Annotated in this window: 77 protein-coding genes and 2 pseudogenes; 56 read left to right on the plus strand and 23 right to left on the minus strand. The window is 67.1% G+C overall.

Annotated features, from left to right (window positions below):
- The 12 genes from GV790_RS18165 to GV790_RS18220 all read left to right on the plus strand — a co-directional run.
- Positions 1–1,418 (plus strand): hypothetical protein (locus tag GV790_RS18165; RefSeq protein ID WP_218586433.1); only part of this gene is annotated, 1,418 nt, incomplete at its 5' end.
- 113 nt (positions 1,419–1,531) lie between these two features.
- A complete protein-coding gene (locus GV790_RS18170; RefSeq protein WP_163814530.1) occupies positions 1,532–3,388 on the plus strand; it encodes a hypothetical protein in 1,857 nt (618 codons plus the stop codon).
- Positions 3,385–4,170, plus strand: a complete 786-nt coding sequence (locus GV790_RS18175) for an ESX secretion-associated protein EspG (RefSeq protein WP_163814531.1) — start codon at positions 3,385–3,387, stop codon at positions 4,168–4,170. Before GV790_RS18170 ends, GV790_RS18175 begins: the two co-directional genes overlap by 4 nt.
- A gap of 13 nt (positions 4,171–4,183) precedes the next feature.
- Entirely contained in the window at positions 4,184–4,525 is a 342-nt protein-coding gene (locus tag GV790_RS18180; protein ID WP_163814532.1) for a hypothetical protein, read from the plus strand.
- A 105-nt stretch (positions 4,526–4,630) separates the two neighbouring features.
- Positions 4,631–4,876: a YbaB/EbfC family nucleoid-associated protein gene (locus tag GV790_RS18185; protein WP_228806520.1), complete on the plus strand. Its 246-nt coding sequence runs from the start codon at positions 4,631–4,633 to the stop codon at positions 4,874–4,876.
- A gap of 115 nt (positions 4,877–4,991) precedes the next feature.
- Positions 4,992–5,312, plus strand: coding sequence for a hypothetical protein (locus GV790_RS18190; RefSeq protein WP_171047994.1), 321 nt, complete (start codon positions 4,992–4,994; stop codon positions 5,310–5,312).
- A complete protein-coding gene (locus tag GV790_RS18195; RefSeq protein ID WP_163814534.1) occupies positions 5,309–6,616 on the plus strand; it encodes a hypothetical protein in 1,308 nt (435 codons plus the stop codon). The genes GV790_RS18190 and GV790_RS18195 overlap by 4 nt, the downstream gene beginning before the upstream one ends.
- 33 nt (positions 6,617–6,649) lie before the next feature.
- Positions 6,650–6,988, plus strand: coding sequence for a PE family protein (locus tag GV790_RS18200; RefSeq protein ID WP_163814535.1), 339 nt, complete (start codon positions 6,650–6,652; stop codon positions 6,986–6,988).
- Between the two features lie 30 nt (positions 6,989–7,018).
- Positions 7,019–7,996 (plus strand): PPE domain-containing protein, encoded by a 978-nt coding sequence (locus GV790_RS18205; protein WP_163814536.1) that lies wholly within the window; start codon positions 7,019–7,021, stop codon positions 7,994–7,996.
- Entirely contained in the window at positions 7,993–8,784 is a 792-nt protein-coding gene (locus GV790_RS18210) for an ESX secretion-associated protein EspG (protein WP_163814537.1), read from the plus strand. Before GV790_RS18205 ends, GV790_RS18210 begins: the two co-directional genes overlap by 4 nt.
- Before the next feature lie 92 nt (positions 8,785–8,876).
- On the plus strand, positions 8,877–9,167 hold the full coding sequence (locus tag GV790_RS18215) for a WXG100 family type VII secretion target (protein WP_163814538.1): 291 nt from the start codon (positions 8,877–8,879) through the stop codon (positions 9,165–9,167).
- A gap of 62 nt (positions 9,168–9,229) precedes the next feature.
- Positions 9,230–9,517 carry a WXG100 family type VII secretion target gene (locus GV790_RS18220; RefSeq protein ID WP_163814539.1) on the plus strand — a complete coding sequence of 96 codons (288 nt, stop codon included), beginning with the start codon at positions 9,230–9,232 and terminating at the stop codon, positions 9,515–9,517.
- Positions 9,518–9,582: 65 nt separating this feature from the next.
- On the opposite strand, the gene eccE (GV790_RS18225) is transcribed toward GV790_RS18220, so the two are convergent.
- Positions 9,583–11,388: a type VII secretion protein EccE gene (gene eccE, locus GV790_RS18225; protein WP_309139010.1), complete on the minus strand. Its 1,806-nt coding sequence runs from the start codon at positions 11,386–11,388 to the stop codon at positions 9,583–9,585.
- Between the two features lie 208 nt (positions 11,389–11,596).
- Here eccE (GV790_RS18225) and eccB (GV790_RS18230) point away from each other — a divergent pair, with 208 nt between their 5' ends.
- A complete protein-coding gene (eccB, locus tag GV790_RS18230; protein WP_163814540.1) occupies positions 11,597–13,093 on the plus strand; it encodes a type VII secretion protein EccB in 1,497 nt (498 codons plus the stop codon).
- Positions 13,094–13,156: 63 nt separating this feature from the next.
- On the opposite strand, the gene eccA is transcribed toward eccB (GV790_RS18230), so the two are convergent.
- The gene (gene eccA, locus GV790_RS18235) at positions 13,157–14,980 is read right to left on the minus strand and encodes a type VII secretion AAA-ATPase EccA (protein ID WP_163814541.1); all 1,824 of its coding nucleotides are present in this window, start codon (positions 14,978–14,980) and stop codon (positions 13,157–13,159) included.
- A 240-nt stretch (positions 14,981–15,220) separates the two neighbouring features.
- Between eccA and eccD (GV790_RS18240) the strand changes: the two genes are divergently transcribed.
- The 3 genes from eccD (GV790_RS18240) to eccCa (GV790_RS18250) are packed head-to-tail and all read left to right on the plus strand — an operon-like array spanning position 15,221 to position 22,176.
- On the plus strand, positions 15,221–16,693 hold the full coding sequence (gene eccD / locus GV790_RS18240) for a type VII secretion integral membrane protein EccD (protein WP_178128090.1): 1,473 nt from the start codon (positions 15,221–15,223) through the stop codon (positions 16,691–16,693).
- The gene (mycP, locus tag GV790_RS18245) at positions 16,693–18,105 is read left to right on the plus strand and encodes a type VII secretion-associated serine protease mycosin (RefSeq protein WP_163814542.1); all 1,413 of its coding nucleotides are present in this window, start codon (positions 16,693–16,695) and stop codon (positions 18,103–18,105) included. The genes eccD (GV790_RS18240) and mycP (GV790_RS18245) overlap by 1 nt, the downstream gene beginning before the upstream one ends.
- Positions 18,106–18,114: 9 nt before the next feature.
- The gene (eccCa, locus tag GV790_RS18250; protein ID WP_163814543.1) at positions 18,115–22,176 is read left to right on the plus strand and encodes a type VII secretion protein EccCa; all 4,062 of its coding nucleotides are present in this window, start codon (positions 18,115–18,117) and stop codon (positions 22,174–22,176) included.
- 93 nt (positions 22,177–22,269) lie between these two features.
- Here eccCa (GV790_RS18250) and GV790_RS18255 read toward each other — a convergent pair whose 3' ends face one another.
- The 3 genes and pseudogenes from GV790_RS18255 to GV790_RS31205 all read right to left on the minus strand — a co-directional run.
- Positions 22,270–22,842 (minus strand): GNAT family N-acetyltransferase, encoded by a 573-nt coding sequence (locus GV790_RS18255; RefSeq protein WP_163814544.1) that lies wholly within the window; start codon positions 22,840–22,842, stop codon positions 22,270–22,272.
- 2 nt (positions 22,843–22,844) lie between these two features.
- The gene (locus tag GV790_RS31200; protein ID WP_228806982.1) at positions 22,845–23,309 is read right to left on the minus strand and encodes a UTRA domain-containing protein; all 465 of its coding nucleotides are present in this window, start codon (positions 23,307–23,309) and stop codon (positions 22,845–22,847) included.
- Positions 23,310–23,453: 144 nt separating this feature from the next.
- Positions 23,454–23,648, minus strand: a pseudogene (locus tag GV790_RS31205) (winged helix-turn-helix domain-containing protein); the annotation flags it as partial.
- A gap of 171 nt (positions 23,649–23,819) precedes the next feature.
- Between GV790_RS31205 and GV790_RS18265 the strand changes: the two are divergent.
- The gene (locus GV790_RS18265) at positions 23,820–24,320 is read left to right on the plus strand and encodes a DUF4254 domain-containing protein (RefSeq protein WP_163814546.1); all 501 of its coding nucleotides are present in this window, start codon (positions 23,820–23,822) and stop codon (positions 24,318–24,320) included.
- A 64-nt stretch (positions 24,321–24,384) separates the two neighbouring features.
- Here the strand turns inward: GV790_RS18265 and GV790_RS31210 are convergent, their stop codons facing one another.
- A complete protein-coding gene (locus tag GV790_RS31210) occupies positions 24,385–27,888 on the minus strand; it encodes a MinD/ParA family ATP-binding protein (protein ID WP_309139011.1) in 3,504 nt (1,167 codons plus the stop codon).
- 395 nt (positions 27,889–28,283) lie between these two features.
- Here GV790_RS31210 and infA point away from each other — a divergent pair, with 395 nt between their 5' ends.
- The 9 genes from infA to GV790_RS18315 all read left to right on the plus strand — a co-directional run bounded on the left by infA (position 28,284) and on the right by GV790_RS18315 (position 34,000).
- On the plus strand, positions 28,284–28,505 hold the full coding sequence (gene infA / locus GV790_RS18275) for a translation initiation factor IF-1 (protein ID WP_003418601.1): 222 nt from the start codon (positions 28,284–28,286) through the stop codon (positions 28,503–28,505).
- A 144-nt stretch (positions 28,506–28,649) separates the two neighbouring features.
- Positions 28,650–28,763 (plus strand): 50S ribosomal protein L36, encoded by a 114-nt coding sequence (gene rpmJ, locus GV790_RS18280; RefSeq protein ID WP_003938068.1) that lies wholly within the window; start codon positions 28,650–28,652, stop codon positions 28,761–28,763.
- 215 nt (positions 28,764–28,978) lie between these two features.
- Positions 28,979–29,350, plus strand: a complete 372-nt coding sequence (gene rpsM / locus GV790_RS18285; RefSeq protein ID WP_014349146.1) for a 30S ribosomal protein S13 — start codon at positions 28,979–28,981, stop codon at positions 29,348–29,350.
- A 9-nt stretch (positions 29,351–29,359) separates the two neighbouring features.
- Positions 29,360–29,773 carry a 30S ribosomal protein S11 gene (rpsK, locus tag GV790_RS18290; protein ID WP_014349147.1) on the plus strand — a complete coding sequence of 138 codons (414 nt, stop codon included), beginning with the start codon at positions 29,360–29,362 and terminating at the stop codon, positions 29,771–29,773.
- Between the two features lie 22 nt (positions 29,774–29,795).
- The gene (rpsD, locus tag GV790_RS18295; protein ID WP_036533322.1) at positions 29,796–30,401 is read left to right on the plus strand and encodes a 30S ribosomal protein S4; all 606 of its coding nucleotides are present in this window, start codon (positions 29,796–29,798) and stop codon (positions 30,399–30,401) included.
- A 103-nt stretch (positions 30,402–30,504) separates the two neighbouring features.
- Positions 30,505–31,563, plus strand: coding sequence for a DNA-directed RNA polymerase subunit alpha (locus GV790_RS18300; protein WP_014349149.1), 1,059 nt, complete (start codon positions 30,505–30,507; stop codon positions 31,561–31,563).
- Between the two features lie 46 nt (positions 31,564–31,609).
- On the plus strand, positions 31,610–32,134 hold the full coding sequence (rplQ, locus tag GV790_RS18305) for a 50S ribosomal protein L17 (protein WP_163814547.1): 525 nt from the start codon (positions 31,610–31,612) through the stop codon (positions 32,132–32,134).
- 107 nt (positions 32,135–32,241) lie between these two features.
- On the plus strand, positions 32,242–33,099 hold the full coding sequence (truA, locus tag GV790_RS18310) for a tRNA pseudouridine(38-40) synthase TruA (RefSeq protein ID WP_163814548.1): 858 nt from the start codon (positions 32,242–32,244) through the stop codon (positions 33,097–33,099).
- A gap of 70 nt (positions 33,100–33,169) precedes the next feature.
- Entirely contained in the window at positions 33,170–34,000 is an 831-nt protein-coding gene (locus GV790_RS18315) for an LLM class F420-dependent oxidoreductase (protein WP_163814549.1), read from the plus strand.
- 33 nt (positions 34,001–34,033) lie between these two features.
- Here the strand turns inward: GV790_RS18315 and GV790_RS18320 are convergent, their stop codons facing one another.
- The gene (locus GV790_RS18320; protein ID WP_163814550.1) at positions 34,034–34,477 is read right to left on the minus strand and encodes an Hsp20/alpha crystallin family protein; all 444 of its coding nucleotides are present in this window, start codon (positions 34,475–34,477) and stop codon (positions 34,034–34,036) included.
- A gap of 222 nt (positions 34,478–34,699) precedes the next feature.
- Here GV790_RS18320 and GV790_RS18325 point away from each other — a divergent pair, with 222 nt between their 5' ends.
- The 4 genes from GV790_RS18325 to GV790_RS18340 all read left to right on the plus strand — a co-directional run bounded on the left by GV790_RS18325 (position 34,700) and on the right by GV790_RS18340 (position 39,706).
- Complete coding sequence (locus GV790_RS18325) at positions 34,700–36,070, plus strand: MFS transporter (RefSeq protein WP_163814551.1); 1,371 nt, start codon at positions 34,700–34,702, stop codon at positions 36,068–36,070.
- Between the two features lie 46 nt (positions 36,071–36,116).
- Positions 36,117–36,776, plus strand: a complete 660-nt coding sequence (locus GV790_RS18330) for a response regulator transcription factor (protein WP_163814552.1) — start codon at positions 36,117–36,119, stop codon at positions 36,774–36,776.
- Positions 36,777–36,957: 181 nt separating this feature from the next.
- Positions 36,958–38,676 (plus strand): sensor histidine kinase, encoded by a 1,719-nt coding sequence (locus GV790_RS18335; protein ID WP_163814553.1) that lies wholly within the window; start codon positions 36,958–36,960, stop codon positions 38,674–38,676.
- A 109-nt stretch (positions 38,677–38,785) separates the two neighbouring features.
- A complete protein-coding gene (locus GV790_RS18340) occupies positions 38,786–39,706 on the plus strand; it encodes a TAXI family TRAP transporter solute-binding subunit (RefSeq protein WP_163814554.1) in 921 nt (306 codons plus the stop codon).
- Positions 39,707–39,710: 4 nt separating this feature from the next.
- Here GV790_RS18340 and GV790_RS18345 read toward each other — a convergent pair whose 3' ends face one another.
- Positions 39,711–40,043 (minus strand): metal-sensitive transcriptional regulator, encoded by a 333-nt coding sequence (locus GV790_RS18345; RefSeq protein ID WP_138446034.1) that lies wholly within the window; start codon positions 40,041–40,043, stop codon positions 39,711–39,713.
- 145 nt (positions 40,044–40,188) lie between these two features.
- Here GV790_RS18345 and GV790_RS18350 point away from each other — a divergent pair, with 145 nt between their 5' ends.
- A complete protein-coding gene (locus GV790_RS18350; protein ID WP_163814555.1) occupies positions 40,189–40,998 on the plus strand; it encodes an S-methyl-5'-thioadenosine phosphorylase in 810 nt (269 codons plus the stop codon).
- A 23-nt stretch (positions 40,999–41,021) separates the two neighbouring features.
- Entirely contained in the window at positions 41,022–41,582 is a 561-nt protein-coding gene (locus tag GV790_RS18355) for an NADPH-dependent FMN reductase (protein WP_163814556.1), read from the plus strand.
- Between the two features lie 34 nt (positions 41,583–41,616).
- Here GV790_RS18355 and eccE (GV790_RS18360) read toward each other — a convergent pair whose 3' ends face one another.
- Entirely contained in the window at positions 41,617–43,260 is a 1,644-nt protein-coding gene (gene eccE, locus GV790_RS18360) for a type VII secretion protein EccE (RefSeq protein ID WP_163814557.1), read from the minus strand.
- A gap of 112 nt (positions 43,261–43,372) precedes the next feature.
- Between eccE (GV790_RS18360) and eccB (GV790_RS18365) the strand changes: the two genes are divergently transcribed.
- Complete coding sequence (eccB, locus tag GV790_RS18365; protein WP_163814558.1) at positions 43,373–44,845, plus strand: type VII secretion protein EccB; 1,473 nt, start codon at positions 43,373–43,375, stop codon at positions 44,843–44,845.
- A 305-nt stretch (positions 44,846–45,150) separates the two neighbouring features.
- Here the strand turns inward: eccB (GV790_RS18365) and mycP (GV790_RS18370) are convergent, their stop codons facing one another.
- Together mycP (GV790_RS18370) and eccD (GV790_RS18375) are read right to left on the minus strand one after the other, a co-directional pair.
- Positions 45,151–46,563: a type VII secretion-associated serine protease mycosin gene (gene mycP / locus GV790_RS18370; protein ID WP_309139012.1), complete on the minus strand. Its 1,413-nt coding sequence runs from the start codon at positions 46,561–46,563 to the stop codon at positions 45,151–45,153.
- Positions 46,560–48,026: a type VII secretion integral membrane protein EccD gene (eccD, locus tag GV790_RS18375; protein ID WP_163814559.1), complete on the minus strand. Its 1,467-nt coding sequence runs from the start codon at positions 48,024–48,026 to the stop codon at positions 46,560–46,562. Before eccD (GV790_RS18375) ends, mycP (GV790_RS18370) begins: the two co-directional genes overlap by 4 nt.
- A gap of 173 nt (positions 48,027–48,199) precedes the next feature.
- Here eccD (GV790_RS18375) and eccCa (GV790_RS18380) point away from each other — a divergent pair, with 173 nt between their 5' ends.
- From eccCa (GV790_RS18380) to GV790_RS18395, 4 genes are all read left to right on the plus strand, one after another.
- Entirely contained in the window at positions 48,200–52,237 is a 4,038-nt protein-coding gene (gene eccCa, locus GV790_RS18380) for a type VII secretion protein EccCa (RefSeq protein WP_163814560.1), read from the plus strand.
- Positions 52,234–53,700 carry a type VII secretion-associated protein gene (locus tag GV790_RS18385; RefSeq protein WP_163814561.1) on the plus strand — a complete coding sequence of 489 codons (1,467 nt, stop codon included), beginning with the start codon at positions 52,234–52,236 and terminating at the stop codon, positions 53,698–53,700. Before eccCa (GV790_RS18380) ends, GV790_RS18385 begins: the two co-directional genes overlap by 4 nt.
- Before the next feature lie 130 nt (positions 53,701–53,830).
- Positions 53,831–54,154: a WXG100 family type VII secretion target gene (locus GV790_RS18390; RefSeq protein ID WP_036533402.1), complete on the plus strand. Its 324-nt coding sequence runs from the start codon at positions 53,831–53,833 to the stop codon at positions 54,152–54,154.
- Positions 54,155–54,183: 29 nt separating this feature from the next.
- Positions 54,184–54,465 carry a WXG100 family type VII secretion target gene (locus tag GV790_RS18395; protein WP_163814562.1) on the plus strand — a complete coding sequence of 94 codons (282 nt, stop codon included), beginning with the start codon at positions 54,184–54,186 and terminating at the stop codon, positions 54,463–54,465.
- A 139-nt stretch (positions 54,466–54,604) separates the two neighbouring features.
- On the opposite strand, the gene GV790_RS18400 is transcribed toward GV790_RS18395, so the two are convergent.
- The 7 genes from GV790_RS18400 to GV790_RS18430 form a co-directional block, all read right to left on the minus strand.
- Complete coding sequence (locus tag GV790_RS18400; RefSeq protein WP_163814563.1) at positions 54,605–56,161, minus strand: serine/threonine-protein kinase; 1,557 nt, start codon at positions 56,159–56,161, stop codon at positions 54,605–54,607.
- 37 nt (positions 56,162–56,198) lie between these two features.
- Positions 56,199–57,422 carry a DUF7373 family lipoprotein gene (locus tag GV790_RS18405; protein ID WP_163814564.1) on the minus strand — a complete coding sequence of 408 codons (1,224 nt, stop codon included), beginning with the start codon at positions 57,420–57,422 and terminating at the stop codon, positions 56,199–56,201.
- 7 nt (positions 57,423–57,429) lie between these two features.
- Positions 57,430–58,665: a DUF7373 family lipoprotein gene (locus tag GV790_RS18410; RefSeq protein ID WP_163814565.1), complete on the minus strand. Its 1,236-nt coding sequence runs from the start codon at positions 58,663–58,665 to the stop codon at positions 57,430–57,432.
- An 8-nt stretch (positions 58,666–58,673) separates the two neighbouring features.
- On the minus strand, positions 58,674–59,897 hold the full coding sequence (locus GV790_RS18415) for a DUF7373 family lipoprotein (RefSeq protein ID WP_163814566.1): 1,224 nt from the start codon (positions 59,895–59,897) through the stop codon (positions 58,674–58,676).
- Positions 59,898–59,932: 35 nt separating this feature from the next.
- Positions 59,933–61,576, minus strand: coding sequence for a serine/threonine-protein kinase (locus GV790_RS18420; RefSeq protein WP_163814567.1), 1,644 nt, complete (start codon positions 61,574–61,576; stop codon positions 59,933–59,935).
- Between the two features lie 108 nt (positions 61,577–61,684).
- On the minus strand, positions 61,685–62,851 hold the full coding sequence (locus tag GV790_RS18425; protein ID WP_163814568.1) for a DUF7373 family lipoprotein: 1,167 nt from the start codon (positions 62,849–62,851) through the stop codon (positions 61,685–61,687).
- Between the two features lie 59 nt (positions 62,852–62,910).
- Positions 62,911–64,131: a DUF7373 family lipoprotein gene (locus tag GV790_RS18430; RefSeq protein ID WP_163814569.1), complete on the minus strand. Its 1,221-nt coding sequence runs from the start codon at positions 64,129–64,131 to the stop codon at positions 62,911–62,913.
- Positions 64,132–64,328: 197 nt separating this feature from the next.
- Here GV790_RS18430 and GV790_RS18435 point away from each other — a divergent pair, with 197 nt between their 5' ends.
- Positions 64,329–65,645 carry an FHA domain-containing protein gene (locus GV790_RS18435; RefSeq protein WP_163814570.1) on the plus strand — a complete coding sequence of 439 codons (1,317 nt, stop codon included), beginning with the start codon at positions 64,329–64,331 and terminating at the stop codon, positions 65,643–65,645.
- Positions 65,646–65,648: 3 nt separating this feature from the next.
- On the opposite strand, the gene GV790_RS18440 is transcribed toward GV790_RS18435, so the two are convergent.
- Complete coding sequence (locus tag GV790_RS18440) at positions 65,649–67,094, minus strand: metallopeptidase (RefSeq protein WP_163814571.1); 1,446 nt, start codon at positions 67,092–67,094, stop codon at positions 65,649–65,651.
- A gap of 108 nt (positions 67,095–67,202) precedes the next feature.
- Between GV790_RS18440 and GV790_RS18445 the strand changes: the two genes are divergently transcribed.
- The 5 genes from GV790_RS18445 to glmM all read left to right on the plus strand — a co-directional run bounded on the left by GV790_RS18445 (position 67,203) and on the right by glmM (position 74,007).
- On the plus strand, positions 67,203–69,740 hold the full coding sequence (locus GV790_RS18445) for an FHA domain-containing protein (RefSeq protein WP_175585939.1): 2,538 nt from the start codon (positions 67,203–67,205) through the stop codon (positions 69,738–69,740).
- A gap of 73 nt (positions 69,741–69,813) precedes the next feature.
- Positions 69,814–71,325: a hypothetical protein gene (locus GV790_RS18450; protein WP_178128092.1), complete on the plus strand. Its 1,512-nt coding sequence runs from the start codon at positions 69,814–69,816 to the stop codon at positions 71,323–71,325.
- A 168-nt stretch (positions 71,326–71,493) separates the two neighbouring features.
- A complete protein-coding gene (rplM, locus tag GV790_RS18455; RefSeq protein WP_036533407.1) occupies positions 71,494–71,937 on the plus strand; it encodes a 50S ribosomal protein L13 in 444 nt (147 codons plus the stop codon).
- Positions 71,934–72,449 carry a 30S ribosomal protein S9 gene (gene rpsI, locus GV790_RS31215; RefSeq protein ID WP_163814572.1) on the plus strand — a complete coding sequence of 172 codons (516 nt, stop codon included), beginning with the start codon at positions 71,934–71,936 and terminating at the stop codon, positions 72,447–72,449. Before rplM ends, rpsI begins: the two co-directional genes overlap by 4 nt.
- Positions 72,450–72,633: 184 nt before the next feature.
- Positions 72,634–74,007 (plus strand): phosphoglucosamine mutase, encoded by a 1,374-nt coding sequence (gene glmM / locus GV790_RS18465; protein ID WP_163814573.1) that lies wholly within the window; start codon positions 72,634–72,636, stop codon positions 74,005–74,007.
- Between the two features lie 6 nt (positions 74,008–74,013).
- On the opposite strand, the gene GV790_RS18470 is transcribed toward glmM, so the two are convergent.
- The gene (locus tag GV790_RS18470; RefSeq protein ID WP_163814593.1) at positions 74,014–74,475 is read right to left on the minus strand and encodes a hypothetical protein; all 462 of its coding nucleotides are present in this window, start codon (positions 74,473–74,475) and stop codon (positions 74,014–74,016) included.
- Between the two features lie 55 nt (positions 74,476–74,530).
- On the opposite strand from GV790_RS18470, the gene GV790_RS18475 reads away from it, so the two are divergent.
- From GV790_RS18475 to GV790_RS18510, 8 genes are all read left to right on the plus strand, one after another.
- Positions 74,531–75,001 carry a hypothetical protein gene (locus GV790_RS18475; RefSeq protein WP_163814574.1) on the plus strand — a complete coding sequence of 157 codons (471 nt, stop codon included), beginning with the start codon at positions 74,531–74,533 and terminating at the stop codon, positions 74,999–75,001.
- A complete protein-coding gene (locus GV790_RS18480; RefSeq protein WP_163814575.1) occupies positions 74,998–75,198 on the plus strand; it encodes a DUF6186 family protein in 201 nt (66 codons plus the stop codon). The genes GV790_RS18475 and GV790_RS18480 overlap by 4 nt, the downstream gene beginning before the upstream one ends.
- Positions 75,199–75,674: 476 nt before the next feature.
- A complete protein-coding gene (locus GV790_RS18485; RefSeq protein ID WP_256673378.1) occupies positions 75,675–76,253 on the plus strand; it encodes a DUF3558 domain-containing protein in 579 nt (192 codons plus the stop codon).
- A 40-nt stretch (positions 76,254–76,293) separates the two neighbouring features.
- Complete coding sequence (locus tag GV790_RS18490) at positions 76,294–76,743, plus strand: hypothetical protein (protein WP_280499691.1); 450 nt, start codon at positions 76,294–76,296, stop codon at positions 76,741–76,743.
- A 92-nt stretch (positions 76,744–76,835) separates the two neighbouring features.
- Positions 76,836–77,963, plus strand: coding sequence for a hypothetical protein (locus GV790_RS18495; protein WP_218586434.1), 1,128 nt, complete (start codon positions 76,836–76,838; stop codon positions 77,961–77,963).
- A 235-nt stretch (positions 77,964–78,198) separates the two neighbouring features.
- On the plus strand, positions 78,199–78,978 hold the full coding sequence (locus GV790_RS18500) for an ESX secretion-associated protein EspG (RefSeq protein ID WP_163814578.1): 780 nt from the start codon (positions 78,199–78,201) through the stop codon (positions 78,976–78,978).
- A 313-nt stretch (positions 78,979–79,291) separates the two neighbouring features.
- Complete coding sequence (locus GV790_RS18505; RefSeq protein WP_163814579.1) at positions 79,292–80,176, plus strand: helix-turn-helix domain-containing protein; 885 nt, start codon at positions 79,292–79,294, stop codon at positions 80,174–80,176.
- Entirely contained in the window at positions 80,173–80,379 is a 207-nt protein-coding gene (locus GV790_RS18510; RefSeq protein ID WP_163814580.1) for a DUF397 domain-containing protein, read from the plus strand. Before GV790_RS18505 ends, GV790_RS18510 begins: the two co-directional genes overlap by 4 nt.
- A gap of 126 nt (positions 80,380–80,505) precedes the next feature.
- On the opposite strand, the gene GV790_RS18515 is transcribed toward GV790_RS18510, so the two are convergent.
- Both GV790_RS18515 and GV790_RS18520 read right to left on the minus strand, forming a co-directional pair.
- Complete coding sequence (locus tag GV790_RS18515; RefSeq protein WP_163814581.1) at positions 80,506–82,149, minus strand: serine/threonine-protein kinase; 1,644 nt, start codon at positions 82,147–82,149, stop codon at positions 80,506–80,508.
- 82 nt (positions 82,150–82,231) lie between these two features.
- Positions 82,232–83,872 carry an ABC-F family ATP-binding cassette domain-containing protein gene (locus tag GV790_RS18520; protein ID WP_163814582.1) on the minus strand — a complete coding sequence of 547 codons (1,641 nt, stop codon included), beginning with the start codon at positions 83,870–83,872 and terminating at the stop codon, positions 82,232–82,234.
- Positions 83,873–84,017: 145 nt separating this feature from the next.
- Here GV790_RS18520 and GV790_RS18525 point away from each other — a divergent pair, with 145 nt between their 5' ends.
- The 5 genes from GV790_RS18525 (at position 84,018) to GV790_RS18545 (ending at position 87,215) form a co-directional block, all read left to right on the plus strand.
- Positions 84,018–84,209, plus strand: coding sequence for a PspC domain-containing protein (locus GV790_RS18525; RefSeq protein ID WP_163814583.1), 192 nt, complete (start codon positions 84,018–84,020; stop codon positions 84,207–84,209).
- A 196-nt stretch (positions 84,210–84,405) separates the two neighbouring features.
- Complete coding sequence (locus GV790_RS18530) at positions 84,406–84,717, plus strand: DUF6802 family protein (RefSeq protein WP_163814584.1); 312 nt, start codon at positions 84,406–84,408, stop codon at positions 84,715–84,717.
- 178 nt (positions 84,718–84,895) lie between these two features.
- On the plus strand, positions 84,896–85,261 hold the full coding sequence (locus tag GV790_RS18535; RefSeq protein ID WP_163814585.1) for a hypothetical protein: 366 nt from the start codon (positions 84,896–84,898) through the stop codon (positions 85,259–85,261).
- 31 nt (positions 85,262–85,292) lie between these two features.
- On the plus strand, positions 85,293–86,849 hold the full coding sequence (locus tag GV790_RS18540; RefSeq protein WP_163814529.1) for a hypothetical protein: 1,557 nt from the start codon (positions 85,293–85,295) through the stop codon (positions 86,847–86,849).
- Positions 86,850–86,876: 27 nt separating this feature from the next.
- Positions 86,877–87,215 (plus strand): hypothetical protein, encoded by a 339-nt coding sequence (locus tag GV790_RS18545; RefSeq protein WP_163814586.1) that lies wholly within the window; start codon positions 86,877–86,879, stop codon positions 87,213–87,215.
- Positions 87,216–87,475: 260 nt separating this feature from the next.
- Here GV790_RS18545 and GV790_RS18550 read toward each other — a convergent pair.
- A pseudogene (locus tag GV790_RS18550) lies at positions 87,476–87,880 on the minus strand (hypothetical protein); the annotation flags it as partial.

Below are 87,880 nucleotides of genomic sequence, written 5' to 3' on the forward strand. Positions count from 1 at the left end.
CACCAGTTGCCGGCGTGATCGGCGTCCGGCCGCTGCCAACCCGCCGCGGTCAGGATCCGCGCGCCGTCGGCGCCCGCCCCGGCTTCGGGGCTCAACCAGCGATCACCGCCCTGTTCGCACTGACCGCGGCCGCCGAACTCGGCCAGATCTTCTACGTCGACGAGGAGGGCCATTCGATCGGCGCGCAGCCGTCGACGGAGTTGCTGGAGCTGGTTCGCCGGCAGCGTCACGAATCCGCGCAGCTCGGTGACGGTCCCTGGTGGCGTCTGCTGTTGACGCTGGGGGCGGGCGGCGAGCTCGAGGTCGATTACGACTACGCCGACGAGCCGTTCCCGCAGGATCAGCTGTTCGCACCGGAGGCCTACGCCGAGGATCTGCGGCTGTATCCGCGTGATTCGCTGCCGGTCTGGCTGGCCGCTCATATCGTCCATGCCGACCGGCAGTCCCGCTCACCCGGCGATGCCGCCGCGCAGGCACGCGCCGACCGGGCCCGCGATCTTCGCGGTGCACAGGCCGACCACGAGTTGCCGGAGTTTCCGCTGATGTGGGCGCGGTGGGCGGTACTGTCGGCCGCGTTCGTGGCGGCGGGTTCGCAGTGGGGTCCGCGAATCCTGCCGTCCCTCGGCATGTTCGAGGGTTCCCGGCGCAGCGGCGCCACGCTGTACGCCTTGCCCGGTGGCCGGGCCGTGCTCTCGGGCGGTGTCTGGAACGCACCAGAACTCGACGCCGCTTACAACCGCGACGCGGCCTTGCCCGAGTTGTATGCCGGTGCGCCGGAGTGGGTCGCCAACCCCGTGCTCAACGCGCGCGCGTCCACCGGGCTGCTCTCGTTCTGCTACTGGTGGGACAGCGGCCACTGGTATCGGGGCGAATCGCCGGGTGCGCACGGGATCGCCGAAGCGGTGCCGGGGTTCTGGACCTTCGACACGGTGGTGGATGTGGTGTTGCGGTTGATCACGGCCGAGCCGGGCGATCGTGAACGTCGTGCGGTGGCCGCGCTGCTTTCGGCCGCCGAGGTCGGTGTCGCGACGAGAGACACCCTGGTCGAAGTGTTCGGCGATGACGGCTTTTTCGATATCGACAGCGCCTTCTACCAGCTCACCGTGGCCGGTGTCGCGCTCTCGCTGCCCGAACCGATGCCGCAGGACCAGGCGCTGGCGCGGGTGCGGGCGCATCTGGCCGACACCGGGGCGGCCACCGCCGGCTATCCGCCGCAGGAGCTGATCGCCGAGCGGTTCAGCGTCGGCTGGATGGTGTACGTGCCGGTGGCACCGGATGAACTCGCCGTCGGCCGCACCATCTTCTACCTGGCCGACGACGGCGTGCTCGAACAGTCCAGCTCCTCCATCGCCCCCTCGGATTACATCGCCGAGTTCGAGCAGCGCTACCAGCAACGGCACCGCGCGGCCGACTTCTGAACTGGCGGAAACCCTCGGCCCGAGCATGATTCATCGCGCGGCTACCTGCCGTTCAGTTTCTCCACGGGATGATCCCGCACCGTGTGGACAGCGAGTGGGAAGGAGCTGTGCCGATGGCAGGAGAGAACAACCCATGGGGCGATCTCCGCACGCAAGCAGGCAACGGCGGTCTGGTGTTCACCAAGGACGTCGCCACCGATGCCGCGTCCTACTGCGCCGATCTGGTCGATGTGCTGAACATGGTGACCGGCAGCCTCGATGACGTGCTGAAGATCGAGGGCCTCGGTCACTTTCCCGGCGCGGTGCGGCTGGCGAACAAGTTCGCCGAGATCGCCGCGGAGTTCCGCGACGAGGTGATGAAGGAACACAAGCGCATCGCCACCGATCTGGGCGAGTCCTTCGTCATCGCGGGAAAGCTGTACGAGGGCACCGATCTGGACGGCAAGGGCCATTTCGACTCGATGGTGCGTACCAGCAATGCGGGCGATCTGATCAAGCACGTCGAGCAGGAGCAGATGTATCACGGCGGCTGGGTCGACATCTCGCCCGATATTCCGAACCTCGGCAACTACGAGAACAAGGACTCCAAGTACGGCGGACTCCCGGACAGCCTGCTCGACCTCGCCGGTAGCGAAGGTTCCCAAGGCTTCTCGGTGACGGTGCCGCCCGCGCAGACCTTGAACTTCAACCAGCTGTGGTGGCTCGGCGATCAGATCCGCGGCAAACCGGCCTTCATCGCGGTGGCCGGCGGTGACTGGTTCCGGATGAAGTTGCAGTTGCAGTCCGGGTTCTCCAACTTCGACCAGAGCATCCAGGGCTTGATGGATTCCGATCGCTGGAAGGGCACCGGCGCGGACGGCGCCGCTCGCGCCGTCCGGCTCTACACCAACAACAGCGGCAAGCTGCTCACCGCGATGCAGCAGCTCAGCGACAATCTCGTCAATGCCTCCGGCTGGACGGCCAACACGGTTTACGGCATGCCCGACCAGAGCGTCGCCTACACCCCCGACGACCAGGAACACGCCCAGCTCGAACTGGCCAGGCAGGTCTACGCGAACTGGTACGAGCCCGGCATCGCCGCCTGCGCGAGCGCGATTCCGATCCTGCCGAAGCCGGCCGATGCGGTGCAGATGCCGAACGACGACCCCCGGAATCCGGGCAACAACGGCGGAAACAATGGCGGCAACAACGGTGGTGGCAACAACGGCGGCGGCAACAATGGGGGCGGCAGTTCCGCCGCCCAGCAACAGCAGCAGGCCTCCCTCGCCCAGTTCGCCAAGGATCAGCAGGCGCTGAGCCAGCAGCAGCGGGATATGCAGGCCGCGCGGGACAAGGCCGAGGCCGATGCGCGACGCCAGGCCGAGCAGCTGCGCCAGCAGCAGGAACAGGCCCAGCAGCAGGCCCAGCAACGCGCGCAGCAACAAGCCGCCCAGCAGGCGGCCCAGCAGGCCGCGCAACAAGCCCAGCAGGCGCTACAGCAGGGCTTGCAGCAGGCTCAGCAGGCCGCCCAGCAGGGGTTGCAGCAAGCTCAGCAGGCCGCCCAGCAGGCGATGCAGCAGGCCGGTCTGGCCGGGCTGCCGCAGGCGCTGTCCGGTCTTGGTAAGGACCTGCCGAACCTCAAGGGCGGGCTCGGCGGAGGCAAGGGCGTCGGCGGCGGTGGCGCGGGTGGCGGAGCCGGCGCGGGTGGGCTCGGCGGGCTCCCGAAGGAACCAGCGCAGACCCAGGCCTCCAAGCTGTTCCCGCGCGCCTCGGCCGCCGGTGTCGCGGCCGGTGCGATGCGTGGCGCCGGTCTGGCGCCCATCGCTGGTGCTCCCGGCGCGCCCGGCGGCATGGGTCCGGCGGGCGCGGGCGCTGGTGGTGGTCAGCAGGCCAAGGAGCACAAGCGCGCCGATTACCTCGACTCCGTCGAGCACATCGAAGAAGCACTGGGCGATGCGCCGGTGGTGGCCAAACCTGTTGTGGAGAAATGAACCGGACCTGGGAATTCAGCGATATCGAGTTCGTCGTGCTGTGGGAGTCGCTGCGCCGCGGCGGGCTGCCGTTCCCGTTGTTCTACACCGGGCGCACCGAGGATCCAGAACAGTTCAAGGCCGAGAAGCTGGCCGCGCGCGACGACGTGCGGCGCAGGCTCGGCTCCTCGTTCGATGCGGTGCTGGAAGCGATCGCCGACCCGGATCTGCGGATCGTGATCAACGGTGGCGACGGCCGCGCACCGCGCGAACCGAAGGGTCTGGTGCGGCTGCACGGTGCCCGGCGGCAGAACACCGGCTATATCATCGAACAGCTGCCAGGTGAGACCTACTGGCACAGCGGGGGTTTCACCGTCTCCGAGTGCGAGGCGGTGAGTCTGGCCGAGGCGATGGTCGCCAAGATGCCGGAGGCCGAGCCCGGTAGGCAGCGCGATGTGGTGCTGCCAGCCGAAAATCCGAGCGAGGAACTCGACCACTCCTACGGCGGTTCCGCCGTACACGACTCGTTCGACGATTCCGTCGGTCAGCGTGGCGCCACCTTCCTGGCCACGCCCGCGCCGAGTTACGGAACCATCGATGTGGTGCAGGGCTTTTCGATCTTCGGACCGCGCGGCATCACCAAACACCGGCTGCGCTGGCGCGATCTCGAAGAAGACGGCCGCTACGTCATCGGTGACGAGACACCGCCGGTGGCCAGACCGGCCGACCGCAAACATCTGGTCAACGCGATCAATACCCGGGTCGCCGCGGTGATCCGGGCGATCAAGGATGAACGCGCGTGAAAGGAATGCCGCGATGAGTGAGCAGGAGCAGGGCCCGGCCGAATGGACCGCCACGTCCCGCACCGGTGCGATCGCGGTGCGCACCACCGAACAGGGTTTGCCGGTGGGCATTTCGATCGAACGAGCCGAGCTACGTGGCGATCCGGCGGCGCTGGCGGCCGAGGTGCTGCGGCTGTGCAAGCAGGCCGCGAGCCGGGCCGGGCTCGCGCGGCGGGCACAGCTGGAACAAGCGGGCGTGGCCGAGGACATGCTGGCCTTGATGGGCCTGCCGACCGTGGCCGAGGTGGCCGCGCAGGAGATGGCCGACGAACAGGACTACGACACCGAGCCGCGTAGCTGGCTGCGCTCGGTCTGAGCTGCTGATTTCCATCAGTGGGAACAACTGTGCGGGAGAGGAATTCATCTCGTGTTTGAATCTATGGACGAGCTGGAAGCCAGCGTCCGCCGGCGGTTGTACCGCATGCGCGACCTCGCCGACGATATGGCCGCGGTCCGCGCGAGCGAAACCGCGCCGGACGGGTCGATGACCGCCGAGGTCGATGGCAACGGCTCGCTGGTGAATCTCCAGTTCACCACGGCGATCTCGGAGCTCACGCCCTCCGAGTTCGAGCAGCGGCTGGTGGCTACCGCCGCAGCGGCGGCCAGGGCGGCCTTTGCCCGGCGCGCCGAAATCGTCGTGTCTTTCAACGAAGAAGTCAGCGGGTAGACACGTCACGTTCACCCTGACCGGTCATAGTTTTTTTGCGACAGCTCACACCGTAGCGTCCGCTCGGTGGGGGGATTCGCGCCAAACATCCAGCATCACCGGATCGGGGAGTACGATGAGCGACCTCGTAGCAACACCTGACGCGATCCGTCGCTACGGCGACGCGGCAGCGGCGATGGCGACGAGCGTGGCCACCGCGGGCAGCGTCGACCAGGCCGCGACCATGGCCGTCGCAGCCCCCGTATTCGGCTTGATCGGGCAGGAATTCCTGGTGTCGTACGCCATCGCACAGGGCAACCACCTGTCGTCGGTGATGGAACTGGCCGGTGTGCACGCCGCCACGGCGGTCACCGCGCATCAGAGCGCCGCGGCCTACGAGGCCTCCGACGCCGCCGCCATCGCCGAACTGGGTGCGGCAACCGCGCCGCTGCAATGAATCCGGAGCTGGACCCCACCGTCGTCGATCTCTTACGCGGCAGCGCCCTCGCGCCCTATATCGACCGGCCGGTGAACGACATCCTGGCGGATATGGGTCTGCCGCCGCTGCCGGATCTGTCCGCGATCCCGCCGCTGCCCGAATTCCCGCCGATGCCGGTGATCGATATCGCCGCGCTGGCCCGCCCGCTGACGGATCTGGCCAGCAGTTTCGGCACCGGTGTACTCGCACCGCCACCGGGTGGCGGTCCCGATCCGATGCAGGTATTCCAGGCGGTCAACACCGCGCTCACCACCGCGATGCAGCTCGGTACCTCCGCGCTGCAGGCGGTGATGACGATCTGGCAGGGGATGGGCGCAAGCAGCGCCGCGGGCAAGGCCGCCGACGCACAGGCCGACAGCGCCGAACTGGCCGCGCAGAGCACCAACGAGAAGACGGTGCTCGCGGGCGCGGCGACCTCGGTGGCGGTCGGCGGCGCCGAATTGACCGCGATCATCGCCAAATACCTGACCACGATGGTGGCCTCGGCACCGCTGCTCGCCACTCCCGGCGGGCAGATGTTCATGGTCGCCGCGACCACCGAGGCCTTGGCCTCGGCGACTGCCGTGGTGGCCAAGACCCGCGGCGAGCTGCTCGGCCACTCGGGAAATATGACCCAGGCGGGCAAGAAGGTCGCCGTCACCGGGGCGCCCAAGGGGGTGGACTCGATGCAGCAGGTCATGCAGTTGCTGCAGATGGTCACCCCGCTGATGACGATGGCCAGTACCGGGGCGCAGTCGATCGGACAGCTGGCCGCGGCCAACACCTCGCTGCTGGCGCCGAAACCCACTGACGGTGCGCAGGATCCGGCCGAGAAGAAGGACGGCGAGCCAGGTAAAGGCCATCCGGGCGCCGGCGGTGGAGCAGGTGTCGGTGGCGGCGGCGTCGGTGGCGGCGGTGTCGGCCCGGTCGCCGCACCGCTGAGCCCATGGCCGGGCACGCGGACCGCGGGACTCGGGGCCGTGCCCGGTGCCGTCGGTGGACTGGGTGCCGCGGCGTCCGGCGAGGCGGGGATGGCCGGCGGACGCTCGGCAGCCACCACCGCGGGCACCGGCCCGGCCATGATGCCGATAGGAGCGGCCGGTGCGGCCGGCGCCGCCGCGGGTGTGCGCGGTGCGGGCGACGCCGGCGATATGCCGAACTACCTGGTGTCCGGTCAGCACGGCGACGAGGTCGTCGGCGATATCGAGGGTGTCTCGCTGCCGGTGGTCGGCGCGGCCGAACAGCAATCCGAAGCACCGCCCGACAAAGAACTCACCCTCTGACGCAGTCAGCACGGTCCGATCCAGGAGGTTGTCATGGTCCGCAGTGGTGTGGATTTCGATGGGGTCCAATTCGATGCCGCGGGTGCAGGCGCGGCCGCGCGTGAACTCGACAGTCTGGCCGACCGGCTGGAGCAGGCACTGACCAGCAGGGAAGCCGCGTTGAAGGTCGAACCGGCCGGTGCCGACGAGGTGTCGCGCACGGCAGCGCAGACGATGAACGAGGTCGCGATGTCCTTCGGGGACAGCACCGCCGCGGGCATCCATGAACTACGCAAGCTGGCCGCTGTACTACGCAGCCAGATCACCGAGTTCGGCCGGTCCGAAAGCGACAGTGCCGCTGGCTTCGATGTGCCCGCGCGCGGAGCGGCCTAGCTCGTCTCGGGCGGCACACGGAGCTCTGTGATGATCGAACCACCGCAGCCCGGCTTCACCGGCGTGGTCTGGGAGGCGCGTCAGCCCGACCGGCTGGCCCGCGAACTCGGGACCGGGCCGGGTTCGCTGCCGATGGCCGAGGCGGCCGCCGCCTGGGTGCAGTTGGCGGCCGAGCTCGGCACCGCGGTGGTCGATTTCGAGCGGGTGGTGCTCGGTCTGCGCGGGGTCTGGCAGTCGGGCACCAGCCGTGAAGTGCTGGACAAGGTGTCGCGGTTGCGCGACTGGTTGACCGAGGCGGCGAGCGCGGCAGCCAACAACGCGGTCCGGGCCGAAACGCAGGTCGCGGCCTATGAGGTGGCGCGACTCGCCATGCCGAACAGCGCGGAGATCCAGGCCATTCAGGAGATCCAGCGCTTGCTCGAGCAGGTCGGATCCGCCCTCGGCGCCCCGATTCAGGCCGTCGCAGCCACCACCGATGCCGATGCCGATGCCGCCAAGGCCGCCGCATCGCGGGTGATGCGCGGCTACGAATCGGCCAGTGCGCCGCTGGCCCAACCCTGGACCCAGCAACCGCCGCCGGTCATCGTGCCCGCCGCCGCCTTGCAGGCCGAGCAAGTGCCCGCGACCGCGCCGCAAGCCGGCTCACCCGCCCTGCCCCCGGTCACACCCGGCATGTTCGCCCCCGGTGGCGGCGGCCTCGGCCCCATCCCCCGCGCGAAGACCTCATACCAAGCCGCTGCCTTCACCGAATCGGCCACCGCTGAAACAGTGGAAGTTCTGGCACCACAGCAGGTTCCGGCTTCGCACGGCACCGTCCCGCTGGTTCCCGGTTCGCCCTTCGCCGCCGCGGCGGGCGCCCAGGAGGAGGAGTACCAGTCCAGGGCGGGCGATGCGGGCACCGACGCGCTCGGCGCCGATCTCGGCATCGTCTCGGCCCCCGCGGTCCTCGGCGCGCCGGAACCGGCCGCGCCGCCCACCGGCCGTACCGCCCCGGGAGGCGCGTCATGACGCTGGTGACCAACGACGGCCTACTCGCCGTCGCCGAGCGCCTCGGGGTGCAAACCTTGCCGCAGGTGCTGTCGGTGGCGCCGCAGCACGACTCCTACGACGCATGGGCGCAGGCCCAGCACCGCGCCGTCACCGAGCTGACCGGTTCCGGCGTCATCGATGCCTACGGCGAGGTGGAACCGACCCTGGCCGACGCCCTGTTCACCCTGGCCCAGCCCGACCGCGAGCTGGTCGCCCGCGTGTTCACCGGCGCCGCGCCGATCCGAATCTGCCTGGCCCGCCGCGGCGAGCAGCACGCCCTCGCCGTGCGCACCGGCGACGACTACGACATCGGCACCGTCTGGTCCGACGGGTCCGGCGCCACCCTCGCCCGTCCTGTGCTGGCCGCGCTCGGCCCGGCCGATCCCGCCGATGTCGCAGTGTTCAGCGCGCCTGCCGCCGAACTGAGCGAACGCCTCGAAGCCGCGCAGAGCTCGGCCGAATACGCCGACGCCCTCTACGCGCTCGGCGTCGCCGACCGGGACGCGCCCCGCTACGGGCTGGCCTTCGCGTCCTGCCATGCCTACGCCGAAATCGTGGCCTATGCCCACATCGACGGCGTGACGACCCGGCCGCCCGCGGCGGTCGCGGTATACGACACCGGGCACGGTCGCCTCGTCGCCGCGCCTGGGTTCGCAGCGGATCAGCAGGTCTGGTCCACGGTGACACCGGGCACTGATCACCGGATCGCGCAAGCGATCTCGGCCCTGGTCGAAGCACTGCCCGGGGGAAGGTGGCTGCCGCAGTAGACCCGCAGGGCGTGCAGTAGCCCGCCACTCTCCCGGCGGTGCCCCGACCGGCACCTTCCGGGTACAGAAATCACAACACGAAAGGTTCGATCATGGTTTACGCCGATCATTCATCCGCCGACAAGGCCCAGGGCGATATGGCCAACGCCGTCGAGGGCATGAAGTTCACCCTCAAGGCCATCACCGATGAGGTCAACGCGGCCCGTGGCTGGGAGGGCGACGCCCGCAACGCCTTCAACGCCGCCGCCGACCGGTGGAACACCGAGGCCACCGAACTGAACGGCGTGCTGGACCGGATGACCCAGCTGGTCGGTGAGGGCAGCGCCACCTTCAAGCGGATCGACGCCGAAGGCGAAGACGAGTTCAACTACATCAAGATCTGACGGCCGCCCGATCGAGGCATCGGCCGTAACCACCAGCTACACAACTGATCCGGAGGGTTCTGATGGAATACGACAAGTCTGCGATGACCACCCTGTTCCACGATCTGCAGGGTTTCCGCAAGGCACTGACCGACAATGCCCGTGACATGGCCGATGCGGGCAGCGCGCTCGCCGTCGCCTGGGAGGGCAACGAGGCCTACAACGGCTTCCAGGCCGTGCACAAGGACTGGGACACCAAGTTCGAGGACACCCTGGTGATCCTGGACAACGTCGCCGCCGCGGTGGAGAGCGCGCTGCACCGCGCCCTCGGCACCGACGGCAAGATCGGCGACGGCTTCGCGGGCGTGTAGGACACGTCAGCGCCGAACAGCCGGCCCGGTGCATACCGGGCCGGCTATCTGCGTTAACGGCGGATTCAGCGGGCGGCGGCGAGTGACTCGCCGATGTAGCGCATCTCGTCCGGGGTGGTGACCATGTTGACCGTGGCCTGCGCGGTGGAGGTGCGCACGGTGATGCGGTTCGGTGCGGTGGGGTCCTGGTACAGCGTGACGTCGGCGTCGAAATCGCCGCCGGGTTCATGTGGTCCGCGCACCCGCACGATGGTCGCGCCGCCCGTCAACGCGGTGGGCGCGATTCCGTCGAACACCACGACGGTCGCGGTGCTGAACCCCGCGCCCGGCTGAGGGGAGGCCGGCCCGTGCTGCTGGTTGTTTCCGCCGAAGCGCGTCGCCAGCGAGAGTGAATGCGGTGCACCGACATTGGCGACCATGGTCTGCCAGGCCTCCGGCCTGCCGGTGTGCACCACCACATGCGCGCCGAGCGCGATGGCCCGCAGGATCACCTGCTGGGCCAGGTCGAGTTTGCCGATCACCTCGAGATGGCGGGTGCCGTCACCGATCAGCGGGACCGCGATGCCCTGGCCGCGATGATCGGCGCCGATGAGCTGCCCGCAACCACCGGTGGGCACCGCGATGCCGGTGAGTGCGCTGAGCGGGCCGTGATAGTCCGCGGCACTGTCGTGCACCACCGTCTGCGCGGGCAGGGTGTCGAGTAAGGCGCGATACTGCCTGCCGCGCAACGGCCGCAGTCCCGTGACGGGCGGCGCGTCGAACTCGGTGAGGGTGTCGAAGCGCACCAGCGCACCGAGGGTGATCGGCGGGGAGTCTGCCCGCGTGCCGACGCCGGGACGCTGCACGCCCGGACGCAGCCGCACCGTCACCATCGTGTTGAGGCTCGGCGTGGCCCAGATATCGGCGAAGCCGCGCGAACCGACCAGCTCGGGGCCGATCTCGTAGCTGGTGAGCCGCAGCTCGCCATGTACGAGCGAGTTCTGCGTCTCGGTGAACTGGTCCAGCGGCACGCCCCAGCACATCCGGCGCACCGCCGCGTTCATCTCGCCCGCGGTGAGCACCGACACCGAGATGTCGTGCGCAGCCAGTCGATTGGCCACGCGGCGGGTCGCGATGATGGCGGTGCGCAGGCTGCCGGTGCGCCCGCCGCCACGATTGTCGACCGCCTCCGCGTTGGCCAGCGGATCCAGCCGCAGCACCAGCCAGACCGTGCGGTGGGCGATGGCGGGCAGCGGGCCGAGGATGCGGTCGTAGAGCTGGGCCACCACACCGTTGCCCGCGGTGCGCGCGCCGGTGCTGATCACGTCGATCGAGGTGAGCGTGATGTCGAACTGGCTCAAGCATTTTCCGATTTCGGTGAGCGGCAACACCTGATCGGTGCTGAGCGAGCCGCGCCGCAGCAGCGTCATCGCATCCGGCGGCGGATCGATGCGCAGCATGGTGACCAGCAGGTCGTTGTCCCAGCGCACGCCGTAGCTACCGCCTTCGGGCAGGGTGACGTCGAACGGCTCGGCACCCCCGTCGGCCGGACCGGGCCGGGCGCGACGCCACCGCCACGCCACGGCCGTCGCCACCATCCCGGCGAGATTACGCGGATCGGCCCGCCGCACCGGCACCGCGCCCAGCAGCAGCACCGCGGCCCCGATCCCGGCGACGGCGGCGATCGGTGCGTCGAAGGCCAGCGCCACCCAGGCCGCCACGGCGGCGAGCAACGCCAGCGGAACCATCCGCCGTAAAGGAATATGGCGGAACAACCAGAATTCGGGATCACGTAACGTCGCGTTCACCGCGATGTCCGACCTGATTTCCCCGGATGGGTTTTCCGCCGAATTGTCGGCTGCGGTTTCCCGTTCGTTTACGACAACGTTCACTTTTAGTAGCCCTGGGTTCGAATTCCGCTTGCCTGAGTTTGTTTATTCCGGGGGGTCTGGAGAACTTTTACAATACCGCGCCGCAGGTGAATACGCGGGACGGGGGAAATCGGCTCGACGGGCCGCGTACCACGTCGATTGACACCGCCGTTTCGGCCGATACTGTAATTGCTCGAGTGAGGGGAGAACCCAGTTCTATGGAGGCCATGTGCCGGCACAGCTGACCACCCGGCAGCAGGTCAATGGATATCGATTCCTGTTGCGCAGGCTCGACCACGCGCTGGTGCGCCGGGATGTGCGGATGCTGCACGATCCGATGCGCTCACAGCTGCGTTCGCTGCTGGTCGGGGCGGTGCTCGGGCTGCTGGTCGTCGCCGGCGCGGCGATCCTGGCCTTCATCCGCCCGCAGGGCGCCATCGGCGACGCGAAGATCGTGATGGGCAAGGACAGCGGCGCGCTCTACGTCGTCGTCGCCGACAGCGACGGCGGTTCCACCCTGCACCCGGTGCTCAATCTCGCCTCGGCCCGGCTGATCAGCGGCAGCAGCGAGTCGCCGACCTCGGTCAAGGACGCCAAGCTCGCCGAGATGCCGCGTGGACCGCTGCTCGGCATTCCGGGCGCGCCGTCGGCGCTGCCCGGCTCGGCGCAGGGCGATCGCTCCGATTGGACGCTGTGCGACACCGTCGAGCTGTCCATCACCGGCAGCGCCGCCTCGGCGTCCGGGGTGGACACCGCGGTGCTCGCGGCGCGCCCGGAACTGAGCGAACGAATCCGCGCCGCGCGGTCCGAGGAAGCCGTGCTTGTGCGCAGATCAGACCGCACTTACCTCATCTACGAGGGCAAACGCGCCGAAATCGACCCGGACAACAGCGTGCTCGCGCGGGCGCTCGACCTCTCCGGTGAACGTCCGCGCCCGGCAGGTACCGGCCTGCTCGGGGCGGCCACCCCGGTACCGCCCATCGCGGTTCCACAGATTCCGAACGCGGGCAAGCCGGGCCCCGGCGCGCTGTCCGACATCCCGGTGGGCGGCGTCATCTCGGTCGCGGCCACCGGCAAGCAGCAGGGGGCCGAGCTGTATGTGGTGCTCAGCGAGGGTGTGCAGCACATCTCCGAGTTCACCGCCGAACTCATCCGCACCGCGAACTCGCAGGGCATGAGCCAGATCGAGACCGTCCCGCCGGACGTGCTCACCGGCATTCCGGTGCTCTCGCAGCTGCCGGTCGATCACTTCCCGGCCGCCGTGCCTGCCATCCTGTCCGCCGAGGACGCGCCGGTCACCTGTGTGTCCTGGTCGAAGACCGATCAGGGCGAGGCCGATGCCGTCGATGGACCCACCGACCGCGCCTCGGCCGCCCTGCTCGTGGGCGCCAGGCTGCCGCTGCCCGAGGGTGCGCAACCGGTCTCGCTGGCCACCGCCGACGGCTCCGGCGACCGCATCGATCAGGCTTATCTGCGCCCGTCGTCGGGGGAGTTCGTGCACGTCACCGGCATGGAACCTGGGAGTCCGCGGCGCGGCAGCCTGTTCTACGTCGCCGATAACGGCATCCGCTACGGCATCCCGGATATCGATACCGCCATGGTGCTCGGCCTCGGCGATTCACCCGAGCCGGCGCCGTGGGCCATCGTCGGGCAGCTGGTGCCCGGCCCGGCGCTGGCTCCCAGCGACGCGCTGACCAGGCACGACGTTTTGCCGCAGCGCAACTGAGCTAGCCGCCGCTCCGAGCTCGGGCCGTATCCGGTACGCCGGATACGGCACCCGGACCGATCGCTAGGACACCCCGAGCGAGGCCAGCACACCGGCCAGCGCGGCTTCCATGTCCGGCGCCTCGATCCGCATCAGCACCGATTCGTCGACCGCGGTCAGATCCAGCGACTCGTCGTTGGCCAGCCGGAACTCGCGTTCCTCCTCGGCGGCTTCGATCACATTGCGAACGAAACGGCCGTTACCGGCCAGGTCGATGCCGCGGCGCGGCTGGCCGCTCTGGTCGGTGCGTTCGGAGTTGTAGAGCCGCTCACAGGCCTGTTCCAGCAGCCGCACCGCGTCCTCGGACAGCTCCGAATCGCGCGAGGAGGCGATGAGTTTGCCGATCTGCCCCAGCTCGGGCGGGGTGTAGGAGGGGAACTGCAAGCGTTTGGCGAAACGCGAGGCCAGACCGTCGTTGGCGGCGAGCAGCCGGTCGATCTCACCGTCGTAGCCCGCGATGATCACCACCAGCCGGTCGCGGTCGTTCTCCATCCGGGCCAGCAGCGTGTCCACCGCCTCGCGGCCGAAGGCGTCACCGCCGGACAAACCGGTCTGGATCAGCGTGTAGGCCTCGTCGATGAACAGCACCCCGTCCATCGCGGTGTCGATCAGCTTGTCGGTCTTGATCGCGGTACTGCCCAGATGCTGGCCGACGAAATCCATCCGCTTGGCCTCGACCACCTTGTCGGTTTTGAGCAGGCCGACGCCGCAGTAGATCTTGGCCACCACCCGAGCAATGGTGGTCTTACCCGTTCCCGGCGGCCCGGTGAAGGCAAGATGGTTGCCGCGCGGCACGCTCGCCATGCCCTTCTCGGCCCGGATCTTGGCCAGCTGCGCCGTCGCTTGCAGCTTCGCGACCTGCGTCTTCACCGCCGTCAGGCCGATCTGACGATCCAGTTCGGCGCGGGCCTCGGTGAGGATCTTCTTGGCGCGGTCCTCGGCGTCGGCGGTTTGCAGCTGCTCCACCGACGGCGCCGAGGCCGGATCCCAGCGGTCGGTGCGGGCGTCGATGGACTCCTTGGTGGTGACCGTGATGCGGTAGCTCTTGTCCCGCATCGCCTCGGTGTTCGCGGTGAAGTCCGGCGCCTGCGAATACACCTGCTCGAACAGCGCCTGCGCTTCGTCCTCGCTGCCGGTTTCGCGCAGGCACAGGCCGCGGCAGAACATGGCCGTGGTGCGCGCGGCCGGAATCGGCCCGTTCTCGGCCTGCTCCATCCGCCGGATCGCCTCGCCGAACAACCCGAGCTGGGCGCAGGCCGAACCGACCATCACGTGCGCGCCGGTGGCCAGGTACGGGTCCTCCCATTCGGCCGACCCGGCCAGCACCGACATCACATCCGGCCAGCGCTGGGTGTTGAAATGCAGCACACCGCGGATATAGGCGCTGATCCGGTCGTCGATCTCGCGATCGGGATCCGACAGCATGCCCGCCCGGTACTCGGCCAGCTCGTCGAGCACCCGCTCGGCCTCGTCGTACTGCTTGCTCCCGATCAGGTTCGCGGCGTAGGCGAGCCAGATCTCGGTGTAGCTAGCCAGCGGATAGTCGATGTAGAGCCCGGAGACGAACCGCCCGGCCAGCGCTCGCGGCGCCAGGCCGAGCCTGCGCTGCTCGCGGTAGAGGGTGCTGGTGCTGGTGCGGTGCAGGTTCCGGATGACCTCATCGGTGACCTCGCCCGCCGCCGCCCGGCCCAGCCAGGCATCGCACATGGACGGATCCCATTCGGTAGCGCGCTGAAAAGCCAATTTCGCGTACTCGAGATCACGCGTCGATTCCTGTCCATCAATGCTCAGCCCGAGGGACAGGATTCCGGCATCGAAGGCGCGCTGTGCTTGACGGTTGCCGGTCATTGCATGGAACCCCGAAATCTTCATAACTGCGGCGGACACGGACGAGTTCGGCCCGGCCGCGACATAAATCGCGTCGGCATGGCCTGTCCGATACATTATTGTTCGCTGCCGGTAGGTTGCAACGTGGTCCGGTCGCAATATCGAGCCGGTGCCGCGGAGTGGCTCGCCGGTGGTTCGACGGGTAGGAATCCGGTCGCGAGTGTCTGAAACGTGCAGGAAAGAACTGGGGTCGTTCGACAATTGACCGAGACGTTGAGCAGCGGCGCCGGTACCGCTGAGCCAGAACTGTGCCGGGTTTCCGTCATCGGGGGAAATACCCAGCTCGATGTCGGGTTGCCGGCCAACGTGCCGATCGCGACCTTCATGGGCGATCTGGTGGCTCTCATCGAGTCCCGCAACCCCGCACCCGTCGACTCCGAAGACGGCGCCGCTCCGCTGCAGACTCGGCACTGGACGCTGGCCCGGCTGGGCCGTGACGCCATCGCGCCGAGCCGCACGCTCACCGAGGCGGAGGTCTTCGACGGCGAACTGCTCGTGCTGCGTTCGGTGAGCGCCAAGGAATCGCCGGCTCTGTTCGACGACGTCATCGATGCGGTATCCCGCTTGACCGCCAACGACTTTCGCGGCTGGTCGCCGAGCGCCGCGCGCTGGACCGGTTTGGTCGCCTCCGTGGTGGCCGCCGTGCTCGCGCTCGCCCTGTTCGCCGCCGGCCGCGACGCCGGGCTCGGAATCGCGGCCCCGTTCCTGGCCACCGGTGTCGGCATCGGCGCGGCGGTGGCCGCCGCCATCGCCGCGCGCAAGTACGACGACGAACTCACCGCGGTCTGGTTGTCTTTCGGTGCGCTGCTGCTGTTGTTCGGCGGCGCTGCCCTGTTCGTGCCGGGTGATCTCGGCAGTCCGCATCTGCTGCTGGGCTTTTCGGTGACGCTGGTCGCCGCGGTCGGCGTCTATCGCGCGACCGGCACCGGCGCCACCCTGTTCACCGCCGCGATCACGGTCGCGGTCTGCGGGGGAGTGGCCGCGCTGGTGCGCATGGTGTGGGATCCGGCGCTGCCGAAGATCGGTGCCGGCCTGCTGGTGGCGGCGATCGTGCTGATCTCGGCGGTGCCGCGGCTGTCGGCGGTGCTGGCGCGGCTCCCGGTGCCGCCGGTGCCCACCGCGGGCGGTGCGATCGACCCGGCCGATCATGAGCAGCGTCCCACCATCGAAGGCATCGGCGCGATCGGCGCCACCGCGTTGCCGTCGGCGGCCGGGCTCGGCCGGCGAGCACGCGTGGCCAATCAGTATCAGACCGGCCTGCTCATCGGTTGTGCGATCGCGGGCGTGACCGGTGCGCTCGGCGCCGCCGACCCGCTGGGCGATTCCCGCTGGCAGGGGGTCGCGCTCGCGGTGGTCACCGCCATCATCCTGTGCCTGCGTGGCCGGGCCTTCGCCGATCTCGCGCAGGCCGCCACCTTGATCATCGCCGGTGCGACCATCGTCGCCGCGCTGCTCACCGGGCTGGCTCTCGGCGGCGCCGATCCGCTGCTCTGCGGTGGGCTGCTGCTGGCACTGGCGGTGGCGGTCGTGGTGTTCGGCGTGATCGGCCCGCACATCGAGATCACCCCGGTGACACGGCGTTCCGGCGAGATCTTCGAATATCTGCTGATCTGCACGGTGATTCCGCTGGTGCTGTGGATCATGGGCGTGTACGCGATGGCACGGAATATCTGATGGGCAGGCGTGCCCATGCGGTGGCCGCCGCTATCACGCTGAGTCTTGCTGGCTTCGGCCTGCCGGCGGCACATGCCGTCCCGCCACCGGAGATCGATCCCGGTGCGCTGGCCGCGGCACAGGCTCTCAGTGGTCGCCCGGCGCCCCTCGAACCCACCGAACAGCGATCGGTCTGTGCCGAACCGGTGCTCAACGGTGGCCCACCCGTCGAGGTCCCGGTGTCCCAGGCCGTGCTCGATCTGCCCTCGGCCTGGCAGTTCAGCCGAGGGGCCGGGCAGAAAGTGGCGGTGATCGATACCGGCGTCAACCGCCATCCCCGGCTGCCCGCGTTGCAGGCAGGCGGTGATTACGTCTCCGGTACCGACGGAACCGTCGACTGCGATGGACATGGCACCCTGGTCGCGGGCATCATCGCGGCCCGGCCGAGCCCCGATGACGCCTTCGCCGGTGTGGCGCCGGAGGCGGAGATCCTCACCATCCGGCAGCTGAGCCTGGCGTTCGAGGCCAAGGATCGCCGCGGTTCGCAGGAGAAGCCGGGCGCCATCGCCAGTGCGGGCTACGGCAATGTTCTCACCCTCGCCGCGGCCGTCGTGCGGGCCGTCGACATGGGTGCGACGGTGATCAATATCTCCGAAGTGGCCTGTGCCGCAGCGGGAGTCGACACCGTCGACGAGCCGCTCGGCGCGGCGGTGAAGTACGCCTACGACCGCAATGTGGTGGTGGTCGCGGCGGCGGGCAATCTCCAGACCGACGGCGCCTGTAAAGCGCAGAACACCGGATCCGGGTGGGCGGGGGTGCAGACGGTGGCGAGCCCCGCCTGGTTCGACCCGTATGTGCTCTCGGTCGCCTCGGTCGATCCGAACGGCGTCGTGTCCGAACTTTCGCTGAACGGCCCGTGGATCGGTGTCGCCGCCATCGGCCGCCAGATCGTCTCCCTCGACAGCAAACCCGGCGGCGTCGGCCTGGTGGACGGCGTGCAGACTGCCGAAGGCATCAGCCCCATCGAGGGCACCAGTTTCGCCGCACCCTACGTCGCCGGCCTGGCCGCCCTCGTCCGTTCCCGTTTCCCGGAACTGACCGCCGCCCAGGTGATCGACCGGATCGAACGCACCGCGCACGCACCGGGGCCCGGCCGCGACGACCGTATCGGCCACGGCCTGATCGACCCCGTGGCCGCGCTGACCGCGGAACTGCCCGATCAGCCGATCAGCGAAGGCGCCGACGTCCCGAGCCCGATGGCGCAGCCGTGGCGCCCGCCCGGCCCGGACCCGCTGCCACGCCGCATCGCCGCCATCGGTGCGATCACCTGCCTGGCCGTGCTGGGGATCGGCACCGCGCTGTGGATCCCGTTCCGTCGCCGCGGCGAGGACGCCGACATCTCCGACCTCGACCCGGAAGCAACAGAGGGGTAGCGGACCGCCATGGTTACCGAAGGTTTCGTGCGACGCCCGAGGATCGCGCCGCCGCGCGCACCCGGCGGGGAAGTCGCGTTGAACTCCCCGCCGGAGATCCCGCGCCCGCTGCCCGCTCCGCTGCTGGTCAAGCTGATGCCGGTGGTGATGCTCGTCGCCGTCGTCGGCATGATCGCGATGATGGCGATGATGGGCCGCAACCTGTTCGCCAATCCGATGATGATGATGTTCCCGATGATGATGATCATGTCGATGGTCGGCATGATGATGGGAATGCGCAGCGGCGGCGGACCGAAGTCGGCGGCCGAGCTCAACGAGGAACGCAAGGACTACTTCCGTTACCTCGACCAGATGCGAAAAGACGTGCGCCGCACCGGAAGTAAACAGCTCGAGGCACTTACCTGGAGCCATCCCGAGCCGATGGACCTGCGCTCGGTGATCGGAACCCGCCGCATGTGGGAACGCCGCCCGGCCGACCCGGATTTCGGGCATGTCCGCGTCGGCATCGGCAGCCACCGCCTCGCCACCAAACTGGCCCGCCCGGAGACCGGCCCGCTCGAGGACCTCGAACCGGTGTCGACGGTGGCGCTGCGCCGGTTCGTGCGCACCCATTCGGTGGTGCACCGCCTCCCGACGGCGGTCTCGTTGCGCGCGTTCCCCGCCATCAATATCGGCGGGGTCGCCGAGGAGGCGCGCACCCTGGTGCGGGCCATGCTGATGGAGCTGGCCGCCTTCCACGGCCCCGACCACGTCGCGATCGCGATCGTCTGCGCCGACCCGGACGGGCCGAACTGGGCATGGGCGAAATGGCTTCCGCACCTGCAACATCCGACGATGCGCGACGGTATGGGCTCGGCCCGGATGATGTACGGCTCACTGGGTGAACTGGAAACCGCGCTGTCCGCGGAGCTGATCGAACGCGGCCGGTTCATGCGCAATCCGCAGCCGACGCAGGGCAGGCTGCATCTGGTGGTCGTCATCGACGATGGCTACGTCAACGGCACCGAACGCCTGGTCAGCGAATCCGGCTTGGACTCGGTGACCGTGCTCGACCTAACCGCACCCGAGGACGGGCTCGCGGTGCGCCGTGGCCTGCAGCTCGTGGTCGCCGACGGCGACGTCAGCGCGCGCAGCGCGGCGGGCACCGAGAAGTTCGCCACCGCCGACGAGGTCAGCATCGCCGAAGCCACCGCGTTCGGTCGCGGCCTGGCCCGCTACCGCATCGCCACCGCGGCGCAGATCGTCAGCCTCGGCGACGAGACCAGGGCAGATCCCGGTCTGATGGCGCTGCTCAAGATTCCCGACGCCGCCCAGATCGAAGCCTCGAAGGTGTGGCGTCCGCGCACCGCCCGCGAACGGCTGCGGGTGCCGATCGGCGTCACACCCGACGGCACGCCGGTCGAGATCGACATCAAGGAGTCGGCCGAGAACGGCATGGGCCCGCACGGATTGTGCATCGGCGCCACCGGCTCCGGTAAATCGGAGTTCCTGCGGACGCTGGTGTTGTCGCTGGTCACCACGCATTCACCGGACTACCTCAACCTGGTGCTCGTCGACTTCAAGGGCGGTGCGACCTTCCTCGGACTCGATCCGCTGCCGCATGTGGCGGCGGTGATCACCAACCTCGAGGAAGAGCTCTCGATGGTCGACCGGATGAAGGACGCGCTGGCCGGAGAGATGAACCGGCGCCAGGAGTTGCTGCGCGCAGCGGGCAATTTCGCCAATGTCACCGAGTACGAGAAGGCCCGTGCGGCGGGCGCTCAGCTCGATCCGCTGCCCGCGCTGTTCGTCATCGTCGACGAGTTCTCCGAATTGCTGTCACAGAAACCGGATTTCGCCGACCTGTTCGTGATGATCGGCCGCCTGGGCCGCTCACTACACGTGCATCTGCTGCTGGCCTCGCAGCGCCTCGAGGAGAACAAGCTGCGCGGCCTGGACTCGCATCTGTCCTACCGGATCGGCCTGCGGACCTTCTCGGCCAACGAATCTCGTGCGGTGCTCGGTATCACCGACGCGTACCACCTGCCGGGCATCCCCGGCTCGGGCTATCTCAAGAGCGACGCCGACGATCCGTTGCGCTTCAACGCCACCTACGTCTCCGGGCCCTACGTCTCACCGACCGGCACCCGCGAGGCAGGCGGCAGCGTCAGCAGCGGGCAGGCACCTGCGGTGTTCACCGCCGCGCCGGTGGAGATGCCGGAAAGGATCGAGCCCGCGCCCGAACCGGCGGGTCCACTCGGCCTGCCCGAGCTGCCCCCGCCGCCCGGCACCGAGACCGCGGATACCGAAGAGGGCCTGCCCGATTCGCTGCTCGAGGTCGTGGTCAAACGGCTGACCGGGCACGGACGGCCGGCGCACGAGGTGTGGCTGCCGCCATTGGACGAATCACCGACCGTCGACATGCTGCTGCCCGACCCGGACTGGCGTTCTCCGGCCAACCGGCACGGGCAGCTGTGGATGCCCATCGGCATCATCGACAAGCCCTACGAACAGCGCCGCGATGTGCTCACCATCAACCTGGCCGGCGGCCAGGGCAATGTCGCCGTGGTCGGCGGTCCGCAGTCGGGTAAGTCGACGACCATGCGCACCATCATCATGGCCGCGGCCGCCACCCACTCCCCGGAGCAGGTGCAGTTCTACTGCCTCGACTTCGGCGGTGGCAGCATGACCGGCTTGTCCGGGATCCCGCACGTCGGCTCCGTGGCCGGCCGCCTCGACCGCGATCGGGTGCGACGCACCATCGCTGAGCTCACCTCGCTGCTCACTCAGCGCGAGGAACGATTCACCGAACTCGGCATCGAGTCCATGGTGGAGTTCCGTCGCCGCAAATACGCCCAGCTCGAAGCCGCCGCCAACGGCAACCCACCGGCACCCGACGACCCGCTGGCCGCCGACCAGTTCGGCGACGTCTTCCTGGTCATCGACGGCTGGGCGGCCATGCGCGAGGAATTCGACACCCTGGAGCCTGCCGTCAACGCCATCGCCCAGCAGGGCCTGTCCTACGGCATCCACCTCATCCTCGGTGCCTCGCGCTGGGGCGAGATCCGGCCGGTGATCAAGGACCAGATCGGCACCCGGCTGGAGCTGCGCCTGGGCGATCCCTCGGATTCGGAAATGGGCAGGCGCACCGCGGCCTTGGTGCCCGTCGGACGCCCCGGCCGCGGCCTGACCCCCGATGAGCTGCACATGCTGATCGCCCTGCCGCGGCTGGACTCCGACTCGGATCCCACCACCCTCACCGAGGGTGTCGCGGCCGCCAAGGAACAGCTGGTACAGCTGTGGGGCACCAGGCGCGCCCCCGAGGTGCGCATGCTGCCGCTGGAGATCTCCCGGGATCAGGTGCTGGCCATCGCCCGCGCGCACGGCGTCCGGCAGAGCGCGACCAAGGTCGTGGTCGGGCTCGGGGAGAACGAACTGGATCCGTTCGTGCTGGATTTCGACGCCGAACCGCACTTCATGGCCTTCGCCGACGTCGAATGCGGCAAGACCACCCTGCTGCGCAATATCGCCATGGGCGTGGTGGAGAACTCCGCGCCCGGTGAGGCCAGGATCATCATGATCGACTACCGCCGCAGCCTGCTCGGAGTCGTCCCCGATGAACGCCTGGCAGGCTATTCCACCTCCTCGCAGACCAGCGGACCGATGATCACCGAACTGGCCCGCTACCTGTCCAAACGCATCCCCGGCTCCGACATCACCCCGCAGCAGCTGCGCGACCGCAGCTGGTGGGAAGGCCCGGAGATCTACGTGCTGGTCGACGACTACGACATGATCACCGCGGGTACCAATCCGCTGCTGCCGCTGCTGGAATACCTGCCCCAGGCCCGCGATATCGGTCTGCACCTGGTGGTCACCCGGCGCATCGGCGGCGTCTCCCGCGCGCTCTACGACCACGTGCTCGGCGGTATGAAGAACCTGTCCGTCGACGCGCTGATCATGAGCGGCCCGCGCGACGAAGGCAAACTGATCGGCGACGTGCGCCCCACCAAACTCCCACCCGGTCGCGGCATGCTGGTCTCCCGCACCCGGGGCCAGGAGATGATCCAGATCGCCCACCTGCCACCGCTGTAGGCGATCGTTCCGCTGCGCGCGAGCCCGGCGTCGAGCTCGGGCACTGCCGTGCGAGTTCGAGCGATATCCGTCGCGTAGGTCGCGAGTGCCGGATCAGCCGTGTACCGGGGTGAACACGGGAGCGCTGTCGTGGCGTGCCGGCGTCCACGAATCGGTGCGCCGCTCGAACAATGCCCGCGACGGACCGAGCGTCGCGTCGCCGGCGATCCGGGCCAGCTGGAAGCCGGCCCTGCGGTAGTAGGCGTGCAGGTCGGTGTTGGTGGTCCAAGCATCGAGCCGCACCCAATCCCGGCCGTACTCGCGGCCCAGCTCGCCCGCGTGGGCGAGCAGCCGACGTCCGACCCCGCGGCCCGCGTAACGCAGATCGACGATCATGTAGTGCACGATCACCGCGTCGGAGAGCTCATCGGGATCCCAGAGTCCTTGATCTGCCCGATCGTTCACGGTGATCGTGCCCGCGGGCCTGCCGCACACCTCGGCGATCCAGGTTTCCCCGGCGTCGAGGCAGCGGCCCACCGACCGCGCGAAGATCTCGATCGGCAGGCCCCGTCCGGCCACGGTCCACTGGTCCGAACCGCGCGCGCTCAGCCATGCGGTGCGCTGTACCCGAAGCCGGCAGATGGTACCGAGGTCGGCGAGCACCGCGGGCCGGATGACCACGGACATGGCTACGCGATGCCGGGCCGATAGGAGCTGCCGAGGGCGCGGCGGATCACGGCCGTGCCCTCGTCGTCACCTAGTTCATAGGCCAGCCGATTGCGGGTGGCGATCGAACGATGCCTGGTGGCGCGGGTGACGCGTTCATGATTGGCGCCGATCCGAAGGTGATCGAGCAGAACGGTTCCGGTGGCGACTCCGAGCACAATGGCCTCCTCGGCGGTTGCGGGCCGGGCGACGACGGTATCGCGATGGGCGGTCTCGGCGTGGCCACGATCGGCCAGTCGGCGAGTCGTACCCTCGGGAATGTCGTGCGGTGAGTCGATTCCGGTGGCTTCGGCGAGATCACGTGGATAGAAACTGACCTCCCAGGACCACGGTTCGTTATCCAAATACTGGACGACCGTGCGGGCGAGCACCCAGGAATCAGCCGGAACGCCCAGCCATTGCGCCACTTCCGTACCGGCGGGCTCCATACGGGCGCTGAATTCTTTGCTGGGTTCGCGATCGGCGGCGCGCGCGATTTCCTCGAAAATGTCATGTGCCGACCGTGGCCGATTCGGTCGGATATGATCTGTGACCACGGATTCGAGTACTTCCTGGTTTCGGACCAGCGTTCCACGGGAAGTAGCTGTGTAGACAAGGTTCTCGGTGACCAGAACCTGAATTGCGTTGCGCGCGGTAGTGATCGAAACCTGCATCTGATCGGCCAGCTCGGCATGACTGGGCAGTCGATCACCCGGCTTCCACCTGCCTGCGCGGATCTCCTCGCGGAGGAGGTCTGCGATCCGGTGATACGTCGGACCGTCCGCCATCTTGCTCCTCGGTTGGTCGTGCAGGTAACGAAGTGTACACTTTTCGGCCCACTACGGCCCGATTACGCTTGACAGGGGTTTTCCGAGGTTTATTGTAATGAACGTACTGATCCGGTGTTGTGCGGCGATGACGGCGAGGCAACCGTGGCAGGTTCGGATACAACAGTCGTAATGGCTCTTCCCGGCACTCAGCGAAGTGCCGATCCGGTGGCGCAGCCCCAGATTTCCGGGCCGCTGCCGACCTCGGATCTACTTGTCAGAGCGTGCCGAGGGCACCGTGTTATCGGCGGTCAGCTGCTCTGGTATGCCCGTGACCTGGCGATTCTGCATGAGAGACGGCTGGTCGGCCGGGGCGGATCGATCGACACCCGGCCCTCGACCGTCATCGAAATCGAGCGCCGCCGAGGCGAATTGGTGATGGCGATCGATGACTGGGTGGTGCGCAACGTTCCCCAGCACCGGTTGGGCGCCACCCTGCACACCGAGACCATCGGCGCGGTGATCGACCGGCTGGCCGAGGCGTCCGTGCGGGCCCATCACGCGTTGATGACCCTCGACGCCCACGATGATCTGCTGCACAGCGCCTGGCATCACCTGGCCGAACTGGCCGACGCCTACGACGACCTGGTACGCGACGTACTGGCCGGTCGGCGCAGGCTGCCCGAATGGTGAGCGGGCGGGGCGGCGGAACAGTGTGCTGAGAAGGTCGCGGCCGGGTAACGGCCGCCACCTCTCGTCAACCCCGGTAGCGGCGGTGATCGGTCGCGAAATCATCGGCGACCGTCGCCGCCAGTTCCACATATGCCCGCTTGGTCTGCTTGTGCAGCCGGTGCAGATCGATCTCCGCGCCCTCGGACATGTGCTGGTCGAACGGGATGATGTGCACCGCGCGACAGCGCGACAGGAAGTACTCGCGCAACTGCTGGATGCCCACATTCGGTGATCCGGCGCGTGGAGAGTTGATCACCACCACCGCGTTTCGCACCAGATGGTCGTGCCCGTGCAGCGACAACCAGTCCAGTGTCGCGGCGGCACTGCGGGCGCCGTCGATCGCGGGGGATGAGATCAACACCAGCGAATGTGCCAGCTCCAGCACACCGGCCATGGCCGAGTGCATCAGACCGGTGCCGCAGTCGGTGAGGATGATGTTGTAGAACCGCTGCAAGATTCGCGCGACGGCCCGGTACTCGTCCTCGTTGAACGCCTCCGACGCCGCCGGATCGCGTTCACTGGCAAGTACTTCCAGTCGGCTGGTGGCCTGCGAGGTGTGCCTGCGCACGTCCGAGTAGCGCTGGATCGAGGAATCGAGCAGCAGGTCGCGCACCGTCGACCGGGTCTGCAACGGCACCCGCTGCGACAAGGTGCCGAAGTCCGGGTTGGCGTCGACGGCGATCACTCGGTCGCCGCGGATCGAGGCGAAGGTCGAGCCCAGACCCATGGTGGTCGTGGTCTTGCCGACGCCACCCTTCAGCGAGAGCACCGCGATGCGGTAATCGCCTCGCACCGGCTGCCGGATCCGCGCCACCAACTCCTGCAACCGGCGTTCCTCGGCCGACATGCCCGGGTTGATGGCGCCGCCCGACACATGGTGCACCGCCTTACGCCAGCCGGAGCCCGCAGGCTTCTTGGCCGCGCGCCCTCGGATCGGCACATTGTCCAGCGACGGTGTCGGCACCGGTGGCTGCTGTTGCATGCCCCACTGCTGCGGCTGCGCGGGCTGCTGCGGTGGGTTCGCACCGTGCGCCGCGGAATGCTGCGGCGGAACAGGATGCTGTGGCTGTACCGGATGCTGTGGCGCCGAAGGATATTCCGGTGCGGCGTGCGGACCCGGTGCAGAGAGCGGAGCTCGATTCGGCGCCATCGGGCCCGGGGCCTGCGGATAACCGTGCGGACCCGGCGCCTGATCGCTCGGCGCGCGCATGGGCGCTGGATGATGCGGCCCCGGCGCCTCGGGGCCGGGTGTGACCGGGCCCTGCCACTGCGGGGCGTTCGGTCCCGGTCGACCCTGCTGGTCGGCGCCACGCGGCCCGGCCTGCGACGGATGTTCGGGCGCTCGCAACGAATTCTGCTCGGTGCCGGTGATCGGTTGCGACGGCTGCGGGCGCTCGAAGCCGGACGAATGGGTAGCAGGCGTGGTGTAGATGCTCTGCGATCCACCCCGGCCAGCTTCCGGCTCGACTGCGGGAGCCGACTCGCTCACCGGTGCCGCGAAGGAGCGCGGCGGCTGGGCGATAGGTGACGGCCCGACCGCGGACTCGGCCGCGGATTGCCCGGTGTGCCACGACTGTTCGGGGGTGGTCGGCCGGGCTTGCTCGGGGCCGCTGCCGATGCCGGTGACCGGCTGGGACGGCAGCGGGTGCTCGGAGCCCGACGTATGGGGCGAAGCCGCGGCGTGCGGATTCTGCGGTTGGCCCGGTACGGGGCCGTCCGCCGCCGGTGGCGCCGCCTGCTGCGGACGTGCCTCGGCAGCGTCGGCCGGAGTGGCGCGGACCTGGTCTGCCGACGCGTCCGGCCCCTCGGACGGCAGCCAGTGCCGGCCACGCGTGGCCGACACCGCACTGTCCGCCGGGCTAGGGCGACCCTCCGAAGCCGGGGCGCGGTTCGGATCGACGGCCCGCTCGACGGCACCCGACTGCGCTGAGCGGGGTGCCTCATCAGGACGGCGCACCGCGACGTCATCGGCCGGTGTCGATGAGATCGGTTTCGGCGAGCCGGTCGCCGAATCGGTCCGCAGATCGCTCGGGGCTCCTCGATCGTCGGCATCGGGAGCCGACGCAGGATCGCTCGCAGCGTTACTCGGCACCGATTCGGCTGCGTCCGTGGAAGCTCGGGGCCGGCTCGGCGGTGGCGGCAGGTCGGGCAGCCGCGGCAGCGGGCGCTGGGCGGTCGGCTGCTCGGGCGTGTTCGCGGAGTCCGCCGGCGCGAGCCACGCCGGCGGTGCCTCGGCGGGTCCGGCACCCGCGGCGGATGCCGACGTCTGCGAGCCGGACGTTCGATTCGATGTCGCATCGGGGGAGGTCTGCGCTGTCGCTGGAGTTGCACCGGCGGAAGTTCCGCTGCCTTCGCCGGTCTCGCGGCCCTCGGCCTGATCACCTTCGGCGGTCCGCGGTCCCTCCAACCACGATGGCGGCTCCGCGGTCGGCGTCTCCGCGCGGTCGACGGACGACGCGTCGGGGCCACCCTGCGAGGAAGCCCGCTCGGAGACTGCCGGTCGATCAGCCGTCGAAGTCGCGTCGGCCGAGGTTGCCTGCGGGGGCGCGATCGGATTCTGCGGTGAGGAGGCGTGTGGCTGCTGCGCGATCGGGGTCTGTGGCGACGAGGCGTGCGGCTGCGGCTGCTGCGCGATCGGGGTCTGCGGCGACGAGGCGTGCGGCTGCGGCTGCGGTGCGATCGGGGTCTGTGGCGTCGGCGCGTGTCGCTGCGGCGGTTGCGGTGCGAGCGGGATCTGTGGCGACGAGGCGTGCGGCTGCGGTGCGATCGGAGTCTGCGGCGATGAGGCGTGTGGCAGCGGTGCGATCGGAGTTTGCGGTGCAGGGGTGTGAGTCGGGGCCTGCGGTGGAGCGGGCGGCGCGGGTGGATGCGAGCGCGGGCCGAGATGCACCGTCGCCTCGGTCGAGATCGGCTGCTGATCGACCGGCGGCTGTGGTGGGCGCGGCCCGAGCGGCTGGAACTCGGCCGGCGGTTCGCTCGGGGTGCGGGTCGGCAGTTGCGCCGACGGACGGTCGGCGGTCTGAGCCGGACCCTGCTGCCATGAGTTGTCCGGACCCGGGCGGTAGGGCTGCTGGGTGGGGGCGGATTGATACGGGTCGGCCGGACCGGATTCGGGGGACCGGTCCGCAGGCCGGTAGTCGGCCGGGCGCTGCTCGAACGGCGGCGCGCTCTGCCTGCCGCCGTCGAGTTGCCGCGGTGGGTTCGACCATTGATCTCCGGGTCGCGACGTGCGAGATCCGACCTCATTACGCTCGTCGGCGTGCTCCTCGACCTGGTGGTCGTCGTTCTTGTCCCGGCGCCAGGGTTTGCGGCGCTTCTCCTTGCGGGGGCCGGGGGCGTCGGAGCGGTCGCCCTCGGGAGCCGGCCGCTTGAAGCGGCGCTTGGGGGCGGGGGTGTCCTCGATCAGTTCGTCGTGCGGAAGGTTCTGAACCGGTGGGGCTTCGTAGTCGATCTGCTGCCCGACCTGGGTGACCTCGCTGTCGGAGAGCCACGGCGGCAGCATGGGGAGGCCGTCATTGCTGCGGCTCACGCATCCCCCTCTGATGTGCTGGACCTCGGACAGCGGTCAGTTTACGCGACAGCCGGGGTCCGGCGTGGTCGAGGCAGTTCCCACATTTGCCTGCCCCGCAGGCTCTGCGTGGTTACGCTTCGCCGCCGCCTCCGAACCACGCACGGGGCAGGCGGTGCTCCGATGGGAAGGCTCGCGGTGGGTGCTCCGCGCCGTGCGCCGAGAGCCCCGCGATGGGGGACTGTGGGCGTGTTTTGCCCGATCGGGCGCCTGCCGGTAAGCTTGAGCGGCGGTGCACCTATGCGCCGACTGTTCGCATGCGACCGGTCCGGGCTCAAGCAGTCCATACCGACCGGTTGCATTCGGGCGGTACCACCAATCAGACCAGGTTGAGCATAACCGGGATCGCGGAGGATATGGCGAAGAAAGACGGGGCCATCGAGGTCGAGGGTCGAGTTGTCGAGCCGCTGCCCAATGCGATGTTCCGGATCGAGCTCGAGAACGGGCACAAGGTTCTCGCGCACATCAGCGGCAAGATGCGGCAGCACTACATCCGCATCCTGCCGGAGGACCGTGTGGTCGTCGAGCTCTCGCCCTACGACCTGTCCCGCGGCCGTATCGTTTATCGCTATAAGTGAGTCGGCGAGCGGTCCCTGCTCGCGATTGGCTGCCCACAAGACTTCCTCGATCCACGGACCGGGGGAAACAGGAATTCCCCAGCCGGCAGGCTGGGGAAAAGCTGTGTTCACAGCACGTGTGAACCACAACAAGATTGGACGGACGTGAAGGTTCAGCCGAGCGTCAAGAAGATCTGCGAGAAGTGCAAGGTGATCCGCCGTAACGGCCGGGTCATGGTGATCTGCGAGAACCTGCGCCACAAGCAGCGTCAGGGCTGACACCAGCCAAGCACCGAACGCGGTTCGGATTGGCACACCAATTGAATGGGCGAGCGCCACTCGCCCGAGAAGAACTCCCAGCTCCAGCCGTGCACTGCGGAATTCGGGTTCACCCCCGAGGTGCATGAGCCAACCCCCGGTACGGAGGCCGGGGCCCCGCCACGACGAGGGGACGGACAGGGAGCAGACCTCCGCAACGATTAAGGAACTGCCACATGGCACGTCTCATGGGCGTCGATCTCCCGCGCGAAAAGCGCATGGAGATCGCACTGACCTACATTTTCGGTATCGGCCGTACCCGCGCCAAGGAAATCCTGGCGGCGACCTCGGTCAGCCCGGATCTGCGGTCGAAGGATCTGACCGACGACGATCTGACCAAGCTGCGCGACTACATCGAAGCCTCGGAGTTCAAGGTCGAAGGTGACCTGCGCCGTGAGGTGCAGGCCGACATTCGTCGCAAGATCGAAATCGGCTGCTACCAGGGCCTGCGTCATCGTCGCCACCTGCCGGTGCGCGGCCAGCGCACCAAGACCAATGCGCGTACGCGCAAGGGTCCGAAGAAGACCGTCGCCGGCAAGAAGAAGTAGGGATAACCGATGCCTCCGAAGTCACGGGCCTCCGGCCCCAAGAAGACCCAGAAGTCGCGTCGCCGGGAAAAGAAGAACGTCCCGCACGGCCACGCGCACATCAAGTCCACGTTCAACAACACGATCGTGTCGATCACCGACCCGTCCGGCAACGTCATCTCCTGGGCGTCCTCCGGCCACGTCGGTTTCAAGGGTTCGCGCAAGTCGACCCCGTTCGCCGCGCAGCTGGCCGCCGAGAACGCGGCACGCAAGGCGCAGGAGAACGGCGTCAAGAAGGTCGACGTGTTCGTCAAGGGCCCCGGTTCGGGCCGCGAGACCGCGATCCGTTCGCTGCAGGCCGCGGGCCTGGAAGTGGGCACGATCTCCGATGTCACCCCGCAGCCGCACAACGGCTGCCGTCCGCCCAAGCGGCGTCGCGTCTAACGGGAAAGGAAGGTAGACCACAATGGCCCGTTACACCGGACCCGCAACGCGCAAGAGCCGTCGCCTCCGCGTCGACCTGGTCGGCGGCGACCAGGCGTTCGAACGTCGCCCCTACCCGCCCGGCCAGCACGGCCGCGCGCGGATCAAGGAGAGCGAATACCTGCTCCAGCTGCAGGAGAAGCAGAAGGCTCGCTTCTCCTACGGCGTGATGGAGAAGCAGTTCCGCCGGTACTACGAAGAGGCCAACCGCCTCAAGGGCAAGACCGGTGACAACCTGCTTCGCCTGCTCGAAACCCGTCTGGACAACGTCGTGTACCGCGCCGGTCTGGCGCGCACCCGCCGCCAGGCCCGCCAGCTGGTCAGCCACGGCCACTTCCTGGTGAACAACCGGAAGGTGGATGTTCCCTCCTTCCGCGTCACCCAGTACGACATCATCGATGTCAAGGAGAAGTCGCTGAACACGCTGCCGTTCCAGGTGGCGCGCGAGACCGTCGGCGACCGTCCGGTCCCCGGCTGGCTCCAGGTCATCCCTGGCCGCCTGCGCATCCTGGTCCACCAGGAGCCCGAGCGCGCCCAGATCGATGTGCCGCTGCAGGAACAGCTGATCGTCGAGTACTACTCGAAGTAACAGCTGCTCCGCTGCTGGTGCGTGATCGTCCGTCCCGGGCGATCACGCACAACCCTTAGACGAGGCGTCAAATAGCGGGCGCCCACAAAGGAGGATGATCCACATGCTGATTTCCCAGCGTCCGACCCTGACCGAAGAGGTCGTGGCGGAGAACCGCTCGAAGTTCACCATCGAACCCCTCGAGCCGGGCTTCGGTTACACCCTCGGCAACTCGCTGCGCCGTACCCTGCTGTCCTCGATCCCGGGGGCCGCGGTGACGAGCATCCGCATCGATGGCGTCCTGCACGAGTTCACCACCGTCCCCGGGGTGAAGGAAGATGTCACCGACATCATCCTGAACCTCAAGGGTCTGGTCGTGTCCTCGGAGGAGGACGAGCCGGTCACCATGTACCTGCGCAAGCAGGGCCCCGGCACCGTCACCGCCGATGACATCGTCCCGCCGTCCGGCGTCGTGGTGCACAACCCGGACATGCACATCGCCACCCTGAACGACAAGGGCAAGCTCGAGATCGAGCTGGTCGTCGAGCGCGGTCGCGGTTACGTCCCGGCGGTGCAGAACAAGGCGTCCGGTGCGGAAATCGGCCGGATCCCGGTGGACTCGATCTACTCCCCGGTGCTCAAGGTGACCTACAAGGTCGAGGCCACCCGTGTCGAGCAGCGCACCGACTTCGACCGGCTCATCCTGGACGTGGAGACCAAGAACTCCATCAGCGCCCGGGACGCGCTCGCCTCGGCGGGCAAGACCCTGGTCGAGCTCTTCGGCCTGGCCCGTGAGCTGAACGTCGAAGCCGAAGGCATCGAGATCGGCCCGTCGCCGGCCGAGGCGGATCACATCGCCTCGTTCGGTCTGCCGATCGAGGATCTGGACCTGACGGTCCGGTCCTACAACTGCCTCAAGCGCGAGGGTGTGCACACCGTCGGCGAGCTGGTCGCACGCACCGAATCGGATCTGCTGGACATCCGTAACTTCGGCCAGAAGTCCATCGACGAGGTCAAGGTCAAGCTGCACGCGCTCGGCCTCTCGCTCAAGGACAGCCCGGCTTCGTTCGACCCCTCCAGCGTGGTGGGTTACGACGCGGCCACCGGCACCTGGTCCGACAGCGGCAACTTCAGCGACAACGACGGCGGCGAGCAGGACTACGCCGAAACCGAACAGCTCTAGGCCGCTGGGGTAGGCGCCCCGGGGTCTTACTCAAGGAGAACCAACAATGCCCAAGCCCAAGAAGGGTGCCCGCTTCGGCGGGTCGGCGTCGCACCAGAAGGCGATCTTCGCCAATCTGGCCACGGCGCTCTTCGAGCACGGTCGGATCACGACCACCGAGGCCAAGGCCAAGGCGCTGCGCCCGTACGCCGAGAAGCTTGTCACCAAGGCGAAGGGCGGCACTCTTGCCGACCGTCGCGAGGTGCTCAAGGTGATCCGCAACAAGGACGTCGTGCACTCGCTCTTCGCCGAGATCGGCCCCTCGTTCGAGGGTCGCGAGGGTGGCTACACCCGCATCATCAAGGCGCTGCCTCGCAAGGGTGACAACGCTCCGATGGCGATCATCGAACTGGTCCGCGGCGAGACCGTGACCAGGGAAGCCGATCGCGCCCGTCGCGTGGCCGCCTCCAAGAAGGCCGAGGCGCCTGCCGCCGAAGCCGCCGAGGACACCGCCGCCGAGGCTGCCGAGGAGAAGACCGAGGCTCCCGAGGCCGAGGCCACCGCGGACGAGAAGGCCGACGACAAGGCGTGAGTCGTGGTCCCGGTTCCCCGGGATGCGCGTGACGCGTTGAATTCGCCGAACGAGCCCGTCTACCCGTTTCGGGTGGGCGGGCTCGTTCACTTTCCGAGGAGGCCGTGGTGAGCGGGCAGGACGCGAACGAGATCCAGGCACCGGAGACCACCCGGTACCGGCTCGACATCAGTTACGACGGGACCGATTTCATCGGCTGGGCCCGTCAGCCCGGGCTGCGCACGGTCCAGGGTGTGCTGGAGGAATCGCTGGGTAAGGTGCTGCGCGAGACCGTCGCGCTGACGGTGGCCGGGCGCACCGACGCGGGTGTGCACGCCGAAGGTCAGGTCGCGCACTTCGATACCGCCGCCGCGATCGATCAGGACAAACTCGTGCATCGCATGGCGCGGTTCCTGCCGAAGGACGTGCGCATCAAGGACATCCGCGTCGCGCCAGCGGAGTTCGACGCCCGCTTCTCGGCCATCCGCCGTCACTACGCCTACCGATTGACCACTGCCCGTTACGGCGCCGAACCGCTGCAAGCGCGCGGTGTGGTGCCGTGCCGGCCCGGCCTCGATGTGCATGCCATGCGGGCCGCCTCCCGAAACCTGCTCGGCCTGCACGATTTCGCCGCTTTCTGTCGCCGTCGCGAGGGCGCGACGACGGTGCGTGAACTACAGCGATTCGACTGGGCCAGGGAAGGCGATCTGCTGACGGCCTACGTCAGTGCGGACGCGTTCTGCTGGTCGATGGTGCGCAGTCTGGTCGGTGCGGTGCTCGCGGTGGGTGAGGGGCGCCGCGCTCCCGAATGGACCGCCGAGCTGCTCACCGAGCGCACCCGCTCCAGCGCGGTGACCGTGGCGCCGGCGCATGGTCTCAGCCTCATCGCCGTCGATTACCCGGCCGACGCCGAGCTCGCCGCGCGCAACGCGCAGACCAGGGAGATGCGCACCGTCCCAGGTGAGAGTGGTTGCTGCGGTAGTTGAGTCGGCCGGGTGGTGAGCCCGCGATGTGCCCGTGGAAATAAACTCGGCCGCACCGCAGTTCGCATCGACTATGACTATCGACGGGCTCGGAAAGTTCGGTGTGTGGCGCGGCTACAAGGGCGTCACGCCCGAGGAGGCGAAGGAACTGGAGGGGCTTGGCTACAGCACCCTCTGGCTCGGCGGTTCGCCACCGGCGGCGCTGCCCGGCGTCGAGGAATTGCTGGCCGGCACCGAAACGCTGACCGTGGCCACCAGCATCGTCAATGTCTGGACCGCGCCGGCCGCGGAGGTCGCCGAATCGTTCCACCGGCTCGAGGACCGCTTCCCGAACCGTTTCCTGCTCGGCATCGGCGTAGGCCACCCGGAGTTCAACGATCCATACCGCAAGCCCTTCGACGCACTGGTCGACTACCTCGACGAGCTGGACAAGGCCGGTGTGCCGCGCAGTCGGCGGGCGCTGGCCGCGCTGGGCCCGCGGGTGTTGAAGCTGGCCGCCGAACGCACCGCGGGCGCGCTGCCGTACCTGGTCCCGCCGGCGCATACGGCCTTCGCGCGGGAGACCCTCGGGCCCGCCGGGCTGGCCGTCGAGCACAAGTTCGTGCTCGACGAGGACGCCGACCGCGCACGCGAGACCGCCCGCCCGGTCGTGCAGATGTATCTGGGTCTGGGCAATTACGTGCGGAATCTGCGCAAGTTCGGATTCACCGAAGCCGACGTCACCGCGCCCGGTAGCGACGGACTCATCGACGCGCTGGCCGTGCACGGTTCCGCGGATGTGGTGGCCGAGCGGCTGCGCGCCCACTTGGACGCGGGCGCAGACCATCTCGCGGTCCAGCCGCTCGGCCCCGATTACCTGGCCGACCTGCGGGCGCTGGCGCCGGCGCTGATCTCACCGGCCTGATCCGTCTGTCGTCTCAGGTAATCCGGTTCGAGATCAGCTCGATCCGGCCTCGATCGTCTTCGGCCCCGAGCCGCCGCCGGTGATCTCGATCCGGCGCGGCTTGGCGCGTTCGGCGATCGGCAGGGTGACCGAGAGGACCCCGTTGTTGTAGGTGGCGCTGATGTTGTCGGTATCGACGTTGTCGCCGAGGGAAAGCTGCCGCATGTAGGTGCCCGAGAAGCGTTCGGAGGCGATCCACTGGACGCCTTCCTCGCTCGGGGCGGTGCGCTGGGCGCGCAGGGTGAGCGTTCCGTTGTCCACGCTCACATCGACCGATCCGGGATCGACACCGGGCAGGTCGGCGTTGAGCACATAGTGGTCGCCTGCCTTGAACAGATCCATCGGCATGAAACGCGGAGCGCGGCTGGTGCCGGTCGCTTCACCGAGCAGCTGGCGGGCTACAGCATCGATGTCATGGAACGGATCGAACCTCAGCACAGCAATCACCTCCGTTTTCGTTCCCGACGGCGACCGCCACGGCGACGGGCGCCGGAAGCTGTGCACCACCAAAGTTAGCACTCTCGGGTCGAGAGTGCTAGATCCGGTGCGATCGTCCTAAGGGAAAGTTAGGAACCGCCCGCGCGGCTTCCCTTCGGCTTGTGACTGCCGACACAGTGGACTCCGACGGCGCAGAGCCGCGCTGATAAGAGGAGGGTCCAGGTGACAACGACACAGGCCGGTGGTGAACGGCGAGTAGTGGCGAACGTGCTGCGCGGATCGATCGGCAACCTCGTCGAGTGGTACGACTGGTACGTCTACGCCGCGTTCAGCGTCTACTTCGCGAAGGCGTTCTTCCCCGATGGCGATCCCACCGCGCAGCTGCTCTCGACCGCCGCGGTGTTCGCGGTCGGGTTCATCATGCGCCCGATCGGCGGCTGGGCGCTCGGACGCTACGCCGACCGCTTCGGCCGCCGCTCCGCGCTGACCCTGTCGGTGACGGTGATGGCCGCCGGTTCGCTGATGATCGCGCTGACCCCCGGCTATCAGACCATCGGCATCGCGGCCCCGGTGATGTTGCTGCTGGCGCGGCTGCTGCAGGGTCTTTCGGTCGGCGGCGAGTACGCCACCAGTGCGACCTATCTGTCGGAGGTGGCCTCCGCGGGCCGTCGCGGCTTCTACTCCAGCTTCCAGTACGTGACGCTGGTGGCCGGCCAGCTGACCGCGCTCGGCGTGCAGATCGTGTTGCAGCAGCTGCTGACTTCGGAGCAGATGCACAGCTGGGGCTGGCGCATTCCGTTCCTGATCGGTGCCGGTGGCGCCATCGTCGTGATGCTGCTGCGGCGTGGCATGGACGAATCGGAATCGTTCAAGGCGGTGGCCGGAAAGCCGGAGTCGTCCGAACCGGCGGCGAGCAGCTCGCGCGGTTCGTTGCGGGTGCTGCTGCAGTATCCACGCGAATGCCTGCTGGTGGTGGGCCTGACCCTGGGCGGCACCGTGGCGTTCTACACGTACACGACCTACATGCAGAAGTTCATGATCAACACCTCCGGTATCTCCAAGGACACCGTCGCCTGGATCAACTTCGCCGCGCTCCTGGTCTTCGTGGTGCTGCAGCCGCTGGCCGGTGGACTGTCCGACCGGATCGGGCGCCGCAAGCTACTGATCTTCTTCGGTGTCAGCGGCACGCTGCTGACCGTGCCGATCATGATGGTGCTCGCCCACACGACCAACGCGTTCGCCGCGTTCGGCCTGATGATGACCGCACTGGTCATCATCACCGGCTACACCTCCATCAACGCGATCGTGAAGGCCGAGCTGTTCCCGACCAAGATCCGTGCGCTCGGTGTCGGGCTGCCGTACGCGCTCACCGTCGCGATCTTCGGCGGCACCGCCGAGATGATCGCGCTCGCGTTGAAGAAGGCGGGCCTGGAGTCGCTGTACTTCTTCTACGTGGCCGGATGCATCGCGGTCTCGCTGCTCACCTACTACTTCATGCGCGAGACCTCGGCCGAGTCCACCATCGACGCCGAAGCTGCCGTCGATACCGATTCGGCCCAGCCGGAACCGGAGCTGGCCGCCGTACGTGCCTGACCGTCCGCTGCCCGCGCCGGTCCTGCCGATATGGGAGGATCGGCGCGTGCGGCTTGCGGTGGTCGAGGACGACGACGGCGTAGGCGATGCCCTGGTGGAGGCGCTCTCGGCGCGCGGCTACCGGGCCGATCGCATGCGCCGCGGCGCCGATCTGCTCATCGCCCACCGCGATTACGACGCCGTGCTGCTCGATCTGGGTCTGCCCGATGCCGACGGCCTGCAGGTGCTGCGCCAGCTGCGGGAGGTGAGCGCGGTGCCGGTGCTCATCCTCACCGCGCGCAGTGATGAACGTTCCATCGTGCGCGGATTGCGCGGCGGCGCCGACGACTATGTGGTGAAGCCGCCGCGGATCGCGGAGTTGATGGCACGGCTGGAAACGGTGATGCGCCGGGCAGCCGCGGTGGCACAGCAGGAGCGGACCGAGGTGGTGACCGGTGACGTCCGGGTGGACCTGCGCGCTCGGGTGGTCGAGGTGGCCGGCGCCCCGATCCCACTCACCCAGAAGGAGTTCGAGCTGGTCGAAGTGCTGGTGGAGCGGCCGGGTTCGGCGGTGAGCAGGCAGCAGCTGATGGACCGGATCTGGGGTGACGCGTTCGTCGCGGTCTCGCGCTCGCTCGATGTGCACATGACGGGGTTGCGGGCGAAACTGAACCGGCCCGGCCTGATCACCACCATTCGCGGCTACGGGTATCGGTGGGGCGAGTGAGCCAGGCACCGGCCGGTTGCCCGGACACGCCGATGCCGCCGCGATCGGCTCGGCTGGGTTCGGGGTCCGTGTTTCACCGATCGGGGGCACGGCTGATCGGCGCCCTGATGAGGCCCCGGCGGCGTCTGCTCGGCAGCCGGAGCATGGGCCCGTGGACCGGGCCGCTGGGCAGGAGACGGGCATGCGCCGCCGACTGCTGGTAGTGCTCACCGTCTTCGCGGCCATCGCGGTATTGGCCTTCGCGGTGCCGCTGTCCCTGACCGCCGCGACCAGTCGCACCCAGCAGCTGGTGCTCGGCCGCTCAGGCGATGCCGAACGCTTCGCCACCCTCGCCGACGGCGCGAGCTCGGCGGGCGGCGTGCAGGCCCTCGCCGACGAGGTGGGCCGCTACCACGAGCTGTACGGGGAGAACGTGCTGGTGGTGGACGCGCGCGGGGCGCCGATCGTCAATGCCGGGGTCGAGGTGGACGATCCGCGGATCATGGCCGCGGTGGCGGCGGCGCGGCGCAACCAGCGACCACAGCAGGTGGATCGGCTGACGCCGTGGAGCGATCCGGTCATGCTCATCGCCCGCCCGGTCGGTTCGGGCGTGCAGGTGAACGGTGCGGTGGTGATCGAGGCGTCCACGGCGCAGGCCCGCGCCGCGATCGCGCGGGTGTGGGCGGTGATCGGCCTCGGCGCGGTCGGGGCGATGGTGGTGTTCGTGCTGTTGGCGCTGGTCGTGAGTCGCTGGGTGCTGCGGCCGCTGGCGGCCATGTCGGAGGCTGTCGCCGAACTCACCGCGACGCTGCCGAGGCCACGGCCGGACGTGGCGCACGAGCGCGCACATCGCACCACGCCAGGACTGCGATCCGCCCATCGCGAGGACCGCGCGGCCGCAACGGAGCGGGCCTCCGAACGGCCGGGCGATCCCGGGCAAACCCCTGACGGTCCGGTCGCGGCGCCTATTACCAGGCGATACGGCGGCCCGCCCGAGGTTCGCGCGCTGGCTGAATCGTTCGATGCCATGGCCGCCGCGGTCGCCGATTCCGCCGACGCGCAACGTCAGCTGGTTGCCGACACCGCGCATGCCATGCGTAACCCGTTGGCGGCGCTGACGATTCGACTCGACTCGCTCGAGGCGTCGATCCCCGAACGCGCTTCGGCGACCTTCCGCGGCGCCAGCGCCGAGGTCGACCGACTCACCGCCCTGCTCGACGCCCTGCTCGAGCTGGCGGTGGCCGAGGCGCCGGTGGCCTTCGGCGACGCGGCCTCAGCCGATGAACGGTGCGATGCGGGCCAGGTCGTTGCCGATCGACTCGACTCCTGGTCGCCCGCGTTCGCGGAGGCGGGCATGTCCCTGACCGCCCGGGTTGCCGGCGCCCGGCCGGTCGATACCGACGGCGCGCACGACAGTCGCGCGGGCCGACCCGGAGAGGAGCTGCGTATCGCCGGACACACGCTGAGCGGAAACGACGTCGATGCGACACCGGCTGCGGCAGTTCGCCGGGACCGGCACGGAGCAGGCGAGGTGGACGCCGAGCACCCTGACCATGCTGATAGGCGGTCACCGGCCGAAACCGCGATCAGCTCCGCGGCATTGGCGCAGATCCTGGATGTGGCGCTGAGCAATTCGTGTCGATACGCGGGTCCCGGCGCGCACACCATCATCGAGGTGCGGGCAGCAGCGGATTGGGTGACCGTGCTGGTCCGGGATGACGGCGCTGGTGTCGATCCGGCCGAGATCGACAAGCTGACCTCGCGGTTCTTCCGTGGTTCGGGTGCGGCGGCGGGCGGCACCGGCCTCGGGCTGTCGATCGCCCGTGCGCTCGCCAAGGCCAGGGGCGGCACCTTGACGGTCGAACCCGTGCAGCCACACGGCCTCGCCGTTGTGGTCCGGCTGCCGGCGGTGACTCGATGAGCGGGCCGGCACTGCGCAGAGCCCTGGTCTCGACCGCCTTCGAGTCGGCGGAAGCGGCCGGCAACGAAGTCTTCCGGCGGTGCGGCCTGCGGCCGATGGCGGTGCTCCGATGAGCCGGCGGTCGATCTCGCGGCGTCGGGCCCTGGTATTGGCCGGGCTCGCATCCGCAGGTCTGGTCGGCTGCGGAACGAGCGACCGAACTACTGTCCGCCTGGCTTCCGGTGAGGACGGCGGCTTCTACTTCGCCTTCGCACGCCTGCTCGCCGCGGCGGCGAACGACACCGACGCGATCCGCATCGAACCGGTGGAAACCGCAGGGTCACAACAGAATTTGCGGATGCTCGCCGACGGGCAGGTCGACACCGCACTGGCACTGGCGGATTCGGCGGGCGATAACGGCGGGCGCGTACTCGCGCTCGGCCGGGTGTATGAGAACTATCTCCAACTGGCGGTACGCACGGACGGGCCGATCCGGGAGGTGGCCGATCTGCGGGGGCGGCGGGTCAATCTGGGCGCCGAGGGGTCGGGCGCGGCCGTGACCGGGCCGCGGCTGCTGGCGAGCGCCGGGCTCGATCCCGCGGCAGATGTCATCATCGAGCACCGCCCGCTGCGCGAAGCCGCTCGAGCGCTCACCGACGGCACCATCGACGCACTGCTGTGGGCCGGCGGCGTACCGACCGCCGCGCTCACTGTGCCCGACCACATGCGATTGCTGGACCTCGGCGCACTGGCCGAACCCATGCGGGAGCGATACGGTCCCGTCTACGACCTGGTCGCCATCCCCGCCGATGCCTACCCGGGCAGCCCGGCGGTGCACACCATCGGCGTCGCCAACCTGCTGCTGGCCGCCGCGACCCTGCCCGACGACGCTGCCGCCGCCATCGTCGAGCTGCTGGTATGGCATGCCGATCAGCTGGTGCCCGCCGAGGCCGCGGGCACCCAGTTCTTGGACGGGCGGTTCCTCATCGGCACCGGAACCGTCCCGCTACATCCCGGCGCCGCGCGGGTCTACCGGCGCTGGCACGGCTGAGCGATCAGGAACGCACCATGCGCGCGATCGCGTCGGTGGCCTCCTTGATCTTGGCATCGGCTTCCGGGCCGCCCGCCACCGCCGCGTCGACCACGCAGTGGCTGATGTGGTCTTCGAGCAGTCCCATGGCCACCGCCTGCAGGGCCTTGGTCATCGCGGAGACCTGGGTGAGGATATCGATGCAGTATTTTTCTTCTTCGACCATGCGCTGGAGTCCGCGCGCCTGGCCTTCGATGCGACGCAGCCGCTTGAGGTAATCGTCCTTGGCGGTGATGTAGCCGTGGGCGGAATGGTCGTGCGCGGTGTGGTCGTTGTTCTGCGACGGGCTTGGTGTCACCGACTGCCTCCTCGTTGCCCGCCGGGACGGCGGCCTGGTTCTCAATACCCCCCTAGGGTACACCCCGCACCGGGAACTGTCAGGTGAGCGCGCGAACAGCCACCTCTCGGCGCCGTCCAGCGGCACGGGCGGCACAATCGTCGCCATGAGCTCGCATGCCCGGCCCGCGATCGCCGTCATCGGCGGTAGCGGCTTCTACGACTTCTTCGATCACGAGGCGGTGGCCGTCGAGGTCGACACGCCCTACGGTGCGCCGAGTGCGCCGGTCGCGATCGGCGAGGTCGAGGGCAGGACCGTCGCATTCCTGCCGCGCCACGGAAAGCGGCACGAATTCTCCCCGCACACCCTGCCCTATCAGGCGAATATGTGGGCGTTGCGGTCGCTGGGGGTACGGCGGATCTTCGCGCCCTGCGCGGTGGGCAGTCTGCGCCCCGACTGGGGGCCGGGCACGGTTGCGGTGCCGGACCAGCTGGTCGACCGCACCTCGGGGCGTCCACAGACCTTCTTCGACGCAGGCGGAGTGCACGTCTCCTTCGCCGACCCGTACTGCGACCACCTGCGCACCGCCGCCATCGGAGCAGCCGGTAATGGCCTGCCGATGCGGGACTCGGGCACCATGGTGGTGGTGCAGGGGCCGCGATTCTCCACCCGCGCCGAGAGCCGCTGGTTCGCCGCCCAGGGCTGGGAACTGGTGAACATGACCGGTCATCCCGAAGCGGTGCTCGCCCGCGAACTGGAAATGTGTTACGCCGCAGTCGCGCTGGTGACCGATCTGGATGCCGGGCTGGAGGAGGGCGACGGCGTGCACGTCACCGACGTCTTCGCCGAGTTCGAAAAGAACATCACCCCGTTCAAGGCGCTGATCCGGCGCGCGATCGGCGCCCTCGACGGCGACGACACCTGCAACCGCTGCCGAGTACACGCAGGCGTCTCGCTGCCGTTCGAGCTGCCCTGAGCCGAGCGGGTTAGGCTCGCGCCGTGGAAACCCCGTTGCGGCTCGAGGTCATCGTCGCCAGCGTGCGACCGGAACGGTTCGCGCCCGTGGTCGCCGATTGGTTCCTGCGCACCGCACGCGACCGTGCCGAATTCGATGTCGGCGTCATCGACCTCATCGATACTCCGCTGCCCGCCGACCTCACCGAAACGCCCGAGGTGCAGCGGTTCCGGGCGAGGCTCGCCGCCGCCGACGCGTTCGCCGTGGTGACCTCCGAGTACAACCACGGCTATCCCGCCTCCCTGAAAACGGCCCTCGACAGCGCCAAACACGAGTGGCGGGCCAAACCGATCGGGTTCGTCGCCTACGGCGGTCTGTCGGGCGGGCTGCGTGCGGTGGAGCAGCTGCGTCAGGTGGTTGCCGAGATCCACATGGTGTCGGTGCGCGAGACCGTCAGCTTCCATCAGGCCAAGAAACGATTCGACGCGCAGGGCCAGACGCACGATGGCGCCGCCATCGACGCGGCCGCGCGGATGCTCGGCCAATTGGCTTGGTGGGGAAGGGCTTTGCGGGCCGCTCGGGTATCGGATCCGTATCCGGGGTGATCGGCTCGAAGCGCTTGGAGCCCGACCGAGCGCGCTACTGGTGTGCCATGGCGCGGCGTCCGCGCGGCTGGCCGATGTAGGTGGCCTCGCGCGGGATGGACACCAGCGTCAGATCTACCTGCGCGGTACCGGTGCGCAGCACCACGTGGTTGCCGATCGCACCCGGCTGCTGGATCGACAGATCCGGCTTGGTCGCGGGCCAGCCCATCGGATCGCCGGTCACATAGATGGTGGTGACACCGGCGTGCGGGGCCGGGGCGAGCACACCATCGACCACGGTCGCGGTGAACCCGGCGTCGGACTGGTGGGTTTCCACCGCGATGGTCAGCCGCTCCGGATTACCGATCGTGGTGACCAGGTTCTCCCAGGCGTGCGCACGATCGGTGCGGATCAGGATGCGCTCGCCGACGGCGAGCGCGCGGAACACCAGCTGCTGCGCCAGGTAGAGCTCACCGGCCACGTACACCGTCGAGATACCGGCGCCGATGATGCGGACCGCGACACCGTTGCCCTCGTCGTCGGAGCCGATCAGCTGACCACAGCCCGAGGACGGCAGGTGCAGCGCGCCGATCACGTCGATCGGGTACTCCGACATCGGGACCGTATCGTCCACATCGGGGATGGCGATCGGCAGATGCGCCAGCAGACCGTCACGGTGCCTGCCGTTCATCGACACCATGCCCTCGTGTTTGGTGCGTTCGGGCAGCTCACGTGCCGTCAATCGCCAGGCCGCACCGATATTCACCGAATCGGCGCTGCTACCGGGACGCAACCGCACGGCCACCGTGGTGCCGCGCGAGGGCGCCACCCACAGCTGGGCCAGCAGATCCGAACCCAGCTTCTTCGGGTCCACCGCGCCGCCGATATTGACGCTGTTGCCCAGCTCGGCGTAGCGCCACCGCTGGGTCAGGGTGCGCGGGTCGTAACCGGCGGTGATCTGCAGAACGGCCTTGCGGATTTCCGGGGCGGTGAGGATACGGGCATTGCAGTCGGCATCTTCGAGCGCGCGCATGATCCGCTGCGTAGCGATGGTGACCGCACGCGACGCCCCCTCGTTACCGCCGCCGCGCCGTTCGGCCGCGCCGGGGCAGGCCACCGCGTCGAAGCTGATGGCCAGCCACACGGTGCGGTGCGCGGTGGCGGGCAGCGGGCCGAGCAGCGATTCGTAGATCTTGCCCGCGGGTGTGCCCGCGCGGCTGCGGTGACCGTGGCTGATGATGTCGATGCCGCTGAGCAGGATGTCGTGCTGGGTCAGGCACTGCGCCAGCTCGGGCAGTGGCAGCAGATGCGAGGCATGCACGGTGGTGCGGGCGATACGGGTCAGCCCGCCCTTGGGTGCGAGCACCTCGACGACCGTCACCACGCGGCTGCCATCCCAGTACAGGCCGAGCGAACGTCCGTCGGGGCCGCGGAAGTCGACGGTGTCACCGATCTCGTACTCGCGCTGGACGAGATAGCCGACGCCGGTGCCGATCCAATCCAGCAGCACCCGCCGCCCGACCGGGATCAATGGAACCAACCCTGCCACCACACCGATACCGACCGCAGGCCAGACGCCGAGCCCGGCCAGCAGCGCGATCGCACCCGCGACGAGCCCAACGAATTGCGCGACCATCAGATTGCGCAGCGAGATGCGACCCAGCAGCGGGCGCGGTCCTGCGCCGGCAGGTTCGGCCATCGTCGTCCCCCAAGTACCCGTATCGGCCGCCTCCGGTGTGGCCGAGCTGAACAAGAGTCCCCGGGAACTGTACTGTGTTCCGCGGACGCGAGCACTGTTCGGGGGAGGAATCATGCCTTCAAAACCCACTACGCGCTGGCAGGTGAGCGGGTACCGCTTCCTGGTGCGCCGGATGGAGCACGCCTTGGTGCGCCGGGACGTGCGAATGCTGCACGACCCCATGCGCTCCCAGTCGCGTGCCTATGCCGCCGGGCTCATTCTCGGCATCGTCGTGCTCGCCGGCTGCGGTGTACTGGCCCTGCTACGCCCGCAGGACAAAATCGGCGACAACAAGATCCTGATCGGCAAGGAATCGGGTGCGGTGTACGTCGTTCTCAACGACGTCGTCCATCCCGCGCTGAATCTGGCCTCGGCGCGTCTGGCCGCCGGCGATGCGCCCAAGGCCGTCATCGTCAAGGAATCAGAGCTCGGTAAGAAGGCCCGCGGGCCGCTGATCGGCATCCCCGGTGCGCCCGGCGTACTGAACTTCGACAAGGACGGCAAGGGCCGGGCCTGGTCGGTATGCGACTCCATGAAGATGGACGGCGGCCGCGATCTCACCACCTCGGTGCTGGCCGGCGATCCCGAACTGGGGGAGAAGGCCTCGGTCATGGGCGCGGACAAGGCGTTGCTCGTGCAGGGCGACGACGCCACCTACCTGGTGTACGACCGCAAACGTGCCCGCGTGGACATGACCGACCGCGCCGTCACCGACGCACTGAACATCACCGGGCTGACCCCGCGCCCGATCAGCGAGGGCCTGCTGAACGCGATTCCCGAAGTGCTGGAGATCAAGCCGCCGCAGATCGTGGACCCTGGTGGCATGCCGGACAAGCCGATCGGAGATTTCCGCATCGGCACCGTCGTCCAGGTCTCCACCGCCGACGAGGCCGAGAACTATGTGGTCCTGCGCGACGGCCTGCAGCGGATCTCGCCGCTGACGGCCGACATCATCCGCAATTCCAACCCGCAGCCCACCGGCGACACCACCATCAACCAGACCGTACGTACCAGGGCAGATGTCTCCAACGCCCTGCGGGTGGACGACTACCCGGTCACCGCACCGTCGATCGTCGAAGCCAAGGACCAGCCGGTGAGCTGCCTGTCCTGGAAGCCGATCACCACGGCCACCGAGGATTCCGGCAACCGCGCCGAACTGTCGGTGATCACCGGCGTCACCCTGCCGATGTCGGAGAAGGCCAAACTGGTGCCGCTGGCCCAGGCCGACGGCTCCGGCCCCAACGCCGACTCCGCCTACATCCCACCGGGTTCGGGCGCCTACGTCCAGACCACCGGCATCGAACCCGACAGCCGCCGCAAGGACTCCCTGTTCTACGTGGCCGACACCGGCGTCCGCTACGGCATCAAGAACGCCGACGCCGTCAAGGCCCTCGGCCTCGGCGAAAACCCCGAGCCCGCCCCATGGCCCATCGTCGGCCTGCTCGCCAACGGCCCGAGCCTCGGCCGCGAAGAGGCGATGGTTGCGCACGACGGCGTGGCGCCGGACCCGTCACCGGCGCAACAGCCGGTCGCAGCCGGGAAGTGAGGTCCTGCGGCCGCCAGATCCGGCGGCCGCAGTTCTCCGCCCGAAACGAGCAGCAAGAGCGACTGTCAGGCCGAGGCAAACAGGAGGACCGCCGAAAACCGGGAACGGAACAAGGAATCCACTGCTCCTGGCGTCTACTACTACTACTACTGTGAGCCCTGGGAAACTGTGCAGCGAAAGACGTGGGCGCTGTTCTACAGGCACTAGAACCCACAGTCGGCGGGTGCCGACTCGTTGACGACAAATGATGCGGCCCGCCGAATCGGCGGGCCGCATCATTGTGGTCGAGCAGTGTCGGCGGTTGCTCAGTCCTCGCGAACCCCGAATCGGCGGCGGATGGGGAAGGACGCCAGGTAGCCGAGAATCAGTCCACCACTGATGATTCCGGTACCGATCAACGCGACATTGCGTGCGAGGTTGTCCGGCGGTGGTGGGGCTTCGGGCACAGGGAGCTGTACGTTTTGGGCGGGGCTCGGCTGTTTCGCCTGCAAGGGGGTTTCCGGAACCTCGTTGGTGAGTGCGGCGACCGGATCGACCGCGCCGTAGCCGATGTAAGGGTTCCAGCCTTCGGCGGGAGCATGAGCAGTAGCCTTCAGGCGCTTCATGACGTCCTGAGCGCTGAGCTCGGGGAAGCGTTGGCGAACCAGTGCGACGACGCCGGATACGTAAGGGGCAGCGAAACTGGTGCCCTGGAGACTGCTGACTTTGCCTTGTTCACCCTTCCCAGTGATGGTGCCGCCGCTGGTCGGATCCAGCCCGACGACCCCCTCACCAGGAGCAGCGATATCGACCCATGGGCCCGGCACCGTGAAGTCCGACGGCTGGCCATTCGGCCCGATGGAACCGACGGTCAAGACGTAATCGTCGAAGCGCGCCGGGGTGACGTTCGTGGTCAGCTTGTCCCAGAGGTCGGCCGAGGGATCGAGCGGGGAGACGTCCGGATTTCCGGCCTGGCACTTCGAAGTCTGATCCATATTGCCGGCGGCAGCGACCACTACGACGTTCTTTTCCACAGTCGCGTAGCGCAACGCGGCGCCCAGCGCTTCATCCGGAAGCTGGTATGAACCGGGCACACAGCTGACCAAAGAGATGTTGATGACCGATGCACCACGGTCGGCTGCCCGCCGTACGGCCGAGGCCAATGCGTTGATGTTTCCGTATCCGGGCAGGTCTTCCGGGCGTTCCTCGCGGGAGCGACCTTTGATCGTGAACTTATCGCTGGTCTGCCGAATCGACATGATTCGGGCATCGGGCGCGACGCCGGAGAACCCTTGATCGGGAACCCTTGTCGCCGCGATCAGTCCGGCGACGATCGTGCCGTGCACATCGCAGTCATTGAGGCCGTCGCCACCGGCCTGCACGTAGTCTCCACCGGGGATCAGGCCAGGTAGACGTGGGTGTGGCGAGACGCCGGTATCGATGACGGCGACGAGCTGTCCCTCCCCGGTCGCGAACTTCCAAGCGTGCGGCAGGTCCAGCGCCCGTTGCGGTTGTGGGATCGTCGGTCCATCGCCGCCACGCTGAATGTCGGCGCAGGCGACGTTCGGCTTGGGCTCCGTCGGATCCGGCGGCACCGCAGGATCACCCGCCGGCAACTTCCCCATATCGATCGGCGGTGGCCGATCCGCATACGCAACGCCCTGGCCGAGACTCAAACCGAACGACGCGCTGAAACCCAGCGTCAGGGCGGCGGCCGTGACGCGGAGGCGCCCGTTCACAGCCCGCGAACGAGGGAGTAGAGCGAGGCCACCCAGAAGACCAGGGGCAGCACGGCTGCGACGAACGCGTATTCGAGTAGTTCGACGGCGCGGCGCATCGGCGGTGTCGCCGATTGGTTGGGGATGATGATGCCGAGGATCAGCGCGGCGATCAGCATGACCATCGCGGCACCGAACACCGCAAGTGGCAGTTCGGCGACGAAGCTCATGCCGATCAGCATGATCAGCACGATCGCCGCACCGCCCGCGATCAGCACGACGGCCTGTTCGGCGCCTGCGTAGGTGCGGCTGCGGAACATCAGCACCACGGCGCACACCAGCGCCAGCGCGATGCCCTGCCAGTAGTAACCCTCGCCGGTGGGATCGGTCGCTGCCAGCGCCCCGATCGCGGTGACCAGCGTGGTCGCCGAGACCAGACCGCTCAGATACATGCGGGCGCGTTCGGATTTGGCGCGCAGCACTTCCATCGTCGGCAGCGCCCGGTGATCGTCCGGGTCGTCCTCGGTCGGGTCGATCGGGGTGCCGGGGGAGGGCACCGGAGGCAGCGGCAACTTCGACAGCAGCATCGAAACCCGCGGCGCCAGCGACAATCCGGCGAGGCCGAGGGCGGCGGCGACCGCGCCGATCGCGCGCACCGGCTGGTCGGTCAGCAATCCGACCAGCGCGGCGGGGACCGCGTAGATCGCGAGCGCGCTCGCGCCGATGAACAAACCGAGCCCGACGCCGGTGACGCGCCACGCCAGGATCGCGGTCGCCCCGAGTAGCACCGAACCGAGCAGGAAGTTCGCCCAGCCATAGTGGTCGGGGACGATGAGCATGCCCGAGGTGAACGCCGTCGGCAGCGCGCAACCGCCGAGCACGAGCGCGGTGGCGGTATCGCCGTACATTCGGCTCAGCACCATGCCGGCGACCACGAGCAGGATCGTCACGCCGAGCGCGATGGAGCCGGTGATCCAGCCCGCCATGGCATCGGGGGCGGCGAGCAGGCCGACACATCCGGCGAGCATGGTGAAGGCGGCGAGAATCGAGCCGGTGATACGTGCGGTTTTGGGCGTCCAACCCTTGAAATGGTCGGCGTCGGCGATCGCGACGTTGTACATGATGTCGTCGAACAGTGGTGTGGGCGCGGTGTGTGCCGCGCTCTCCAACATCAGCAGCTCGCCGTCGCGGACGCCGTGCTCACCCAGGCTCAACGAGTTGGAGAACGGCGGGTGACCGATGCGCGCGAGCACCCACTCGGCCGGTTCGAAGCGTTCACCCTCATTGTCGAAATCATTGGTGCGGCTGTGCTGGGCGACCATGTCGACGACACTCGGAATCACCAGAGCGACCGGGACATCCACCGGGATGGCCATGTCCACCTGGGTATGTTTGGCCAGAATGGTAACCCTGGTCAGGTCCGGTGCGCGGACGATGCCGCGTGAGGATTCCTCCTCGATGTGGTCAAGTCGCGCGTGCGTCAAGGCTCCCCCAACTCGGTCGCTACCTCGTGTTTTCCGCACTCCGCCGGCCCGAGCGGAGCTTGCGAACCCATGGGTCCGGGCAGCAGAATGCTGGTCGAACTGTACGACATGTCGGCGGTTGCCTCTACACTGAGGCCCGAACACCGCAGGCCAAGAGGGGGAAATCTCATCTTATGAGCACAGTCCGGTTTCAGCGGCGCGCACGCCGGGAGATGCCGCGGACGCCGGGTGGAGAGGTCACCCTGCAGCCGCCTCCCGAGATCCCTCGGGTGACGCCGGGCAATCTGCTCATGAAGTTGATGCCGGTCGTGATGGTCATCGGCATGGTCGGAATGATGGCCCTGATGTTCACTCAGGGTGGCGGCATGATGTCGAACCCGATGACCATGATGTTCCCGGTCATGATGCTGTTCTCCATGGTCGGTATGTTCGCCGGCCAGGGTGGCGGCAAGGGACAGAAGGCCGCGGAGGCCAACGAGGATCGCAAGGATTACCTGCGCTACCTCGATCAGGTGCGTAAAGATGTCGACGAGACGGCCACCCAGCAGCGCGCCGCCGTCGAATGGAGCCACCCGGAACCAGGCCTGATCTGGATGCTGGCAGGCACCAGCCGGATGTGGGAGCGCCGCGCGGGCGACAAGGACTTCTGCCACGCGCGCATCGGCATCGGCGGCCAGCGCCTGGCCACCCGGCTGATCGCTCCGGAAACGGGCCCCGTCGAAGAGTTGGAGCCGATCGCCGCGGTCTCGCTGCGCCGCTTCGTCCGCGCGCATTCCACCGTCCCGGATCTGCCCACCGCGATCGCGGTCAAGGGTTTCGCCACCATCGCGCTCGACGGTGATCGCGGCCAGGCCCGCGATATGACGCGCGCGATGTTGTTGCAGCTGGCCATGTTTCATGGTCCCGATCAGGTGCTGATCGCGGTGGTCTGCGGTCCGGACACCGCCTCGGAATGGGACTGGACGAAGTGGCTGCCGCATTCGCAGCATCCCGATGCCCAGGACGGCATCGGCACCCAGCGCATGTTCTACAGCTCCATCCGTGAGGCGGCCACCGGCTTGCAGCCGTTGCTGGCCAATCGGGTCCGCTACTCGCGCAACCAGCCGGCCAACCCGAACCTGGTGCACATCGTCATCGTCGTCGACGGTGGTCTGCTGGAGTCGGAGGAGGATCAGCTCCGCGAATCCGGCTTCGAGGGCGTCACCATCATCGACCTGTGCGGATACGCTCCGCGCCTTGCGGTTTCGCGCGGTATCAAGATGATCGTCGAGAACGGCGAATGCGTCGGCCGCGGTGCCACCGGCAATCAGGAACGCTTCGCGATGATCGACCGGATCAGCCCCGAGCAGGCCCAGCAGGTGGCCCGCAGGCTGGCCCCGTTCCGCGCCGCGACTCAGCGCAGCAGCGACGTCGAGGTCGATGACACCGAGGTCATTTCCAGCTGGGCCCAGCTGATGAACCTCGGCGATATCGGAACCTTCAACCCCGAACACGCGTGGCGGCCGCGCTACGGCCGGGAGCGGCTGCGGGTTCCGTTCGGTGTCGGCGCCGATGGCCTGCCCGTGGTGCTCGATATCAAGGAAGCCGCCGAAAGCGGTATGGGTCCGCACGGTCTGTGCATCGGTGCGACCGGTTCGGGTAAGTCGGAGTTCCTGCGCACCCTGGTGCTCAGTCTGCTGGCGACTCATTCGCCGGATCAGTTGAACCTGGTCCTGGTCGACTTCAAGGGTGGTGCGACCTTCCTCGGCTTCGAAGACGTCCCGCACGTCGCCGCCGTCATCACCAACCTCGAAGACGAAGCCGACCTCGTCGACCGTATGCGTGACGCCCTGGCCGGTGAGATGAACCGGCGCCAGGAAGTGCTGCGCCAGGCCGGCAACTTCGCCAACGTCTCCGAGTACGAGAAGGCCCGCGCCGCAGGCGCCGACCTCGACCCGCTGCCCGCGCTGTTCGTGGTGCTCGACGAGTTCTCCGAACTGCTCACCCAGCACCCGGATTTCGCGGAACTGTTCGTCATGATCGGCCGCCTGGGCCGCTCGCTGCACGTGCATCTGTTGCTGGCCTCGCAGCGCCTGGAGGAAGGCAAGCTCAAGGGCCTGGAGAGCCACCTCTCCTATCGCATCGGTCTGAAGACCTTCTCCGCCAACGAATCCCGTCAGGTGCTCGGTGTCCCCGATGCCTACAACCTGCCCAATAGTCCCGGTGGCGGTTACCTCAAGTCCGACTCCGGTGAAATCGTGCGTTTCCAGGCGTCCTACGTCTCCGGGCCGTACGTCGGTGGTGGTTCACAGCGTGACATGACCATCGCCACCCAAGCCGGTGAAATCGATGTGCGCGCAAGGCCTTTCGAAGCGGGACATGTCGATTTCCGCAGCGCCGACCGCATCCCGCTGCCCCCCGAGCCCACCGACGATCCGGAACCCCAGGCCGGCGAAGACGGCGAACAGCTGTCCAACATCGGCATGCTCGTGCAGCGCATCCGCGGCCACGGCCGCCCGGCCCACGAGATTTGGCTCCCGCCGCTCGACGAGGCTCCCACCCTCGACCAGCTCGTCCCGCGCTCGATCCTCACCGGCGAGTACGCCGCGGTGGCCACCCTGCGCGCCCCCATCGGCATCGTCGACCGCCCGTACGACCAGCGCCGCGACCCCTTGGTCGTCGACCTGTCCGGCTCCCGGGGCAACGTCGCCGTCGTCGGCGGCCCGCAGTCCGGCAAGTCGACCATGCTGCGCACCCTGATCATGTCGATGTCGCTGACCCACACCGCCGAACAGGTCCAGTTCTACTGCCTCGACTTCGGCGGCGGTACGCTCGCCAGCCTCGAGGGTATGCCGCATGTGGGGTCGGTTGCGGGGCGCCTCGACGAGGACAAGGTCCGCCGCACCATCGCGGAAATGACCACGATCGTTCGCCAGCGCGAACTCCGTTTCCGCCAGCTCGGCATCGAGTCGATGGCCGAGTTCCGCCGCCTGCGCGCCATGGATCCGGCAAGCAGCCCCGCGGCGGCCGGCGCCCATGAAGACCCATTCGGCGACGCGTTCCTGGTCATCGACGGGTTCGGCTCGATCCGCCAGGATTTCGATGCCCTCGAACAGCCGATCATGAACCTCGCCGTCCAGGGCCTGTCCTACGGCGTCCACGTGGTGATCGCCCTGTCACGCTGGATGGAAGCCCGCCCGGCCCTCAAGGACCAGATCGGCACCCGCCTCGAACTGCGCTTGGGTGACCCGGCCGACTCCGACTTCGGTCGCAAGATCGCCGCCCTCGTGCCGCAGGGCCGCCCTGGTCGCGGTATGACCCCGGAGAACCTGCACATGCTCACCGCGCTGCCGCGAGTCGACGGCAGCTCGGACCCGCAGGATCTCAGCACCGGTGTGGCGAATGCGGTGCAGCAGCTGGCGGCCATGACGCCTGGGCGTCATGCGCCGAAGGTTCGGATGCTGCCGGAGAAGCTGGACCGGCAGGATCTGCTGGCAACGCTCGAGGGTTGGGGCACGATTGTTCCCCTCCGTAAGAACACCAGCATCCCGATCGGCATCAGCGAATCCGAACTCGCACCGGTCTTCCTCAACTTCAACGAGCAACCGCACTTCCTCATCTTCGGCGATACCGAGTGTGGAAAAACGACGCTCCTGCGTGGCATCTGCCAGGGCATCATGGAGTCGAACCGGCCTCAAGAAGCGGCGATCATTCTCGCCGACTATCGGCGCACATTGCTCGGAGCAGTCGAGGGCGATCACATCGCCGCCTACGCAACAAGTGCACAAGGCCTCAGCACGAATGTCGCCGACCTTGCGGGGCTACTTCAGACCCGTATGCCCGGCCCGGACATCACGCCTCAACAATTGCGTGATCGGTCCTGGTGGTCGGGCCCGGACTTGTACCTGATCGTCGATGATTACGACCTGGTCGTCACAGGCAGCGGAAATCCGATCTCGCCGATCGTCGAATATCTGCCGCACGCCAAGGACGTGGGCTTCCACCTCGTGATCGCTCGCCGCTCCGGCGGGGCGTCACGGGCTATGTACGAGGCCACCATCTCGCGTCTGCGCGATTTGGCTACTCCAGGCCTGATCATGAGTGGCAGTCGTGAGGAAGGCAATCTTCTCGGCAACGTCCGTCCGAGCGCGATGCCACCTGGTCGGGGGACCTTGGTCAGTCGCGCAGGTGTCGAGTTGATCCAGACTTCCTGGATGCCACCGATCTCATGACCGCCGTCGAGCTGACCCTCACCGAAACGCGCCTCTGGGCGCGGAGCTCGAACACCCACGCGGACATTCCACCGTCGGTCGCACCGGGCAGTGACGGGATGAGCCTCGTCGTCGGCGAACCGCTGTCGCCCCAGTCGATGGCTTGTTCGGCTGTGCAACTGCTGACCGCGGACCGCATCGCCTACCTGCCGAGCTTGCCCTCGCCGGTCGACGGTATGACCGCCGTGTTCGGCAGATTGCTTGCCGAGCTGCGGGTTCCGGCACCATGCGAACGCCTCATCGTCGTCACACCGACCGAATGGGGCACCAGACGCCGCTCGGCGATCGAAGCAGCCGGCTTGCGTGTCGCGTCCGAGGTCGAGTTTCACGTGGCCGCTCTGCGTGCCGTGGCCGCTGACACCCGCAATCGCGACCGGCGCACCGTGGTGCTCGAATTCGGCCCCCTGTCGACGACCGCGACATCGATCATCTACGGCCAGCAGGGTCCCGAGATCGAGGCGTGTGAGCACGAGCCGAATTTGGCATCCGCTGAGATCGCACCGGACAGCCCCGGGTACAGCGAGCTGCGAGGTCTGCTCGAGCGCCTGCTGTCCGGACGTCCAACCGATAGTGTGCTGGTCGTCGGTGGCGCAGACCAGGGTTTCCTCGAGCTGATCGGTTCGGCGGTCGCAGAGGTCTCCGGTTCGGACACCGATCTGCGCACAATCGCGAACGCCGACCTCGCCCGTAACAAGCAGACAGAGGCCTCGCACTACCCGACGGCGGCGATTCCTCCCCTCCCGCAAACGGAATGGCTGCAGCCGCTGCGCGAACGTGCCGCCGCCACCCGCCCACCGCGGTCGCGCACGCAGATCTACATCGGTGCGGCCGCGGTAGCCGCGATAGTGGTCGCCGGTGCCGGAGCAGCTGTCGTATTGAATCAACCCGGTGATTCGGGCAAGGCTGCGGCAGCGGCTCAGACGTCCACGGTGGCCGAACCCTCGTCGTCCGTTGCCGCGCCGACGACCACTGCCGCAAAGGCGACAACAACGAAGGCCGTACCGGCACCTCGAACCATCGGCAACATCCGATTCGAGGCCCCGGCGGGCTGGCGGATCACCGAGGCCGCAGGTGGATCCCGGATCTACCTGGTCCCCGAGGACGGTACGAAGGTCCGAATCACGCTCACCCAGAAGCAGGTCGTCCCTGGTGTCGGCTACGACAAGGTGGCGGCCGACCTCGAGGCTCAGATCGAACAGCGCCCAGCCGGAACCATGAGCCCGCTACAGCGCGACGTGGTCTTCGGCGGGCGGTCCGGCTTGGCCTACACCGAACATCCAGACGACGGTTCACAAGTCGACTGGCATGTTATCGTCGAACACAGCACCCAAGTCGCCATCGGGTGCCAATATCAGACAGGGGGGCGAGACACGACAACACAACTCTGTGCAGATGTCGCAACCACGCTGGAAGTCATCCCATGACACCAGCCCAAAATTTCTTCCACGTTGATGGAACCGATTGGGCGGTATCTGCGTCCAATCTTGTAGTTGGAGCGAATCGGCTCGGTCCACGAGGGGCGGCCGAATCAAAATCACAAGAACGGAGTGCATGATGTCGGGAAACGTGAGGAATGATGCCGCCTCAATGGAGGCGGGTGCCAACCACGTCGACACCGTAAACCAGGCCCTTCAGGGAGAGCTGAAGACTGTGGAGGGTCTCGTACAAGGCTCGCGGGACAGCTGGGAGGGTGAGGCGCAGGCCGCCTTCGATCAGGTGATGCTCGACTACAAAGACGCATCGAACCGCCTGCACCAGGCTCTCGAAGAGATCGAAGCCGGCATTCGGTCGAACGGCAAGAACTTCACCGCTGCGGAGGAAGACAACAAGTCGCGTGTCGCCAGCGTCGGTTCGAGCCTGAACATCACGAACCCCTGATTCGCGGAAGAGACTAGGAGAACCATCTGATGAAGTATTCACACGAACAGCTTGTCCAGCTCGCATCTGACATCCGCTCTTCCAGCCAGCGCATCGTGCAGTCGGGCGATGACCTCAAGGGTTACGTCGCGCAGCTGACCTCCGAATGGGAAGGCCAGGCGAAGGTCGATTACACGGAACGCCAGAACCGTTGGAATGACGCTCAAGCTGACCTTGCCAACATCCTCGAGACGATCGCGAAGGTCGTGGAGGACGGTGCGATCGCGATGACCGAAATGGACGCGATGAACGCGCGTTCGTGGGTCTCCTGAGCCGATCTGCAGATCGAACACAGTGCGCCCCAGCGTCAACACGCTGGGGCGCACTGTTCTCTTTGACTGTGGACATCATGCGATCGGCGGGCACGCCGAAATAAGTTGTCGCGCAACCGCCTGCGCTATAGCAGTGGGTTCAGCCGACCGCTTTGGCGATCGCAGGAACCATTCGGTCGATCAGAGTCTGGGTGGACTGGCTCGTCCACACCCGGTATGCCTGGACTGCTTCCGGTTCGTCGATAACGACGATCGTTGCCGAGGCGTTGAGCAAAGTTGGTGGGAGACCACGCAATCCACCATTGCCGGCCTCACTATCCGATCTGATAGCGATGACCACATCGATTGGCTGTGAGACAGAGAATCCGGATTGCAATGTGCGCGGTGATTTCTCGTTACCTATCGGCTGATAGGCATCGCTGTACCGAAAACCTATATCGCGCAGAAATTTTGCTTGATCTGAGCCGTCTAGCGTCACTGAAATCGACGAATTCGATATGTTATACGCAGCGACGGTTTTGTTGGAGAATTCGGGATGTTCAGTCCGAACGGACGCCAAATCTGTTGAAGCAGAGGAATTGCCGCGGACAACGATCAGGTACGCGCCGACTGCGACCAGCAGGGCGGTGACCATGCCAACGGCAGCTAGGAGCCTGCCGCGGCGCTTACGGACCGTTGGTTGGAACGCGCGCTGGTCGGTGGTGTCGGTCGGCGACCTCCGCACAGTCGTTTGGTCGGAGGGCGGTCGGCTCTGATCGACGACTCCGACAGCGGTGGCAGTGTTGTGGAAGTTCTGTGTGTGGTTCGGGGTCGTAGCGAAGTCGCCCGTTTCAGGTGCTCTGTCGGTGGCACGCCCGAACAGAGCTGCTTCCGCATCCCGTACGAACTCGCGACAGCTGCCATAACGATCATCGGGTGACTTCGCCATGACCTTGGCGATCACCCTGTCCAGCGCAGGGGGAAGATCCGGTCTCACGGTAGCCAAGCTCGGTGGCGGCTCATGGATATGGCCCATCATCACCACCGCGGGCATCGTTGACGGGTACGGGTTCTGCCCGGTCAACAGCTTGTAGAACGAGCAGCCAAGGCTGTAGATGTCCGCACGATGGTCGAGTGCCTCACCGACAAGCTGTTCGGGTGGCGCGTACGCGACCGTCGCCATGAAGTTGCCTGTCCTGGTCAGGTCTTGACCATCCTCGGCAGATTTGGCCACGCCGAAATCGGTTAGAAACACGCGCTCCTCGTCGCCGTCATCGGTTCTGGACAGCAGGAAGTTCGCCGGCTTGACGTCACGGTGCAGCAGGCCACGCCTGTGCGCGTAGTCGAGGCCCTTACCGATCTCGGAGACGATCCGTAGAGCGCGCGGCGGGGTCATCACCTGAGGCCCCTTCCTCGCTTCCTCTGCGGCATCGGTGCCATCCACGTACTGCATCGCGATCCACAACTGACCGTCTTCCTCGCCGCGGTTGTAAACCGCGACAAGGTTGGCGTGATCGAGAGCGGCCGCTAGGTTCGCTTCGCGCTCGAACCGGGCGCGGAATTCGGCGTCGGTGGACAGGTCGGGGCTGAGGACCTTAAGCGCGTCCTGCCTTGGCAGACTGGGGTTTTGGGCCAAGTAGACCGTGCCCATACCCCCGCTACCGAGGACGTGAAGGATGCGGTATCCACCGATGATCGCGCCGGGCCGCAATCGCATCTGACACTTCTCCTGTCGATCATTCGCCGAGACGGCACTAGTCCTGGTTCGCGAGTAGCAGGTATTGGGCAGCGGCTTTTTGGTGCAAAGCCTGGATCTGGTCGGCCTCCACGATGGCCACGTGACGGCCGATGGTGAAGTAACAGGTCGGTGCCATCAAGGAGTAGGTGACGAACGGGTCGTCTTCATTCTTCTCGAAGCACTTGGCATCCGGCATCCCGGGAGGGCTCGATGTTGGTTTGTACTGCCAATCGACCTGCGAGAGTTGGGCTGCGAGCAACCTGGCCGCGGCGTCGTCGTCCTTCGCGCGAAAGACCCACGAATCGCCCCGGGAAATCAGGTCGACGCCTGCGTCATCGAAGGCCTGCTGGTCGAGGTCGAATCGTTCGCTCAGATGGATGCCGGCTTCGACCGGATAGACGCCGACGACATCGTCCTCGGCCAGCCCTTCGTCGGCGGCTTCGTCGACCGGCAGGGTCCGGGCGAACAGACCGTCGATATCGGCAGGTAATGCAGGTATCTCGTCGACGGCTGTCGGCTGATACCCGTTCAGTAGCTCGATCTGCTTGTCGAGAACCTTTTTCGCCATGTCGACGGCTGGCCTCGGGTCTTTCGCAGGATTCAGCCCTGACGTGCTGTGTACGTAGATGAGGTAGGCATCGCGGATGTGCCATGTGCTCACCGAACCGTAGGGGCTGGCAAAGCTGCGAGCAGCTGAGTATGAAGGGATGTCGAGCGGCTTGTACTCAGGGTACTTTTTCAGGAACGCGTCGGGAAGGACACTCTGGGCGTGCTTGGCCTGGTCCGGGGTCTGGAAGCGCAGAACTCGGAGGCTGACATTTTCGCCCAGGCCACTTTCCTGCCTGCGTTGAGCACCGGTTCCCCACCCCACTACCAGGCCGGGAACTACCGCATTGAAGTTCTCGACCACGCTCACGTCCTCGCGATGAGTCGGCGGCTGCAACGGTGTGTATCGACGCCCCTGGATGTTCTGGCTGTAAACAAGGCGGTTGTCAATGTCCATGATGAGCGGGACGTGTTCCGCCAGCCTCGCTGCTTCGCGGTTCATCCCCGATGAGGGGGTGGCCAGCTCGTCTCCGGTCCGAGGCGTTGTCGGGTAGTTTCCGGGGACGAGTTGTGCTGTATCGACACCGCCCGCCCCGGCGTCGTTTGCGTCGGATTCGCCGCATCCGCTGATGAGCGTGGTTGAAATGCCGAGCGCTAGAATGGCAACGCAAAGTCGCGAATTCACAATACGCATTCCTCGATCACTGGACCTTCGAAAGGATGGCGTATTGGGCAGCAGTGCGCTGATATAGCAGCGGATCGATTCGTCCGCCGCTCATTCCCCAAGAAATGAGCCTGGCGACATACCGGCCGTGAACGATGATGCATTCAGTTTTCGTATCGAATACCGGATCATACTGGTCACGGCTGACGCAGCGCGCGTCGGCAATCCCGGGTGGACTCGGAACCTCCTGATCCAGGTCGCCGAGTTCGGCGAGCGCTGACTGGAGGTGAAAAGCCGACTCGAGGTCCCGGGTCCTGTATAGGGTGCCCTCGATATGGGCGACCAGGTCAACACCTGCTTCCGTCAACACATGCTCCATTCGGGCAGCGTCGACGTTCAGATGCCGCGCGCCTGCCGCATCGAAGATTCCGCCCTTGAAGGCATCGTTCTGGGCGGATAGATCTGTCGCATAGGTCTTCGGCGACTTGACCGCCAGTCGAAGGATCCCGTCGGGATTGGTGGGAAGGTCCAGAATGTCGTTCGGCGGAGTGGGTTGCAGTGCTTCGACCTTGGGCACCTGCTGATCGAGCAAGCCGGCCAGGGTCTGACCAATCGAGTGGGGATCAGCCTTGGGCCACGTCAGGGAGCTCACGATCACGTAGTGACCGGAACTCTTGAACAGATAGCCCTTCGTATCTCGCGTGGACGCCTTGACGTCGTTGTGTCCGGGAACGGTCAATGGTTTGCGATCGGGGGCGGTTTCAGCCAGCACCCGGTCGAAGTCATTCGCTGCTGTCTGTGCGGCAGATTCCGACGGAAATCGAAGAACAGCGACCGACATGGCTTTGTGAGCGCGCAGACTCCCGTTGGAACGTCGCGTGGATACGCCGGCGAACATATGGTGTTGATTCGCTACTGGCTCGAATGCTTTTGGCAAGATCTCATCATCGAACGATCGCCCGGTTTCGAGGAGGCGCGTGCTCTCCAGCAGAGACATGTCTTTATCGACGTCGTACGGAGACACCAGGTAGCTGAGCATCCGACGTGATTCGATACGGTACACATCAGTGTCCATCCTTGACGTCGCATAGACGTAATCGTGCGGCTCCTTCGGAAACTCGCCGTAATCCAGCTTGTCGAGGTCGACTACGGCCATGCCTGGAAGGGCCTTTCCCTCGATGGAGCCGCCGCAACCTGCCGAAGCCGAGGCCAGGGCAATAATCGTGGCGGAGGCCAGGAGTGCACGCCTTGTTGCGTTCATCGTGTTACTCATGCTGTCCCTTACTCGCTGATGAGCAAGGCGTATTGTGCCGCGGCCTTTTGATGCAGGTCTTGAATCTGCGGAGACGACACCTGAGCGACATACGGGCCGGCCTGAATCACGCACTCGCTTTCACGGGGTTCTCCAGAATCGTGAAGGTAGGTGAAGCACTCGATGCTGGTGTCGACACCCTTCGGTGGGGACGCGATTCGTCCCTTTCCTGGTTCTGTGGTGGAGGGTTTCCACTCGTTCCAGAGCTCCTTCGCCTGCTCGACACTGCCTGCGCGAAAAACGAGGCTGTCTCCGACTCCGATAGCTTGAATGTCTGCTTTGTTCACGAAGTCGAGAGAGTGCAGGGTCAGTGAGTGGAATGCGCCTCTGCTCCGGTATGCGCCGCTCGGTGTGACCAACGTCGAAAATGTATCGCTACCCCGGGGGAGGGTTCGACCCAGAACGCCGTCCGGGTCGATGGGGACGGACCCCTGCTTGTCCGCCGGTGTCGGATCGAACTGATCGAGCAGGGGAATCTGGGCGTCGAGAGCCTGTTCGACGTGTGCAACAAGTGGCCCCAAATTCGGCGGGATGGTGTCGTCCACGTACTTGAGGAAGATGACGTACCTGCCGTGCGTTGTCCAACTGCCGATCGATGATACGTCTGGACGCCAGTGGGCCTTGGTCTCAGGGTATTTCGGTATTGCGACCGGCTGGTTCTGGGCGTTGTAGGTGAAGTCGTCGTGCTCGAGTGCAGGACCGACCTGTGCCGCCGCCTCAGAATTGGAGAACATCATGACCGCCACGTGCAATGTTCGGCGCGGTTCATCAACGGCACCTGCGGTTGTCCATGAGTTCATCCAGCCGGCGACAAGGTTATCGGTGAGATCATCGAATGTGTCATTGATGACCAGGTCGGAAAGTGCCTTGCTGTTCGCTACTACGTTGCTTTTCATCCCGCGCGTCGGGTCGTGTTGGACGTAAGCATCGTCGATCTCGAAGGGCAACAGGACGAAATCCGCGAGGCGTTGCGACTCGCGGATGAGGGCTTGTTTGTCGTTCCTGGCATTCCCGAGCTCGACAGGCTTCGCCTGATAGTTGCCGACGTCGAGATTGGAAAGGTCGGGCTTCGCGGTGGCTGCCCTGCCCTCGACTTCGCTTCCCCCGCAGGCTCCGAGCGTTACCGCCAGTGCTCCTGACATTGCCACGGCGCCGACCGTTTTGATAAGTGTGGATCGCGCAGCATGGATCATGTCCTCCCCCTTGTGATCGTAGGTCCGGACGGATACTACTTCACCTGTGCTCGCAGGATCGGAACGAGCTTCTGCAGTAGCAGCGGCTGGCTGGAGGAGGTCCAGTTCCGAAAGGCGTTGACGGTGGCGGGATCGTCGACGACGATCACCGTCGCGGTGACGTCGTTGATGTACGGGTCGAGGCCGGAAAGGCCGCCGCCGCCCGCGCCTTCGTCGCTGCGGATGGCGATGAGGTAACCGGAGTTGATCTTGGAGAATGTGGTGTAGCGGGTGTCCTTGGTCACCGGGCGAGGGGTTGGCTCGTCGCCGGCTTTGGTGAAGGCGGCGTTGTAGGCGAATCCGAGACCCTGAAGGAAATTCGCCTGGTCGCTCGGCGTCAGGTACATGGCGAGCTGGTTGTCGTAGGCCTTTCCGCCGCTGACGTCGACGACCGTGACGGACTTGCCCTCGAATGCCGGATTGTTCTGCCGCGCCTCTTCGATGGAGCCGGGTGCGGCGGCGGTAGTCGACGTCTCGCTCGGCCCCGCGGGGGTGTCTCCGCCGCTCAACGCCCAGATCCCGATGCCGGCGGCCAATGCCACAACGACGACAGCGGCCGCGGCGGTCAGTAGACGGGCGCGGTTTCGCCGAGGTTGTGTGCTGGTCAGAGACGGCATGGACTGCGTGGGCACGTGCGCCCGCGGGTCGGTGGGTGGGCGGGTCTGCTCCGCGGTGTTGTTGACGGCGTAGCGGGGCCAGCTGGGTTCCTGGGCGTGGGGGCCCGAGGTGTAGCCGAGGGTGCCGGTGGGGTGCTGGTGGGCGCCGGAGGTGTAGCTGGGGCCGGGGGCGTGCGGGATAGAGCCGGAGAGGACTCGAGCTGCGGCGTCGGTGAATTCGCGGCAGGTGTTGAAGCGTTCGGCCGGGTTCTTGGCCAGGGCGCGGGCGAAGACCTGGTCGATGGCGGGTGGCAGGTTGCGGTTGACCGCGGTGGCCCGTGGGGGTGGTTCGTGCAGGTGGCCCATCATGACCATGGCGGGCTGGGTTGCCGGGTAGGGGTTCTGGCCGGTGAGCAGTTTGTAGAAGGCGCAGGCCAGGCTGTAGATGTCGGCGCGGTGGTCGAGCCGGCCGCCGGCGAGTTGCTCGGGGGGCGCGTAGGCGATGGTGGCGACGAAACTGCCGGTCTGGGTGAGGTCGGTGGTGTCTTCGGAGGATTTGGCGACGCCGAAGTCGGTGAGCAGGACGCGTTCTTCCTCGTCCTGCTCGGCCGAGAGCAGGAAGTTCGCCGGTTTGACGTCGCGGTGGAGCAGCCCGCGACGATGCGCGTAGTCCAGCCCTTTACCGACCTCGGTGACGATGCGCAGCGCGCGCTGCGGGGTCATGGCGCGCGGATCGCGCTCGAGTTCGGCGGCGGCGTCGGTGCCGTCGACGTACTGCATGGCGATCCACAGCTGGCCGTTTTCCTCGCCGCGGTTGTAGACCGACACGATGTTCGGGTGATCCAGTCCGGCGGCAAGGTTCGCTTCACGTTCGAACCGGCCCCGGAATTCGTTGTCGGCACTGAGGTGCCCACTGAGCACCTTGAGCGCGTCCATCCGGGGCAAGCTGGGGTGTTTGGCCAGGTAGACGGTGCCCATCCCACCCGCGCCGAGTACGCGCTGGATGCGATATCCGCCCACGATGGTGCCGGGGCTCATCGCCATCTCGCGGTCTCCTGTCTTGGCTGGTTCGGCATCGGGGTGCCGGCTGGGGCGGACGTTCTTCGGAGCATAGTGGGCGGCAATGGAGCCGGGCCGTCGTCGGTGGTGGCGCTACTGGTACTGGCTGTTGGCGAGCAGGGCGTACTGCGCGGCCGCCCGCTGCCGGACATCGATCGGCTGGCCGCTCTGCACCTGGGCGACATAGCGGTCGTAATGGACGATGCAGACGTACTTCTGATCGGAGTCGTTGGGGTTGGCGTCTTCCCGGCAGCGGGCGTCCGGAACGTCTTTCGGTGCATCGATATCCGTCCACCGGCTCGCCGTGAGCCGGGAACCGGCGAACTTCGCCGCGGCATCGGCGTCCTTGGTGCGCCATAGGTAGGTGTCGTCGGCGAGGGCGATGCTGTCGACACCGCTGTCCTGCATCGCCTTCTGCACGTCGGTCGGCTCGCCGACCCAGTGCAGCACGCCCCGTGGTTTGAAGGTGCCGACAGTGCCTGCGGCGGGTGCGAAGAAGAATTCCTCGGAGGTCAGGATGCGCCGGAGCATTCCGTCGGGATCGAACGGCAGCTCCAGCACCTCACGCTTGGACAGGGCAGGCAGTTCCTTCAGCAGCGGGACCTGGATGTCATAGGTCTTCTCGGCCAGACTCGTCAGCGAGTCCAGGTCGGGGCTCGGCCAGGTGACCAGCAGTGTGAGCACGTAGCTGCCGACGGCCATGGTGGTGCCGAGCGAGGGAATGCCCGGCCGCCAATGGGAGTGGGCGTCGGGGTATTTCTTCAGCGCGACCGCCTTGTTCTGGTCGGGCGCCACCGCGAAATCGGTTTGGTCGAGGTCGCGCGCCGCGGCCTTGGCCGCCGCCGCGTCCGGGAATTGCAGCACACCGATGGTGACCGCCGTTTCGCCGATTGATTTCTCCCGCTTGGCGCGGTCGGCGGAGGTGATGCCGAGGCCGAACATGAACTTGTGCCGTTCCAGCACCGGACCGTTGACGTCGGCGAGTAGCTCGGTGGCCGCTCGGGCGTCCTCGAAGCCCTTCGCCCCGCGGTTGTACTTCAGCTTCGGGTCCACATCGATCCCGTTGATGACGCTGTCGGACAGCCGCATGATTGCCAGCTCGGTGCCGCCGACCAGGCTGTTCAGGTATTCCCACCGCATATCGAGTGGGGTGACCGGGTAGCTGCCGATATCGAGTCCCCGGACATCCGGTTCCCCGGGAACCGCGGTGCCCGATACGGCCGAGCAGCCGGTCAACACGGTGGTCGCGGCGATGGCCACCGCGGCACACCGGAGGGTCGATGTCCTCATGATGCTTCGAATTCGCATGTGCCGCAGTCCTACTGGGAGTTGGCCAGGATGGCGTACTGAGCGGATATCCGCTGCTGGGCGTCCAGCAACTGTTCGGCGCCCATGAACGCGTAATAACGGTCGTAGGTGACGTGGCAGTAGAAGCGAATCGCGCCCTGGGCCGGCCCCTTGTACTCGGTGCAGGTGGCCTGGGGCAGACCCTTCGGCGAATCCGCGCTGCGGAAGAACCGGTTGAGCTGGGAGGACTTGTCCATCAGCTCTTGTGCCGACGCCGCATCGGCCGTCCGGTACAGCTCACCCGCGTCGTGCGCGACGCGGTCGACGCCCGCGGCTTCGAGCTCCTGCCTACGCTGGACCGGGTCGGTGGGGAAGTGCAGGGCGCCGTGCAGGTCGTAGGTGCCCGGCACGTTCAGGAACGAATCGCCCTCAGGGCGGCGCAGCGAGATCGAGCGCATACCGTCGGGATCGATGGAGTTCTCCATCATCTTGTCCGGCGGTGTGGGCTCGAATTTCTCCAGGGCGGCGCTCGTCGCGGTGATGGCCTTCTCCGACAGCGCGGACAGGCCGGGCAGGTCGGACTCGCCGAGGAGCTTGTTCTCGTAGTTCGAGACGATGGTGACGATGACGAACCGGTCCTGGGCCAGCCAGGAGGCCAGCACCTGCATGCCGGGCTGGTATCGCACCTGGGCCGCGGGGTGCTCGTCGAGCTTCGCCGGTTCGACGGGATACTTGTCGTCGTCATAGAACCCGGCCCGCGACAGATTCGCGGCGGCGTCGGTCGCCGACTTCGCATCGGAGAAGATCATCACCGAGGTCGACAGCGTGTAGGCGAGGCTGTTGACCTTGTTCGATTGCCCGGTCGCGGAGAACCCGGAGATGAACCCCTTCGCATCGTTGGCGAAGTTGTCCTCCTTGATCCACCGGTGGATCGGACTGCCGTGGGACTCGTCGGGGAGCAGGAACGGGCGCACCGCACCCGGCGGCTGATACACCAGCTTCGGGTCGATCTCCACCGGTAGCGGTATGACGTTGCCGAGGCGCTGGGCCTCGACGAACCGGGGGACGTCCTTGTTCTTCGGTGCGCCGAGCTCGCGCGGGAGCGTCGCATAACCGCCGACATCGAGCTGGGTCAGATCCACGGCCGGTTCGGCGGCCTCGGTGTCGGATCCGCAGCCCGAGGCGGCCAGAGCGCAGGCGAACAACAGGGCGACCCCGGCCCGGAAACGGTGCGATCTCGCGGTGAGCTGCACGCTCCCCCCTTTACTCGAGTGTGTCAGCCGGATAGTACTGCACCGGTGGGACATGCGAACGTGTTCGCCGAAGGCCTCCGGCGCCGATCAGAGCCTGCTGACGAACCGCGGGTAACCGGACCGGTGTTGTTCGCATTGCAATACTCTGGTCTGGTGGCGACGATCCAGCATTCCGATCCAGGGGAGGGCCGATACCGTTGAAGGATCGGCAGGTCGAGGTGGTCGCCGGTAATCATGCGGCGGCCCGGGTTGCGGGTGCCGTGGTGGTCGTGGCGCACCGGGATCGGGGGAAGCCCACCCAGGAATCGCCTGCGGTTCGAGCGCTGGAATCGCTGGCCGAGCTGGTCAGCGACGCGGCCGAACAGCAACCTGCCGGGCCTGGCGCGTTGGTCGCGCGTAACGCGACGCGCTGGTTGATGAAGGACGCCGAACAGATCAGCCCCGGCCGTCCGATCGATTTCGGGATCCTGTCACATGCCGAGAACGGCGGGGTGGCGATCTTCCTGCACGGCGCCGTCACCGCGGTGCTCGCGGGGGAGCAGGTCGAACGGTATCGGGGCAGCGACGCGGCGTTCACCGTGGACCGGGTGGCGTCGGTGCCGTCGAAGGCGGTCGCGCTGTTCGTCGACGACAACGGTGGCCGAGTGCCCGAGCTGCCCACCGAACGTGGAATCGGCTGGCTGGTGGAAGGTATCGCCCAGGCGGGCGGGGTGATCGTCTGGTCCGATGAGGTGCGTGCCCATGCGCCGCGCCGGGCCGGCGCCGAACACACCGGGGGTGGCTCGCATCGGCGGTCGGCGCCGCCGCCACTGCCGACCGCACGCATCGACCAGGAACGTTCGCCGGAACCCGCTGCGGCGCAATCGGCGCCGGCGGATCCGAACGCGACGCCCACCCAGGCTTCGACCTCGATGCTCGACCTGAGCGATGGCGGGCAACCGCCGGAAACGACCGAAGAACGCGGCACCGACCCCTCACCGCGGCCCGATCCGCAGCTGCAGCGGCGGTTGGAGGCCACCGCCCGAGCGACCACGCTCGCGGTCAAGGTGATGGGATTCAAATGCGCGCGGGCACATCCCAGCGATCCGCGCTCGGCGTTCTGCACGGTCTGCGGGATGCCGGTCGATCAGACGCAGGCATTGAGCGAGGTGGTCCGGCCGCCGCTCGGCATGCTTGTGCTCGATGACGGGATGACGTTCATGCTCGCCGCCGACGCCGTCATCGGGCGCGATCCGGAGCATTCCGAGCAGGCCCGCCGCGGTCTGATCCCGCTCAAGATCGAGGACAACTCCGGTGGGATGTCGCGCGCGCACGCCGACATCGTGCTGGTCAATTGGGATGTGACGCTGGTGGACCGCGGATCGACCAACGGCACCCGCACCCGGGTGGCCGGGTATCGCGACTGGGTGCGGCTGCCACCGAATCAGCCGATGGTCTTGCTGCCGGGTACCGAGATCATGATCGGCAACCGGGTGCTGCGCTTCGATCCGGCGGCGCCGCCACCGTTCGGCTGACGCTCAGGAGTACCGCGACATGCAGGTGGTCTCGCCGTTCAGCACGCCGGCGCGGAAGGCGTCGACCCGGGCGAAACCGCTTGGCACGGTCTGCCCCTTGATGTCACTGGCGGCCAGCCCGTCGGTGAGCAGCCCGGACACCGCTTCGTCCAGATCGCCTGCGGCCAGGGTGATATCGCCTTCCGATGGCGGCCTGCCCGGTTCGGCGAGCTTGCCGGTGACCACACCGGACAGGCACGCCGAGCGCAACCCGGTCTTGGCGCCGACCAACTGCTGCCCCTGATCGCGCTGCACGGCCAGCGCGTAGCGGGCGATGAAGACGACGTAACCGTTGTAATCGCCGGTCACCTTCACCGGCAGCGGATCATCCGGGTCGGTGTCGGAGGTGCCGCGTTCGGCCAGGCCGGGGATGTCGGTGGCGATGGTATTGCTGGCGGGGCAGTAGCTCACCGGTTCGGTGGTGGTGCCGTTGCTGCAGTCGACTTGCGCGCCGTCGTAGCTGTAGGTGGGGTCGCCGTCGATCGGCAGGATCGCGGCCAGCGCCTTGCTCAGCTCGATCAGGTTCTCTTTGGTGATCGGGTATTCGCCGCGGTTGGCGTCGCCTTCGAAGCTCTGCGGCAGATCGCCACGGCGGCGCTCGATTTCGTCCATGTCGATGGCCTTGCAGCCCTTGGGGCCGTCGGTGAATCCGATCTGTACGGCGGTGACCCGCTCGAACGCCGAACCGTGCACGCTCTCCGGATCATCGGGGTCGGAGTCGCGGATAGCGACGGTCGCCGCGAGCACGGAATTGAGGCCGTCGGAGGTGTTGATGGTGAAGTGCTTCGACTTACCTTCGGCGACATGGCGCATGAACGCGCCGGCAAAGCAGTCGGCCTGCTGTTCCTTGACGATCACCGGGTCTTTGCGGTCGACGATCTTGGACATGGTCTGGATGGCGTGCCCGTATTCGTGTGCCAGCACCATGACCACCGACATCTTGCCGAAGGTTTCCTCCATGGTCGGTAGCAGCAGCGCACGATCCCAGCCGATGGAGTTGTCGAGCCGGCAGTAGGCCGCATTGACAAGGCGGTAGGTGGTTTCGGTGCAGAACTCGACGGAATCGTTGCGGCCGGCCTTGGCGCTCCAGGAGACCAGCTTGTCGACCGGTTCGAACTCGCCCTCGAATTCCTCGGGGTACACCTCGGCCCAGTAGGCCTGGATGTCCTCGACAGCGTTGAGCGCGAGGGTGTCGACCTCGCCGCCGTCGCCGTTGCGTGCGGTGAGCTCGCTGTCGGGGACCTCGGGGCGCGGGCCGCTCGGGCCGCTGGTGGTGGGCAGGCCTGCCACCTTGAACGGATCGTCGTAGATCGAGACGGCCCGCCCGTCCACGGATCGGGTGCATCCCACCAGCGCGGTGACCGCGCACAGCACGGCGATGATGACGGCGGTCGCACGACGTTGCCGCATCGGTTCCTCCCCCTCGTCGGCCGGTCGGTCGGTGTTTCGGTCGCCGGAACGGGGCATGGCGCATCGGGGGCACCGCCGATGTCCGGGTGATGGAATAGTATCCGCTGCATGTCTTCACCGGGGGCGCAGACCATCACCGTGCGCCATGATGGAACCGAACGAATTTTCGATTCGAGCCAGCAGGTCACGATGGGCCGCGCGCCGGAAGTGACCCTCTTCGTGGACAGTCCGCTGGTCTCACGGGTACACGCGATCTTGGCCTGGCAGGGGGGTGCCTGGGTGCTGCGCGACAACGGCAGCACCAACGGTGTGTTCGTCGACGCGGCCCGGCTCAGCCGGCCCGTCTCCATTGATCGGCCCATGCAGGTGCGGCTCGGTGACGCGATCACCGGGCCGCTGTTGCATCTGCTGCCCGCGGCGCCTCGAGCTCGTCCGCCGCAGCATCCGTCGCAGCCGCAGCATCCGGTGCAACCGCCGCGTCAGGGGTTACGGCCGCCGCCCGCGCCGCCGCAGCGTCCGCACTCCGGTCCGCAATCGGGGGCGAGCCGGATCGCCGGATTCCACAGTGCGCCGCAGCCGCAACCGGCGGCCCCCAACGTCAATATCAATATGACGACCAAAGCTGATACGTCGTCGCTGCCCCCGGTGCGGGCCAGGCCGTCGACCTCGCCGATCGCGCGCGCGGACCGGTTGCCCGCCGGCGGACTGGCGATCGGCCGTACCGCCGACAACCAGATCGTGGTCAACGATCCGCTGGCCTCGCGCAGGCATGCCCGGTTGGTGGCCGGCTCCGAAGGCCTGACCATCGAGGATCTCGGCTCGGCCAACGGCACCTTCGTCAACGGTGTCCGGCAGCAGCGAACAGTGCTGCGCGAACGCGACATCATCACCATCGGCAACGTCGACTTCGTGGTCCAGCAGGGCACGCTGGTGCATCGGCAGCGTCCGGTCGCCGAGCAGGGCCTGCATGTGCACGGGGTCGGGTTCACCGTCGAGGGCAACAAGCAGCTGCTCGTCGATGTCAATCTGCAGGCCGGGCGAGGCACGCTCACCGCCTTGATCGGCCCGTCCGGTGCGGGTAAATCGACGCTGTCGAAGCTCATCGCGGGCAATACCCAGCCCTCGGGCGGTGTGGTCACCTTCGAAGGCCGCAACCTGCACGCCGAATACGAAGCGCTGCGGTCCCGTATCGGCATGGTCCCGCAGGACGATGTGCTGCACCGGCAGCTCACCGTGCGCCAGGCGCTCGGCTTCGCCGCCGAGCTGCGGCTGCCGCCCGACACCTCGAGCGCCGACCGGCACCAGGTCATCGACGGTGTGCTGAAAGAACTTTCGCTCACCGAGCATGCCGATACCAGGGTGGATCGGCTCTCGGGTGGTCAGCGCAAGCGGGCATCGGTGGCGCTGGAACTGCTCACCGGTCCGTCGCTGCTGATCCTGGACGAGCCCACCTCCGGCCTGGACCCGGCGCTGGACCGTCAGGTCATGGTGATGCTGCGCGAGCTGGCCGACGCCGGCCGCGTCGTCATCGTGGTCACCCACTCGGTGGCCTGCCTGGACATGTGCGATCAGGTCGTGCTGCTGGCCCCCGGCGGTAAGACCGCCTACGCCGGCAACCCGGCCGGTGTCGGCAGTGCGCTCGGGACCAGCGACTGGGCGGAGATCTTCGCCAATGTCGCGGCGAACCCGGATCAGGCGTTCGCGGCGTACCGGTCGCGGCAGGCGTTCATACCGCCGCCGCCTCCGCCCGCGCCGATGCGGCACGGCGCGATGGGCAGTCCGCCGCAATCGAGCGGGTGGCGCCAGTTCTCCACCTTGGTACGGCGGCAGGTTCGATTGATCCTGGCCGACCGCGGGTACCTCGCGTTCCTGGTGATCCTGCCGTTCGTGCTCGGCGTGCTGACGCTGGTCGTCCCGGGTGAGAACGGATTCGCGCCTGGACCGCAGGTGCCGGTGCCCGGGCCCAATGGCGAGCAGATCTTCGTCCACCAGGGCGGCGGCGAAACCCAGCAGCTGCTGGTGGTTCTCGTGCTCGGCGCCTGCTTCATGGGTTCGACGCTGACCGTGCGCGACCTGGTCGGCGAGCGCACCATCTTCTTCCGGGAGCGCGCGGTCGGCCTGCTGCCCTCGGCCTACGCCATGGCCAAGATCGTGGTCTTCAGCGTCGCCGCCCTGTTGCAGTCGGCGGTGCTCATCGGCATCGCGCTGGCGGGGAAGAATCCGCCCGGCGCGGGAGCGTTGATACCGTCCGGCAGCCTCGAACTGTATGTGGGCGTCGCCTTCACCGCGGTGTCGTGTGTCGTCGTCGGCCTGGCCTTGTCGACGCTGGCCAAGTCCAACGAGCAGGTCATGCCACTGCTGGTGGTGACGATCATGGTGCAGCTGGTGATGGCCGGCGGCATGATCCCGGTGACCGATCGCGTGGTGCTCGAGCAGATCTCCTGGCTGTTCCCCTCGCGCTGGGGTTATGCGGCCGCGGCGTCCACCGTCGACATCCGCACGCTGTTCGCCAACGCTCAGCCGGACACGCTCTGGGAGCACAGTGCTGGCATCTGGCTGCTCGACATCGCGATGCTCCTGGTGGTGACCGCGATCCTGTCGGTGATCACCTGGCACCGCCTACGACTGAAGAAGTCCGCGTCATGAGCGGGCGTGTCGTCGCCGGTAGCGGCCGGTCTGCCGGTGCGCCGAGCGTGTCGCGCGCACAGCAGGCACACTGATGCCTGTGACGGTGCGAGTAGGGGCAATACATCTCGGGTGGGATGTGGTGTCCGTGGCCGCAGGCGGTGGGGGCACCCCGATCCGCCCGGTCCAGGTCGAGGGTAGCTACACCACTCCCGCATATCTGCTGGCGGACGCCTCCGGCAGGCTGCATACCGCAGGGTTGGACCGGCAGCGGCCCGATCTCGGCATGGCCATCGCCGATGTGCGCGACATCCTCGGGCATCCGCAGATCGTCATCGCCGGTGCCACCTGGCCTGCCGAGCTGGTGTTCCGGGCGCGGCTGTACAACCCGCTGGCCGCGGTCGGCAAGTATCTGAGCGGCAAGCCCGACGTGGTCGCGCTGCCGTACCCGGACGGCTGGCCGGACGAGAAGGTCGACACCTACTGCGAACTGGTCGAGCAGCTCGACGTCACCGTCGAACCGCTGCCGGAGTCGGTCGCGCTGTCGGGGTATGTGCGCGCGCTCGGGCTGGTCCGCCCGCCCGACCGGATGAATCCCCGCGGCGTCGGCGCCACCGGCGTCTACTCCGATGGGCGCACCATGCTGGTGGTCGCGGTGCACGCCGACGACGAACAGCCCACCGAATCGGTCGACGTCGCCATCCCGCCCGAGGCCACCCGCGACGCCCGCTCCGCCGACGACGCCGTCATCGAGGTCATGGCGGCCGCGCGGGCGATCGGCGCCGATACCTCGACGGTGCTGCTGGCCGGAAACGTCTGCTTCAACGATCCGATCCGGCTGGCCTTCCAGAACCACCTCGGCCAGCGGCTGCACAGCGCCGACCATCCCATGCACGCGCTCGTGCTCGGGGCCGCGCATCTGGTGTTGAGCGAGAGCGATGGGGGCGAACCGGAGCCCGGCGGCAGGCCTGCCCAGCCCGCGCCGCCGCCGTCGCGCCCGGCGCCGCCGCAACAGAGTCCGCAGGCTGCCCGCCCGCCGCAGCAACCACCGGGTGCGCAACGTCCACCGATGCAGCAGGGGCCGCCACCGCCCGCGCCCCAGATGCGGGACCGGCCGCCGATGACCGATGGCCGGGGGCGGCACAGCGCTGCGCCGGGCGCGGAGCCGGCCGCGAGCCGGTTCACCCGGCCGCCGGAGATGAGCGGTGCGCCCGCGTCCGACGCGCGGCCGGCTCCGCAAGCTCCGCCGGCTGCGCCGCAGAGTCGAGATCACGACGACCACCCCGACCGTGATAAGGGCAAGGTGTGGGACAAGATGAAGGGAAACCTCTTCGGAGCCCAGGCAGCGGCCGGTGCGGTCGCGCTCGTTGCCTTCGCGATGTCGTCGGAGGCGGGGGCGGCCGAGTTCGCCGCAGTCGCCGGCACCAGCGTGGAACCGGTGGCCTGCTCACTCACCCCGGAAGCGATCCTGGAACCGCCGTCGGGCATCGCCGCGGTGCGCGGCACGCTGCCCGCCGAATGCGAGCAACCCGGCGTCAACACCCTGCGCTACCTGGTGCCCGGCCCGCCGGGAGCAGCCGACTTCGGGCCACCGCTCGAGATCTGAGCCACCGCGGCGGCCGGGGCGTACGCTCCGGTTTCGCCGCACCCATACCCGACTGGTATCGTGGCCAGCTGGTGTGTGGCATGCCGAGGCCCGGGTCTCAACCGGCCGCCGGGAACAACCTCGACCACACACCGGGCCGGCAGCACCGACGACAGACAGGGAAGCACTGTGCCTACGTACAGCCCGAAGGCGGGTGACGTGACCCGTAAGTGGTACGTCATCGACGCCACTGACGTAGTGCTCGGCCGTCTTGCCGTTCAGGCAGCGAATCTGCTGCGTGGCAAGCACAAGCCGACCTACGCTCCGCACGTCGATGGTGGCGATTTCGTCATCATCATCAACGCTGACAAGGTTGCCATCAGCGGCAACAAGAAGCAGGACAAGCTCATCCACCACCACTCCGGGCATCCGGGCGGCCTCAAGTCGCGCACTGTCGGTCAGGTGCTGGAGTCGCGGCCCGATCGTCTCGTGGAGAAGGCCGTCAAGGGCATGATCCCGAAGAACAAGCTCGGTAACGCGATCGCGGGCAAGCTGAAGGTCTACGCGGGCCCGAACCACCCGCACGCCGCCCAGCAGCCCGTTCCGTTCGAGATCAAGCAGGTGGCCCAGTGACCGCTCCCGAGGAATTCAACGAGGAATACACCGCCGAGGACACCACCGTCGAGGTGGTCGAGGACGGCGCCGGTTACGAAGAGGCCGGTTACGACTCCGAGGCGACCTACAGCCCGGTGGTCATCGACCGTCCGGTGCAGACCGTCGGCCGCCGCAAGGAAGCCGTCGTCCGCGTCCGGCTGCTGCCTGGCACCGGTAACTTCGTGCTCAACGGCCGCACCATCGAGGACTACTTCCCGAACAAGGTGCACCAGCAGCTGGTGAAGTCCCCGCTGGTCACCGTCGAGCGCACCGAGAGCTTCGACGTGCACGCCCGCCTGGTCGGCGGCGGCCCGTCGGGCCAGGCCGGCGCGCTGCGCCTGGCCATCGCCCGTGCGCTGATCGAGGTCACCCCCGAGGATCGTCCCGCCCTGAAGCGGGCCGGCTTCCTGACTCGTGACCCGCGTGCCACCGAGCGCAAGAAGTACGGTCTGAAGAAGGCCCGTAAGGCGCCTCAGTACTCGAAGCGCTGATTTTCGCATCGTCGACTGCACGCTTCCGGCACCGTGCTGGTGCCGGAAGCGGTACGGTCGGCGCGGCACCTGTACGAGAGCAGGCATCCAGCATCGCTGGGCGCCTGCTCTCGTGCTGTATGGAAGGGCGGCGTTCGTGGGGCGGGCGCGGACGCGGCAGGTTGCATCGATCGAGGGACGAGGTATGGGACGTCTGTTCGGCACCGATGGGGTTCGCGGACTGGCCAATGAGTCGCTGACTCCGGAATTGGCGCTGCGCGTGTCCGGCGCGGCGGCGCAGATTCTGAGTCGCGGCAAGAAGCGCGCGCTGGCTGTGGTCGGGCGCGATCCGCGAGCCAGCGGGGAGATGCTGGAAGCCGCCGTCACCGCGGGGCTCACCGCCGCCGGGGTCGATGTGCTGTCGGTCGGCGTGCTGCCGACGCCCGCGGTCGCCTATCTCACCGGCCTGTACGACGCGTGCCTCGGCGTGATGATCTCCGCCTCGCATAATCCCATGCCCGACAACGGGATCAAGATCTTCGCCGCCGGTGGGCGCAAGCTCGACGACGCTATCGAGGACCGGATCGAGGCCCTCATGAACGAGCCTCCGGTGCGCCCCACCGGTGCCGGAATCGGCCGGGTCCTCGGCTCGACCGGTGTGCGCGATCACGGGTTCGCCCTTCCCGATCAGTACAGCGTCGCCGGAACGCATGAGCGTTATGTCGAGCATCTGGTGGAGGCCACCGGGCAGGAGCTCAACGGGCTCACCGTTGTGGTCGATTGCGCGCACGGCGCCGCCTCCGAGGTGGGCCCGGCCGCGTACCGGGAAGCGGGCGCGAACGTCATCGCGATCAACGCCGACCCCGACGGCCTCAATATCAACGACGGGTGCGGCTCCACCCACCTCGACCAGGTGCGGAGCGCGGTCCGCGAACACGGTGCGGACCTCGGCCTTGCCCACGACGGCGATGCCGACCGGTGCCTCGCCGTCGACGCCGCGGGCAATGTCGTCGACGGTGACGCCATCCTCGCGATCCTCGCGCTGGCCATGCGTGATGCCGGCGAACTCGCCGAGAACACTCTGGTCGCCACCGTGATGAGCAACCTCGGCCTGCACATCGCCATGCGCGAGGCCGGAATCACCGTGCGCACCACCGCTGTCGGCGACCGCTATGTGCTCGAGGAGCTGCGCCGCGGGCACTTCACCCTCGGCGGCGAACAGTCCGGCCACGTGGTACTCCCGGCCCACGGCACCACTGGTGACGGCATCCTCACCGGCCTCAAACTCATGGCCCGCATGGCCGCCACCGGCCGCACCCTGGCCGACCTGGCGTCGGTGTTGCAGACCGTGCCGCAGATTCTGGTGAATGTGCCGGTCAGCGACAAGGCAGCGGTGATGGCCGCGACCGACGTCCTCGACGCCGTCGCCGAAGCCGAACGCTCGCTTGCCGATTCGGGCCGGGTCCTGTTGCGGCCCAGCGGAACCGAGCAGCTCATCCGGGTGATGGTGGAAGCCACCGACCTCGCTCGCGCTGAGCAACTGGCCGAGGATCTCGCCAAACGAGTCGCCGCGGTCTGAGGATCGTCAGAACTGGCCGACGAGGAAGCCTGCGAACAGCACCAGGAAGCCGCCGATCTCACCGGCGATGAGGGCGAACATCGACAGCCGCATGCTCGGATCGATATCGCCGTGGAACTGGTTGGTGGTGTCGCGCCGGTACCCGTGCCAGGCGTAGGTGGCGATGGCGCCGGTGAAGAACGCGAGCACGATCGCGTCTGCGGTCAGGTTCACCGCCGTCGGCCAGGCGCTGAGCTCGGTGAACACCGCCAGGATCAGGCCGGCGAAGGCATACATGAGGGCAGCGCGGTGCGCGATGTCGACGTAGATGTGCGCGGCACCGTCGGGCGAGGTGCGGATGCCGTGGTACTTCCACGTGCCCAGGACCAGCGCCGACAGGAAGATCAGGCCGGTGGCGACAAGGGTCAGGCGGGTATCGAGACCCAGCGCGAACTCCGGTTCCGCCTCGTGCGCGAGAACCCGCACCATGCCTTCAGTAGAACTCACCCACTCAACCTAGCCAGTCGGCCGTATCCTGCGACCTATGGCCTCGGAGCGTTCCTCCGCGCGCAACCCCACCCTCGGGCGCACTGTGCAGCTCGCATGCCTGATCGGGTTGGCCTTCGCGGGGGCGCTGACATCACCGTTCCACTGGGCCTCGGTAGCCCTGGTCGTCGCCGTCGGCATCCTGGCCTCAGTGCTGGCCCTGTGTCCCACCCGCTTCGTGCCGTCGGCCGGTGCGCACGCTGGTGGGATGGGCGGTACGCACCGCCATGCGTTGCGCGGTACCGCGTCAACGGCGCAACGCAGGGGAGTCGTGGTCTGGTCCACGCTGTTCGCTGCCGTGCTCGCCTGGCAGACGTATGCCTATCTGCGGCAACCGGATAGGTCCATCTCCCACTACGACTACCCGACCCTGTCGACCCTGCTGGATCCACTGCTCGAACACGGGCCTGCGCGATTCGCGGGCTGGCTGGCCTGGCTCGCGGCAGGCTGGTGGCTGGTGCGGCGATGAGCGAAAGAGCGGTCATTATCACCGGTTTCGCGATCCTTTTCGGCATCGCGCTCCTCGGCACGCTCCTCGCCCATCTCCGCCGTGACACCCTCGTTCCCCTCGGCGCCGTCGTAGCCCTGGCCCTCCGCACCCGAACCGCTCGCCTGCTCACCCTCCCACTGTGGATCTGGCTCGGGTGGCACTTCCTGGCGCGGTGAGCCGACGCGGCCGAACCAGAAGTATCCGTTTCAGCATGTGCGCGGGAATTCTGATATCGCCTCTCGGGCAAAATGTGCAGGGCGTTGACGGGGAGGAGCTCGAGATGGTGGCCGGCGCCGAGCTGAACGAGCAGCGTGGACCCGCGCTCGCTCGCCATGGATCCACGGCAGGTGGGTGAGGATTTCCGTAGCCGGTACTGCCGTCCGGAGGTCGATCTCGACACGATCGTCGAACAGTTATCGCTAACTCGCCCTGCACGCCCAGCGGGTAATCCCCCCCGGATCGGGGTGGGCATGCGCAGGATCCGTGCATGGAAAACCGGTGAGCGGTTCGCGCCGGGCCGAACCGGTTCGCCGGTTGCCAGCTGGACTGGTGCCCGATACGGTCAACGGTAGTTTTCGCGGGGGCGGAGGAGCCGGTCCGGGCCCGGCGTACAGCAGGTATCGGGCATCGGCTTAGGGGAATGATGAATCTCATGCGCAAGTCGGCGTATGCCGTGGCGGCCGGGCTGAGTGCGGTAATGGTGCTGGCGGGGTGTGGGTCGTCGACCGATGGGGCGGCCGAGCCGGCGGGAGGGTCGGCGGGGACGTCCGCTGCCGGGCAGTCCATTGCCGAGGATGTACCGAGCGGGTTCGCGCCTTGTGAGGATATTCCGCAGGAGGTGCTTGACTCGGAGGGGTTGCATTCGACGGGGGGCGAGGCGTCGAAGGACAATATGCAGCGCGGGGAGATCAAGTGGCGTGGTTGTCGTTGGGTCGTCTCGGACGGATACGGGACAAGCATCAGCGCCACTAACCTGACGTTGGAGATGATCCGGGAGAAGGCCAATCCCGGTACTCAAGAGGGAACCGTCAGCGGTCGCACCGTGCTCTATGCGCCCGATGATGCTGGGGATACGACGCAATGCCGGTTGAACGCGCAGATGGAGGGCGGCAGCCTCGAGATCATGGTCGATAACCCCAACTCACGTCGGAAGACGGGGCACGAGCCCGCGTGCGACATCGTATTGCGACTGGCAGGCAAGGTTTTGCCGTTGATCCCGGCAGGGGCGTGAGTGTGAGAATCTGTACCGCGAGCAGGGAGGGGACTCGACCGTGACCGAAGAGAATAAGCGGCCGATGCAGGACATCATCGACGCGGCCAGGGAGGGCCAGGTGTCGGTATCGTTCAACGACAGCGTCCGGGTCAATGCCGAGGAGTTCGTCTATATCGACCGCGACTGTCAGGCCATGAAAGACACGATCCAAAACCTGCAAACCATCGCGACGGACATTTCCGGTCGCGAAAAGTGGGGTCTGGGTGAGGGTGTCCCGTGGATCATCACTGGAAATACGGTGGTGCAGTCTTTTCGGGGCAAGGCCCAAAACGATTTCAACGGCAACAACGTGCACGCGATCTTGGAGCGCCACTACCAGATCGTCGACAGCATCCAGGAACTCCACCGGGTGATCGCTGAACGCTATCAGCAGACCGACAGCACCTTCGCGGCCGAGTACAACCAGGCGATGGCCTCGATACCGCAGGGTATGCAGGGGAAGAAATGACCGAGACCTTCGGACACGAGGAACGGCGGCTCAAAGACGCTGAGTACGTGGTGAAAGAGTCGCATATCACTCTTCACGACACATTTGAGGCAATGGATCCGTCCGAGGCAAATATCGCCAAGGACGACTACGCGACCATCGCCAGGGAATGGGAGCAGAACGTCACCCTGTTCGCTGCCCGGATTCGCCGTTCCAGCGAATCGGCCTGGGATGGCCCCGCTGCGCAGGCTTCGCGGCAGGCGATTTCCGATTACGCCACCGACGCAACGAATCTGACGCCTGCTTTGAACGCCTTGAGCACGCGGGTCGGCGACATGGTGGACGCGGTCCTCAACACCAAGAAGAACATGACCCCGTTCACCGACGACCCGCAGAGCCCGTGGAACCCCGGCGACTGGTGGGACGGCGATAAGGACGGTGACGCGGAGGAGGCGGCTCAGAAGCACGTCCAAGCGGCCTACACCGCCAAGGCGCTGCTTGTCGACGCGACGATTCCGGTTCTGCCCCAGCCACGCGATCCGGTTGCCGTCGGGGAACTACCCCCCGACGACGGCACAGGCGGTGGCGACGGCAACGGCGGCGGCAACGGTGGTGGCGGCACTGGCGGTGGCGGCGGTACCGGCGGAGGAACCGACGGCGAAGACGGAACCGGCGAGGAAGAAGTGCCCGGAACCGAGGAAGGGACCGAGGACGAAACAACGGACGACTCGACGACAGACGACACCACCACCACTCCGTCCTCGACCGACCCCACGTCCACGACTCCTGCAAGCGCCGTGCCGAGCAGCGCACCTACCAGTCCGACGACATCCGCGGCGTCGACCTCGGGGTTGCCCGGCTCGGGTGGCGGCTTCCCCGGCTCCGGTGGCGGTTCGGGCGGTTCTTCGGGTTCGACCGGTCTGCCCGGTGCCGGTGTTCCGGGCGCTGGACGCAGCGTCGCGGGCACGCCGGTGACCGGTATGCCCGCGGCCGCGGCGGCGGGTGCAGGCGGCGGGGCAGGTTCGGGTATGGGACGGGGCGGGATGCCGATGATGGGTGCACCCGGCGCCGGACGTGGTGGCGGAAACGAAAACGAGTCCGACCGTAAGACGCCTGACTGGCTCATCAATGAGGAGAACGCTCGCGAACTGCTGGGTGATGAGCCCCGGACGATCCCCGGCGGTGTGCTCGGAGCCGATATTCCCGCAGCCCGTCCGGCAGATGGGCCGCCACAGACCTGATCGGAGCGCGGTGTGCCGCAGAACTGCACAGCAGATCGGTACGACTGCTGATGCGGCGATGCGGACGCTCTCTACACCGAGACCGACCATCGAGTGGCTCGACTCATGACGGCCGGCCGGGACCTGTATCAGTGGTCCCGGCCGCACACCGGTCGACGCGGCGAATCAACGGCCCGATCCTCCGAGCACTCGATCACCTCCCGAATTTCGCACTACTGGAATGGATTTCATTCGCATGGCCTGGACATGGGAGCCGGACACATTCGCCGCCCTCTGGTACGACGAAGGTAATGACCGGATGCCCCCGCCGCTGCGCTATCGCAGCCGCTTCGCGACCATCAACGCCTTCGAGGCTCACCGCGCCGCTGTCCGCGCCCAATACACCGGCGACGAACGCGAGCGCATCGACCTGCTCAAACACACCCTGGCGAACTGCGAGATGCGAATCGAAATCTTCTTCGGTTCGAAGGTGCACCGCAACAGCGACGGCCGCACCCGTAAGGACCTGCGTATCGTCGGCGCCCGCAACTACTCCTATGCCGTGATACTCAGCCAGACCGCCATCGGCGAGGAATTCGGTGACATCCGTGCTCAGCTGATCCGTGCGGAGCAACTTCCCACCGCGCTCACGGCGTCCATTCCACCTTGTTCGCCCGGTAGTGAACGGCCCGCCCAGTTCGACCTTCAGGACCTCAAACCACCTTCGGACACCGGCTATTTCGGCGACGATGCGCACACGCGCGAGCGTCAGCGCTTCGAGCGGCTGGCGCTTCGACCTGCCGATGGTGGTGGCAATGCGATCCTCCGGCTCGGCAATTTCCATGCTCCGCACAGCCGTTTCCGGGCCATGCAGTGGTACGACATCACCGGCGACGGCCGCTACCTCGAGCACCGCAATCGCACTCATCTCGACGTGCGCCCCGCGCAGCCGCAGGATTTCACGAGCGCGTTCAGCAGGTGGCTCGATGACGGTGTGCGGACCCTGCGCGAGAAGGAAGAAGACGCCTACTTCTGACAGTGCGCGGTCACCGCGTTCGGAACGGCCGGTTCGAACGGCCGGGTTCAGTGCATATGACCTCCACTCCATCGGGCTCCGATCAGGTTCTGGGATAAGCGTTTCCGCTGGCTGCCGATGCTGGTACCTTGAGGTTGGATTCTTCGGGGGCGGCATCGGGCGAGCATCAGCGAACCATCTGCCCGGGGCATATGTGGTCGATGTGGGGCCGTCCGGCTCGGATTGCCTAAACGCCCAGCATTTCTCCCGTGGCAGTGCCCTTGCTCTACCCGTTTCGCGGGTCGAACGGCCCGCCCTCGATGGGGAGGACTCCTTGCAGGACACCGGATCTACCTTGCCGCGACGCCAACTGGGGCAATACCTGATGGATTGGCGCACACGCGTCGGCCTGAGTCAGAATCAGGCGGCTGAACTACTTGGGATCGGCTCCAGCAGTTTGTACCGGCTCGAACACGGGCAGAACAGCAGAGTCAACATTGCACACGTCGAGGCGGCCTGTGAGCTCTACGGGGTTCCAGACCATTTGACCGCCGCGTTCAAAGGGCTGGCGAAGCAAGCTGACGTGAAAAGTTGGTGGCATGAGTTCGGAGACCTGATACCGAGAGACTTCGATGTGTACTTCGGGCTCGAGTCCGCTGCGGTCGGAATCACGACGTATCAACCAGAGTTGGTACCAGGTCTTTTCCAAACCGCCGACTACGTTCGCGCATTGAACCGCGCTGCCTTCCCGAACGCGAGCAGCGAACTGCAAGAGGCGTGGGTTCAGCTGAGGTTGCGGCGTCAGCACATCGTTTCCCGCAAGCGGCAACCGGTTTCCGTTGATGCCGTCATCGGTGAGTCTGCGCTGCGGAGGGTCAACGGTAGTCCGAAGGTGATGGCTGCGCAGTTGAGGAAACTGGCCGACGTATCGACACTGCCGAACGTCGAGTTGCGCGTATTGCCCTTCAGCGCGGGGTTCCCTGGCGGTCTGTCGGTCGGCCCCTGCGTGATCCTGGACTTCCGCCCGGGCGCGACGGCGAAGCTGACAGAGCCTCCGGTCGTATTCATCGAAGGAAGCACAGTCGGCAATTTGTATCTGGAGAAGCCGGAAGATGTTGCGTGCTACCGTCAAACCTGCGACAGCATCCGTGGTCAGGCTCTGGATGCTGTAACCAGCAGGAGCCTGCTACGGCAGGTAGCGAAGGAGTACTTGGCGTGAGTATCGACCTAGCATCTGCCCAGTGGTTCAAGAGCAGCCACAGCCAGGGGACCGGCGAATGTGTCGAGGTCGCCTGGCTCGATAACGACTTTGTCGGCGTCCGAGACTCCAAGAACCCAACGGGCCCCGCACTCGCCTTCGCTCCCACCGAATGGCGAAACTTCACCACCGCGATCGTCAACGGTCGTTTCACCCCCGCCTGAGCGGTGTGCCCCAGGCGTGATGCTCCGATCCCACTCGACGGGGCTCACGCCTGGGCTCGACTTCCCCTTCGCGTCGGATCTGGCTTACGCCAGGGCACGTGGATGGATAAGCGCCCGATGCCCTGATCAGTCCAGCGGCAACTTCTTCCACCATTCGAGTAGCTGATCCATCGACGGATCGTTGGGCGCGCCGAGGCCGTAGGAGTAGACCAGCATATTCTCGCGCGCCGGATCGTTCGGGAAGGTCGTCGCGATCCGAGGGGCCGACTTCGGTTCCGAACCGGCCTTGGTGTTGGAGTATCGCTTGCCGTTGTTGTTGAGGTCTTCCTCGATGGGCAGCGCGCCGAGGCCTTGGAGAACTCGCCGAACGTCAGAGGCCGATTCGTATTGGAAGATTCGTATGTCGGGCCAGCGAATATTGTCTTCCGGAATCATGTAGCTGTTGGCGTAGCCGCATTCCCAGTAGGCGGTGGGGTCGCCCATATCCGGAGCGGCACCATTGATGAAGAACCAGTGCAGGTCGTATCCCTCCCGCATCACTTGCGCGCTGCAACCCATGCCATCGAAGCCGGTGCCCTGCCCCCACGTCTGCCCGGCCGGAATCTCGCCGGGCGGCAGCAGGCTGGGGAAAGCCAGGCGCATCTGTTCGAGATGGCGTTGCGGCGGGGTCTTGTCACGGTTCGCGATCGCCACCGCGGTCCCGATACCAGCGACGATGATGATGACGAGCGTGAGGCACAGCCCGACGATCCATCCCACATTCGAACGGCGAGGCTGCGGACGAGGATAGGGAAGCGCCGCATGCGGGATGTGTCCCTGCTGCCCAGGGACGGGCCCCGGATACGCATTGACCGGCCCCGTGCCGAGCGGTCGTGCCACCGGCATCGGTGCCGCGGGCGACGGTGCCATGGTGGGGGCAGGTGCCGATGCGAATTGCGGCGTCTCACCGGACAGCGCTCGCCGAGCCGTCTCCGCGAACTCGGAACACGAGGCGAACCGGTCGGCCGGCCGCTTCGCCATCGCACGGGCCAGCACGGCATCGAGGGCAGGCGGCAGCCCCGCCCGGGCGGTCGACACAGGCGGCGGCTGCCGTTGCAGGTGTCCCTGGATGACGGTTGCCGGGTGGGTGGATTCGAAGGGCGCGTTGCCGGCCAGCAGCCAGTACAGGGTGCAGGCGAGCGAGTACTGGTCCGAGCGCCCGTCCATGTCGGCGCCGGTCAACTGCTCAGGGGAGGCATAGGCGAGTGTGGCTGTGAAGGTGCCCGTTTGGGTGAGCCGGTTCGCCTCGCCTGCGATGCGGGCGATCCCGAAATCGGTGAGGAACACCCGTTCCTGGCCGTTGCCGCCGTTGGCGAGCAGGATGTTCGCCGGTTTGACGTCGCGGTGCAGCACGCCTCTGCTGTGCGCGAAGTCGAGTGCCTTGGCCGTTTCGGCGACGATCTGCACCGCGCGCGCCGGTGGCAGTATCTGCGGATCCACGGTCGCCGCGTCGACGCCGTCGACATACTGCATCGAGATCCACAGCCTGCCGTCGTCGGCGCCGCGGTCGTAGACGGTGACGATATTCGGGTGGTCGAGCTGCGCGACCAGGTCGGCTTCGCGTTCGAACCGGGCCCGAAGTTCCTTGTCGGAGAACAGTTCCTCGTTCAGCAGCTTCAGCGCGATGCGGCGTGGCAGCCGCGGGTGCCTGGCCAGGTAGACCGCGCCCATGCCGCCGCGACCCAGTTGCCGGTCGATCGTGTAGCCGGCGAAGACCTCACCCTCACGCATCCAGCCAGCCTTCCCCCGTCCGATCGGTCAATCGTGTCGATCCTAGGACGTGTGTCAGCCGCGGGCAGCCCGGGTGGCTGCGTCAGCTCTCCGACAACCGCCCATCCGCCAGGTGCCAGCGGCGGGTGGCGCGCACCGAGTCGAGCATGCGGCGGTCGTGGGTGACCAGCAGCATGGTGCCGGTGAAGGAGTCGATCGCCTGCTCGAGTTGTTCGATGGCGGGCAGGTCGAGGTGGTTGGTGGGTTCGTCGAGGACGAGCAGGTTGGTGCCCCGCGCCTGGAGCAGGGCCAGTGCGGCACGGGTGCGTTCGCCGGGGGACAGGGTTTCGCAGGGGCGCTGGACGTGCGGGCCGCGGAGGCCGAACTTGGCGAGAAGGGTGCGCACGTCGGCGTCGGGCCAGTCGGGCATTTCGGCGCCGAAGGTGTGCGCGAGGGTGGACTCGCCGCGGAAGAGGCCGCGGGCCTGATCGACCTCGCCGATTTCGACGCCCGACCCGAGCGAGGCGGTTCCGCTGTCCGGCAGCAACTTTCCCAGCAGCAGGGCGATCAACGTTGACTTGCCCGCGCCGTTCGCGCCGGTCAGCACGATGCGGTCGGCCCAATCGAGCTGCGTGGTGATCGGGCCGAGCCGGAAATCTCCGCGACGCACCGTCGCCTCGGAGAGGGTGGCCACCACGGAACCGCTGCGTGGTGCGGCGGCGATCGTCATCCGCAGCTCCCATTCCTTGCGCGGCTCCTCGACCACCTCCAGCCGTTCGATCCGCCGTTGGGTCTGCCTGGCCTTGGCGGCCTGTTTCTCCGTGGATTCCGCGCGCATCTTGCGGCCCGCTTTGTCGGAATCGACCCGGGATTTGCGGCGCGCGTTACGCACACCGTGTTCGAGCCAGTTGCGTTGCATCTGCGCCCTTGCCTCCAGATTCGCCTTGGTGTCGGCGAATTCCTCGTAGGCTTCGCGGGCATGCTTGCGGGCGATCTCGCGTTCGGCAAGGAAGGCCTCGTAACCGCCGTCGTACACGTCGACTCGTTGCTGCGGCAGGTCCAGTTCGACGATCCGATTGACCGTGCGGGCCAGGAATTCTCGATCGTGGCTGATCACCATGAGCGGAACCCGCACGCCGGTCACGAACTGCTCCAGGCGGGCCAAACCGTCCAGGTCCAGGTCGTTCGTCGGTTCGTCCAGCAAGAGAATGTCGAAGCGGGACAACAGGACCGAGGCCAAGCCCGCACGCGCGGCCTGGCCGCCGGACAGGCCCGTCATCGGGGTGTCGAGACCATTGGGCAGGCTCTCGGCCAGGCCGAGCTCGCCGGCCACCTCCAGTGCCCGTTGATCCAGGTCGGCACCGCCGAGGGCGAGCCAGTGTTCGAGGGCGGGTGAGTACTCGTCGTCGCCACCGTCGGCCAGGCGTTCCGCGGCCGCGTCCATGGTCTGCTGCGCGGCCGTCACGCCGGTTCTGCGGCCGAGGAATTCGAGCACCGTCTCGCCGGGGATACGTTCGGGTTCCTGCGCGAGGTAGCCGATGGTCGCGTCCGGCGGGCTGAGGGTGATGGAGCCCGACGGCGCCCTGCGATCGGCCAGCATGCGCAACAGCGTCGACTTGCCCGCGCCGTTCACGCCGACCAGGCCGATCACATCGCCCGGCGCGAGCGTCAGGTCCAGACCGCTGAACAAGGTGCGTTCGCCGTGTTCGGCGGACAGGCCGCGCGCGTGCAGAGTGGTGCTCACCTGCACGAGTGTGCCGTGTGTCGGTGGACACCCTGAGTCCGGGCCCTGCGGAAATCAGGGTGGGTATCAGTACCGGGACCGATGCCACGGCGGCCGGATTCGCGGACAGTGGATGAGGTAGCGATCGACACCGAGGAGAGTTCCCATGACCGCACCCGCACGCCGTTTCACCCGCTCCACCAGCGACAAGTGGATCGCCGGAGTCTGCGGCGGCATCGCCGAATACTTCGGGTGGAACGCAGGCATCGTCCGCCTGGCCTTCGTACTGTCCTGCCTGCTGCCCGGACCGCAGTTCCTGCTCTACCTGGTGCTGTGGATCATCATCCCCAAGAAGTAGGCGCACATACTCCTGAACGGCGGCCGCGTGAACCATGTGCGTGGCCGCCGGCTCGTACAGCACGGTCGCCCCACTCGCTGCCGAACACTTCCGGCGGCAACGCACTCGACGGCGACCGCACACGGATGACAGGATGGAGCCGTCCGCCATTCGGCTGGTGACCGCGCCCCACACGAGCCCCGTTTCAGGAGGAGCCATGATCAGCTCGGGTGAATTCCCCGGCCTCGATCTGCCCGACATCGACGCATCCTCGTCCCTGGACGGCCTGGGCGCCGTCGAACTCGACAGCCCCACCCAGGACATCAACGGCGACGGCATCCTCGACTCCATCACCACCACCGACGACGACGGCATGCACGTCTGGACCGACACCGACCTCGACGGCTACGCCGACCACGTCACCGTGGTGGAAGACGACGGCGACTACGCGGCATGGGAGTACCACCGGAATCCAGATGGGTCGGGGGAGTGGAGGAAGACCGATGAGGGGCGGTTGGGGGAGAAGTAGGGGCGTTCGCCCGCGCTTGGCGCCGGTCCGGCAACGGCAGTAGATTCCCAGGACGGTCTGGCCGTACCAGAGCCATGTCTGATGGAACCGAATCAGCATGGCGTGCGTCGAAGTAGGTAGCCAGCACATATGTCCAGGGCAGCCGCGATGCCCGGGAGGTCAGAACGGAGGGGTGCGCATGGCGGGAACCGTCAAGGTTGATCCGACAACTCTGCAGCAGATCGGGTCCAACCTGCGAGCATCAGCGAGCGTATTGGGTAATCGGGCGACCGATATCGAACGCCACGAGTTCGGCCCGGCGCAGGCGGGGCGTCTCTATGCCAGCGAGGGGACCAAGATTCACGATGGTCTGGCGCGGATTGCTACTTGGTTAAAGAATTGGCAAACTGCGATTGATAAGTCCGGTTCGCTGATGTCTTCAAACGCCAATACATATGCGACCACCGAAGATGGAAATGTCGAAAAATTCCAGGCTACCGGCGTTCAACTCACCGCCCCTGTGGTCAACACCGGTGCCGAGCTGGCGGAAGCGGGGCCGCTGTGACCGAGAATATTCCGGCTGAGGGCGACGTCCAATGACTTATACCGCAGCGGAGAATGCCACCTCACAGGACATTCTGGACGACGGAGCGACTGGTCTTCAGTATTTCAAGGAGTACTTGGCAAGGTACTCGACGTGCCACGACAAGTTCGGGATGGGCCGGTCGGATATGCCCGCGGTCGAAGCGCTCTATGCGAAGTACGACTGGGAACGCGGCATGGATCTGGAGACCCTACAGCGAATCGGTGACGAGTTCGACAAAGTCATGTCCGTGGTCGGAGGGGAGCTCGAGAATCAAAAGGTACAGCTCACCGCTGTTGCTGAAGTGTGGCAGGGGGACGCCGGCGACGCTGCCCACAGCATGCTCAATCAGCAAGTGGCCAGAGCCGAATTGGACCGGCAAACCGTAGCCGGCGTACGGGAAAAGCTGGTTGCTGTCGATGGTGCTCTGAGGGCGCTCCTCGTCACCAAGGCGAAAACGGTCGATGCCTACTGGAACGAAAATGGTCCTGATCTTCCGGGTAACACCGGTCGAAAGGATCTGGATCGAGTTATCGATGAGGCTGAACACTGTTTTACGGAGGGTGCTCGTGAAGAGCGAAAGCGGTGGTTGCGTGACATTTTTATCCCCCACGTTGAAAACAAGGTAGACGGCTTCAACGCATTGTGCCGCTCAACCGAGGATTCCATTCGCTTGGTATACGGCGAGCTGGCGGATCTGCTCGGCAGGGTGAACACAGACGCCTATCCGATGCCTTCTGAACCGGCCGCTCCGAGTCCGAGCCCCAGTCCGAGCCCCGCTCCGAGTCCGAGCCCCAGCCCGAGTCCGAGCCCGAGTCCGAGTACACCGAGCACACCGAGCGAGGAGACCGAGGAGGACACTGAGGAGGAATCGGTAATCGACTCGGCCCTCAGCGGGTTGGCGTCCCTGACCGATCTCGCCACAGAATTGTCGCCACTCATCACGACTGTCGCCTCGGCCGTCGGCGATGGCCTGAGCTCGCTGGCCGGATCGATCACCGAGGGCGTCAATGGTGCGATCGAGCAGTTGCAGACAGCTGCCACGGGGCTGGTAGACGCAGATGGTGACGGCGTGCCCGACAATGACACGGACGGCGACGGGAAACCGGACGAGGACAAGGACGGCGACGGAATGCCGGACGAGGACAAGGGCCTTGACCTCGCCGGCAAACAGGTGAAGCTCGAGATGGGGCCGGACGGTCAGTTGACGATGGTCGTCACCGAACCTGACGGAACAACAACTGATTACAAGGTTGAACTGAACGAACAGGGCGTCCCGGAGGTCGTGACAGACCAGAGCAAGGCAGATGAAGGTCAATCGTCACCGGACGACAGCCAGCCCGAAGGCGCGCAACCGGGATCAGGCCAGGGCTCGGTGCCGCCGCCCGGCACATCAGGTGGGAAGCGGGCAGAGGATAACGAGCACCTGCCGCAGGACTATCCGCCCAGTGAACCCGACGTGGAGCCAGCGCCCGAGCCGGCGCCGCCTCTCGTACCGCCAGCGCCCGAAGCGCCGCCGGAGCAGCCATTCGATACAGGCGCGGAGCTTTCGGAGGCGGGACCATTGTGATCGACCGGGAACAAAGGTGGGGTGCCCATGAGTAGCACTGATGAAAGAATCGAACAAATCCTCGAAGCCCACCGTCGACGCTTAGCCGCGATCAGCGAGGACCAGGAAGAACTCGAGAGTCGCCTCGAAGCTCGCAGTGCGGAACTGTTTCAGGCAATGGCAGTGGCCGACGCTGAAGCGGCAGAAGCCGAAGAGAAGGCGCGAGCCGAAGCAGAGGAGCGTGAGCGGCTCGAGGCCGAAGCTCGGGAGCAGCGCGATGCGATTGCTCGGTCGATGGCGGCGCGACGAGGTAAGGACGTGGTTGCCCCGGTCGACGAGGACGACGAAGAGGCGCAGTACTACCAGCGGAAGAGTTGGTTGGTGTAGCTAGCCGGGCGGCGTTCGATCGAAGACGTGACGAGGCACATCAGCGCGGTGAAAGCCGACGGGGTTCCACGCTGATGTATCAGTCGTCGGCGGCGGCCTGGTCGACCTGCTACCACAGGGCGAGCGGGACGAATTCGAGCTGAGCCGTGGGTCGCCCACGAGGGGACTGCGAGATTACGGGGGCGGATTCAAGCCAGGCGGCTGGCGCGAGATGAGGCTGATCGCTGGGCGATGCCGGGCGCCGAGAAGCTCGCACCGCCCTACTTCCGCAGCAACGCCGCCAACTGGCCCAACTTCGCCGGGCTCGGTTTCTCGACGGGCACCTCGTCGGCGTGGGGGTCGATGAGGTGGGTGTGGGGGATGGCGGCTTCGGGGTCGGCGAAGGCTGAGTAAGTCTTGTCGCCCAGGACGGTGGCGAGCAAGTACCCGGTGAGCAGGGCTCGGGTGGTGCGGGCGGTTTTGTGTTCGTGTTTGCCCGCGCCGAGGAGCGTCATCAAACGGCGGCCTTCGGGCAGGCCGTCGGCGGAAGCCTTGTCGATGGTGCGCAGGAGCATCGGGCCGCCCCAGGCCGCGGCCAGCGGGGTGGCGTTGGAGTTGGTGGAGCGGAGGTCGGTGGCGCCGGCGAGGATGAGGGCGGGGGTGTCGATGTCGGCGGCGATGGACTC

The organism is Nocardia cyriacigeorgica (genome assembly GCF_010858045.1).
GTDB classification, from domain to species: domain Bacteria; phylum Actinomycetota; class Actinomycetes; order Mycobacteriales; family Mycobacteriaceae; genus Nocardia; species Nocardia cyriacigeorgica_E.

Excerpts from the sequence above, each read along its gene's own strand:
- GV790_RS18170 (WP_163814530.1), top strand. The coding sequence starts at position 1,532 with ATGGCAGGAGAGAACAACCCATGGGGCGATCTCCGCACGCAAGCAGGC.
- GV790_RS18175 (WP_163814531.1), top strand. The coding sequence starts at position 3,385 with ATGAACCGGACCTGGGAATTCAGCGATATCGAGTTCGTCGTGCTGTGG.
- GV790_RS18180 (WP_163814532.1), top strand. The coding sequence starts at position 4,184 with ATGAGTGAGCAGGAGCAGGGCCCGGCCGAATGGACCGCCACGTCCCGC.
- GV790_RS18185 (WP_228806520.1), top strand. The coding sequence starts at position 4,631 with ATGCGCGACCTCGCCGACGATATGGCCGCGGTCCGCGCGAGCGAAACC.
- GV790_RS18190 (WP_171047994.1), top strand. The coding sequence starts at position 4,992 with ATGAGCGACCTCGTAGCAACACCTGACGCGATCCGTCGCTACGGCGAC.
- GV790_RS18195 (WP_163814534.1), top strand. The coding sequence starts at position 5,309 with ATGAATCCGGAGCTGGACCCCACCGTCGTCGATCTCTTACGCGGCAGC.
- GV790_RS18200 (WP_163814535.1), top strand. The coding sequence starts at position 6,650 with ATGGTCCGCAGTGGTGTGGATTTCGATGGGGTCCAATTCGATGCCGCG.
- GV790_RS18205 (WP_163814536.1), top strand. The coding sequence starts at position 7,019 with ATGATCGAACCACCGCAGCCCGGCTTCACCGGCGTGGTCTGGGAGGCG.
- GV790_RS18210 (WP_163814537.1), top strand. The coding sequence starts at position 7,993 with ATGACGCTGGTGACCAACGACGGCCTACTCGCCGTCGCCGAGCGCCTC.
- GV790_RS18215 (WP_163814538.1), top strand. The coding sequence starts at position 8,877 with ATGGTTTACGCCGATCATTCATCCGCCGACAAGGCCCAGGGCGATATG.
- GV790_RS18220 (WP_163814539.1), top strand. The coding sequence starts at position 9,230 with ATGGAATACGACAAGTCTGCGATGACCACCCTGTTCCACGATCTGCAG.
- eccA (WP_163814541.1), bottom strand. The coding sequence starts at position 14,980 with ATGACCGGCAACCGTCAAGCACAGCGCGCCTTCGATGCCGGAATCCTG.
- mycP (WP_163814542.1), top strand. The coding sequence starts at position 16,693 with ATGGGCAGGCGTGCCCATGCGGTGGCCGCCGCTATCACGCTGAGTCTT.
- eccCa (WP_163814543.1), top strand. The coding sequence starts at position 18,115 with ATGGTTACCGAAGGTTTCGTGCGACGCCCGAGGATCGCGCCGCCGCGC.
- GV790_RS18255 (WP_163814544.1), bottom strand. The coding sequence starts at position 22,842 with ATGTCCGTGGTCATCCGGCCCGCGGTGCTCGCCGACCTCGGTACCATC.
- GV790_RS31200 (WP_228806982.1), bottom strand. The coding sequence starts at position 23,309 with ATGGAGCCCGCCGGTACGGAAGTGGCGCAATGGCTGGGCGTTCCGGCT.
- GV790_RS18265 (WP_163814546.1), top strand. The coding sequence starts at position 23,820 with ATGGCTCTTCCCGGCACTCAGCGAAGTGCCGATCCGGTGGCGCAGCCC.
- infA (WP_003418601.1), top strand. The coding sequence starts at position 28,284 with ATGGCGAAGAAAGACGGGGCCATCGAGGTCGAGGGTCGAGTTGTCGAG.
- rpsM (WP_014349146.1), top strand. The coding sequence starts at position 28,979 with ATGGCACGTCTCATGGGCGTCGATCTCCCGCGCGAAAAGCGCATGGAG.
- rpsK (WP_014349147.1), top strand. The coding sequence starts at position 29,360 with ATGCCTCCGAAGTCACGGGCCTCCGGCCCCAAGAAGACCCAGAAGTCG.
- rpsD (WP_036533322.1), top strand. The coding sequence starts at position 29,796 with ATGGCCCGTTACACCGGACCCGCAACGCGCAAGAGCCGTCGCCTCCGC.
- GV790_RS18300 (WP_014349149.1), top strand. The coding sequence starts at position 30,505 with ATGCTGATTTCCCAGCGTCCGACCCTGACCGAAGAGGTCGTGGCGGAG.
- rplQ (WP_163814547.1), top strand. The coding sequence starts at position 31,610 with ATGCCCAAGCCCAAGAAGGGTGCCCGCTTCGGCGGGTCGGCGTCGCAC.
- GV790_RS18315 (WP_163814549.1), top strand. The coding sequence starts at position 33,170 with ATGACTATCGACGGGCTCGGAAAGTTCGGTGTGTGGCGCGGCTACAAG.
- GV790_RS18335 (WP_163814553.1), top strand. The coding sequence starts at position 36,958 with ATGCGCCGCCGACTGCTGGTAGTGCTCACCGTCTTCGCGGCCATCGCG.
- GV790_RS18340 (WP_163814554.1), top strand. The coding sequence starts at position 38,786 with ATGAGCCGGCGGTCGATCTCGCGGCGTCGGGCCCTGGTATTGGCCGGG.
- GV790_RS18350 (WP_163814555.1), top strand. The coding sequence starts at position 40,189 with ATGAGCTCGCATGCCCGGCCCGCGATCGCCGTCATCGGCGGTAGCGGC.
- eccE (WP_163814557.1), bottom strand. The coding sequence starts at position 43,260 with ATGGCCGAACCTGCCGGCGCAGGACCGCGCCCGCTGCTGGGTCGCATC.
- eccB (WP_163814558.1), top strand. The coding sequence starts at position 43,373 with ATGCCTTCAAAACCCACTACGCGCTGGCAGGTGAGCGGGTACCGCTTC.
- eccCa (WP_163814560.1), top strand. The coding sequence starts at position 48,200 with ATGAGCACAGTCCGGTTTCAGCGGCGCGCACGCCGGGAGATGCCGCGG.
- GV790_RS18385 (WP_163814561.1), top strand. The coding sequence starts at position 52,234 with ATGACCGCCGTCGAGCTGACCCTCACCGAAACGCGCCTCTGGGCGCGG.
- GV790_RS18390 (WP_036533402.1), top strand. The coding sequence starts at position 53,831 with ATGTCGGGAAACGTGAGGAATGATGCCGCCTCAATGGAGGCGGGTGCC.
- GV790_RS18395 (WP_163814562.1), top strand. The coding sequence starts at position 54,184 with ATGAAGTATTCACACGAACAGCTTGTCCAGCTCGCATCTGACATCCGC.
- GV790_RS18400 (WP_163814563.1), bottom strand. The coding sequence starts at position 56,161 with ATGCGATTGCGGCCCGGCGCGATCATCGGTGGATACCGCATCCTTCAC.
- GV790_RS18405 (WP_163814564.1), bottom strand. The coding sequence starts at position 57,422 with ATGCGTATTGTGAATTCGCGACTTTGCGTTGCCATTCTAGCGCTCGGC.
- GV790_RS18410 (WP_163814565.1), bottom strand. The coding sequence starts at position 58,665 with ATGAGTAACACGATGAACGCAACAAGGCGTGCACTCCTGGCCTCCGCC.
- GV790_RS18415 (WP_163814566.1), bottom strand. The coding sequence starts at position 59,897 with ATGATCCATGCTGCGCGATCCACACTTATCAAAACGGTCGGCGCCGTG.
- GV790_RS18420 (WP_163814567.1), bottom strand. The coding sequence starts at position 61,576 with ATGGCGATGAGCCCCGGCACCATCGTGGGCGGATATCGCATCCAGCGC.
- GV790_RS18440 (WP_163814571.1), bottom strand. The coding sequence starts at position 67,094 with ATGCGGCAACGTCGTGCGACCGCCGTCATCATCGCCGTGCTGTGCGCG.
- GV790_RS18445 (WP_175585939.1), top strand. The coding sequence starts at position 67,203 with ATGTCTTCACCGGGGGCGCAGACCATCACCGTGCGCCATGATGGAACC.
- GV790_RS18450 (WP_178128092.1), top strand. The coding sequence starts at position 69,814 with ATGCCTGTGACGGTGCGAGTAGGGGCAATACATCTCGGGTGGGATGTG.
- glmM (WP_163814573.1), top strand. The coding sequence starts at position 72,634 with ATGGGACGTCTGTTCGGCACCGATGGGGTTCGCGGACTGGCCAATGAG.
- GV790_RS18470 (WP_163814593.1), bottom strand. The coding sequence starts at position 74,475 with ATGGTGCGGGTTCTCGCGCACGAGGCGGAACCGGAGTTCGCGCTGGGT.
- GV790_RS18475 (WP_163814574.1), top strand. The coding sequence starts at position 74,531 with ATGGCCTCGGAGCGTTCCTCCGCGCGCAACCCCACCCTCGGGCGCACT.
- GV790_RS18480 (WP_163814575.1), top strand. The coding sequence starts at position 74,998 with ATGAGCGAAAGAGCGGTCATTATCACCGGTTTCGCGATCCTTTTCGGC.
- GV790_RS18485 (WP_256673378.1), top strand. The coding sequence starts at position 75,675 with ATGCGCAAGTCGGCGTATGCCGTGGCGGCCGGGCTGAGTGCGGTAATG.
- GV790_RS18495 (WP_218586434.1), top strand. The coding sequence starts at position 76,836 with ATGGATCCGTCCGAGGCAAATATCGCCAAGGACGACTACGCGACCATC.
- GV790_RS18500 (WP_163814578.1), top strand. The coding sequence starts at position 78,199 with ATGGCCTGGACATGGGAGCCGGACACATTCGCCGCCCTCTGGTACGAC.
- GV790_RS18515 (WP_163814581.1), bottom strand. The coding sequence starts at position 82,149 with ATGCGTGAGGGTGAGGTCTTCGCCGGCTACACGATCGACCGGCAACTG.
- GV790_RS18525 (WP_163814583.1), top strand. The coding sequence starts at position 84,018 with ATGACCGCACCCGCACGCCGTTTCACCCGCTCCACCAGCGACAAGTGG.
- GV790_RS18530 (WP_163814584.1), top strand. The coding sequence starts at position 84,406 with ATGATCAGCTCGGGTGAATTCCCCGGCCTCGATCTGCCCGACATCGAC.
- GV790_RS18535 (WP_163814585.1), top strand. The coding sequence starts at position 84,896 with ATGGCGGGAACCGTCAAGGTTGATCCGACAACTCTGCAGCAGATCGGG.
- GV790_RS18540 (WP_163814529.1), top strand. The coding sequence starts at position 85,293 with ATGACTTATACCGCAGCGGAGAATGCCACCTCACAGGACATTCTGGAC.
- GV790_RS18545 (WP_163814586.1), top strand. The coding sequence starts at position 86,877 with ATGAGTAGCACTGATGAAAGAATCGAACAAATCCTCGAAGCCCACCGT.